General features: G+C 66.2%; 107 protein-coding genes and 1 tRNA gene (2 of these 108 only partly in view). 61 read left to right on the forward strand and 47 right to left on the reverse strand.

Annotation, left to right across the window (positions count from 1 at the left end):
- Positions 1–193, forward strand: partial view of a tRNA 5-hydroxyuridine modification protein YegQ gene (gene yegQ, locus OP498_RS00235; RefSeq protein ID WP_280551594.1) — the final stretch only. 1244 nt of this gene lie to the left of the window's left edge; the window shows 193 of its 1437 coding nt (coding positions 1245–1437); the start codon falls outside the window, past its left edge; the stop codon is at positions 191–193.
- A gap of 89 nt (positions 194–282) precedes the next feature.
- The gene (locus OP498_RS00240) at positions 283–693 is read left to right on the forward strand and encodes an SRPBCC family protein (protein WP_280551597.1); all 411 of its coding nucleotides are present in this window, start codon (positions 283–285) and stop codon (positions 691–693) included.
- 76 nt (positions 694–769) lie between these two features.
- Here the strand turns inward: OP498_RS00240 and OP498_RS00245 are convergent, their stop codons facing one another.
- From OP498_RS00245 to OP498_RS00285, 9 genes are all read right to left on the reverse strand, one after another.
- On the reverse strand, positions 770–1006 hold the full coding sequence (locus OP498_RS00245) for a DUF2789 domain-containing protein (RefSeq protein ID WP_280548264.1): 237 nt from the start codon (positions 1004–1006) through the stop codon (positions 770–772).
- Positions 1007–1187: 181 nt separating this feature from the next.
- A complete protein-coding gene (locus tag OP498_RS00250) occupies positions 1188–2240 on the reverse strand; it encodes an asparaginase (RefSeq protein ID WP_280548262.1) in 1053 nt (350 codons plus the stop codon).
- Between the two features lie 168 nt (positions 2241–2408).
- A complete protein-coding gene (locus OP498_RS00255; protein WP_280551600.1) occupies positions 2409–3632 on the reverse strand; it encodes an MFS transporter in 1224 nt (407 codons plus the stop codon).
- Complete coding sequence (locus OP498_RS00260) at positions 3616–4170, reverse strand: hypothetical protein (protein ID WP_280548259.1); 555 nt, start codon at positions 4168–4170, stop codon at positions 3616–3618. The genes OP498_RS00255 and OP498_RS00260 overlap by 17 nt, the downstream gene beginning before the upstream one ends.
- A gap of 7 nt (positions 4171–4177) precedes the next feature.
- Complete coding sequence (locus tag OP498_RS00265; RefSeq protein WP_280551602.1) at positions 4178–4678, reverse strand: hypothetical protein; 501 nt, start codon at positions 4676–4678, stop codon at positions 4178–4180.
- An 89-nt stretch (positions 4679–4767) separates the two neighbouring features.
- On the reverse strand, positions 4768–6078 hold the full coding sequence (locus OP498_RS00270; protein ID WP_280551604.1) for a DEAD/DEAH box helicase: 1311 nt from the start codon (positions 6076–6078) through the stop codon (positions 4768–4770).
- A 141-nt stretch (positions 6079–6219) separates the two neighbouring features.
- Complete coding sequence (locus OP498_RS00275; RefSeq protein WP_280551606.1) at positions 6220–6813, reverse strand: ABC-type transport auxiliary lipoprotein family protein; 594 nt, start codon at positions 6811–6813, stop codon at positions 6220–6222.
- The gene (pqiB, locus tag OP498_RS00280; RefSeq protein ID WP_280548254.1) at positions 6810–8498 is read right to left on the reverse strand and encodes an intermembrane transport protein PqiB; all 1689 of its coding nucleotides are present in this window, start codon (positions 8496–8498) and stop codon (positions 6810–6812) included. The genes OP498_RS00275 and pqiB overlap by 4 nt, the downstream gene beginning before the upstream one ends.
- Positions 8495–9844, reverse strand: a complete 1350-nt coding sequence (locus OP498_RS00285; RefSeq protein ID WP_280548252.1) for a paraquat-inducible protein A — start codon at positions 9842–9844, stop codon at positions 8495–8497. The genes pqiB and OP498_RS00285 overlap by 4 nt, the downstream gene beginning before the upstream one ends.
- Before the next feature lie 109 nt (positions 9845–9953).
- Here OP498_RS00285 and OP498_RS00290 point away from each other — a divergent pair, with 109 nt between their 5' ends.
- The 7 genes from OP498_RS00290 (at position 9954) to OP498_RS00320 (ending at position 19938) form a co-directional block, all read left to right on the forward strand.
- Positions 9954–10940 (forward strand): calcium/sodium antiporter, encoded by a 987-nt coding sequence (locus OP498_RS00290; RefSeq protein ID WP_280548251.1) that lies wholly within the window; start codon positions 9954–9956, stop codon positions 10938–10940.
- Positions 10941–11223: 283 nt separating this feature from the next.
- Complete coding sequence (locus OP498_RS00295; protein ID WP_280548250.1) at positions 11224–12633, forward strand: cytochrome ubiquinol oxidase subunit I; 1410 nt, start codon at positions 11224–11226, stop codon at positions 12631–12633.
- A gap of 3 nt (positions 12634–12636) precedes the next feature.
- The gene (gene cydB, locus OP498_RS00300) at positions 12637–13638 is read left to right on the forward strand and encodes a cytochrome d ubiquinol oxidase subunit II (protein ID WP_280548249.1); all 1002 of its coding nucleotides are present in this window, start codon (positions 12637–12639) and stop codon (positions 13636–13638) included.
- A 4-nt stretch (positions 13639–13642) separates the two neighbouring features.
- The gene (gene cydD, locus OP498_RS00305; RefSeq protein WP_280551867.1) at positions 13643–15343 is read left to right on the forward strand and encodes a thiol reductant ABC exporter subunit CydD; all 1701 of its coding nucleotides are present in this window, start codon (positions 13643–13645) and stop codon (positions 15341–15343) included.
- A complete protein-coding gene (cydC, locus tag OP498_RS00310; RefSeq protein WP_280551608.1) occupies positions 15330–17063 on the forward strand; it encodes a thiol reductant ABC exporter subunit CydC in 1734 nt (577 codons plus the stop codon). Before cydD ends, cydC begins: the two co-directional genes overlap by 14 nt.
- A 30-nt stretch (positions 17064–17093) precedes the next feature.
- Complete coding sequence (locus tag OP498_RS00315; protein WP_280551610.1) at positions 17094–18089, forward strand: adenosine deaminase; 996 nt, start codon at positions 17094–17096, stop codon at positions 18087–18089.
- A 160-nt stretch (positions 18090–18249) separates the two neighbouring features.
- Entirely contained in the window at positions 18250–19938 is a 1689-nt protein-coding gene (locus OP498_RS00320; protein ID WP_280551611.1) for a diguanylate cyclase, read from the forward strand.
- 4 nt (positions 19939–19942) lie between these two features.
- On the opposite strand, the gene OP498_RS00325 is transcribed toward OP498_RS00320, so the two are convergent.
- Complete coding sequence (locus tag OP498_RS00325) at positions 19943–20098, reverse strand: hypothetical protein (protein WP_280551613.1); 156 nt, start codon at positions 20096–20098, stop codon at positions 19943–19945.
- A 71-nt stretch (positions 20099–20169) separates the two neighbouring features.
- Between OP498_RS00325 and OP498_RS00330 the strand changes: the two genes are divergently transcribed.
- Positions 20170–20379 carry an AbrB/MazE/SpoVT family DNA-binding domain-containing protein gene (locus OP498_RS00330; protein WP_280548245.1) on the forward strand — a complete coding sequence of 70 codons (210 nt, stop codon included), beginning with the start codon at positions 20170–20172 and terminating at the stop codon, positions 20377–20379.
- A complete protein-coding gene (locus OP498_RS00335; RefSeq protein WP_280551619.1) occupies positions 20379–20774 on the forward strand; it encodes a type II toxin-antitoxin system VapC family toxin in 396 nt (131 codons plus the stop codon). Before OP498_RS00330 ends, OP498_RS00335 begins: the two co-directional genes overlap by 1 nt.
- Here OP498_RS00335 and guaD read toward each other — a convergent pair whose 3' ends face one another.
- The 4 genes from guaD to xdhA all read right to left on the reverse strand — a co-directional run bounded on the left by guaD (position 20775) and on the right by xdhA (position 27070).
- Positions 20775–22094 carry a guanine deaminase gene (gene guaD, locus OP498_RS00340; protein WP_280551620.1) on the reverse strand — a complete coding sequence of 440 codons (1320 nt, stop codon included), beginning with the start codon at positions 22092–22094 and terminating at the stop codon, positions 20775–20777.
- 152 nt (positions 22095–22246) lie between these two features.
- Positions 22247–23125 (reverse strand): xanthine dehydrogenase accessory protein XdhC, encoded by an 879-nt coding sequence (gene xdhC, locus OP498_RS00345; RefSeq protein WP_280551621.1) that lies wholly within the window; start codon positions 23123–23125, stop codon positions 22247–22249.
- Positions 23122–25605, reverse strand: a complete 2484-nt coding sequence (gene xdhB, locus OP498_RS00350) for a xanthine dehydrogenase molybdopterin binding subunit (protein ID WP_280551622.1) — start codon at positions 25603–25605, stop codon at positions 23122–23124. The genes xdhC and xdhB overlap by 4 nt, the downstream gene beginning before the upstream one ends.
- Positions 25589–27070 (reverse strand): xanthine dehydrogenase small subunit, encoded by a 1482-nt coding sequence (xdhA, locus tag OP498_RS00355; protein ID WP_280551869.1) that lies wholly within the window; start codon positions 27068–27070, stop codon positions 25589–25591. The genes xdhB and xdhA overlap by 17 nt, the downstream gene beginning before the upstream one ends.
- Before the next feature lie 194 nt (positions 27071–27264).
- Between xdhA and OP498_RS00360 the strand changes: the two genes are divergently transcribed.
- Both OP498_RS00360 and hrpB read left to right on the forward strand, forming a co-directional pair.
- Entirely contained in the window at positions 27265–27948 is a 684-nt protein-coding gene (locus tag OP498_RS00360) for a TetR/AcrR family transcriptional regulator (RefSeq protein WP_280551623.1), read from the forward strand.
- Positions 27949–27955: 7 nt separating this feature from the next.
- Entirely contained in the window at positions 27956–30388 is a 2433-nt protein-coding gene (gene hrpB / locus OP498_RS00365; RefSeq protein ID WP_280551624.1) for an ATP-dependent helicase HrpB, read from the forward strand.
- 18 nt (positions 30389–30406) lie between these two features.
- Here hrpB and OP498_RS00370 read toward each other — a convergent pair whose 3' ends face one another.
- Entirely contained in the window at positions 30407–33178 is a 2772-nt protein-coding gene (locus OP498_RS00370) for an HAD-IC family P-type ATPase (protein ID WP_280551625.1), read from the reverse strand.
- A 225-nt stretch (positions 33179–33403) separates the two neighbouring features.
- Here OP498_RS00370 and rluF point away from each other — a divergent pair, with 225 nt between their 5' ends.
- Positions 33404–34435, forward strand: a complete 1032-nt coding sequence (gene rluF, locus OP498_RS00375; protein WP_280551626.1) for a 23S rRNA pseudouridine(2604) synthase RluF — start codon at positions 33404–33406, stop codon at positions 34433–34435.
- A gap of 23 nt (positions 34436–34458) precedes the next feature.
- The gene (locus OP498_RS00380; RefSeq protein WP_280551627.1) at positions 34459–35058 is read left to right on the forward strand and encodes a DUF938 domain-containing protein; all 600 of its coding nucleotides are present in this window, start codon (positions 34459–34461) and stop codon (positions 35056–35058) included.
- A 21-nt stretch (positions 35059–35079) separates the two neighbouring features.
- Here the strand turns inward: OP498_RS00380 and OP498_RS00385 are convergent, their stop codons facing one another.
- The 6 genes from OP498_RS00385 to OP498_RS00410 form a co-directional block, all read right to left on the reverse strand.
- A complete protein-coding gene (locus tag OP498_RS00385; RefSeq protein ID WP_280546008.1) occupies positions 35080–35271 on the reverse strand; it encodes a hypothetical protein in 192 nt (63 codons plus the stop codon).
- A 58-nt stretch (positions 35272–35329) separates the two neighbouring features.
- Positions 35330–36589, reverse strand: a complete 1260-nt coding sequence (locus OP498_RS00390) for a TRAP transporter large permease (RefSeq protein ID WP_280551628.1) — start codon at positions 36587–36589, stop codon at positions 35330–35332.
- Positions 36586–37122, reverse strand: a complete 537-nt coding sequence (locus tag OP498_RS00395) for a TRAP transporter small permease (protein ID WP_280546006.1) — start codon at positions 37120–37122, stop codon at positions 36586–36588. The genes OP498_RS00390 and OP498_RS00395 overlap by 4 nt, the downstream gene beginning before the upstream one ends.
- The gene (locus OP498_RS00400; protein ID WP_280546005.1) at positions 37123–38118 is read right to left on the reverse strand and encodes a TRAP transporter substrate-binding protein; all 996 of its coding nucleotides are present in this window, start codon (positions 38116–38118) and stop codon (positions 37123–37125) included.
- Between the two features lie 83 nt (positions 38119–38201).
- Positions 38202–38690, reverse strand: a complete 489-nt coding sequence (locus OP498_RS00405) for a GNAT family protein (protein WP_280546004.1) — start codon at positions 38688–38690, stop codon at positions 38202–38204.
- Positions 38691–38725: 35 nt separating this feature from the next.
- Positions 38726–38974, reverse strand: a complete 249-nt coding sequence (locus OP498_RS00410; protein WP_280546003.1) for a hypothetical protein — start codon at positions 38972–38974, stop codon at positions 38726–38728.
- Between the two features lie 75 nt (positions 38975–39049).
- On the opposite strand from OP498_RS00410, the gene OP498_RS00415 reads away from it, so the two are divergent.
- On the forward strand, positions 39050–40012 hold the full coding sequence (locus OP498_RS00415; protein WP_280546002.1) for a GlxA family transcriptional regulator: 963 nt from the start codon (positions 39050–39052) through the stop codon (positions 40010–40012).
- Between the two features lie 9 nt (positions 40013–40021).
- Here the strand turns inward: OP498_RS00415 and OP498_RS00420 are convergent, their stop codons facing one another.
- Both OP498_RS00420 and OP498_RS00425 read right to left on the reverse strand, forming a co-directional pair.
- Positions 40022–40696 carry a Fe2+-dependent dioxygenase gene (locus OP498_RS00420; protein WP_280546001.1) on the reverse strand — a complete coding sequence of 225 codons (675 nt, stop codon included), beginning with the start codon at positions 40694–40696 and terminating at the stop codon, positions 40022–40024.
- Between the two features lie 76 nt (positions 40697–40772).
- Positions 40773–41285, reverse strand: a complete 513-nt coding sequence (locus tag OP498_RS00425) for a hypothetical protein (RefSeq protein ID WP_280551629.1) — start codon at positions 41283–41285, stop codon at positions 40773–40775.
- 45 nt (positions 41286–41330) lie between these two features.
- Here OP498_RS00425 and OP498_RS00430 point away from each other — a divergent pair, with 45 nt between their 5' ends.
- The 11 genes from OP498_RS00430 to OP498_RS00480 all read left to right on the forward strand — a co-directional run bounded on the left by OP498_RS00430 (position 41331) and on the right by OP498_RS00480 (position 58207).
- Entirely contained in the window at positions 41331–41933 is a 603-nt protein-coding gene (locus tag OP498_RS00430; protein ID WP_280551630.1) for a hypothetical protein, read from the forward strand.
- A gap of 143 nt (positions 41934–42076) precedes the next feature.
- Complete coding sequence (locus OP498_RS00435; RefSeq protein ID WP_280545998.1) at positions 42077–42691, forward strand: DUF1819 family protein; 615 nt, start codon at positions 42077–42079, stop codon at positions 42689–42691.
- 120 nt (positions 42692–42811) lie between these two features.
- Positions 42812–43420, forward strand: a complete 609-nt coding sequence (locus tag OP498_RS00440; protein WP_280545997.1) for a DUF1788 domain-containing protein — start codon at positions 42812–42814, stop codon at positions 43418–43420.
- A 97-nt stretch (positions 43421–43517) separates the two neighbouring features.
- Positions 43518–47213, forward strand: a complete 3696-nt coding sequence (gene brxC / locus OP498_RS00445; RefSeq protein WP_280551631.1) for a BREX system P-loop protein BrxC — start codon at positions 43518–43520, stop codon at positions 47211–47213.
- Positions 47214–47240: 27 nt separating this feature from the next.
- A complete protein-coding gene (locus OP498_RS00450; RefSeq protein ID WP_280551632.1) occupies positions 47241–49358 on the forward strand; it encodes a RecQ family ATP-dependent DNA helicase in 2118 nt (705 codons plus the stop codon).
- Positions 49358–50875: a DNA-processing protein DprA gene (locus OP498_RS00455; RefSeq protein WP_280551636.1), complete on the forward strand. Its 1518-nt coding sequence runs from the start codon at positions 49358–49360 to the stop codon at positions 50873–50875. The genes OP498_RS00450 and OP498_RS00455 overlap by 1 nt, the downstream gene beginning before the upstream one ends.
- Before the next feature lie 231 nt (positions 50876–51106).
- Positions 51107–54829: a BREX-1 system adenine-specific DNA-methyltransferase PglX gene (pglX, locus tag OP498_RS00460; protein WP_348533467.1), complete on the forward strand. Its 3723-nt coding sequence runs from the start codon at positions 51107–51109 to the stop codon at positions 54827–54829.
- A gap of 240 nt (positions 54830–55069) precedes the next feature.
- Positions 55070–55480, forward strand: a complete 411-nt coding sequence (locus tag OP498_RS00465; RefSeq protein ID WP_280551638.1) for a TIR domain-containing protein — start codon at positions 55070–55072, stop codon at positions 55478–55480.
- On the forward strand, positions 55477–56358 hold the full coding sequence (locus OP498_RS00470; RefSeq protein ID WP_280551640.1) for a DUF4231 domain-containing protein: 882 nt from the start codon (positions 55477–55479) through the stop codon (positions 56356–56358). Before OP498_RS00465 ends, OP498_RS00470 begins: the two co-directional genes overlap by 4 nt.
- A 97-nt stretch (positions 56359–56455) precedes the next feature.
- Complete coding sequence (locus OP498_RS00475) at positions 56456–57232, forward strand: hypothetical protein (protein WP_280551642.1); 777 nt, start codon at positions 56456–56458, stop codon at positions 57230–57232.
- 651 nt (positions 57233–57883) lie between these two features.
- Positions 57884–58207: a hypothetical protein gene (locus tag OP498_RS00480; RefSeq protein WP_280551645.1), complete on the forward strand. Its 324-nt coding sequence runs from the start codon at positions 57884–57886 to the stop codon at positions 58205–58207.
- A gap of 12 nt (positions 58208–58219) precedes the next feature.
- On the opposite strand, the gene OP498_RS00485 is transcribed toward OP498_RS00480, so the two are convergent.
- Together OP498_RS00485 and OP498_RS00490 are read right to left on the reverse strand one after the other, a co-directional pair.
- A complete protein-coding gene (locus OP498_RS00485; RefSeq protein ID WP_280551647.1) occupies positions 58220–58528 on the reverse strand; it encodes a HigA family addiction module antitoxin in 309 nt (102 codons plus the stop codon).
- Positions 58529–58544: 16 nt separating this feature from the next.
- On the reverse strand, positions 58545–58820 hold the full coding sequence (locus tag OP498_RS00490; RefSeq protein ID WP_280551649.1) for a type II toxin-antitoxin system RelE/ParE family toxin: 276 nt from the start codon (positions 58818–58820) through the stop codon (positions 58545–58547).
- Positions 58821–58945: 125 nt separating this feature from the next.
- Here OP498_RS00490 and pglZ point away from each other — a divergent pair, with 125 nt between their 5' ends.
- Genes pglZ through OP498_RS00515 form a run of 5 tightly spaced genes read left to right on the forward strand, consistent with a single transcriptional unit; the run spans position 58946 to position 64751 of the window.
- Positions 58946–61576: a BREX-1 system phosphatase PglZ type A gene (gene pglZ / locus OP498_RS00495; RefSeq protein ID WP_280551651.1), complete on the forward strand. Its 2631-nt coding sequence runs from the start codon at positions 58946–58948 to the stop codon at positions 61574–61576.
- A 55-nt stretch (positions 61577–61631) separates the two neighbouring features.
- Positions 61632–61868 carry a hypothetical protein gene (locus tag OP498_RS00500; RefSeq protein WP_280551654.1) on the forward strand — a complete coding sequence of 79 codons (237 nt, stop codon included), beginning with the start codon at positions 61632–61634 and terminating at the stop codon, positions 61866–61868.
- Entirely contained in the window at positions 61865–62392 is a 528-nt protein-coding gene (locus OP498_RS00505) for a DNA-binding protein (protein ID WP_280551656.1), read from the forward strand. Before OP498_RS00500 ends, OP498_RS00505 begins: the two co-directional genes overlap by 4 nt.
- Before the next feature lie 27 nt (positions 62393–62419).
- Complete coding sequence (brxL, locus tag OP498_RS00510; RefSeq protein WP_280551658.1) at positions 62420–64477, forward strand: protease Lon-related BREX system protein BrxL; 2058 nt, start codon at positions 62420–62422, stop codon at positions 64475–64477.
- A gap of 37 nt (positions 64478–64514) precedes the next feature.
- A complete protein-coding gene (locus OP498_RS00515) occupies positions 64515–64751 on the forward strand; it encodes a hypothetical protein (protein ID WP_280545981.1) in 237 nt (78 codons plus the stop codon).
- 151 nt (positions 64752–64902) lie between these two features.
- On the opposite strand, the gene OP498_RS00520 is transcribed toward OP498_RS00515, so the two are convergent.
- Positions 64903–64979, reverse strand: a tRNA-Pro gene (locus tag OP498_RS00520).
- Between the two features lie 211 nt (positions 64980–65190).
- On the opposite strand from OP498_RS00520, the gene OP498_RS00525 reads away from it, so the two are divergent.
- Together OP498_RS00525 and OP498_RS00530 are read left to right on the forward strand one after the other, a co-directional pair.
- Complete coding sequence (locus OP498_RS00525; protein ID WP_280545980.1) at positions 65191–65568, forward strand: CidA/LrgA family protein; 378 nt, start codon at positions 65191–65193, stop codon at positions 65566–65568.
- On the forward strand, positions 65565–66296 hold the full coding sequence (locus OP498_RS00530) for an LrgB family protein (protein WP_280545979.1): 732 nt from the start codon (positions 65565–65567) through the stop codon (positions 66294–66296). Before OP498_RS00525 ends, OP498_RS00530 begins: the two co-directional genes overlap by 4 nt.
- A gap of 133 nt (positions 66297–66429) precedes the next feature.
- On the opposite strand, the gene OP498_RS00535 is transcribed toward OP498_RS00530, so the two are convergent.
- Positions 66430–66786: a hypothetical protein gene (locus OP498_RS00535; protein ID WP_280545978.1), complete on the reverse strand. Its 357-nt coding sequence runs from the start codon at positions 66784–66786 to the stop codon at positions 66430–66432.
- Positions 66787–66991: 205 nt separating this feature from the next.
- Between OP498_RS00535 and OP498_RS00540 the strand changes: the two genes are divergently transcribed.
- The 4 genes from OP498_RS00540 to OP498_RS00555 all read left to right on the forward strand — a co-directional run bounded on the left by OP498_RS00540 (position 66992) and on the right by OP498_RS00555 (position 71021).
- Positions 66992–67165, forward strand: a complete 174-nt coding sequence (locus OP498_RS00540; RefSeq protein WP_280545977.1) for a DUF2970 domain-containing protein — start codon at positions 66992–66994, stop codon at positions 67163–67165.
- 120 nt (positions 67166–67285) lie between these two features.
- Positions 67286–68413: a cytochrome c oxidase subunit II gene (gene coxB / locus OP498_RS00545; protein WP_280545976.1), complete on the forward strand. Its 1128-nt coding sequence runs from the start codon at positions 67286–67288 to the stop codon at positions 68411–68413.
- A 47-nt stretch (positions 68414–68460) separates the two neighbouring features.
- Positions 68461–70092, forward strand: a complete 1632-nt coding sequence (gene ctaD / locus OP498_RS00550) for a cytochrome c oxidase subunit I (RefSeq protein ID WP_280545975.1) — start codon at positions 68461–68463, stop codon at positions 70090–70092.
- Between the two features lie 65 nt (positions 70093–70157).
- Positions 70158–71021, forward strand: coding sequence for a cytochrome c oxidase subunit 3 (locus tag OP498_RS00555; RefSeq protein ID WP_280545974.1), 864 nt, complete (start codon positions 70158–70160; stop codon positions 71019–71021).
- A 26-nt stretch (positions 71022–71047) separates the two neighbouring features.
- Here the strand turns inward: OP498_RS00555 and OP498_RS00560 are convergent, their stop codons facing one another.
- A complete protein-coding gene (locus tag OP498_RS00560) occupies positions 71048–71242 on the reverse strand; it encodes a DUF2909 family protein (protein ID WP_280545973.1) in 195 nt (64 codons plus the stop codon).
- A 91-nt stretch (positions 71243–71333) separates the two neighbouring features.
- Between OP498_RS00560 and OP498_RS00565 the strand changes: the two genes are divergently transcribed.
- The 4 genes from OP498_RS00565 to OP498_RS00580 are packed head-to-tail and all read left to right on the forward strand — an operon-like array spanning position 71334 to position 74529.
- Positions 71334–71987, forward strand: coding sequence for an SURF1 family protein (locus tag OP498_RS00565; RefSeq protein WP_348533468.1), 654 nt, complete (start codon positions 71334–71336; stop codon positions 71985–71987).
- The gene (locus tag OP498_RS00570) at positions 71984–72544 is read left to right on the forward strand and encodes a hypothetical protein (RefSeq protein ID WP_280545968.1); all 561 of its coding nucleotides are present in this window, start codon (positions 71984–71986) and stop codon (positions 72542–72544) included. The genes OP498_RS00565 and OP498_RS00570 overlap by 4 nt, the downstream gene beginning before the upstream one ends.
- Complete coding sequence (locus OP498_RS00575) at positions 72534–73616, forward strand: COX15/CtaA family protein (RefSeq protein ID WP_280545967.1); 1083 nt, start codon at positions 72534–72536, stop codon at positions 73614–73616. Before OP498_RS00570 ends, OP498_RS00575 begins: the two co-directional genes overlap by 11 nt.
- Complete coding sequence (locus tag OP498_RS00580; protein WP_280545965.1) at positions 73609–74529, forward strand: heme o synthase; 921 nt, start codon at positions 73609–73611, stop codon at positions 74527–74529. Before OP498_RS00575 ends, OP498_RS00580 begins: the two co-directional genes overlap by 8 nt.
- Before the next feature lie 68 nt (positions 74530–74597).
- Here the strand turns inward: OP498_RS00580 and OP498_RS00585 are convergent, their stop codons facing one another.
- Positions 74598–76055, reverse strand: coding sequence for an SLC13 family permease (locus OP498_RS00585; RefSeq protein WP_280545964.1), 1458 nt, complete (start codon positions 76053–76055; stop codon positions 74598–74600).
- Positions 76056–76208: 153 nt separating this feature from the next.
- On the opposite strand from OP498_RS00585, the gene OP498_RS00590 reads away from it, so the two are divergent.
- The 9 genes from OP498_RS00590 to ihfA all read left to right on the forward strand — a co-directional run bounded on the left by OP498_RS00590 (position 76209) and on the right by ihfA (position 85115).
- Positions 76209–76676: a DUF2489 domain-containing protein gene (locus OP498_RS00590; RefSeq protein WP_280545963.1), complete on the forward strand. Its 468-nt coding sequence runs from the start codon at positions 76209–76211 to the stop codon at positions 76674–76676.
- Positions 76677–76977: 301 nt separating this feature from the next.
- Entirely contained in the window at positions 76978–77793 is an 816-nt protein-coding gene (locus tag OP498_RS00595; protein ID WP_280545962.1) for an OmpA family protein, read from the forward strand.
- A gap of 219 nt (positions 77794–78012) precedes the next feature.
- Positions 78013–79911: a threonine--tRNA ligase gene (gene thrS, locus OP498_RS00600; RefSeq protein WP_280545961.1), complete on the forward strand. Its 1899-nt coding sequence runs from the start codon at positions 78013–78015 to the stop codon at positions 79909–79911.
- A 34-nt stretch (positions 79912–79945) separates the two neighbouring features.
- Complete coding sequence (gene infC / locus OP498_RS00605; protein WP_280546026.1) at positions 79946–80488, forward strand: translation initiation factor IF-3; 543 nt, start codon at positions 79946–79948, stop codon at positions 80486–80488.
- Between the two features lie 99 nt (positions 80489–80587).
- Positions 80588–80782, forward strand: a complete 195-nt coding sequence (gene rpmI, locus OP498_RS00610; protein WP_280545960.1) for a 50S ribosomal protein L35 — start codon at positions 80588–80590, stop codon at positions 80780–80782.
- A gap of 37 nt (positions 80783–80819) precedes the next feature.
- Positions 80820–81173, forward strand: a complete 354-nt coding sequence (gene rplT, locus OP498_RS00615) for a 50S ribosomal protein L20 (protein ID WP_021817421.1) — start codon at positions 80820–80822, stop codon at positions 81171–81173.
- A gap of 128 nt (positions 81174–81301) precedes the next feature.
- Positions 81302–82321, forward strand: a complete 1020-nt coding sequence (pheS, locus tag OP498_RS00620) for a phenylalanine--tRNA ligase subunit alpha (protein WP_280545957.1) — start codon at positions 81302–81304, stop codon at positions 82319–82321.
- Positions 82322–82355: 34 nt separating this feature from the next.
- Positions 82356–84734, forward strand: a complete 2379-nt coding sequence (pheT, locus tag OP498_RS00625) for a phenylalanine--tRNA ligase subunit beta (RefSeq protein ID WP_280551660.1) — start codon at positions 82356–82358, stop codon at positions 84732–84734.
- A 78-nt stretch (positions 84735–84812) separates the two neighbouring features.
- Complete coding sequence (gene ihfA, locus OP498_RS00630) at positions 84813–85115, forward strand: integration host factor subunit alpha (RefSeq protein WP_280545955.1); 303 nt, start codon at positions 84813–84815, stop codon at positions 85113–85115.
- Positions 85116–85186: 71 nt separating this feature from the next.
- Here ihfA and OP498_RS00635 read toward each other — a convergent pair whose 3' ends face one another.
- Complete coding sequence (locus OP498_RS00635) at positions 85187–85396, reverse strand: DUF2788 domain-containing protein (protein ID WP_280545953.1); 210 nt, start codon at positions 85394–85396, stop codon at positions 85187–85189.
- A gap of 136 nt (positions 85397–85532) precedes the next feature.
- Between OP498_RS00635 and OP498_RS00640 the strand changes: the two genes are divergently transcribed.
- Together OP498_RS00640 and OP498_RS00645 are read left to right on the forward strand one after the other, a co-directional pair.
- Positions 85533–85997, forward strand: coding sequence for a flavodoxin (locus OP498_RS00640; protein WP_280545952.1), 465 nt, complete (start codon positions 85533–85535; stop codon positions 85995–85997).
- 1 nt (position 85998) lies between these two features.
- Entirely contained in the window at positions 85999–86364 is a 366-nt protein-coding gene (locus OP498_RS00645; RefSeq protein ID WP_280545950.1) for a hypothetical protein, read from the forward strand.
- 30 nt (positions 86365–86394) lie between these two features.
- On the opposite strand, the gene ppnN is transcribed toward OP498_RS00645, so the two are convergent.
- Positions 86395–87756 (reverse strand): nucleotide 5'-monophosphate nucleosidase PpnN, encoded by a 1362-nt coding sequence (gene ppnN / locus OP498_RS00650; RefSeq protein ID WP_280545949.1) that lies wholly within the window; start codon positions 87754–87756, stop codon positions 86395–86397.
- Positions 87757–87896: 140 nt separating this feature from the next.
- Between ppnN and OP498_RS00655 the strand changes: the two genes are divergently transcribed.
- Positions 87897–88814, forward strand: coding sequence for a LysR family transcriptional regulator (locus OP498_RS00655; protein WP_280545947.1), 918 nt, complete (start codon positions 87897–87899; stop codon positions 88812–88814).
- 26 nt (positions 88815–88840) lie between these two features.
- Here OP498_RS00655 and gcvP read toward each other — a convergent pair whose 3' ends face one another.
- Both gcvP and gcvH read right to left on the reverse strand, forming a co-directional pair.
- A complete protein-coding gene (gcvP, locus tag OP498_RS00660; protein ID WP_280545946.1) occupies positions 88841–91735 on the reverse strand; it encodes an aminomethyl-transferring glycine dehydrogenase in 2895 nt (964 codons plus the stop codon).
- Positions 91736–91882: 147 nt separating this feature from the next.
- Positions 91883–92275 (reverse strand): glycine cleavage system protein GcvH, encoded by a 393-nt coding sequence (gene gcvH, locus OP498_RS00665; protein ID WP_280545944.1) that lies wholly within the window; start codon positions 92273–92275, stop codon positions 91883–91885.
- Between the two features lie 532 nt (positions 92276–92807).
- Between gcvH and OP498_RS00670 the strand changes: the two genes are divergently transcribed.
- Positions 92808–94214 carry a sodium:alanine symporter family protein gene (locus OP498_RS00670; protein ID WP_280545943.1) on the forward strand — a complete coding sequence of 469 codons (1407 nt, stop codon included), beginning with the start codon at positions 92808–92810 and terminating at the stop codon, positions 94212–94214.
- Positions 94215–94289: 75 nt separating this feature from the next.
- Positions 94290–95399 (forward strand): glycine cleavage system aminomethyltransferase GcvT, encoded by a 1110-nt coding sequence (gene gcvT, locus OP498_RS00675; RefSeq protein WP_280545942.1) that lies wholly within the window; start codon positions 94290–94292, stop codon positions 95397–95399.
- A gap of 123 nt (positions 95400–95522) precedes the next feature.
- Here gcvT and OP498_RS00680 read toward each other — a convergent pair whose 3' ends face one another.
- The 6 genes from OP498_RS00680 to OP498_RS00705 form a co-directional block, all read right to left on the reverse strand.
- Positions 95523–96155, reverse strand: coding sequence for an alpha-ketoglutarate-dependent dioxygenase AlkB (locus tag OP498_RS00680; RefSeq protein WP_280545941.1), 633 nt, complete (start codon positions 96153–96155; stop codon positions 95523–95525).
- Between the two features lie 86 nt (positions 96156–96241).
- On the reverse strand, positions 96242–96784 hold the full coding sequence (locus tag OP498_RS00685) for a phosphatase PAP2 family protein (RefSeq protein WP_280545939.1): 543 nt from the start codon (positions 96782–96784) through the stop codon (positions 96242–96244).
- On the reverse strand, positions 96756–97916 hold the full coding sequence (locus tag OP498_RS00690) for a glycosyltransferase family 1 protein (protein ID WP_280545937.1): 1161 nt from the start codon (positions 97914–97916) through the stop codon (positions 96756–96758). The genes OP498_RS00685 and OP498_RS00690 overlap by 29 nt, the downstream gene beginning before the upstream one ends.
- A gap of 139 nt (positions 97917–98055) precedes the next feature.
- The gene (locus tag OP498_RS00695) at positions 98056–99009 is read right to left on the reverse strand and encodes a LysM peptidoglycan-binding domain-containing protein (protein WP_280545936.1); all 954 of its coding nucleotides are present in this window, start codon (positions 99007–99009) and stop codon (positions 98056–98058) included.
- Positions 98955–99827 carry an acyltransferase gene (locus tag OP498_RS00700; protein ID WP_280545935.1) on the reverse strand — a complete coding sequence of 291 codons (873 nt, stop codon included), beginning with the start codon at positions 99825–99827 and terminating at the stop codon, positions 98955–98957. The genes OP498_RS00695 and OP498_RS00700 overlap by 55 nt, the downstream gene beginning before the upstream one ends.
- Before the next feature lie 71 nt (positions 99828–99898).
- On the reverse strand, positions 99899–100804 hold the full coding sequence (locus tag OP498_RS00705) for a LysR family transcriptional regulator (protein WP_280545933.1): 906 nt from the start codon (positions 100802–100804) through the stop codon (positions 99899–99901).
- Between the two features lie 150 nt (positions 100805–100954).
- On the opposite strand from OP498_RS00705, the gene OP498_RS00710 reads away from it, so the two are divergent.
- Positions 100955–101656, forward strand: coding sequence for a CoA transferase subunit A (locus OP498_RS00710; protein WP_280545932.1), 702 nt, complete (start codon positions 100955–100957; stop codon positions 101654–101656).
- Between the two features lie 55 nt (positions 101657–101711).
- Positions 101712–102374 (forward strand): CoA transferase subunit B, encoded by a 663-nt coding sequence (locus OP498_RS00715; protein ID WP_280545931.1) that lies wholly within the window; start codon positions 101712–101714, stop codon positions 102372–102374.
- Between the two features lie 182 nt (positions 102375–102556).
- Here OP498_RS00715 and OP498_RS00720 read toward each other — a convergent pair whose 3' ends face one another.
- The 3 genes from OP498_RS00720 to OP498_RS00730 form a co-directional block, all read right to left on the reverse strand.
- On the reverse strand, positions 102557–103324 hold the full coding sequence (locus tag OP498_RS00720) for a DUF1338 domain-containing protein (RefSeq protein WP_280545930.1): 768 nt from the start codon (positions 103322–103324) through the stop codon (positions 102557–102559).
- Between the two features lie 246 nt (positions 103325–103570).
- Entirely contained in the window at positions 103571–103840 is a 270-nt protein-coding gene (locus OP498_RS00725) for a GrxA family glutaredoxin (protein WP_280545929.1), read from the reverse strand.
- A 163-nt stretch (positions 103841–104003) separates the two neighbouring features.
- The gene (locus OP498_RS00730; RefSeq protein WP_280545927.1) at positions 104004–104822 is read right to left on the reverse strand and encodes an inositol monophosphatase family protein; all 819 of its coding nucleotides are present in this window, start codon (positions 104820–104822) and stop codon (positions 104004–104006) included.
- Positions 104823–104947: 125 nt separating this feature from the next.
- Here OP498_RS00730 and hybE point away from each other — a divergent pair, with 125 nt between their 5' ends.
- Both hybE and OP498_RS00740 read left to right on the forward strand, forming a co-directional pair.
- Positions 104948–105379, forward strand: coding sequence for a [NiFe]-hydrogenase assembly chaperone HybE (gene hybE / locus OP498_RS00735; protein WP_280545926.1), 432 nt, complete (start codon positions 104948–104950; stop codon positions 105377–105379).
- A 119-nt stretch (positions 105380–105498) separates the two neighbouring features.
- A complete protein-coding gene (locus tag OP498_RS00740) occupies positions 105499–106269 on the forward strand; it encodes a 3-hydroxybutyrate dehydrogenase (protein WP_280545925.1) in 771 nt (256 codons plus the stop codon).
- A gap of 155 nt (positions 106270–106424) precedes the next feature.
- On the opposite strand, the gene OP498_RS00745 is transcribed toward OP498_RS00740, so the two are convergent.
- The 5 genes from OP498_RS00745 to ftsH all read right to left on the reverse strand — a co-directional run bounded on the left by OP498_RS00745 (position 106425) and on the right by ftsH (position 112756).
- Positions 106425–106964, reverse strand: coding sequence for a response regulator transcription factor (locus OP498_RS00745; RefSeq protein ID WP_280545924.1), 540 nt, complete (start codon positions 106962–106964; stop codon positions 106425–106427).
- Positions 106965–107007: 43 nt separating this feature from the next.
- Positions 107008–108279 (reverse strand): ATP-binding protein, encoded by a 1272-nt coding sequence (locus OP498_RS00750; protein ID WP_280545923.1) that lies wholly within the window; start codon positions 108277–108279, stop codon positions 107008–107010.
- Between the two features lie 93 nt (positions 108280–108372).
- Complete coding sequence (locus tag OP498_RS00755; protein ID WP_280545922.1) at positions 108373–108972, reverse strand: CBS domain-containing protein; 600 nt, start codon at positions 108970–108972, stop codon at positions 108373–108375.
- Positions 108973–109158: 186 nt separating this feature from the next.
- The gene (gene nhaD, locus OP498_RS00760) at positions 109159–110595 is read right to left on the reverse strand and encodes a sodium:proton antiporter NhaD (RefSeq protein WP_280545921.1); all 1437 of its coding nucleotides are present in this window, start codon (positions 110593–110595) and stop codon (positions 109159–109161) included.
- 322 nt (positions 110596–110917) lie between these two features.
- Positions 110918–112756, reverse strand: coding sequence for an ATP-dependent zinc metalloprotease FtsH (gene ftsH, locus OP498_RS00765; protein WP_280545920.1), 1839 nt, complete (start codon positions 112754–112756; stop codon positions 110918–110920).
- A gap of 179 nt (positions 112757–112935) precedes the next feature.
- On the opposite strand from ftsH, the gene dkgB reads away from it, so the two are divergent.
- Positions 112936–113428, forward strand: the 5' portion of a protein-coding gene (dkgB, locus tag OP498_RS00770; protein WP_280545918.1) for a 2,5-didehydrogluconate reductase DkgB. The gene runs 317 nt beyond the window's last position; the window shows 493 of its 810 coding nt (coding positions 1–493); its start codon is at positions 112936–112938; the stop codon falls past the right edge of the window.

Raw genomic sequence — 113428 nt, forward strand, 5'->3', positions numbered from 1 at the left:
CGAGGTCGGCGACTCCATGGAGCTGATGCTGCCCGGCGGCAACCGTCGCTTCGTGCTCGAGCACATCGAGAACCGGCGCGGTGAATCCGTGGGCGCGGCCCCGGGCTCCGGCCACGTGGTGCGCATCCCGGTGCCGGGCGAGGCCATCTCGCCCGAGCGGATCGAGTTCGCCCTGCTGATGCGCGACCTCTGAGCCGACGCGCGGCTGGACATCATCGGCCGTCGGCGACAAGGTAGGGCACGATTGGCGATCGAGCCGTTGGCAGTCACACAGGGAGCGTCATGGCGACCATCGAACACAGCGCGATTCTCAAGGCACCCCCGGAGCGGGTCTTCGCCCTGCTCGAGCGGGTTGAGGACTTCACTGACTACTCCGACCTGATCCAGGCGATCGAGCCGCTGGGCAAGGATCGCTACCGCTGGCACGTGCACGTGGTGGGGATGGACTGGACCTTCGACGTGGTGATCACCGAGGCGCGGGCGCCGGAGGTGCTGGCCTGGGAGTCGCTGGACGGGGTGCACAACCGGGGCTGCTATCGCCTCACGCCCGTGGCGGGGGGCACCGAGGTGGCCCTGACCCTGACCTACGCCATCCGCAATCGCCTGCTGGAGAAGGCCGTCAACCGGGCGGCCAAGCCTCTGGTCGGCAAGGTCAGCCGGCAGATCCTGGAAAGAGTCGAGGCGCGGCTATGAAGCCGCAGGATCCCCCTTGCTCCGATGCTCCCCCGGGCGGGGCTTCTCCGCCTGCCTGACGACCGCGGCCGCCGACTCAGCCCTTGCGCAGCGAGGTATTGAGGTGGTCGACCACCTCAGCCCAGTCGGCGTCTTCCTCGAGGGCCTCGCGCAGGAACTCCGCCTGTCCCTCGTTCCAGCAGGGCGCATCGGGCAGGGCGATATCCTCGGGAATGGGGGCATGGCGATCGATGAAGCGCTTGATGGCCGCGCGATCCGAGGCGAGGCCGAGCTGCTCGAAGAGTTCGGTGAAGGGGTGGTCGGGGTGTTCCATGGCGTGACTCCTGCTGTCCTGTCGCGGTATTCCTACCTTAGCGACTTCCGGGGTGTCGTGCTTGATGCCCGTCAACGCTGCCATCGACGTCTTCATGGCTATATCTTTAGCAGCCAAGCTCGGAGCTAATCCGGCGCCAGGCCCCGGCGCTCCTCGCCACCTCGATGTTATTGGCGACGCCTCATCGCTCGCCGGCGAGCGGCGTGAGAAAGCGTCGTCGCCGCTCGTTCTCCGGGAGCGGCAGGGCCAGCAGGTGGACCAGCTTGGTGAAGGTGGCCTCCGGGGTCATGTCATCGGCCGAGAGCACCCCCGCCTCGGCCAGCCCCTGTCCCGCGGCGTAGGCGCCGAAGGCCACCGGGCCATGGGGACACTGGCTGAGGGCCACCAGCAGCTTGCCCTCGCCGCTGGCGCGGGTAAGCACCCCGGCCAGCGACGGGTCGTCGGGCAGGTTGCCGCCGCCCCACACCTCCAGCACGGCGCCGTTGACCCGGTCGTCCCGCAACCAGGCCTCCAGTTGCCAGGCCTGGATGCCCGGCCAGAGAGCGAGGCGCACGACACCCCCCGCCGCCAGCGGCGAATAGTCGGCGAGCTCGAAGCGCGGGGCGCCCCGCTGGTGATCCGCCAGGCCGCGCCCCGGGTAGAGCACGACCTCGTCGTCGACGCGCTCGCCGAGCAGCGGCTGGTTGGGGCTGGTGAAGGCGTCGGCCTCCCGGGTCTGCCACTTGCGGGTGCGACAGCCGCGCAGCAGGCGCCCGGCGAAGCAGATCGCCACCTCCTGCAGGCGCGGGATGACCGCGAAGCGCAGGGCGTCCTCGACGTTGGCCGCGGCATCACTGCCCTCGGCCTCCAGAGGACGCATGGCCCCGGTGAGGATCACCGGTCGATCCAGCCCCAGCAGCTGGAAGGCCAGGCTCGAGGCCGTCCAGGCCAGGGTATCGGTGCCGTGGAGGATGACGATACCGGCATGCCGGCGGTAATGCCGCGCCACCAGGGCGGCGAGCCGCTGCCAGTCATCGGGCGTGGCACTGCTGGAGTCGATGGGGCGGTCGGTCTCGAGCACCTCGAAGGCCGGCAGGCTCGCCTGGCGGCCCGGCGGCAGGTCGGCCAGGGCACGCCGCAGGCGATCGGCGATGTGGCGGCCCGGGGCCAGGCCGCGGGCGGTCTCGACCATGCCCAGGGTGCCGCCGGTGTCGATCACCAGCACGGGACGCTCTGCGCAAACCGGGGCGGGCATCTGGGCTCCTGTCGGCGGCGGATGGGAAAAGGGATGGCACCATGATACCGGTCCGCCGCTGGGGGGCAAGGTGGCGGCCTCGACCACCGTCCACCCAGGACGGCGTGCTGCCTGGTCACGGGCCCGAGCGATGGCCAAGCGCTGTTGTTCGCCGCGCTAGAACGCCAGCTAGCGGGTGACCAGCCTCCCCGCGTCGTCGACCTCCAGGCGGCGGTTGCGGCCGGCGAGCAGGGCGAAGCCCATGCTGACGGCGATGATGCCCAGCAGCACCCGGGTCAGGGTCGTCAGGCCGACCTCGAACTGCAGCATCACGCCGATCGCCAGCGGCCCCATGGCGGCCAGGGTGTAGCCGCCCCCCTGGACCAGCCCCGAGAGCTTGCCGGCCAGGCGTGAGCTGGCCGTTCGCAGCACGATCAGGGTGAGGGCGAGGCTGAAGCCGCCGCCCTGGCCGAGCCCCAGCAGCACCACGCCGGGCCAGCGCCAGATCGCCGGCGCCTGGAGCAGCAGCCAGAAGCCGGCGGCGACCATGCCCAGCACGATCAGCAGGGCAGGCCGCTGGTCCTGACCCAGGCGTGCCAGCCAGGGCGCCGAGAGGGCCGAGACCAGCTGCACCATCACCGAGGCACCCATCATCCAGCCGGCCTCGGCCTCGCTGTAGCCGCGGGCCACCAGCAGGGTGGGCAGCCAGCCGAAGACGATGTAGGCCAGCGACGACTGGCTGCCCATGAACAGCATCACCTGCCAGGCCAGCGGCTGGCTGAGCAGCTCCCGGGTGGAGCCGCCACCCCCGGGCAGGGCCGTGGCGGCGTCATGGCGCGGCATCAGCACCTGCCAGGCCACTAGGGCCACCAGCGCCAGCAGGGACCAGCTGGCGAGCCCGGCCGGCCAGCCCCCCAGGGCGTCGGCCAGGGGAATGCTCAGGCCTGCGCCCAGGGCGCCGCCGAGGCAGAGGGCCATGGTGTAGACGCCGGTCATCAGGTCGGCCCCGGCAGGCAGCTCGCGCTTGACCAGGGCCGGCAGCAGGGTGCCGGCCACACCGATGGCGGCGCCGACCATCAGGGTGCCGGCGAACAGCGCGATGACGGCCGGCACGCCACGCAGCAGCAGGCCGCCGGCCAGCAGCAGCAGGGCGGCGGCCAGGGTGTTCTCGGGACCGAAGTGCTTGGAAAGCCAAGGGGCCAGCGGGGCGAAGATCCCCAGGCAGAGCACCGGCAGGGTGGTCAGGGCACCGATGGCCAGCGCCGAGAGCCCGGTATCCTGCTGGATGCGGGTGAGCACCGGGGCCAGGATGGAGAGGGCGGGGCGCAGGTTGAGCCCCACCAGCACCATCAGGCCGATGAAGAGTGCCAGTTGGCGAGAGGCGGGCCGAGCTGCCTCAGTGCCGTTCGTCATCATCACGCCACTCGCGTCGGGTCGCCGGCCGGGCGGGGCGACGCTCGTCCCGGGGCTCGGCGATCAGGGGGTGGTCCTCGAGCTCGTTGACCGCGCGGAAGGTGACCTCGCCGGGCGGCTGCGGAGTGTCGCGGTCGACGCGCCCGCGGATGCCGGAGACATCCTCGGCGCTGACCAGGCCCGACCCGCCGACGTTGACCCCCGGCTGGGCGACCAGCCTGCCCTCGAAGCTCCAGCAGCGCTGGGGCACCTGGGAGAGGCGCCACAGGCGGTCTTGCCAGTGGGCCTGGCCGTCGTCGGTCAGCGTCAGGTCGTCCAGCGGCACCAGGGCGGCGAACAGGCGGGCGTTGAGCACCAGGCCGCCGCCGGCCAGGCGCACGGCGCCGCGGAACTGCCCCTGCGCCAGGGCCGCGAGCACGGCCTTGCGCTTGTCCCGGCTCTGGAGGGTGCCCTGGCCGCACAGGTGCAGCAGGCCATCATCGACCTGCTTGATGACCCAGACCTCCACGGGGGACGCACCGAACAGCCTCTTCAGCATGCCGGGTTCATCGCATGTGGCGGCGCAGGTCGCCTCGCACCGCGTCGAGCAGGGTGATGAAGCGGGTGTCGCGGTCGCCGTCGATGCGATCGACCCGCACCACGCTGCTCATGCCGCGGTCGATGTTCAGCTGGTCGAAGATTTCCAGGGTGACGTTCTCGGCCGGCTGGCTGCCGGGCTCGATGCGGCCTTCCTCGAGGGTGAAGGTGGTCAGCAGGGTGGCGCGCACGCGCGTCGAGCCGCCCTCCGCCAGCACCCGGCGCACGAACAGCCAGCCCTCGCAGGCCAGCGCCGTGTCGCCGTGTTCACGCAGGAAGAGGGTGCGATAGCTGGCGCCTTCACTGGCGGCCTTGGCGGCCATGCTGCGGTAGGCCTCGGTCATGCGTGTCGCCGAGACTTTCGACTCCTCGAGCCGCTGGTGGGCGCCGTGGTGTTCACGGTCCAGCCGGGCCTGCTGCTGGAAGGTCAGCCAGCGCCGGTAACAGGTGACGAGATTCTTTTCATCCATGGAAGCGTCTTGTCTTGGACGGTGGAAGGGACAAGGGGCAACAGCGGGCTACATTCGCACATTCCGATGCAGCCCGCCAGCCACGGGACTCAGGCCTGGCGCGAGCCGGAGCGGCCGCCGCGCCGACGGCGCGGGGCACGGGCCTCGTCGCCACCGCGGCGCTGGCCCGCGGCCTGACCCTGACGCCGCTGGTCCTGGCCGCCGTTGCGGCCGCCGCCGCCTGAGCGCTTGCCGCGGCCGTTCTCGATGGGCTCGGGCTTGGCATTGGGGTCTGGTTCGAAGCCCGGCTCGATGCGCTTCTCCAGGTCGCGCTTGATCAGCCGCTCGATGCCCTTGAGCAGGCCGTGCTCGTCGACGCAGACCAGGGAGACCGCCTTGCCCTCGCTACCGGCCCGGCCGGTACGGCCGATGCGGTGGACATAGTCTTCGGCCACGTTGGGCAGTTCGAAGTTGACCACATGGGGCAGCTCCTCGATGTCCAGGCCGCGGGCCGCGATGTCGGTCGCCACCAGGACCTGCAGGTCACCGGTCTTGAAGGCGGCCAGCGCCTTGGTGCGGGCCGACTGGCTCTTGTTGCCGTGGATCGCCATGGCCGGGATGTCCTGCTTGGACAGCTGTTCGGCCAGGCGGTTGGCGCCGTGCTTGGTGCGGGTGAAGACCAGCACCTGTTGCCAGTCATGCTCGGTGATCAGGTGGGCCAGCAGATCGCGCTTCTTCTCGCGGTCGACCCGGTAGATCGCCTGGTCGACGAGTTCGGCGGTGGTGTTGCGGCGGGCGACCTCGATCATTGCCGGATCGTCGAGCAGCTTGCCGGCCAGCGCCTGGATCTCGTTGGAGAAGGTCGCCGAGAACAGCAGGTTCTGGCGCTTCTCGGGCAGCACGCGCAGGATCTTCTTGATGTCGTGGATGAAGCCCATGTCGAGCATGCGATCGGCTTCGTCGAGCACCAGGATCTCGACCTTCGACAGGTCCACGTGCTTCTGCTGGTGCAGGTCCAGCAGGCGACCGGGGGTGGCGACCAGCACGTCGAGGCCGGCGCGGATGGCGTCCACCTGGGGCTGCTGGCCGACGCCGCCGAAGATCACGTGGCTCTTCAGGGTCAGGTGGCGGCCGTAGTCGGCCACGCTCTCGCCGACCTGGGCGGCGAGCTCGCGGGTCGGGGTCAGCACCAGGGCACGGACCTGGCGCTTGGTCGGGCGCGGGCCGTCGGCCAGGCGCTGCAGCATCGGCAGGGTGAAGCCAGCGGTCTTGCCGGTGCCGGTCTGGGCGCTGGCCAGCAGGTCACCGCCCTCGAGGACGGCGGGAATCGCCTTGAGCTGGATCGGGGTCGGGGTGGTATAGCCCTGTGCCTCGACGGCACGCAGCAGTTCGGCACGCAGGCCGAGGTCGGAAAAGGTCATGCGGTCTCCGCAGAGACGCCTTGGTCGCGCCGCGTCGGGATACGACGTGGTCAGTCCCGGGCCAAGGCGTGTAAAAGGAATCTGGCGCGGCAGGAGGGACCAGCGATCGCCGCGTCCCCATATTATGCCATAGTGCGTGACTCAGCGCAGCCGTTTGATTTCCGCGGCGATCTCGTCGGCCACCCGGTCCCAGCCGCGGCCCAGGGCACGCACCAGGGCGGGGTAGCCGTCCTGGGCCAGCTCGATCTCCACCGCGAAGGGGGCCATCGCCAGCAATTTGCCCGCGCCGTCACGCAGTTGCCACTGGCCCCCGGCCACGGCCCGGCCGTCGAAGCGGCCATGGAAGCGGTCCACCTCCAGGCGCAGGACGGCGGTGGCGTTTCTTCGGCTGTCGGTATCGTCGCGCATGACCTGGGTATCCGGCAGGCGCGCGGCCAGGCGAGCGCGCAGGCCGCGCTCGAGCTGCAGGCCGAGGGGCTCCGCCCACTGGTGGTGATTGGCCTCGTTGAGGGTGATGTCATCGAGCTGCAGCACCAGGCCGTCGACCTCCAGGAAGCGGGCCAGCCGGGGCTGGCCGACGACCAGCCGATGCGTGGCCTCTGCCCCGGCGATGCGTGCCGGGTCACCGCCGGCATTCGCGGGCAGGGTGTACTGGCTCGGCGCCGGCCCGCTGGCGGCGCAGCCGGCCAGCCACAGCGACAGGCCGGCGGCGATCAAGGCCTTGATGGGCGTCATGGAGCGCTTCCTCGGGGTTGGCGTTGCGGTGCCCTGGGCAGCGGGTCTTCGCCATCCAGGCGGTCGAAGAACAGGGCGCTGGGATTGTCGCGCAGCGTTCTCGCCGTGGGCTGCAGGTCGCGCAGCAGTCGCTCGAGCTGCTGCAGCGTCGAGGTGAAATCGCCGTAGGCGGCGGAATCTGGCGAGACCCCCTCGAGGGTGGTGCGTAGCTCCTCCAGGGTGCGGTTGAGGTTGCCGGGGAGCGCCCGGGTACCGGGATCGTCGACCAGGGTGCGCATGCTGGCGGTGAGCTCGCGGACCTCGACGAGCATGGCCTCGGAGGTCGCCAGGTTGCGGTCGAGCCCCTCCAGCAGCGGTTCGAGCTGCAGGCCATTGAGCTTGTCGAGCAGTGCGGTCACCTGTGCCTCGATCTGGGCGAAGCCGCTCGAAGTGGTGGGGAAGACGCTGCGCTCGGCGAAGGTCTCCGCGACGTAATCGTCGGCCTGGTCGCGCTGGAAGTTGAGGTCGACGAACAGCGCGCCGGTGATGAGGCTGCCGCTCTTCAGCGAGGCCTTGAGCCCCAGCCCGAAGAGGCGCTCGAAGCGCGTGCGCCACTCCTCGAGGTCGAGCTCCTGGGAGTCGATGCCCAGGCGCTGGGGCTCGATGCGGATCAGCACCGGGATGGCGAAGTTCGAGCGGGAATCCGGCTGGGGAGCGGTGAAGTTCCAGGGCACCGCCGCCACCGTGCCGATGCGCACGCCGCGGAACTCCACCGGGGCGCCCCGAGACAGGCCGCGCACCGTGTCCTCTACCAGCAGCACATATTCCAGGTAGCGATTGAAGGTCCCCTGACGGGCGCTTTCCTCGTCGGGGTAGAGGCTGAAGGTGGCGTCGGGCTCCACGGCCATGCCGCGGGGCAGGTCCTCCGGCACACCGAAGGTGACGCCGCCGCCGAGCAGGGTCTCCAGGGAATCGATATTGACCCGGAAGCCCTCGGAGTCCAGGCGCAGGTCGAAGCCGCTGGCCGACCAGAAGCGGGTGCTGTCGGAGACCAGGTCGTGGTAGGGGCTCTCGATGAAGATGCGGTGGTGCATGCGCCGGGTCGCGGCATCGAAGCTGGCTTCCTCGACCCGGCCGACGATAAGGCCCTGGTAGGTGACCGGGTCGCCGACGTTCAGCGAGTTGCCCAGCTGGCTGACCAGGTTGATGCGCAGCCCCTCGGCCCCGGCCGGGGAGACCGGCGGCTGGTCGCTGACCTCGAACTCCCGGTTGTCGATCTCGCTCTGGCCCGGTTCGAGCTGGATGTAGGCGCCGGAGAGCACCGTGCCCAGGCCGCTGATGCCCTCGCGGCCGATGCGGGGCTTGACCACCCAGAAGCGGCTGTCCTCGACCAGCATGGCATCGGTGTCGGGGCTCATGCGGGCGGTGATTACCGCCCGGGAGAGGTCATCCGAGAGGTGGACCCGCTCGACCCGTCCAACCTCGACGTTGCGGGTCTTGATCAGGGTGCTGCCCGCCTCGATGCCCTCGGCGCTGTCCATCATCAGGGTGATCTGCGGGCCGCGACTGCGGTAGTTGTCGTAGACCAGCCAGGCGCCGATCAGGATCGCCACGAGGGGCACGATCCAGATCGGCGAGAGCCGGGCCTGGGGCGTGGCATGGGCGCGGTGGCTGTCCCGGTCGGGCGTCTCGGGGGGCTCGGTCATCGCGGGCTTCCTTGTGCGGGGCGGGACTCACGCGGCAGGGACGGGTCCCAGAGCAGTCTCGGGTCGAAGGTCATGGCGGCGAGCATGGTGCTGACCACCACGGCAGCGAAGGCCAGGGCGGCGGGGCCCGGGGTGATCGACATCAGGGCACCGGCGCGGATCAGCGCCACCAGGATCGCCACCACGAAGACATCGACCATCGACCAGCGGCCGATGAACTCGGTGAGGCGGTAGAGGCGGGTGCGGGTCGCGGCGTTGAGCTCATCGCTGCGCTTGACCACCAGACACAGCCAGGCCAGTGCCACCAGCTTGCCTACCGGCACGATCACGCTGGCCACGAAGATCACCACTGCCACCGGCCAGGAGCCCATCTGGATCAGCTCCACGACCCCGCCGATGATGGTGGAGGGGCTGGCATGGCCCAGGCTGGTGGTGGTCATGATCGGGTAGAGGTTGGCCGGCAGGTACATCACCGTGGCGGCGGCCAGCAGCGCCCAGGTGCGCTGCAGGCTGTGGGGCAGGCGCGCGTGCAGGTTCTCGCCACAGCGTCGGCAGCGACCGTGGCCGTGGTCATCCAGCCGGTTGACCAGCCCACAGGTGGCGCAGCCGGCCAGGCCCTGGACGGCGGCGGGCTCGCCGGTCCGGGTGCCCTCCGGGGCGAGGGGTTCGCCGGCCAGCGAGAACCACATCCAGTCGGCGTCCAGCGACTGGGTGGTGGCCAGCAGCAGCAGGGCGAAGACACAGAAGGCCCAGAAGGCGATGCCCAGCTCGATCTCGGCCATGCCGGCGATCTTGATCAGGCTCACCAGGGCGCCGACGATGAAGACGTCGGCCATCATCCAGGGGTGCAGGTGGGAAAGCGAGCGGGCGATGCTGCGGCTGGCCGGCAGCGGTGCCTGGCGCAGCAGGCCGAGCTGCAGCCAGACCACCCCGGCGAGGTAGACGGCGGGCAGCACGGCGATGGTCAGCAGCACCGCGATGGCCACCAGCGGCTGGTCGAGACCGATCAGGGTGGTGGCGGTCTGGGAGAGCTCGATGCGGTTGCCGATGCCGCCGATGCTGAAGCTGACGAAGGGAAAGGAGGCCGCCAGCGCCAGCGCCACCAGGGCGGCCAGCGCCAGCGCCATGCTGCGCTGGGCCGGGCGGTAATGGCGGCTGGCCAGGGTATGGCCGCAGCGCGGGCAGTCGGCCTTCTCGCCGGCGTGCAGTGGCGGCAGCGCCACCAGCCAGTCGCACTCGTGACAGGCCCGCAGCCGTCGCCGTGAGGTGCGCGTCTCCGGTGGCGAGCGATCCACCAGGGGGGCTCCCCGGGGCAGGGTGGGGGTGCGAAAGGCGAGCCTGGGCACCGCGATGGGGTCTCCTCGTGCCGTCAGATGTCGGAAATCCAGTGTGGCACGTTGACGCAAGCGACACCATATACAAACATGCGGGCCTGAATGTTCCCGAGGAGACGACATGTTAGTTCCCGCCGTGGCGGTTTTGGCAGGCCTGGTCCTGCTGGTATGGAGCGCCGAGCGCTTCGTCGATGGGGCGGCGGCGACCTCCGCCCGGCTGGGCCTGTCCCCGCTGCTGATCGGCATGCTGGTGATCGGCTTCGGCACCTCCGCCCCTGAGCTGGTGGTCTCCGCCCTGGCGGCCAGTCAGGGCAACCCCGGCCTGGCGCTGGGCAACGCCTACGGCTCCAACATCGCCAACATGGGCCTGATCCTGGGCCTGGTGGCGCTGATCTCGCCGCTGGCGGTGCACTCCGGGGTGGTGCGTCGCGAACTGCCGGTACTGGGTGGTGTTACGCTGCTTTCCGCCCTGCTGCTGTGGGGCGGGGTGATCGGCCGCCTCGAGGCCATCCTGCTGCTGGGGCTGCTGGCGGCCTTCATCGGTGTCTCCATTTATCTCGGGCTGCGCGACGGCAGCGATGCCCTGTCCAGCGACACCGAGGAGAGCCTGGCGGTGCACCCCATGTCGCTGAAGGCCGGGCTCGTCTGGACGGGCATCGGCCTGGTGCTGCTGGTGGTCAGCTCGCGCATCCTGGTATGGGGCGCGGTGGCCATCGCCCAGGGGTTCGGCGTCAGCGATCTGGTGATCGGCCTGACCGTGGTGGCGGTGGGTACCTCGCTGCCGGAGCTGGCCTCCTCGATCAGTGCCCTGCGCCGCCGCGAGCACGACCTGGTGCTGGGCAACGTGGTGGGCTCCAACCTCTTCAATACCCTGGGCGTGGTGGGCCTGGCCGGGGTGATCGCGCCCATCGAGGCCGGTCGCGAGGTGCTGCTGCGCGACTGGAGCCTGATGATGGCCATGACGGTGATGATGGCGGTCTTCGCCATGGGCTGGCGTGGTCGCCAGGGCCGCATCAACCGGGCTGAGGGCGCCGCCCTGCTGGCGATGTTCCTCGGCTATACCGCCTACATGGTCAGCATGGTCATCCGGGGCGGCGCAGCGGGCTGAGCCCGCTGCGACACTGCGACACGGCACCGCTGGTGGTCAGGTCCGCCCGCCGGGCGCAGGATAGTGGGCTTGCCGAGTGATAAGGTCATGACGTCTGGTGTCATGACACGCCTTGAGGGCGTTGCCATCAGACTGGTCTAGGCTGGGCATGGGTAAGGAGGAATGCGGCAAGGCGCCATGAGCATGGCGGCCTCACGTACAAGGGCACCAACGAGTGCCGTGCGCATCCCTTGATGACTCTGTCTTTGTGGAGCCCCGTCTCCGCCGCAATCAGGAGTGCGTGATGGAACTGGATCCCCTGCTGCTGTCGCGACTGCAATTCGCCTTCGTGGTCGCCTTCCACGCCATCTTCCCGGTGTTCACCATCGGTCTGGCGTCCTATATCGCCCTGCTCAACGGCCTCTTCTTCAAGACCGACAACCCGGCATGGGACCGTCTGGCGCTGTTCTGGACCAAGGTCTTTGCCGTGGTGTTTGGCATGGGGGTGGTGTCGGGCATTGTCATGTCCTTCCAGTTCGGCACCAACTGGAGCAACTTCTCCCTGGCGGCATCCAACTTCCTCGGCCCGGTGCTCAGCTACGAGGTGGTCACGGCCTTCTTCCTCGAGGCCGCCTTCCTCGGGGTGCTGCTCTTCGGGCGAGGCAAGGTGCCCCAGGGCGTGCATCTCTTCGCCGCCATCATGGTCGCCACCGGGACCTTCATTTCCTCGTTCTGGATCCTCTCGGCCAACAGCTGGATGCAGACCCCGGCCGGCATCGAGCTGATCGACGGCCGCTTCCATGTGACCTCCTGGAGCGAGGCGATCTTCAATCCCTCCTTCCCCTATCGCTTCTGGCACATGGTGCTGGCCTCCTTCCTGACTGGCGGCTTCGTGGTGGCCGGGGTCAGCGCCTGGTACCTGCTGATCCGGCGCGACGTGGAGGCCAATCGCAAGGCCCTCTCCATGTGCCTGTGGCTGCTGCTGGTGCTGACGCCGGCCCAGGCGGTGCTGGGCGACTTTCATGGCCTCAACACCCTGGAGCACCAGCCGACCAAGGTCGCCGCCATGGAGGGTAACTGGGAGCGCAGTTCCCATGTGCCGCTGCTGCTCTTCGCCTGGCCCGACCAGGACGCCCAGCAGAACCGCTTCGAGGTCGGCATCCCGAGCCTCGCCAGCCTGATCCTGACCCACCATGCCGACGGCGAGGTGCCCGGGGTCAGCCAGGTGCCGCCCGAGGAGCAGCCGCGGGTATGGCTGGTGTTCTGGTCCTTCCGGGTGATGGTGGGCATTGGCCTGGTCATGATCGCCGTCTCCCTGGCAGGGCTCTGGCTGCGTCGCGGTGGACGGGTCTTCGAGCATCGCGGCTTCCTGCAGCTGCTGCGGGTGATGACGGTGACGCCCTTCATCGCGGTACTCGCGGGCTGGTTCGTCACCGAGACCGGCCGGGCGCCCTGGCTGGTCTACGGCATGATGACCCATGCCGAGGGGCTGACGCCGTCGCTCACCGGCGGCATGGCGCTGTTCACCCTGGTCGGCTATATCGCCGTCTACGCGGTGGTGTTCTGGGCCGGCCTCTACTACCTGACCCGGGTGGTGCGCCAGGGCATGCTGCCCGAAGCGCCTCATGACCATGAGGTGGAACGGCCCAAGCGTCCCCTGTCGGCCGCCCATGCGACCTTCGATGACGCCTCTCGCCAACCGGGAAGGAGCTGAATCATGGAAGCATTCGACCTGACACTGATCTGGGCCCTGATCATCGGTTTCGGGGTGATCATGTACGTGCTGATGGACGGCTTCGACCTGGGCGTGGGGATCCTCTTTCCCTTCGCCCCGGACGAGGCGTCGCGTGACCTGATGATGAACTCGGTGGCGCCGGTCTGGGACGGCAACGAGACCTGGCTGGTGCTCGGCGGGGCCGGTCTGCTGGGGGCCTTCCCGCTGGTCTATTCGGTGTTCCTGCCGGCGCTCTACATCGGGGTCTTCCTGATGCTGGCCGGCCTGATCTTCCGCGGCATCGCCTTCGAGTTCCGCTTCAAGTCGCACCGCAACCGTCACTGGTGGAACCGTGCCTTCTGCTGGGGATCCGCCGTGGCGTCCTTCGCCCAGGGCGTGGTGGTGGGCGCCTATATCCAGGGCTTCGCCGTGGAGGACTTCGTCTATGTGGGGGGGCCACTGGATTGGCTGACGCCCTTCAGCGTGCTCACCGGCCTGGGGCTGATGGCAGGCTATGCCCTGCTCGGCGCCACCTGGCTGATCATGAAGACCGAGGGGGCGGTCCAGGCCTGGGCCTATCGGCTCACGCCGCGCCTGCTGCTGGCGGTGCTGGGGGTGTTCGCGATCATCAGCGTCTGGACCCCGTTCGTCGATGTCGGGGTTCGCGAGCGCTGGTTCGGCCACCTGAATCTGATCTGGGTCTTCCCGGTGCTGGCGCTGGCCTGTGCGGCGCTGCTGTGGCGTGCCATCAGCCAGCGTCGCGAGGGACAGCCCTTCATCGCCACCCTGGGCCTGTTCCTCTTCACCTATCTGGGGCTGGTGATGAGCAAGTGGCCGGTGATCGTGCCGCCCGACTACACGATCTGGGATGCCGCCTCGGATCCGGGCTCGCAGCTCTTCCTGCTGATCGGGGTGCTCTTCGTGATCCCCATCGTGCTGGCCTATACCGCCTGGAGCTACTGGGTGTTCCGCGGCAAGGTGCGACCCGGTGAGGGGTATCACTGAGCCGATGGACGCGCCCGACGCGGCGACAGGCGAGCTGACCGCGCGCCGCTACCTGAGAGACCTGGCCGCCGGCGAACGCCGGCGGCTACGTCTCGCCGTGCTGGCAGGCACCTCGGCCGGCCTTGTGACCATCGCCCAGCTGGTGCTGCTGGCCCGGTTCATCGGTCGCCTGCTCGTCGACGGGGCGTCGCTGGCTGAGCTCGCGCCGCTGCTGGCGGGAATGCTGACCATGCTGGCGCTGCGTGCCCTGGCGCTCTATCTGCAAGAGACGCTGGCGCAAGCGGCGAGCCTGCGGATTCGCCGGCGCGTCCGGCGCACGCTGCTCGATCACCTGGCGCGACTGGGGCCTGTAAAGCTGACGTCGCGGCACAGCGCGTCGCTTGCCAGCCAGCTGGTGGAGCAGGTGGAGGCCCTGGACGGCTACTTCGCCCGGTTCCAGCCGCAGCTGCGCCTGGCGGTGCTGGTGCCGCTGCCGGTCGTGCTGGCGGTGCTGTGGCTGGACTGGTTGGCGGCCATCTTTCTGCTGATCTCGGCGCCGTTGATCCCGCTGTTCATGGCCCTGGTGGGGATGGGAGCACAACGGCTCAACCAGGAGCAGTTCGCCGCCGTGGCGCGACTCTCGGGCCACTTCATCGACCGCGTGCGGGGCATCACCACGCTGCAGCTGTTCGGTCACACGGCCCAGGCCACCCGCGAGGTGCATGCCGCCGCCGATGACTACCGGCAGCGCAGCATGCGCACCCTGCGCCTGGCGTTTCTCTCCTCGGCGGTGCTGGAGTTCTTTGCCTCGGTGGCGATCGCCGTGGTGGCGATCTACGTGGGCTTCGGCCTGCTGGGCTACATCGAATATGGCCCCGCGGACGAGTTGACCCTGTTCAGCGGCCTGCTGGTGCTGCTGCTGGCACCGGAATTCTTCCAGCCGCTGCGCAGCCTCTCCCAGCACTACCATGACCGGGCGGCGGCGCTGGGGGCCGCCGAGGGGCTGGTGGCCCTGCTCAACGAGGCCCCCGATGCCGGGCGCCTGTCGGGCGGGGCCGTCCCGGCGCCCTCGCGGGATGTGCTGGTCGAGCTCGAAGCCGCCAGCGTCGAGCATGTGGGGCGGGGGCGTGTGCTGGGGCCCGTCGACCTGACACTGGCCGCGGGCGACGTGGTGGCCGTTACTGGTCCGTCGGGCGTCGGCAAGTCCACCCTGCTGCAGCTGCTGGCCGGTTTCATCGCGCCCGCCAGCGGCAGCATTCGCGTGGCCGAGGGGCTGAGTCTGGCCTGGATGGACCAGCGCCCGCTGCTGATCCAGGGCAGCCTGGCGGACAACCTGCGGCTGGCGGCGCCCGACACCAACGAGGCCGAGATGTGCCGGGCACTGGCCCGGGCCGGCCTCGGCGAGCTGCTGGCGGCACTGCCCCACGGGCTCGAGACACGCCTCGGTGAGCGCGGGGTCGGCCTCTCCGGGGGTCAGGCACAGCGGCTGGCCCTGGCCAGGGTCTTCCTCTCCCGGGCCCCACTGGTGCTGCTCGACGAGCCCACGGCCAGCCTGGACGCCGAGACAGAAGGCTACCTCATCGAGGCGCTACAGGCGTTGGCCGATGAGGGGCGGGCACTGGTCATCGCGACCCATCATCCCGCCCTGATGGCGCTGGCGAAGCGCCGCCTGTCGCTCGAGGCCCAGGCAACGGTACAGGAGGCGAGCCACGATGCCCTCGCCTGACGCCTCGCTCTGGCGCACCCTGCGCCCCTGGCTTGCCCTGCTCGGACAGCGTCGCGGCCGGCTGTTCCTGGGCGCCCTGCTGATGGCGCTGACCCTGGTCTCGGCCATCGGATTGCTGGCCCTCTCGGGGTGGTTCATCACGGCGACGGCGCTGACCGGCCTGCTGCTGGCGGCGGGCATCGCCGCGACCCTGGAGGTGTATGTCCCCGGGGGCGGGATTCGCTTCTTCGCCGTGACCCGCACGGTGTCGCGCTACGTGGAACGCCTGTACAACCACGATACCGTGCTGCGACTGCTCGCCGACCTGCGCTCACGGCTGTTCGCCGTGCTCTCCGGCCTCGACGCCCACGCCCTGTCGCGTCGACGCGCCAGCGACTGGCTCAACCGCCTGACGGCGGATATCGACACCCTGGACAGCCTCTACCTGCGCCTGTTGGCGCCGGCGCTGGTGGCGCTGCTGGCGATCCTCGGCCTGGCCGCGTTCCTGGCCCTCTGGTCGCCGCGGGTCGGCGTGGCGATTGGCGCGTTGCTGCTGCTGGGCTGGCTTTGGCTGACGGTGGGCCAGGCCCGTCTGGGCATGGCCACCAGCCATCGCCAGGTTGGCGATCTCGAACGGCTCAGGGGACGACTCATCGAGCAGGTCCAGGGCCTGGCGGAGCTGGAGGCGTATGGCAGCCTGGCGGATCACCGCGCTCGGCTGGCCGCCATCGAGACGCGGCTCTACCGGGATCAGCGTCGCCTGGGACGGCGGGTGGCGCTCGGCAATGCACTGGCGTCGCTGATCGTGGGCCTGGCAGGGCTCCTGGCCCTGTGGCTCGCGGCCGAGGCCTGGAGCGCCGGGCTGCTGTCCGGGCCGCTGACCGTGATGATGCCGCTGGCGGTGCTGGCCATCAGCGAAGCGCTGGCCCCGCTGCCGGCCGCCTTCACCTGGCTGGGGGCCACGCGGGGCGCCGCCGAGCGCCTCAATGCGCTGGAAGCGCAGCAGCCGTGCCGGGCCACGGCGGACTCGCCTGCACGGCTGCCGGTGGGGGCCCTGTCGGTGACCCTTACGGATGTCACCTTGACCCATGCGGACGCCCTGGTGCCGGCCCTGGCCGAGGTCGGCCTTGGCCTGACACCCGGCGAGCGGCTGGCCTTGTGCGGGGCATCCGGGGCGGGCAAGTCCAGCGTGGCCGGGCTGCTGACGCGACAGCTCAGGCCCGAAGCGGGCGAGGTGCGGCTGGGTGGCGTGGCGCTTGAGGCCTGGCCCGAATCGGCGTTGACCTCCCGAGTGGCCCTGCTGACCCAGCAGACGGACCTGTTCGACGATACCCTGGCCGCCAACCTGCGCCTGGGCGACCTCGAGGCGGGCGAGTCACGGCTGTGGCAGGTGCTGGCGATGGTGGAACTCGCCGATTGGGCCGGGGCGTTGCCCCGGGGGCTCGATACCCGGGTGGGAGAGGGCGGCCGGCGGCTCTCCGGCGGCCAGGCCCGGCGCCTCGCTCTCGCTCGGCTGCTGCTGCGCGAACCGGACCTGGTGGTGCTGGACGAACCCTTCGCCGGGCTCGATGTCGAGACCGCGGCACGGCTCGCGGCCCGCCTCGATGCGTGGCTGGCGGGGCGCACCGTCATCTATCTGGTGCACCAGCTCGGCGACGCCATCGACCCGCCCGGCATCGACCGCTGCCTGACCCTGCGGGGTGGACGACTTTGCACGCATGGTCAGGATGTTTCAGGATGAGATCGACGACTCTCCTGGACGAGGTGTGCCATGCGTGATTTCCTCAGGCGCCTGCCCAAGGCCGAACTCCATCTGCACATCGAGGGCTCGCTGGAGCCCGAGCTGATGTTTTCCCTGGCCGAGCGCAACGGCGTCAGCCTGCCCTACGCCTGCGTGGAGGAGGTCCGGGCGGCCTATGACTTCTCCGACCTGCAGTCTTTCCTCGACCTCTACTACCAGGGCATGAACGTGCTGCGCACCGCCGAGGACTTCCATGACCTGGCCATGGACTACTTCCGCCGCGCCAGTGCCGAGGGGGTGGTGCACGTCGAGATGCACTTCGATCCCCAGGCCCACCGGGTCCGCGGCGTCGAGCTGCCGGTGGTGATGGAGGGGCTCTCCCAGGCGCGACGCCACGCACAGCGCGAGCTGGGCATGTCCACGGCACTGATCATGGCGTTCCTGCGCGACCGGCCGGCCGAAGAGGCGATGGCGCTGATGGAGAGCGCGGCCCCCTACTGGGAGATGCTCGACGCCGTGGGGCTGGACAGCGCCGAGCGTGGCAACCCCCCGGCCAAGTTCGTCGAGGTGTTCGAGCGGGCACGGCAGCTCGGCATCCCCCGGGTCGCCCACGCCGGTGAGGAGGGGCCGCCCGACTACATCCGCGAGGCCCTGGACCTGCTGGATGTCTGTCGCATCGACCATGGCGTGCGCTGCCTGGAGGACCCGGAACTGGTGGCCCGACTGCGGGACGAGGGCGTGGTGCTCACCGTCTGTCCGCTCTCCAATGTGCGCCTGCGGGTCGTCGAGCGCATGACCGACCATCCCCTGCCGCAGCTGCTCGACGCCGGCCTGCGCCTGACCCTCAATTCCGACGATCCGGCCTATTTCGGCGGCGGCATGCTGGCCAACTTCGAGGCCTGTGCCGAGGCCTTCGGCTGGTCGAAGGAGATCTTCATCCAGCTGGCCGGCACCGCCATCGAAGCCGCCTTCATCGACGAGACGCGCCGCCTCGACCTGCATCGCCAGCTGGCGGCGTGCCTCTAGCGTCCCGCCAGCGAGTGGCCCCGGGCCGGGCCGAGCGGCACGCGATGCCCCATGGGCGCGCGGGCGCCCCAGCGTTGACGGGCTGTCGTGCAACGGCCTGTAATATCGTGTAAAAGGAAGGTTCTCATCCTGCCATCGGGCCGATCGGGGAGAGCCGTTCTTGAGCCTTAAGACCCGTTTCCTGCTGCTGGCCGCCTGCCTCGTGCTCGTGGCATCGGCGGCCGCCTGGACCGTCTTCCAGCGCATCACCGAGGGCATCATCGAGCAGTGGGGCGAGCGCGTCGCGGCCATCCAGGTGCAGTATGACAGCGGTCGCCTGCTGCAGCCCCTGGAGCGGGAGATTGCCCTGGCGCGCCAGATGGCCGACTCCATCGTGCTGCAGCGCTGGGCGCGAGACCCCGACGATCCGGCGCTCGAGGCCCAGGCCTTCGCGGAGATGGAAAGCTTCCGTCGCAACTTCCGCGACAACAGCTATTTCGTCGCGCTGAGAGGCAGCGGCGGCTATTATCACAACAATGCTGCCGGCGATTACACCAGCGAACGCCTACGCTACCGGCTGCGGCAGAGTCGACCGGCAGACGCCTGGTTCTATCGCCTGATCGAGGAGGGGCGGGACTTCCACCTCAACGTCAATCCTGACGTGGAGCTCGGCGTCACCAAGCTGTGGATCGATGTCCTGATGCGGGACGCCGATGGCGAGATCCTGGGGGTAGTGGGCACCGGCATGGAGCTCGAGGGCTTCCTGCAGGAGGTCGTGGATATCCAGCAGCCTGGCATCACCACCCTGTTCGTCGACTACAACGGCGCCATCCAGCTCTACCGCGACCGTCGCCTCATCGACTACGCCAGTTTCGTCAAGCCGGAGGGGCAGAAGCGTACCCTGGACCTGCTGGTGGACCTGCCCCGCGACGCCGAGGCGCTCTCCGGCATGATGCGCGAGCTGCGCGAGGCCCCGGACCAGTCGCCGAACGTGCGCACCGAGTTCGTCACCGTGGAGGGCAAGCGCCACCTGGCCGGCGTGGCCTTCCTCCCGGCCCTCGGCTGGTTCGAGGTGACGTTGCTCGACCTTGGTGCCCTGATGCCGCTGGACGGTTTCACGCCGGTGGCGGTGGTGTTCGTGCTCACCCTGCTGGTCATGCTGCTGGTCTTCCACCTGGCGCTGCGCCGGCAGCTGCTGGTGCCCATCGCGGCCCTGGAAGCCGCCATGCAGCGGGTCAAGGAAGGCGACATGTCGCCCTCCGATCTGCCCCGGGGGCGGGGCGAGATGGGCCGGCTGATGCGCCATTTCCATTCCATGGCCGAGGCCATCCAGCGCCATACCCGGGATCTCGAGGAGCGGGTCCGCGAGCGCACCGAGGAACTCGAGGCGGTGGCCATCCGTGATGTGCTGACGGGCCTCATGAACCGTCGCGGCATGCAGCGGTGGCTGGAGGAGCAGATCCTGCGGGCGTCCCGGGAGGGGAGCCACTTCGGGCTGATCTGGCTGGATCTCGACTGCTTCAAGGAGCTCAACGATGGCCTCGGTCATGCGGCAGGGGATCAGGCCCTGGTCCGCGTCGCCGAGACGCTGCAAGACGGGCTGCGTCCCTACGACCGGGCCTCGCGCTGGGGAGGTGACGAGTTCCTGGTGCTGCTTTCGCCCTGCGACGAGCCGACCCTGACCCGCGTCGCCGAGCGCCTGCGCCAGGCGGTCGCCTCGATCGAGGTGGCCGGGGGAGCCGTCACCATCAGCGTGGGGGCCTGCCTGGCCGTTCCCGGAGAAGACCTCGACAGCCTGTTGAAGCGGGCCGACGAGGCGCTCTATCAGGCCAAGGCCGAGGGGCGCAACCGGGCCCGGGTGGCCGTCTAGGCCCTTAGCGGACGAAAACCAGAGAACCCCGGGATGGCCGGGATTCACGGGTCCAGGCGGTGGTCTCCTCGAAGTCCTGCCCGAGCATCTCCTGGCCCATGATGGCCACGGCTTCCTCCAGGGTATCGGTGGCGCCGCCCGCCATCGCCGCTGAGGGCATCCTGCGACGTTGACTGATGCCATCGGTCGACCCATGATGGTTAAAATTTGATCGATCAGGGAAGCGTAAAAATGGCCACGGCAACTCTCTCCAGCAAGTACCAGCTCGCCATCCCCAAGGAGGTGAGAGAAAAGCTCGGTCTCGGAGCCGGCCAGACCTTCACGGTGTTGGCCAAGGGGCGGGTGATTGAACTGGTGCCGACCCAGAACATCCTGGCGTTGCGTGGCACCATGAAGGAGGCGGATCCTGCCGATTACCGTGATCACTCGGATCGAGTCTGATGACGGCACTTGTCGATACCTGCGGTTGGATAGAGTGGTTGACGGATGGTGAGCTGGCGGATGACTTCTCCCCATGGCTGATCCATCCCGAGGCACTGGTGGTACCAACTGCCGTGCAGTTCGAGCTTTACAAGTGGGTCAAGCGGGAGGTGGGCGAGCCACGGGCACTTGAGGTCATCGCCGCCACGGAGAGTGCCAGGGTAGTAACATTCGATGGCGCCATCGCCCTGCTCGCCGCCGACCTGGCTCTAGAGCATCGACTCTCCTTCGCCGACGCGATTATCTATGCCACGGCGAGTTTTTCCGAATCAGTACTGGTGACGTCGGATGATCACTTCGAAGGGCTCCCGGACGTCATTTTCCTTGATAAGCGCGGCGGCCATGGGGATCGCTGATCAGCGGTCCCGCTGATGTTGGAGGCGCCCGCCGGCCCAGGTCTCGGCCACGCAGCGATCGTCGCCGAGCATCATCAGCGCGAAGAGCGTCTCGGAAAGCGAGCGGCTGCGGGCCGTGCGCCGGGCCAGCAGCGGGGTGGCGGCCGGGTCGAGCACCACGACGTCGGCCTCCATGCCGGGGGCTATCCGGCCGATCTGGCCGTCCAGCGACAGCGCCCGGGCGTTGCCTAGCGTCAGCCCGTAGAAGCCCTGCCAGGCGGTGAGCGGCTGGCCGCGCAGCTGGCCCACCTGGTAGGCGGCCTTCAGCGTGGCCAGGCCGGAGAGGTCGGTGCCGCCGCCCACGTCGCTGGCGTAGGTGATGTTGAGGCCCATCTCGCGGGCCGCCAGGCGGTCGAAGAGGCCGCTGCCGAGGAAGAGGTTGGAGCTCGGGCAGAAGGCGAGGTTCGCCCCTCGGTCGGCGAGCCGACCACGCATCGCCTGGTCCAGATGGATGCCGTGGGCGAAGGTGCTGCGCGGGCCCACCAGGCCCGACTCCTCGTAGACCGACAGGTAGTCGCGGCTGTCGGGGAAGAGCTCGGCGACCCAGTCGAGCTCGCCGGTGTTCTCGGCCAGGTGGGTCTGCAGCCACAGGCTCGGGTCGTTACGCATCAGGCCGCCGGTGGCGTCCAGCTGGGCCCGGCTGGAGGTGGGGGCGAAGCGCGGGGTCAGGCTGTAGCCCAGCCGCCCCTTGCCGTGCCAGTCGCCGATCAACCGCTCGCTGTCGCGGATGCCGCCCAGGGTGTCATCGCAGAGCGCCTCCGGCGCGTGGCGGTCCATCAGCACCTTGCCGGCCAGCATGCGCAGCCCGCGCCGGCGACTGGCCGAGAAGAAGGCATCGACGGAGACCGGGTGGCTCGAGCAGAACACCTGGGCGGTGGTGGTGCCGACCCTCAGCATCTCGTCGAGGAAGGCCTCCGACAGCAGCTCTGCATGCTCCCGCGCCGCGAAGCGACACTCCTCGGGGAAGGTATAGTCACCCAGCCAGTCGAGCAGCTGTCGGCCGTAGGAGGCCATGATCTCCAGCTGCACGTAGTGCACGTGGCTGTCGATAAAGCCGGGCACAATCAGTTTGCCGCGGTGGTCGATCACCTCGATGCCCGCTGGTAGCGACGTCGTCAGGGTAGCGTAGTCCTCCACCGCGCGGATTTGGCCGTCCTCGATCCACAGGGCGCCATCCGGGTGGTGGCGCACGCTGCCCTCGGCGGGGGTATCGGCTTCGCCGGGGTCGGCATCGAAGCTCAGCAGTTCGGCGCGCAGCACGCGCGAATCGTTATGGGTCATCTCGTCAGGGCTCATCGTTATTCGTCACACCGGGGCTGACACGGGGGCAGGCCTGCGAGGAAGCGCTGTGAATACCTCCCTGTACGCTACCGACGCCATCCATGGCGTAGGACCTCCTCTTCGGCCTCCCCCCGGCGCCCCTGGTTCCTTCCCTATTTGTGGGGCTCATCGGTGAGCATGCTGCGCAACTCGGCCGGGTCTAGGCCGCGCTGATCGCCTCGCTCGGGCGACTCGATCAGCGGCAGTAGCTCGGCGATGGCGGCGATGGCGATGGCGTAGGGCGTCTTGTCGCCGCCCCGCTTTTCACCCTGATTCGGGCCCGCCGCGATGCCGATGGGGCAGCGCACACCGGCGAGCGCCTCCTCGCCATGTCCGGCCTCGCGCAACCGGGCGCGGAAGCTGGCCCACTTGCTCTTCGAGCCGATCAGGCCCAGCGAGGCCGTGTCGCCGCGGGCGAGCAGGGCATCCACCAGGGCGCGGTCCTCGGCGTGGTCGTGGGTCAGCACCAGGGCGTGGACGCCAGGCGGCAGGGCGGCCACGGCCTCGGCCGGGTCGGGGGTATGGCGACAGGCCAGGCGTGGCTGGTCGGCCGACCACTCGGGGAAGGTGTCTGTTCGGCTGTCGTGCCACAGTACATGCCAGGGCAGCGGGGCGGCCAGGCGCACCAGTTCGCGGCCCACATGACCGGCACCGAAGATCGCCAGGGTAGCGGGGCTGCCGGGAAAGACCTCGAGCAGCACGTTGACGAAGCCGCCGCAGCACTGGCCGCTGCGCCCGCCCAGGCTGAAGGCCTCCAGGCTCATGCCGGTCTTCCCGGCACTCAGACGTTCGCGGGCGGCCTCGATGGTCTGCCACTCGAAGGTGCCGCCGCCCAGGGTGTCGAAGACCGCATCGGCGGTGATCACCATGCGCGCCCCGGGCTCCCGGGGCGTGGAACCGGCGCTGGTCACCTGGGTGGCCAGGACATGGGGCAGGCCTTCGCGCTGCAGCCGGTGCAGCGCGGCATGCCAGCTCTCCGCCTGCATGCTCATGGCGTCGACTCCCCGCGGTGGCGCAGCGCTTCGGTGGCCAGCAGTACCCGCTCCGGCGTGGCCGGGGTGTCGAGCCGCGGCGCCTCGCGGTAGTCGGCCAGGCTCGCGAGGGCATCGCGCAGTGCCGCCCACACCGAGATGCCGAGCATGAAGGGCGGCTCGCCCACCGCCTTGGAGCGATAGATGCTGGCCATGGAGTTGGGGTGCCCCTCGAGCAGCTCGACGTTAAAGATCTCTGGCAGGTCGCCGAAGGTGGGAATCTTGTAGGTTGCCGGCCCGTCGGAGATCAGTTGGCCGGCGTCGTTCCACCTGAGCTCCTCGCTGGTCAGCCAGCCCATGCCCTGGATGAAGCCACCCTCCACCTGGCCGATGTCGATGGCCGGATTCAGGGAGTCGCCCACGTCATGCAGGATGTCGACTCGGTTCACCTGATACTCGCCGGTCAGGGTGTCGACGCTGACCTCGCTGACCGCCGCACCATAAGCGAAGTAGTAGAAGGGGCGCCCCTGGCCGGTGGTGCGGTCGTAGTGGATCAGCGGCGTGGCGTAGAAACCCTTCTCGGAGAGCGACACCCGCCCGAGATAGGCGGCCTGTACCAGCTCGCCCCAGGGGATGCGCCGCTCGCTCTCGCCGGTGCCGGCCACCAGATGACCGGCCTCCAGGCGCATGCCCTCGCGTTCCAGGCCCTGATCTGGATAAAGGTGCTCGCTGGCGAAGTCGAACAGCCGCGCCTTGAGGTTCAGGCAGGCGTCGCGGGCGGCCATGCCGTTGAGGTCGGCGCCGCTGGAAGCGGCGGTGGGCGAGGTGTTGGGCACCTTGTCGGTGCGGGTGGCGGTGATGCGTACCGTGTCGAGGTCCAGCGCCAGTTCGCGGGCCACCACCTGGCAGATCTTGGTGTGCAGGCCCTGGCCCATCTCGGTGCCGCCGTGATTGATCATCACGCTGCCGTCGGTATAGACGTGCAGCAGGGCACCGGCCTGGTTGAGGTGCTTGGCGGTGAAGGAGATGCCGAACTTCACCGGGGTCAGGGCCAGGCCACGGCGAATGACCGGGCTTGTGGCGTTGAAGTCGTCGATGTCCCGGCGGCGGGCCCAGTAGTCGCTGCTCGCCTCGAGCCGTTCGACGACATGGTGCAGCAGGGCGATCTGCTCCACGGTCTGGCCGTAGTGGGTGGTCTCGCGTCCGGGGCGATAGAGGTTGCGCTTGCGGATCGTCAGCGGGTCCTCGCCGAGGCGTCTGGCGATGTCATCCATCGCCGCTTCGATCACCATCATGCCCTGGGGGCCGCCGAAGCCGCGGAAGGCGGTGTTGGAGGCGGTATGGGTGCGCGCCCGGTGGCCGGCGACCCGCGCCTCGCCCAGGGAGTAGGCGTTATCGGCGTGGAACATCGCCCGGTCGACGATGGCGTCGGAGAGATCCGGGGAGTAGCCGCAGTCGCCGATGAGGGTGAGTTCGCTGCCCTGGATCACGCCCGCCGCGTCCACGCCCAGCCGGTAGCGGTTGTGAAAGGGATGGCGCTTGCCGGTGACGCGCATGTCCTCGGCGCGGGGCAGGCGCAGGCGAGTGGTGCGCCCGGTGCGCCGGGCCACCAGCGCGGCGATGCAGGCCCAGGGCGAGGCCTGGGTCTCCTTGCCGCCGAAGCCGCCGCCCATCCGACGTACCTCCACGGTCACCGCGTGGAAGGGGATGCCCAGCACCTCGGCGACCAGCTTCTGGGTCTCGCTGGGGTGCTGGTTGGAGGTATGGACGATCACCCCCTCGTCCTCGGTGGGCTGGACCAGGCAGGCCTGGCCCTCCAGGTAGAAGTGCTCCTGGCCGCCGACGAACTGCTCGCCCTCGATGACATGGGCCGCGTCCGCCAGCGTGCGCTGCCAGTCGCCGCTCTGCTGGACATGGGTGGGGCGCACGGTCTCGCCGCGCTCGGCGGCGGCCACCGGGTCGAGGCTCGCCGGTTGCTCGTCGATCTCCACGAGCGCCGCCTTGCCCGCTTCCCGGGCGGTGCGATGGGTCTCGGCCGCCACCGCGAAGAGCACCTGGCCGGCGTAGCTGATCTCGTACTCGACGAAGATCGGGTCGCCGGGGAAGACCGGGCCGATATCGGTGTGCCCCGGCACATCGGCAAAGGCGACCACGTCCACCACGCCGGGCATCGCACGCACCGCCGCCAGGTCAAGGCGAGTCAGGCGACCATGGGCCACCGGCGAGAGCCCCAGGGCCAGGTGGAGGGCATCGGCGGGGGCGGCGATATCGTCGATATAGGCGGCGCGACCGGTGACGTGCTTGACCGCGCTCTCGTGGGCGCGGGCGCTGCCGGCAACGCCGCTGGCCGCGGGGGCCTGGGTCTTGAGGGGTTCCGTGTCCCGTGCCATGGGTCCGTCGCCCTTGATGCGACCCTGCTGCTCCTCGCGCACTCGTGTCGTGGCGTCATCGAGGTCGTTCGTCGCCCTGGACGGAGCATCCAGCTTAGTGAGCGTACGCATGGAGCATCACCTCCCGGGGAGCGTCGGTCGACTCCTGTGCCATGACCAGGCGCAGGCGTTCGAGTAGATTGGCGGCACAGAGCCGGCGATAGTGGGCGCTGCCGCGCACGTCGCTCATCGGCTGGAAGTCCTCCGCGAGAGCGAGCCTGGCGGCCTGGAAGGCGGCGGGGGACGGCGGCTGGCCCTCGAGGGCGGCCTCGGCCGCGGCGGCCCGTTTCGGCGTCGCCGCCATGCCCCCGAACGCCAGGCGGACGTCGCACAGCAGGCCATCCTCCAGGCGCCAGCCGAAGGCGCCGAGTACCGCCGAAATGTCATCCTCACGACGCTTGGACAGCTTCCAGACCCTGAGGTGTCGGCTCGGCTCGGGACGGGGCAGGAAGATCGCCCGGATCACCTCGCCCTCGCGCAGCTCGGTTTTCTTGTAGCCGAGGAAGACGTTGTCGAGCGGCAGCTCACGCTCGGCCATTCCCGCACCTTCACCGGGGCCCGCCAGCCACAGCCGGGCGCCCAGGGCAAGCAGCACCGGCGGGGTGTCGCCGATCGGCGAGGCGTTGGCGATGTTGCCGCCCAGGGTGCCGCGGTTACGCACCTGGGCGGAGCCCAGGCGATGCAGCAGATGGGCAAAGGCCGGGTAGTGGTCGGCCAGCAGCGGTTCCAGGCGCGAGTAGGTCACGGCACCGCCGATCCACCACCCCTCGCGGCCATCCGCCAGGGTCGTCTCCTCGATGGCCTTGAGCTCGGCGACCCGGGTGACGTCCACCACCCGCACGAAGCGCGCAAGGCGCTGGGTCACCTCGAGCCAGAGGTCGGTACCGCCGGCGACGATGGGCGCCTCGGGGTGTGCCCCGCGTTCGGCGATCAGTTCGACCAGGGTGGCGGGCTGGACGAAAGCAACGTCGCGGTCGCCGGCCGCCTCGGGGACGGCGTCGACCGCCAGATCCAGCCATTCGGGTCGCTGATGGGGGTAGTCCTCCATGGCCAGCGCCGCGTCGCGGATTGGCCGGTAGCCGGTGCAGCGGCAGAGGTTGCCGCCCAGCGCGGCCTCCAGGCGCTGCGGGGTCAGCGGTGCCGGGGGCGTTGCAGCGTCCGCGTGCTGGTCTTCATAGAGTGTGAACAGTGACATCACGATGCCCGGGGTGCAGAAGCCGCACTGGCTGCCGTGGCACTCGACCATGGCCGCCTGGGCGGGGTGGAGGGTGTTACCCCGGGCCAGGCCCTCCACCGTGACCAGCACGCGTCCCTGGAGCTGATGGGCCGGAGTGATGCAGGCATTGGCGCTGTGGTAGTGAATGCGGCCGTCGGGGCCGGCCTCGCCGATGGCCACCGTGCAGGCGCCGCAGTCGCCGGAGGCGCAGCCCTCCTTGGTGCCGGTCTGGCCGAGCGAGTCGCGCAGCAGCTCGAGCACGCTGGTATCGGGCGAGGCCATGCAGTGGCGGGGCTGCCCATTGAGCAGGAAGTCGATCATCGCCTTGTCTCTATTGTTGGCGTGGATGCGTAGACGCGTGAGCGCCTTGGGCCGGGAGACTTGGTTTCTGACCATTCGGTCAGAATGTGTCCAGCTTGGTCCAGGTTCTTGTGCTTTTCAAGCCCGTTTGCACCTCGCACGGGGGTGGGGCACTATCCTTGGCTTTGATCCGCCATGGGGCAGTGAGGTGGCCGATGACAGAGGGGAGCGCGCCCGCCGAGCGGGGGGCGAGAGAGCAGGGCGAGGCCAACGGGGTGACCCGCCAGCGCAACGAGCGCGAGATCCTGGCCGCGGCCGAGCGGGTCTTCGCCCGTCACGGCTACCGGGGGGCGAGCCTCCAGGCCATTGCCGAGCAGGCCGGCCTGCCCAAGTCCAACGTGCTCTACTACATGGGCAGCAAGCGCGGCCTCTACGTGCGGCTGCTGGAGCGGATGATGGAGCGCTGGAATGCCCTGCTCGACGACATCTCGGTGGAGGATGACCCCGCCGAGGTGCTGGAGGCCTTCATCCGCAGCAAGATGCAGCTGTCACGGCGTCATCCGGAGGGCTCGCGCCTGTTCGCCGCCGAGATCCTCGGCGGTGCGCCCTTTCTCCAGGAGTACCTGCGCGGCGAGCTGCGCGACTGGGTCCAGGCCCGGGCGCGGATATTCGAGCAGTGGGCCGAGCGCGGTCTGATGGATCCCGTCGACCCGGTGTGGCTGATCTTCCTGATCTGGTCGGCCACCCAGCACTACGCCGACTTCGAGGCCCAGGTGCTGGGCATCACGGGCCGTGATGCCCTCAGCGATGCCGACGTCGAGGAGATCACCACCTTCCTCACCCGGGTGATCCTCAAGGGATGTGGCATACGCTCCCGGGATGCCGAGCCTGCCGCCTGAGCCCGCCATGACGCTGCCCATCGATTCCCGCCTCGACGCCATCCACGATGCCCTCGAGCGGCACCCGCGCGCCCTGCTGGTGGCAGAACCCGGGGCGGGCAAGACCACCCGGGTGCCGCTGGCGCTGCTCGAGGCCTCCTGGTGCCAGGGCGGCAGGCTGCTGCTGCTGGAGCCACGGCGGGTCGCGGCACGGCTGGCGGCCGGCTTCATGGCCGAACAGCTCGGCGAGCGGGTGGGAGAGACCGTCGGCTACCGGATGCGCGGCGAGAGCTGGGTGGGCCCCTCGACCCGCCTGGAGGTGGTCACTCAGGGGGTGCTGACCCGCATGCTCCAGGACGACCCGATGCTCGAGGGCGTGGCCGGGGTGATCTTCGACGAGTTCCACGAGCGCAGCCTGGAGGCGGACCTGGGCCTGGCACTGACCCTCGATGCCCAGCAGGGGCTGCGCGAGGAGCTGCGCCTGCTGGTGATGTCGGCGACCCTCGACGTCGAGGCCCTGCTGGGCGTGCTGGGCGAGGCCACGCCGCTGGTCGACTGCCCGGGGCGGAGTTTTCCCGTCGAGACCCGCTACCGGTCGCTGAGCGGTCGCGAAGACGCGGCGGCCCAGCAGGCCCGGGCGCTGCTCGAGGCCCTTGAACAGCAGGCCGGCGATGCCCTGGTGATCCTGCCCGGGGTGGCGGAGATCCGTCGGCTGGCGCGGGCGCTTGGCGACCGCGCGCCACAGCTTGCCGTCATGGAACTGCACGGCCGCCTGCCCCTCGAGGCCCAGCGGCGCGCCCTGCGTCCCGATCCCGAGGGGCGACGGCGGGTGGTGCTGGCCACGGCGATCGCCGAGTCGAGCGTCACGGTGGACGGCGTACGCCTGGTGGTGGATCCCGGCCAGGAGCGGGTGCCGGTCTTCCAGCCGCGCAGCGGACTCACCCGGCTGGAGACGCGCCGGGTCAACCGGGCCAGCGCCGACCAGCGTCGCGGCCGTGCCGGTCGCCAGGGGCCTGGCCTCTGTGTGCGGTTATGGGCCGAGGAGCAGCCGCTCATTCCCCACGGCGAGCCCGAGATTCGTCAGGCGGACCTGGCGCCGCTGGCCTTCGAGCTGGCGCGCTGGGGCCTCAGTGATCCGAATCGACTGGCCTGGGTGACGCCACCGCCTGCCGCGGCGCTGGCCGCCGGTCGTGACCTGCTGTGTCGGCTGGGCGTGCTGGACGAGACGTTCCTCCTCACCGCGTTGGGGCGTGCCTGCGTGCGCTGGCCGACCCACCCGCGCCTGGCGGTGATGCTGGAGCGCTCCGTCGCGCTGGCGGCCCGTCCCCTGGCCTGTGCCCTGGTGGCACTGCTCGAGGGACGCGGCCTGGACGGGGAGCGCGACCTCGAGGAGGCCCTTCAGGCGCGGCTCAAAGCCCCCCGGGAGCATCGCCAGTGGCTGCGCGACGCCGAGCGCCTGGCACGCATCGCCGGCGTGGCACTCAAGGTGACGAGTCTGGCGCCGCTGGGCGAGCTGCTGGCGCTGGCCTATCCGGAACGGGTGGCGCAACGGCTCGAACCGGGGCGCTTTCGTCTGGCCGGCGGAGGGCTGGCGACCCTTCCCGAGCGCCACCCCCTGGCCCATGCCGAGCTGCTGGTGGCCGCCGAGCTCGACGGCCAGGCCAGCGGGGCACGCATCTTCCGCGCCGTGGCGCTTTCTCGAGCGCGGCTCGAAGCGCTCTATCCACAGACCCGGGAGTGGCGGGCACGCCTCGAGTGGTCCGACGATCAGGGGCGCCTGGTGGGCGAGCAGGTGCGTGGCCTGGGGGCGGTGGTGCTGGAGAGGAAGCCGCTGGCCAGGCTGCCGCCGGAGGCGGTGCGCCGCGCGCTGCTCGAGGCACTGCGTCGCCGAGGGCTGCCGCAGGACGACGAACTGAGTCAGCTGCAGGGCAGGGTGGCGCTGCTGCGCCGCGTCCTGGGCGAGGCGTGGCCCGACTGGTCGGAAGCGGCCCTGCTGGAAACGCTCGAGGCGTGGCTGGGCCCGCATCTCGACGGTATCACCCGTCTGGAGGCTGTCGAGCGCCTGCCGCTGGCGCGCCTCCTGCTCGACGGCCTCGACTGGACGCTGCGCTCGCGGCTCGATGCGCTGGCACCGCTGCACCTGGCGGTGCCCAGTGGCGCCAGCCATCGGGTCGACTACACGCCGTGCCTGACGGACAAGCCGCCGGTGCTGGCGGTGAAGCTTCAGGAGTGCTTCGGCTGGCAGGCCTCTCCGCGGGTGGCCGACGGCCGCGAGGCGGTGCTACTGCACCTGCTCTCGCCGGCGCGTCGCCCGCTGCAGGTCACCGCCGACCTGGCCAGCTTCTGGGCCAATGGCTATGCGGACGTGCGTCGCGAGATGCGCGGTCGCTATCCGAAACATCCCTGGCCCGAAGACCCCACGACCGCCGAGGCCACCGCGCGGACCAAGCGACGCAGGTGAGCCCGGCCGCGCCACCGCTCAGCGCACCTCGGCGTGCTCTTGACGCGCTTCGCTGGCGCCTTCGCTCCCGCCATGCCCGCCATGGAGACGGCGCAGCACCCACTTCTCCAGCTCCACCACCAGGAAGATCGCCACGCTGACGGCCAGGATCGCCAGCCAGTGGCCGAGCCCCAGGGCGGCGCTGCCGAACACCAGCTGCATGAAGGGCAGGTAGGTCCAGGCGAACTGCAGCGCCATCGCCAAGGCGATGGCGATCCACACCGGCCGGCTGCCGAACAGCCCCTCGAAGGAGAGCGAGTGGCGGGTCAGGTAGCGGCTGTTGATCAGGTAGGCCGCGCAGCCGGTGACCAGCATGTTGACGGCACCGGAGCGGGCCAGCTCGATACTGGCGTTCTGACCATTGAAGATCCACGAGAAGACCCCGAACACCCCGAGCAGCAGCAGCACCGAGACGAACACCACCCGCCACAGCAGGAAGAGGTCGAGTAGCGGGGCGGCGGGGTCCCGGGGGGCGCGGTGCATCAGGTCCCGCTCGCCGGCCTCGAACGCCAGCGCCAGGCCCAGGGTCACCGCCACCACCATATTGACCCACAGCGCCTGCAGCGGGGTGACCGGCAGCAGGCTGCCGGCCAGCACGGCGAGCATGATGGCCAGCCCCTGGGCGCCATTGGTGGGCAACAGGAAGGTGATGGTCTTGCGGATGTTGTCATAGACCTTGCGCCCCTCGCGGATGGCACGAACGATGGTGGCGAAGTTGTCGTCGGCGAGCACCATCTCGGCGGCCTCCTTGGCGGCCTCGGTGCCCTGGATGCCCATGGCCACGCCGACGTCGGCGCGCTTCAGCGCCGGGCCGTCGTTGACCCCGTCACCGGTCATGGCACAGACGCCGCCCTTCGCCTGCATGGCGGTGACCAGGCGCAGCTTGTGCTCCGGTGAGGCGCGGGCATAGACGTCCACGTCGAGGATGATGTCCTCGAGCTCGGCGTCGGACATGGCCTCGATCTCGTGCCCGCTCAGGGCGCGCTCGGTATGGGCGAAGCCCAGCTGCTCGGCGATGGCACGGGCGGTGACGGCATGGTCGCCGGTGACCATGACCGGACGGATGCCCGCCGCGAGGCAGTCCTTCACCGCTTCGATGGCCTCGTCCCGGGGCGGGTCTTGCAGGCCCACCAGGCCCAGCAGCACCAGGCCATCCTCGGCATGGGCGTCGGTCAGGTCGGTGATGCCGTCGGCGCGCTTCTCGGCCAGGGCGAGCACCCGCAGGCCGCGTTCGGAAAGGGCCTGGATACGCGCCTCCCAGTCGCCACGATCGAGGTCGGCCTCGCCCGACTCGGTGCGTACCCGGTGGCACATCTGCAGCAGCCGGTCCGGTGCGCCCTTGACCAGCAGGTAGGGCTCGCCGTCCATCCTATGGAGGGTGGCCATGTACTTGCGTTCGGACTCGAAGGGAATGGCATCATGGCGGTCGTGGTCACCGCGCAGCTCGCCCGCCTTCAGGCCGGCCTTGGCGGCCGCCACCACCAGGGCGCCCTCGGTGGGATCGCCGTGGATCCGCCAGCGTCCCTCGTCCCGGGCGAGCTCGGCGTTGTTGCACAGCACGCCGACCTTCAGGAAGTGGCGAAGGGCATGATGGTCGTCGAGGTCCAGGGGCGCATCGAGCGGCTCACCATCGCGAACCCGGTGGAAGGCGCCTTCGGGCTCGAAGCCCGTGCCATCGATACGCACTTCGCCCTCGGGCAGGCAGATCGCACGGGCGGTCATCTCGTTACGCGTCAGGGTGCCGGTCTTGTCGGAGAAGATGGTGGAGATCGAGCCCAGGGTTTCCACCGCGGGCAGCCGGCGGATGATGGCGTGCTGGCGGGCCATGGCCTGCACCCCCAGGGCGAGGCCGATGGTGACGATGGCCGGCATGCCCTCGGGGATGGCGGCCACCGCCAGGCCCACGGCGGCCATGAACATGTCGCTGGCGGACTCGCCATGGACCAGCACGCCGAAGGCCGCGGTGAGCACTGCCGCCCCCATGATGAACAGCGCCAGCACCCGCCCGGCCCGGTCGAGCTGCTGGAGCAGGGGCGTCCTGAGCTTCTCGACACCGCGCAACATCTCGGAGATGCGGCCGATCTCGGTGTGATCGCCGGTCTCGACCACCAGTCCCCGGGCATTGCCCTGGACCACGAGGGTGCCGGCATAGGCCATGCAGGCCCGCTCGGCCAGGTCGGTTGTCTCGTCCACGGCGGCGACCGCCTTGTCCACCGGGGTGGACTCCCCGGTCAGCGCCGCCTCCTCGTCGCGCAGCCGCCGCGCCTCCAGCAGGCGCAGGTCGGCGGGCACCCGGTCGCCGCTCTCCATCAGCACGATATCGCCCGGCACCAGCTCCTCGGCCGGGATCTCCCGTCGCTTGCCGCCGCGCACCACCTGGGCCCGCGGGGAAAGCATGTCGCGGATGCTGTCCAGGGCCTGCTCGGCCTTGCCCTCCTGGATGAAGCCGATCAGCGCGATGATCAGTACCACGCCGAGGATGGCGATGGCATCCAGCGTATGGCCGAGACCGAGGCTCGCTACGGCCGCGACCAGCAGGATCACCATCAGGATGTTGTTGAACTGATCGAGCAGGCGCCTCCAGGCTGGCCGGCCCTTGGCCTGCTGCAGCCGGTTCGGTCCGTGACGGTCCAGGCGGGCCCTGGCCTGGTCCTCGCCGAGGCCCTCGCGGGTCGTGTCGAGTTGCCCGAGGGCCTCCTCGGGGGTCATGGCATGCCAGTGACGGCGAGCCTCGGGGGCATGCTTGGGCATCTCTTACCTCCGTGCCGGGAGAGTAGACCCGTACAGATGTAGCACACTGCATGCTGCAGTGCAGTGATCCCGGGCAAGATCCTCCCGACACGTCCCTGTCGCCCGGGACAAGAAGGCCGGGGGAGCGGGGGCCGGCTCACTGGTCGTGAGGCGGTACACCCCTTACACTGCCCGGCTACGTGCCGTGCCACCTCGGCCCCTTCCTCCCCGTCCCGGACGCGTCCCATGGCCCAGACCCTCTCGAAACGGATCAACAAGTACATCAGCGAGAGCGGGCTGTGCTCGAGGCGAGAAGCCGACCGCTACATCGAGCAGGGCAACGTGCGGATCGACGGCCGGCGCGCCACCCCCGGTGACCAGGTGTTCCCGAGCAGCGTGGTCAAGGTCAACGGCCGGGTCGTCGAGCCCCTGGCGCTTGAGGAAGAGGATCTGGTGTTCATCGCCCTCAACAAGCCGGTGGGCATCGTCAGCACCACGGATCCCGTCGAGAAGGCCAATATCGTCGACTTCGTCAAGCACGGCGCGCGGATCTTTCCCATCGGCCGGCTGGACAAGGATTCCCAGGGGCTGATCTTCCTGACCAACAACGGTGACCTGGTCAACCGCATCCTGAGGGCGAGCAACCAGCACGAGAAGGAGTACCGGGTCACCGTCAACAAGCCGATCACCGATGACTTCATTGTCGGCATGGGCGCGGGCGTACCGATCCTCGGCGAGGTCACCAAAAAGTGCCGGGTGGTCAAGGAGTCCCGCTTCGTCTTCAATATTACCCTGGTACAGGGGCTCAACCGCCAGATCCGCCGCATGTGCGAGGTGTTCGGCTACGAGGTCGTGAAGCTCGAGCGGATCCGCATCATGAACGTGTCCCTCGACGGGCTGGCGACGGGGGACTGGCGGGACCTGACGGCAAAAGAGGTGGCGACGATCCTCGCCATGACCGAACACTCCTCCTCGGAAGCCCAGGCGCCCGGCCGCCGGTCGGCCCGACGCCAGGCGGGCAAGGGCGCCAGGGCCGGCGCCGGCAAGTCGGGTGCCGGAAAGCCTGGCAGGAGCCGTCGCGGCGAGGGCGGGAAGGCCACAGCGGGCAAGGTCGCCAAGCGCAAGGCAGGCGGCAAGGAGGCACATGGCAAGTCCCACGGTGCCCAGCCGGCGTCGGCCGGCAAGACGCCCAGGTATCAGAAACCGGGGGCCAAGCCGTCGAAGGGGGGCCGCCCGAAGGCCGCCGGCCCCTCCCGCAAGCCCCGGGGCAGGAAGTAGCCGCGGCCGCCATGAGGAGAGCCATGAACGACCCACGCCTGCAGAGCCCCGCCGCGGCTCGCAATCGACAGCCGATCCTCGAGGTCCTCCGGCAGGTACTGCCCGAACGTGCCCGGGTGCTGGAACTGGCCAGCGGCAGTGGCGAGCACGCCATGCACCTTGCCGGCGCCGTCCCCGGCTGGACCTGGCAGCCCAGCGACCCCAATCCTCGCGCACTGGCCTCCATCGCCGCCTGGCGGGAGGCCGCGGGGCTGGCGAACCTGCGTGAGCCCCGGCAGTTGGACGTGACCGACGACTGGCCGGCGGAGCGCTTCGAGGCCGTGGTGGCCATCAACCTGCTGCATATCTCGCCCTGGGCGGTCACCGAGGCGCTGATGGCAGGGGCCGGTGGCTCTCTGGTGCCCAGCGGCGTGCTCTACCTCTACGGCCCGTTCAGGCGAGAGGGGTGCCCTACGGCGCCCAGCAATGCGGCCTTCGATGCAGACCTCCGGGCCCGCGACCCGCGCTGGGGCATCCGTGACCTTGACGACGTCACGGTCGAAGCCGAGCGCCATGGACTGATGCTCGACAAGGTGGTGGAGATGCCGGCCAACAATCTCAGCCTGGTATTTCGCCGCTCATAGCACCGGCACCTGGCAGAGGCGTCATTCGAGAATCTCGCCGGGCTCGCGGTACTCAACGCCCTCGGCCTGGCGCTCCTCGCGGGTCTTGGTCTCGTCCTCGGCGGGTACGCCCCACACGGTTTCCCGGCGGCCGTCTTCCCAGGTGTAGGTGGTGCAGCCGGCCAGCAGGGCCATGGCGAGCAGGCCGGCGACAGGCGCTATCCATCGATGCATCGGGAACTCCCTGTAGTGGGTGATCAAGCGGTTGGGTGATATCGCTGCCTGGGTGACCCTAGCCGGAGAGGCCCAGCAGGATCGGCACATAGACCACCAGCAGCAGTACGGCGACCAGTCCCAGCAGGTAGGGAATGATGGCGTGGGTGATGCGCTCCAGTGGCAGTCGGGTGACCGAGGAGGCCACATAGAGGTTGATCGCCACCGGTGGGGTGATCATGCCGATGGCCAGCCCCACCACGATGATCAGGCCGAAGTGGATGGGATCGATGCCCAGCCGGGTGACCAGCGGCAGCAACACCGGGGTGAGGATGATCAGCGCACTGGCCGTCTCGATGAACACCCCGGTGAGCAGGATCACCGCCACCACCAGCAGCATGATCACATAGGGGTCGGTGGACAGCGACAGCACCGCCTGGGCGATGGCGCCGGGGACCTGCCAGCTGGAGAGCGTCCAGCTGAGTACTGCCGAGGTGGCGATCACCAGCATGATCACCGAGGTGGTGATCGCCGAGCGGATCAGGATGCGGTAGATCTCGGCGAGGCTCAGGTCGCGGTAGACGAAAAGCGACACCAGCAGGGCGTAGTTGACCGCCACCACGGCCGCCTCGCTGGGAGTGAACACGCCGGAAAAGATGCCGCCGAGGATGATCACCGGGGTCGCGAGGCCCCAGCTCGCGCTCCTGAAGGTGCGCCAGATGGTGGCCGGCGAGAAGGCCGTGCCGCGCGGGTAGTTGCGCCGGTAGGCCTGGACGATGGCGATGGTGGCAAGCCCCAGGCCCATGGCGATACCCGGCAGGATGCCGCTGAGGAACAGCTTGGACACCGACTGCTGGGCGATCACCGCATAGATGATCATCGGCACCGAGGGCGGAATCACCACCCCGATGGTGCCGCTGGCGGCGATCAGGCTGGCCGCCGAGGCGGGCTCGTAGCCCTTCTTGCGCAGTTCGGGCACCAGGCTCGCGCCCACCGCGGCGGTGGTGGCGGCTCCGGAGCCGGAGATGGCGGCGAAGAACATGCCGGCGCCCACCGAGACGATGGAGAGGCCGCCCTTGAGGAAGCCGAACAGCGAATCGGCGAAGGCCACCAGTTTCTCGCTCACCTTGCCCTGGGCCATCAGGTCGCCGGCGAGGATGAACATCGGCACCGCCACCAGGGCGAAGGAGTTGATGCCCTGGAACATCTGCTGGGGCACCACCATCAGTGGTACGTCCTGGGCATGGAGCGCCACCAGGGCGCTGGCGCCGATGGCCAGGGCGATGGGCACGCCGAGCAGCATGAAGACCAGGAACAGCACGAAGAGCAGGGCGGTCATGCGGCGGGTTCCTCGGCGTCCGGTGGGGTGTCAGGAGATGACTCGCCCAGCGCCAGGGCGACGATATCCACCAGCGCAAACCAGGCCATGATCGCCGATGCCAGCGGCATGACCGCATAGACCCAGGTCATGGAGAGGCGCAGCGAGGCGGACTTCTGGAAGCTCTGCACCTGCATGTACTCAACCCCGATGATCACCAGCGCCGCCAGGAAGCCCAGCGCCACCAGCAGGGCGGCGATGCGCGCGAGGCGCCGGGGGAGGCCGGGGAGCGCGTCCACCACGAAGGTCACGGCGATATGCCGGCCGCGCCGAAAGGCCAGGGTGGCGGCGAGGAAGGTGATCCACACCAGCAGGAAGCGGGCCACTTCCTCGGTCCAGCCCACCGCGGTGAAGAAGACCCGCGAGACGATCTGCAGGGTGATCACACCGATCAACGCCGCCATCGCCGTGAAGACCACGGGAGCGATGACGGCGTCGAGGGCGCGCTCACTCCACCGCAGCGGTCGCAGCAGGGAATGGGCGAGGGGAGGCACTTACTTCAGCGCCTCCTGGATGCGCGGCAGGGTATCGCCGAACTGCTCGCCGTACTTCTCGTAGACGGGGGCCACGGCCTCCTGGAAGGCGGCGATATCGGGCTCCTCGACGATCTGCATGCCCGCCTCGCGCAGCTCGGCCAGCTGTTCGGACTGCATCTCGGCGTTCATCCGGCGCTCGTGCTCGGCGGCTTCCTGGGCGGCCTGCTTCAGCACCGTCTGCGCGGCCTCCGGCAGCGTGTTCCAGGCGGGCATGCCCATCACGAAGATCGCCGGAGCATAGGTATGGCGCGACAGCGTCATGTGGTCCTGGGTCTCGTAGAGCTTGAAGGAGTGGATGACGTTGACCGGGTTCTCCTGGCCATCGATGGTGCCCTGCTGCATGGCGGTCAGCGCTTCGGTCCAGGCCATCGGCACCGCGTTGGCGCCCAGCTCGCGGAAGGTGTCCACGTAGACCGGGTTCTCCATCACGCGGATGCGCAGGCCGTCGATGTCCTCGGGCGAGGTCACGGCACGCTCGCTGTTGGTCAGGTTGCGGAAACCGCGTTCGGCGTAGGCCAGGCCCTTGAGGTTGACCTCCGCCAGCCTGTCGAGCAGCTCCTGGCCGATCGGGCCATCGAGCACCGCGTAGGCGGCCTCCGGGGAGGGGAAGAGGAAAGGCAGCTCGAAAACCGCCATCTCCTCGACGAAGTTGGCCACCGGCCCGTTGGTGATCACGCCCATGTCGACGGTGCCGATCTGCATGCCCTCGAGCAGGGTGCGCTCGTCACCGAGGCTGGCGTTGGGGTAGAGCTCGATGTCCACCTTGCCCTCGGTGCGCTCTTCCACCAGTTCCTCGAACTTCATGGCGGCGATATGGAAACCGTCCTGCTCGTTGACCACGTGGGCCAGGCGCAGGGTGACAGGATCCATGTCGGCGAACTCGGAGGCGTTGGCGCCGGCGGTCATGGCCAGCGAGACGGCGAGTGCCAGCGTGTGGCGTGCGAAACCTTTCATTGTCATTTTTCCTTCGGTGAGTCAGTCACTTGGTGAGCATGCCCGAGGCTAGTGCCGGCGGTCAAACGGGGCGCCGGCGCGCCTCACAGCAGACGGTACATCACATGGGCGTCCGTCAGGCCCCGCGCGGGGTGACGGAAGGCCCGGGGGAGGGTGCCGATGATCGTGAAGCCATGCTTCTGCCATAGCCGGATGGCCACCGCGTTGCTGGCGACCACCAGGTTGTACTGCATGGCGAGAAAGCCCATTTCCCGTGCCAGGGCCAGGGAGTGCGTGCACATCTCGCCGGCGATACCCTGGCCGCGGGCGTGGTCGGCGACCAGGTAGCCGCAGTTGCAGACATGGTCCCCGGGCCCGGGCTGGTTGGCCTTGAGGGTGTAGGTGCCGGTGATCCGTCCCGCGTCATCGACGGCCACGCGCACGGCCCGGGGCAGTTCGATCCAGGTGCGATGGGCATCCTGCTCGCTGATGTCGCGGGGCACCGCATAGGTCTCACCGGCCCGGAAGACCGGTTCGAGAATGGCCCACAGGGCCGGCCAGTCCTCGGGCTGGTAGGGTCGGAGGCGGATCATTCGGTGGCTCCTTGCGCCGATCTCCACGGGCGTCCTTATACGAACTCGGGATCCTGCGTCCTGACGGTGATCGCTTCTTCCTCGCCGGGCACCATCACGGCGAACTCGCCCCCGCCGAGGTGAGTGACCGAGTGGCCCTCGCGGGTTCGGAAGGCGGGGAGGCCGCTGCGGGTCGCCCCGGCGTGCTGCAGGTCAGTGAGATCCCGGACGCTGACAAATATGTCGATGAAATACTCGTTGCCGGCCTGGTCGAAGGCCAGGATGGTTCTCTCGTTGCGGGACACGGGGGATACCTCGTGTGGGGAAGCCTGAGGATCATTCTAGCCTGTCTGACTTGACGCTGAAGGAGGAGACACACCTTGCGCCTGGACTATCAGGGGCTGTTGCCCGAAGCCATAGGATTTTTGCTGCTGCCGCGCTTCTCGATGATGGCGTTTTTCTCGGCGGTGGAGCCGCTGAGGATCGCCAACCGGATCACCGGGCGCCCACTATTCGACTGGACGCTGATCAGTGAGGACGGCGAGCCGGTCACGGCCTCCAACGGCATGACGCTGTTGGTCGACCGCGCCATCGGTGAGGTGCATCAGCTGCCCTCCCTGGCGGTATGCAGCGGTTTCGGTCCCGAGGACAGCCTGAGCCGGCCCCTGATGGCCTGGTTGCATCGCCTGGATCAGGCTGGCTGCGTGCTGGGTGGCCTCGATACCGGCGGTTTCCTGTTGGCGGAGGCGGGCCTGCTGGAGGGCGAGCGCGTCACCCTGCATTGGGAAAGTCTGCCGGCCTTCCAGGAGCGCTTCCCGGGCATCGAGACTTCCGACGAGCTTTACGAGCTGGGGCGGCGGCGCTTCTCCTGTGCCGGCGGCACGGCGGCCATGGACATGGCTCTGGAGGTGATCGCCCGTCGCCACGGCTCGCGACTGGCGGTCGATGTCTCGGAGCAGCTGATCCACGAGCGGATCCGCACCCGCAGCGACCAGCAGCGCATGTCGCTGGCCAGGCGCCTGGGGATCCATCACCGCCGCCTGGTGGAGGCGGTTTCCCTGATGGAGCGGCATCAGCAGCTGCCACTGTCGCTGGCCGAGGTGGCCAGCCGCAGCGGTGTCTCCCTGCGCCAGCTACAGCGCCTCTTCGAGCAGCATCTCGGCACTTCCCCCCGTGCGTGGTACCTGAAGCTGCGGCTGGAGCGCGCCCGGCACCTGCTCGCCGAGACGGACAGGGATGTCCTCGCGGTGGGGCTGGCCTGCGGCTTCAGCTCCGGCTCCACCTTCTCCCGGGCCTTCAAGGCCCGCTATGGCCTGTCGCCGCGGGAAGCGCGGCGGAATTGAGCACGCCTGTCAGACCTCCGCCCACATGCGCAGCAGGTTAGCCAGGCTCTTCGACAGCATGTCAAAGGTGCGGGTCTTGCCGTTGGCCTCGAATTCCTGGCGGCGAGTGGTATCCAGGTCGAAGAGGATCTCCCGCTGCTGTGGTTCGCGCACCTGGCTCTGGGCCCAGCCCACCGCGGCCAGCCGTTCGCCTTGGGTGACGGGCTCGACTCGGTGCAGGGTCGAGGAGGGGTAGAGGATCAAGGCACCGGCGGGCAGCTTGTAGGTCTGCTCCCCGGCGGTCGAGTCGATCAGCAGCTCACCGCCCTCGTAGCTGTCCGGGTCGTTGAGGAAGAGGGTGAAGGACAGGTCGGTGCGCATCGCCCCCTCGGGGGTGGCCATGACCGCATCATCAACATGGTTACCGTAGCTCATGCCCTCCTGGTAGCGGCTGAACATCAGCGGTTTCATGCGTCGGGGGCGAGCGGCCATCTGGAACAGCGGGTGGCGCTGCAGCGCCGATGTCAGCTCCTCACGCAGGGCGATCACCTCGGGTTGGCGGCCATCGGCCTGCTCGTTCTGCTTGACGGTGCGGGCATGCCAGCCGGCGGTTTCCCGCCCATCCCGGTAGGCGGTGTCGGCCAGGGTGGCCTGAACTCGCGACAGCAGCTCCGTGGGGATGACCTGATCGATGCAAAGAATCACAGTGGGCGCTCCAGTTGGGAAGGAGATTGCCAATTATAAACATTTGCGAACTATTTGCATTAGTCTCGTGCGCCCGTCAATAATAGGGCGTGACCCTCCGGCCTGCACGGTCGAGAGTTCTCGCAATCCCTATATTAAGGAAGTCTGCATGTCTAACAGCACTCGCACCAAGCTTTGGGTTGGCGTCGGCGCCTCCGTTCTGCTGGGCTCCGGCGCGGCCAGCTGGGCCGATACCCAGGTTCCGGACGACTCCACCCAGGAGCCTGACAGCCTGATACTCGCCCACGCCGACCATTCCGAAAGCGGTGATGGTGGTGAAGGTGGCGAGGGCGGCGAAGCCGGCCATCATTCCGAAGGCGGCGAAGGCGGCCATCATTCCGAAGGCGGCGAAGGCGGCCATCATTCCGAAGGCGGCGAAGGCGGCCATCATTCCGAAGGCGGCGAAGGCGGTGAAGGCGGTGAAGGCGGTGAAGGCAGCACCGCGGCGGATCCCTTCGCGTTGTTTGCCTACCTGAATGCTTCCGCTGGCGGTGAAGGTGGCGAAGGTGGCGAAGGAGGTGAAGGTGGCGAAGGAGGTGAAGCGGGCCATGGCATCGACGCCAGCAACCCCGGTGTCTACTACACCAACCTGGCCATGATGAAGGGCCATCTGGCCGTCGCTCGCGAGCTCTACCAGGAAGGTGCACAGACCGCCTCCCAGCCGCACTTCGGCCATCCCCTCCAGGAGCACTACGAGCCCCTGGAGCCGGCCTTCGAGACCCGTGGCGTTGCGTCGTTCGAGGATACGCTTCAGGCCCTGGTCGACCAGGCCCGCGAGGGCGGCGAATGGGGGGCGCAAGCCGATGCCTTCATGGCCGCCATCGAGGCTATCGATGCCGCCATGCAGGATGTCGATGGTGAACTGCGTGAAGATGTGGCCTTCCAGAGCCGTGTCCAGCTGACCCTGTTGCGCCAGGCCATGCACGAATACGAGGAAGCCGTGGACGAAGGCCAGTTCGTCAATGTGCTGGAGTATCAGGACGGGCGTGGCTTCATGCTGACCGCCAAGGCGCTGCTCGAACAACAGGCTGAACTCTTCAAGGCCAGCGACGAAGCGACCTACGAGGAGCTGATGGCGGCCTATGACGAGGCGATGCAGGCCTGGCCGTCCGCCTTGGCACCGGAGACACCGGTGATGAGCTTCGGCGAGCTCTCCTCCAGCACCTTCAAGCTGGAATCGCTGCTCGGCCGCTACTGAGCTCTCCACGCAGGCCGGCCCGTCCATCCACTGGTCGCGCCGGCCTGGAGTCCCGTGTATACCAACGGCAAAGTCGTTGCGCTTGTGCAGGCATGCCGCCACCATGTGGCTCCGCCTCCAGCTGCTGCAAGTGTCTTGGCCCAATGCCATATTCCACGACCTTCCACTACGACTCAGACCTCATCGGCGGCTCGTTGATGGTTCGCGAAAGCCGCATAGTGGCGGAGCTGCTGCTGGCCGGCGCCGATAACGCTACCTGGCAGGTGGCTATCTACGACGAGAACCGCCTACAGAAGGCGCGGCCCGCATCGGCCAAGCGTATGGCCCAAGCGATCCGCAAGCGCCTTGAGAAGCTCCCGCTTCCGTTCTGGCAGACGCTGCATGACGGCGACGACCAACTGGCCACCCAGGTGGCGTTCTGTGCGGCCCTGGCGCGCAACCTGCTGCTGGTGGAGTTCCTGGAGACGGTGGTGGCCGATGCCTTCGTGACGCAGGCCGAGCGGCTTGAGCTCTACCAGTGGGATGACTTCCTCGCCGACCGTGCCTTCCGCGATCCGGCCATCATCGGCTGGACCGCTTCCTCTAGACGAAAGATGGGCCAGGTGGCCTTTCGCATGCTATGCGAAGTAGGCTTAATGACTGACAGTCGTAACCGAACGTTACGGCCGCTTATGCTTCGGCCGGAGGTGGATGATCTGCTGGAACGCCACCACCTGATCCGGCTGCTGGACTGCCTGAGTGCCCTGGGGCCGCGTTGAACGCCATGGACCCGGGTTGGGCGGTAGCGTGCCTGAACGCTCGACGACGCACCCACAGGCCGCGGCACGTAGTATGGTCATAACGAGAAGAACGACACCGGACGCAAGGATGAGAGCCGTATGTCACCGCTCACGCAGGGGCCGTCCCACCACGAAGATCCTCACCTGAAGGATCGCCTCAACCAGGTCGCCGAGAAGATCACCAGCCCGGCCTTTCTCTCCGGCCAGGGCCTGGGCAACGAGATCGGTTTCTGGGTTTTCGACTATCCCCCCGAGCACGAACTACAGGTTCGCGAGTACCTCACCTTCCTGGAGGGGGTGCTGTCGCGTCAGCACAGCGAGCTGACGGTCGACCACGTCAACCTGTTGCGCGTGATGCGCGACTATCTCCAGGCGCGTGGCTTTCTCGACAAGGCCATCGCCATGCAGCAGACCAAGGGCGATGCGGCGCTGCTCAAGGCGCTGCGTGGCCCGCTGCACATGGACAAGTTCGCTCCTTTCCTGATCCGACACGCCCTGTCGGAAGACCCCGATATCATTCTGCTGTCAGGCGTGGGTAGCGTCTGGCCGGTGATGCGTGCCCACAGTTTGCTCAATGCGCTGCACGGTCGCCTCGGCCACAAGCCCTTGGTGCTCTTCTATCCCGGCAGCTACGACGGCCAGAGCCTGACCCTGTTCAACCAGATCGCCAGCAATCACTACTACCGCGCCTTTTCGCTGGTGCCCTGATGGCCAGCCGGCAGCCTTGCTGCCCTGGCAGCCGCTTTGTTGATCGCCTTGCCCCGCCACGGGAGCGAGGCGTTGCCCGTTAAGGAATCGATCGGACATGCGTATCCAGGACCTCTTCCAGAAACCGCTGCACCGCCCCATCAACGGGGTGGTGAAGGCCGACCAGAAGGACCGTGAAACGGTCTACCAGGAGCTCGACGAGTACGTGGTGACCAACGAGCTGGAGAAGCACTTCCGCGCTTTCTTTGAGTCCTACGCCACGCCGCTCAGTGATCCCTCCATCGCCAACCGGGTCGGTGTGTGGATCTCGGGGTTCTTCGGCTCGGGTAAGTCGCATTTCCTCAAGGCGCTGTCGTACCTGCTGGCCAACATCGAGGCCGAGGACGAGGTCGGGAACCACCGCCGCGCCGCCGAGTTCTTCGACGAGCACAAGCTCCACGACCCGATGATCCGCGCCGACGTCACCAAGGCGGTGCAGCAGCCGGCCGACGTCATCCTGTTCAATATCGACAGCAAGGCGAGCTCCAACGACGGCGGCAACCCGATCCTCAATGTCTTCCTGCGGGTGTTCAACGAGTACCAGGGCTTCAGCGGCGACCACCCGCATATTGCCCACATGGAGCGCCACCTGGCCCAGCGCGGTGTGCTGGAGCGCTTCAAGACGGCCTTCCAGGAGGCCAGCGGCATGGTCTGGGAGGAGGAGCGCGACGGCTTCCAGTTCTACCAGGACGACATCGAGCAGGCGATCAGCCAGGCGCTGGATCTCTCGCCGGAGGCCGCCCACAAGTGGTTCGAGGATTCCGAGGAGACCTTCAGCGTCTCGGTAGAGAACTTCTGCCGTTGGGTGAAAGAGTACCTGGACGCCAAGTCCCCGACTCAGCGTATCGTCTTCATGGTCGACGAGGTGGGCCAGTTCATCGGCAGCAACACCCGGCTGATGCTGACCCTGCAGACGCTGACCGAGAACCTCGGCACCATCTGCGGCGGTCGCGCCTGGATCGTGGTCACCTCCCAGGCCGACATGGACGCCGTGCTCGGTGAGATGACCGCCGCCAAGGCCAATGACTTCTCCAAGATCGCCGGGCGCTTCAAGACCCGTCTCTCGCTCTCCAGCTCCAACTCCGACGAGGTGATCCGCAAGCGCCTGCTGGCCAAGACTCCGGAGGCCAGTGGGGAACTGGCCCAGGTATTCGAGGCCAAGGGCTCGATCCTGCGCAATCAGCTCACCTTCGACCGCTCCGGCCCCACGCTCAGGAACGTCGACGGCGTGGAGAGCTTCGTCGCCAACTACCCCTTCGTGCCGTACCACTTCCAGCTGGTTCAGAAGGTCTTCGAGGAGATCCGCAAGGTCGGCGCCACCGGGGCGCACCTGGCCTACGGCGAGCGCTCCATGCTCGACGCCTTCCAGATGGCCGCCAAGGCGGTAAGCGATCAGGAGGTCGGCGCCCTGGTACCGATGCACAGCTTCTACCGCGCCGTGGAGGGCTTCCTCGATACCGCGGTGAAGCGCACCATCGATCAGGCCAGCGAGAACGTCGCGCTGGATGACTTCGACGTGGAGATCCTGCGTACCCTGTTCATGATCCGCTACGTGGATCTGGTCAAGGGCACCCTCGACAACCTGGTCACGCTCTCCATCACTCGCATCGATGACGACCGCCTGGCGATCCGCGAGCGCCTGGAGGGCACCCTGGCCCGTCTGGAAAAGGAGAGCCTGGTCACCCGCAACGGCGAGGAGTACCTGTTCCTCACCAACGAGGAGCGCGACATCACGCGCAAGATCAAGGCCACCGAGATCACCAGCAGCGACGAGAACAAGCTGCTGGCCGAGATGATCTACAAGGACCGCCTGCGCGACCGCAACAAGTACCGCTACCCCCTCAACAAGACCGATTACACCATCGGCCGCTACCTGGATGGCCACACCATCGACGGCCGCTTCCAGAGCCAGCTACGCGTCGAGGTGGTCTCGCCGCTGGATATCGATTACGTCCAGAGCTACTCGGTCCAGAACGGTGAGGCAGGCTGCATCCACCGCAGCAACGAGAACCAGGGTCAGGTGCTGATTCGTCTCGGTGACAACAAGCCCTTCTTCGACGACCTGCGCACCTGCTTAAAGACCGAGAAGTACATCCGCTTGAATGCCGCCTCCGGCGACAGCAGCGTGGAGCGCATCCTTGCCGACCGCGGCCGCGAGAACCAGGAGCGTCGCAAGCACCTGCTGGTACGCCTGGAGGACATGCTGCTGGATGCCGATGTCTACGCCCTGGGTCAGAAGCTCGACATCAACCGCAGCAATCTGAGCACCCGCCTCGACGACGCCTGCCAGTACCTGCTGGAAAACACCTACAGCAAGCTCGGCTACCTGCAGGTGCTCACCCCCGACCCCATGCGCGAGCTTGTCGCCGTGATGACCGCCGACGATATAGGTCAGCAGGCCATTGAACTCGACGGCGAAGAAGGCAACCCCCAGGCGGTGCGCGAGGTGGAGCAGTACATCGGCCTGCACGGCGGCGAGCCGGTGCCGCTCAACCCGCTCCTGGAGCGCTTCAACAACCGCCCCTTCGGCTGGCCGGTGGAGGAGACCCTGCTGATCCTCGGCCGGCTCTATGCCGCAGGAAGGCTCACCTTCCACACCGCCGGCCCGGCGCTGCCCGGCAAGGAGGCCTTCGAGCTGCTCAACAACAGCCGGCGGCGCAGCGAGGTACGGCTTCAGAAGAAGCGCCAGACCGATGACGCCGTGCTGCGTCAGGTGCGCAACCTTACCAAGGACCTCTTCACCAAGCTCGGGCCCTCCAGCGAGACCGAGCTCTATGCCTTCTACGTCGAGCAGTTCAGCACCTGGAAGAAGGACCTGGAGGCCTACCGCAGCAAGACCGAGGTGGGCCGCTTCCCAGGGCGTGCCGCCATCGACAGCACCCTCAAGGAGGTCGAACGCCTGTTGCGCATCGACGACAGCTTCGATTTCTTCAAGGCGGTGGCCGAGCAGCAGGAGGCCCTGCTCGATCTCGAAGAGGAGTACCGCGACCTTCACGAGTTCTTCACCAAGCAGCTCACCACCTGGAAACAGCTGGACCAGGCGCTGACCCGCTTCCAGCCCAACCGCCCGGCGCTGGAGAAGGAACCCGAAGCGAGGGCAGCCCTGACCGAGCTGGACCGCATCTACGCCTCCGAGGCGCCCTACGGCATGCTGCAGAAGGTCGCCGGGCTGATTCACACCGTCGACGAGACCAACACCAAGCTGTTGGAACAGAAGCGTGAGCACGCCATCGGTCTGATCGATAAGCGCATCGCCCGGGTCAGCGCCGAGATCGTCAAGAGCGGCATTGGCACGGCGGAGCTCAGCAACCGCTTGCTTCGCCCGCTGCAGCTGCTCAAACAGGAGATAGAAGCGGCCACCGGCATCGCCCAGATCTACCTGCTGCAGGGCGATACCGCCAACGACCGCGAGCAGGATAGCCTCGACCAGCTCCACCGCGAACAGCTAGCTGAGGCCGAACGCCAGCGCGCCGCACGCAAGGGGGTGGAATATGCCGGCACCCGCGATGACGACGCCAAGCCAACAGGCGGTGCTCCCGCATCTGAACCCCAAACGCCCGCCGGCGACGTGCGCGAAGGCGCCCCGGTAGCCGCCCCCAAGCCCGTCGCCGAGGTCAGCGTCAGCCAGGTGCTCAGCCGCACCCATGAAGGGGTCTACCTGGAGAGCCAGCAGGAGGTCGACGCCTTCCTCGACGCCCTCAAGCGCGAACTGGAAGGGGCGATCAAGGCGAACAAGCGGATTCGTCTGCGATGAGACATATGATCTCTAGGAGCAAATGTTATGGATAGGCAACACGCCGAACAGCTTCTCAAGACCGCGCTGGACGATAATTCCGCCTCTTTTCGCCCGGGGCAGTGGGAAGCGATTGATGCACTGGTGAATCAAGGGCGAAAGCTGCTGGTGGTTCAGCGCACCGGCTGGGGCAAGAGCTCGGTCTATTTCATCAGCACACGGATCCTGCGTGACCGCGGCTTTGGCGTCACCATCATCATCTCGCCGCTGCTGGCCCTGATGCGCAACCAGATCGAGTCGGCTAAACGCTTGGGCATACGGGCAGAGACGATGAACTCTACCAATAGCCGTGAAGAAGTTGAGGTCGTCAAGAAGGCTTTGATTTCCGGCCAGGTTGACTGCCTGCTGATATCTCCTGAGCGGTTGGCCAACGATGAATTCGTGCGAACCGTGCTGATGCCAATCGCCGATCATATCGGGCTGCTAGTGGTCGATGAGGCGCACTGCATCTCCGACTGGGGCCATGACTTCCGTCCCGACTATCGGCGTATCGTCGGCATCCTACGGCAGCTCCCACCTGGGGTGCCGGTGCTGGGCACCACAGCGACCGCCAACGACAGGGTCATCGACGACATTCGCACCCAGATGGGAGATATTCTGATCCAGCGTGGCCCGCTGGGGCGTGAGAGCCTGGCACTGCAGGCGATGATATTACCGGATCAGGCCTCTCGCCTCGCCTGGCTGGCTCAGGTGGTCCCGACGCTCCCGGGCACCGGCATCATCTATACCCTCACCACCCGAGACGCCGAGCAGGTAGCCGACTGGCTTCAGCGTGGTGGCATCGAGGCTAGCGCCTACTACGGCGATGTCAGCCCGCCCGAATGGCTGCGGGCGCAAGGGTTGACCGACAACAACCGCTATCGCGAGTACCTGGAAGATCGACTGCTCCGCAATGAGCTCAAGGTGCTGGTGGCCACCGGAGCACTGGGCATGGGCTACGACAAGCCGGATCTCGGTTTTGTTATCCACTACCAGGCACCTGGCTCCATCGTTGCCTACTACCAGCAGGTAGGGCGCGCCGGGCGGGCCATCGACTCTGCACTTGGCGTGCTGATTGCCGGTCACGAAGACGACGATATTCATGAGTATTTTCGGCGCTCGGCGTTTCCGTCGGATCATGAGATCAATACGGTTCTCGACACCCTGGCGCGTTTTGATGGATTGCCGGTTACTCGGATTGAACAGCATGCCAACCTGCGACGCAGCCAGATCGACAAGACCTTGAAAATCCTCAGTGTGGAGTCGCCCGCTCCGGTGGTGAAAGATGGCAGTATGTGGCGACGGACGCCGGTAGCTTATCAGCCAGACTATCAACGTATTCAGCATCTAACTGAAATCCGGCAGCGGGAGTGGCAGCAGGTCAACGACTACATCAACACCACGGGCTGCCTGATGAACTTTCTGCGCCTAGCCCTGGACGATCCGCAGAGCGCGCCCTGTGGCCGATGTACCAATTGTCTGGGCCAGTCGCTGGTGCCAACTCAGGTCGATCCGCAGCTGATTCATCAGGCAGCGACCTACCAACGCCATGCCGAGATGGCCATCAAGCCACGAAAGCAGGTTGCCGCCAATGCCTTCCAGCAGTATGGCTTTCGAGGCAACCTTCCCTCTGGCCTGCAGGCACAAGAAGGTCGCGTTCTGTCCCGATGGAATGACGGCGGCTGGGGGCGGCTGGTCAAACAGGGTAAACATCAGGGCCGGTTCGGCGACGACTTGGTCGAAGCCATGGCCGAGATGATCGAACAGCGCTGGCAGCCGCAATCCCGCCCCGGCTGGGTATGTGCCGTGCCATCTCTCAATCATCCGCACCTGGTGCCGGATTTCGCCCAGCGGCTGGCCAACCGGCTGGGGCTGCCTTACGTCGATGCTGTACGCAAGATCAGGCACAATGAGCCCCAGAAAGGCCAGCAGAACCGCTTCCACCAGTGCCGTAACCTTGACGGTGTCTTCGAAGTCGCCAACGGGTTACCGCGAGAACCCGTGCTGCTGGTCGATGATATCGTCGACTCAGGCTGGACATTGACCGTGATCGCCGCTCTGCTGCAACGTGCTGGCACGGGGCCTGTCTACCCTACAGCCCTGGCATCCAGTTCGGTGAATGATTGATGACCCTATCGACAGCCGCACAGGCAACTCTCCTGCTTACCAGCTACTTCAGCAAGCCTGCCAAGGGGGCGGCCAAACCATTGACGCCCACCGAGTGGGGACGCTTTGCCCAATGGCTGCATGAAACAAATCACACACCAGGGGACTTGCTGAGCCATGCCGCGCCTTGGGTGCTGGGCAAGTGGAGTGATGAGAAGATTCCTCGTGACCGGCTTGAGGCCCTGCTGCAGCGTGGTAGCAGCATGGCGCTGGCCATGGAGAAGTGGCAGCGCTCGGGCCTGTGGGTCATCACTCGATCCGATCCGGAATACCCAAGGCGACTAAAAAAACGACTGAAGCATGCTGCTCCCCCCGTACTCTACGGCTGTGGCGATGCTGAGCTTCTCAACGCCGGTGGTCTTGCCGTAGTGGGTTCGCGCAAGGCAGGTAATGATGACCTGACCTATGCGCGCAAGCTGGGAGCGAAAGCCGCTCAAGCCGCTACAGGGATCGTATCCGGTGGGGCGCGCGGAATAGACGAAGCCGCCATGCAAGGGGCGGTTCAGGAGGGCGGCCCCGTCATTGGAATCCTCAGTGAAGGCCTCCTCAAGGCGGCGACCTCCAGCCAGTGGCGCCAAGGGCTGATGAATGGCGGCCTTGTGCTGGTCTCGCCCTACTATCCGGAAGCCGGGTTCAATGCCGGCAACGCCATGGGTCGCAACAAGTATATCTACTGCCTTGCAGATGCCGCCGTCGTGGTGCACTCCGGCAGTAGTGGCGGCACCAAGGCAGGCGCGGAAGAGAACCTCAAGAAGGGCTGGGTGACGCTCTGGGTGAAGCCCTCACAGGACCCGGAAGCCGGCAACCAGCAGCTTGTCAGTGCTGGTGGCGATTGGTGCGCGCAGGAGGTAGACCAGTTAGAGATACAAGCACTGTTCACTCTGCCTCAACCATCGTCGGTGACAGAATCGTCTGCCGATGACCAAACGATCAGCGCTGCAGAATCTCCCGCTGATAATGGCGATTCCGAAAGCACCGCGGAGCTACCCCAGGCTGACCTTTTTGGTGCCGTGAACGCACCCTTGGAAAACCTGCAGCAGCCCAAACCGGAATCCGCCTTCGAGCCGACCCCGGAGGGACAGACAGAAGAGGAGGCGGGGCAGACTGCGGCCCCCGAAGCAACGGCGACCGGCAGCATGGATGCAGCCGCGGATCCTGCCGAGCAAGAACCCGATGCACGCTCAAGTCAGGCACCCTGGCAAGTAGGCGGCATCGATTTTTATCAGCTGTTCCTGCGCGAGCTGCAACGGTTTGCCCAGTCCCCAAGAACGGTAGATGAGATCGTTGCCGATACGGGACTGCAGAAATCTCAGGTGAATACCTGGCTCAAGCAGGCCGTGGAAGAGCAGAGAGCGGAAAAGCTCACCCGGCCTGTCCGGTACCTAGCAATTCCAGAGACAGCCGATCCCACCAAGAACGATGTGGAGGGCCATGTGCGCCGCTTACGCGCACCGCGTACCTTCGAGACATCATCGTAAATGCCGCACAGCGAAAGGCCTCGATGATCTCACCGAGGCCCTGACGCCGACCGGGCACTCCCAGTCCATACGCGAAGAGCATAGCTGCCGTGGGCTTTGCCAAACAAGCGCGGATGTGGCGGCGCCCGTTGCTGTACATGGCACCGTCAGCGACCGAAAGCTCTTGACGCGCCTGCCCATGCATCAAGTGGCCTGTCCCGTGTCCTGGGACACGGGACAGGCGAGAACACCTTGCCCGCCAAGGGCAACCCGCAAGATCAGGAATCCAGCATGAACACAGGGAACATCAAGAAGTACGCCCCCAAGGCGCGTACCCGCTTCATCGAGACCATGACCCGCCAGGCCGCCCGCTACGGCATCAGCTCTGGTCACAAGGGCGAGGGCCACGTAGCGCCCGCCGAGGTGCGTGGCGACGTGATGCTGATCAGCGCCCTGGATGGCCAGACCCACAGTTTTCCCAAGAGCCTGCGTGGCCCCCGTGAGGCGCTGGCCAAGTGGGTGACCCAGCTGGGTTTCGAGCAGGCCATGGAGCAGGCGGCCTACAGCTGGTTCAACCGCCTGTGTGCGATCCGCTTCATGGAGATCAAGGGCTACCTGGATCATGGCCGGCGGGTGCTCTCCCACCCGGACCACGATGGCGGTTTCCAGCTCCTCGATGACTGCCTGGAGATCGACCTGCCTGCCCTTGACAAGAGCCTGGATACTGCCCGAGTGCGCGAGCTCAAGCTCGACGGCACCCAGGACGAGGCGCTCTACCGCGAGCTGCTGCTGGCCCAGTGCCACGCCCTGCACGAGGCCATGCCGTTCCTGTTCGAGCCGCTGGACGACGCCAGCGAGCTGCTGCTACCGGACAACCTGACCAAGACCGACTCGCTTATCCGCGAGCTGGTCGAGGCGATTCCCGAGGAAGACTGGCGGGACGTCGAGGTGATCGGCTGGCTCTACCAGTTCTACATCGCCGAGAAGAAGGACCAGGTGATCGGCAAGGTGGTGAAGAGCGAGGACATTCCCGCCGCCACCCAGCTGTTCACCCCCAACTGGATCGTCCAGTACCTTGTCCAGAACTCCGTCGGCCGTCAGTGGCTGCAGACCTACCCGGATTCCCCCCTCAAGGGCCAGATGCCGTACTACATCGAGCCCGCCGAGCAGGAGCCCGAGGTGCAGGCCCAGCTGGACGCCATCACCCCGGCCAGCATCGACCCAGAAACCATCAAGGTGCTCGACCCCGCCTGTGGCTCCGGGCATATCCTGGTCGAGGCCTACAACGTGCTGAAAGCCATCTACGAGGAACGCGGCTACCGCTCCCGGGACATCCCCAAGCTGATCCTGGAGAACAACCTGTTCGGCCTGGATATCGACGACCGTGCCGCCCAGCTCGCCGGCTTCGCGCTGCTGATGAAGGCCCGGGAAGACGACCGCCGGATCTTCACAAGAGGCATCCGCCTCAACGTGATGGCCCTGCAGAGCACCCAGCACCTGGATGCCAGCACCCTGTGGCGCGACCTCAACCTCACCGGCGACTGGCACCAGGGCCAGTCGCAGAGCCTGTTCGAGAGTGAGCAGAAACACCTTTCAAGCAACGACAACACCTACAAGGCCATCGTAGACCTGATCGAGCGCTTCCAGGACGCCAAGACCTTCGGCTCGCTGATTGAAGTACCCAACAGCTTTGAACCCCCACTCAAGACTCTGCTGGAGGTGCTCACCGAGCTCGCTGAGAGTGGTGACACCATGCAGAAGACGGCTGCCAAGCAGTTGGTGCCGATTGTGCAACAGGCGTGGGTGTTAGCGCAGCGCTATGATACGGTAATTGCTAATCCGCCCTATATGGGCAGTAAGGGGATGAATAAGGCGCTTAAGGATTTCGCCAAAAACACATACCCCAATAGCAAATCAGACCTTTTTGCTATCTTTATGGAGCACGCCTTTAGCCTGTTGGCTCCACTTGGCTACAACGCCCAGGTCAATATGCAGTCGTGGATGTTCCTCTCCAGCTACGAAAAGCTTCGCGAATGGTTGTTGGAAAAAACTACTATCATCACAATGGCCCACTTAGGCGGCAGGGCGTTCGACAGCATTAGCGGCGAAGTGGTGTCCGCAACAGCCTTTGTGATGGAGAAAATCGCCAACCCGGATTATCTGGGCGCGTATTTACGGCTGGTGGAGGGTAAATCCGAGGAAGAGAAGAAGGGAGCACTGCTTGAAGCCACTCAGAACCGAGATTGCGGTTGGTTCTATGAAGGCAGGCCGTATGATTTCATGAAGATTCCGGGTAGGCCTATTTCCTATTGGGTTAGCACCACACTTGTAGATTCATTTTCTAACTCAGTATTAATGGAGGATTATACGCCGCCTAAAAAAGGCCTTGATACGGGTAATAATGATCAATTCTTGAGATATTGGTTCGAGCCAAGTCAAACAAAAGTTGATCTTCCTTATTTTTTAGAACATATAAATCCAAATAAAAGATGGAGAAGGTATAACAAAGGCGGTGCGTTTAGAAAGTGGTATGGCAACAACGATTACTTGATTGACTGGAATGATAATGGGTCAGCGGTTAGAGCTTATTCGAGAAGCACCATTCGCAACGAAAAATACTTTGGTAAATACTCGTTGTGTTGGTCAGATGTAACTTCATCTCGCTTCAGCGCCCGCTTGTCAGGTGAGGGAGCATTGCACGATAATGCTGGGCCAAGTGCTTTTGGCGAAAAAAGCAAGGTCAAATCAAGTTTGGCTTTATTGTGTTCTAAACTATCTAATTATTATTTGCCCGTATTGAATCCAACACTGCACTACCAAATAGGAAACATAGCATCGCTGCCAATAGCAAGGAATCTTCCACATAATATTGTATCAATCACTGACCAAGCTGTAAGTTTTACGAAGAATGATTGGGATACTTTTGAAACCTCTTGGGACTTCACTGCTTTTCCGCTGCTGAAACTTGACTACCGGCAGCCGATTCTTAAGGCGGCCTATCGGCAACTATCGGCTCACTGGCGCGATACAACCTTGGAGATGCAACGGCTAGAAGAAGAAAACAACTTCCTGTTCATCAATGCCTACGGTCTGCAAAATGAACTAACACCTGAAGTGCCGATAGAAGAAATTACCCTTACCTGCAACCCCGACTATCGCTATAGTGGCAAACGCTCCAAAGAAGAGTTGGAATCCCTACTCCAGTGCGACACCCTCAAGGAGCTGGTTTCTTATTCCATCGGCTGCATGATGGGCCGCTATTCGCTGGAAAAGCCAGGCTTGATCCTTGCCAGCCAGGGCGAAACCATCCGTGATTACCTCGCCCAGATCCCTGACCCCAGCTTCGCACCCGATGAAAACGCAATCATCCCGCTGACCGATCAGGAGTGGTACCCCGACGACGCCACCAACCGCTTCCGTGATTTCGTTCGCACCGTCTGGGGCGAAGAACACCTGCAGGAAAACCTCGACTTCGTCGCCGAAAGCCTCTGCCTGCACGCCATCAACCCCAAGAAGGGCGAGGTGGCGCTGGACACCATCCGCCGCTACCTGAGCACGCAGTTCTACAAGGATCACCTGCGCACCTACAAGAAACGCCCCATCTACTGGCTGTTTTCGTCAGGCAAGCAGAAAGCCTTCGAGTGCCTGGTCTACCTGCACCGCTACAACGAAAGCACTTTGGCCGAGATGCGTACTGACTACGTAATCCCGCTCACCGAGAAGCTCGCCAGCTACGTCGAAAAACTAGAACAGGACAAGGAGTCCAGCGCCTCCGCCGCCGAAGCCAAGAGCATCGAGAAGCAACTGAGCAATCTCTACAAGCAGCAAGCCGAGCTCAACACCTTCGATGAGAAGCTGCGCCACTACGCCGACCAGCGGATCTCACTGGACCTGGATGATGGGGTTAAGGTGAACTATGGGAAGTTTGGGGGTTTATTGGCGGAGGTGAAGGCGGTAACGGGGGAGAAGGCGTAATGAAAACCACAATGCCAGTCCACAATGGCTGGAAGGAAAATTTCTTGCCACGCGAATTCTGCATAAATAGCCCAACAAAAATTAATAATATATCGGAATCTAGTTGCGCTATAAAAAGCAGACTGCATTGTCCGAATGGACTTGCCGCCACGTTCATCCAATCATAGAATCGGCAGTCTAGTACCTGTTACACTCATCAGAACACAGACTGCGCTACATAATAGGATAAGGAGATAATTCGTGCCCTACTTACATAACTACAGACTATTTATTAGCCATGCGTGGAGTTATAGCGAAAAATACCAGCGCGCTATCAAATTTATTAACGCTGCTCCCAATTTTATTTGGACAAATTTCTCGGTGCCGGTCGACAAGAAGTTCGAGAATATGTCTCGACGAGCTTTAGAAGAAGAGCTCTGTCAGCAGATTCGTCCCATACAGTGTGTGGTTGTGCTGGCGGGAATGTATGTAGCGCATAGCGGTTGGATTCAATTTGAAATCGATTACGCTAAATCTCTCAATAAACCTATTCTTGGTATTATCCCTTGGGGTGCTGAGCGAACGCCTGCTAGCGTAAAATTAGCGGCGAATAAGATGGTTGGCTGGAACGCTGCATCTATTGTTTCTGGGATTAGGGAAATAACCCCTTGAAGACCCTGTCTCTCATATACCCAGCACTTTATAAAGCTTCGAGCGACATGTCAGCAACATATCAGAACTGGTACCATCGTCTGTTGATGTCTGAATATTTTCTTCTGGTTCTGGCTGCAATTCTTTCAATGATTGCTAGCCCTGGCAGGTTGGTACAATCAATACACGCGCTCGTTTTTATTGCGCTTGTCGTACTGTTACTTTATCGATCGAAGACAAAGCCAGAACAAGATTGGTATAAAGGACGAGCTCTTGCAGAATCGATAAAAACATCGACTTGGCGATACTGTTTGAGAGCGGCACCGTTCGAAGATGTAACAGATGTTCGAGTGAGACGTTCTGAGTTTAGAAATCATCTACGTGAAATTCTTCGTGCAAATCGCTTTATAGGTGATCGGATCCCCCCCGATTCGGCTGCGGATGACCAAATCACAGATTCTATGGATGATATCCGAGCTTTATCGCTCGAAGAGCGGAAACATTATTACATGGAAAACCGTATACGAGAGCAACGGACTTGGTACATGAACAAAGCGGGATACAACAGAACAGCAGCTAGCCGATGGGTTGTTGCGTGCACAGCAATTTATGCAGTTGCAATTATTCTGCTGGTTGTGCGCCCATCGATTCCAGAATGGAATTTCTGGCCCTTTGAACCTTTGATAGTGTTAGCGTCCTCAATTATCGGCTGGATGCAAATAAAAAAATTCAATGAATTGACTTCTGCTTATACATTAACGGCACATGAAATAGGCATCATACAAGGGCGCTTAGAAGAAGTGGATTCAGAAGAAGATTTATCGGAATTTGTCAATGAGGCGGAACTAGCTTTTTCCCGCGAGCATACACAGTGGGTCGCTCGGCAAAATGCTCTCTAACTATCGTAGTCACGGCAGACGGCTTTTCGCTGCGGCTTCGCTTTTGCTACAAAGACGCACGTGCTGCGGACGTTAAACAATAATAGGAGAATCACATTTGATTGATGAAAGTAATCCCGCTGGAAGATTGCACAAAATCTTGTCACATGCGAAAAATCAAAAGGACCAAGATAAAGTCAGAGCGGTTTGGGCAACCGTTCTCGATATTGAGCAAGATGAAGTGACAGTCACTAAAGCGGTGGTGGAGTTGTATTCGCTTTCAAATGAGATTCAATCTTTAATAAAGATGAATAATCAGTTGAATCATGAATTGTATTTGAAATCATTTAATCAAATCAACCGGGCGTTTTTTCCGCTTAATTTGGGGGCTAGTTGGAATTCCGTCAAAACACATCTAACTGATGAGGCTCTTACAAGGTTACAGTTTTGTGCCGAACAGCTGTCTACCTTTTACACGGAAGATACGTTATCGGAAGAGGACTTGGCGGAAATAGTTAAAAAAACTGAAGCATTGTTCGAAGCGGTTTTTAACTCTTCCTTGCCGGATGTATTACGACTATCACTGCTTGAAGAAGTGGAGCGCTTAAGAAACTCAATAAGCATGTACAGAATCAAAGGTGCAAAAGGGCTTAAGGAGGCGCTTCAAGGGACTGTTGGGGCTGTATTGGCCAACCAAGACGAACTGAAAGATGCGGCAGCCCAAAATCCTGAAGTCCTGCGCCGGTTGGGTGAACTTATTGATAAATTGGATTCATTTACTGCTAGAGCTCTCAAACTGAAAAGGATGGTTACTAAACCCATTCGATACGTGCTAGAGAAAGTGACAGATGCAGACCTATCGGATGGCGATTATGAACAGGAAGCGGATGCTTAACAAAGAATTTCACCGAACAAGTCGCTACATGCGGCGTTAGTCTTCTTACGGGCACCTCTCTAATATATTAGTAATGATTTTTTTATGGCCGCCGCAGCGTAAATTGCCAAAAAACCTTTCGAGGATCACGGTGTTGGCACGCCGAGTATTGGCTTGAGGGGATGAAGTGAACTTCAATAATTTGTGGTGAAAATCTTTACCTGATTACTCATGATGCTCAGCTACGCTACGGAAGCCCACGAGAAACCCCTTGATTTTCAAAATGATATGCGCGTCACTATATTCAGGACGCCAACCGGAGTCAAAATTCACGATGTGGAGATTTCTCCGCAAGAGATTGAATCGTAGGTACTTAACGGCAGATCCTTCACTGCGGCTGAGTCTAGTGCGTAATCAGGAATCTTTATGAATCTAAAAAATATTGAAGAACTTGTTGATAATTATGGCGAAATAACCATCGGAAGAGTGAGTCCCGTTCACTGTGGTGCCACTGCATGTGAGAAGCCGAATGCCTTGCCATGTTAGTCAGGCGGCCTAACGAGTCCTTCGAGGATTTGCTGGTTCGGCTGGATTCCGCTATCGAGGATGCCATCGAGCACGATATATTCTTGGATGAAATCAATCAATAACCGTCAACGTCAAGGAGCTGCTATGATCAATCCCGTCGGCCGTTGGCGTATCACCTGGATGGAAATGTGGGATCAGGACTTCGTTGACTTGATCGAGCCTGGCCACTTCCGTTTTGATGAGAATGGCCTTGGCTATTTTATCTTCGGGGCTGTAGAAGGCCAGATTGACTATCGTCTTTCGGATGATGGGCTGCGCATCGAGTGTTCCTGGTCGGGCAATGATGACGGCCGCGTGAAATCAGGCCGTGGCTGGTTTGAGATTATATCTTCTGATACCGCCAAAGGACGCATTTTCATCCATTGTGGAGATGAATCGGCGGTGGAAATCAGTCAACATTCAGCTTGAAACCCCCGGGATTCATCCCGCAATTTTCAGCGAGGGAATCGCGCTGACGTCGACTTCTCGCTCGGCGTGCCAGGCGTCGTGGGCGGCCTGGAGACGCAGCCACAGCCCAGGGCCGTTACCGAACAGCTTGCCGAGGCGTGCCGCCATTTCAGGTGATACCGGCTTGCGCGCGGCCAGGATGGCGTGCAGCTGCTGACGTGAGATGCCCAACATTTTCGCGATGGCGCTCTTGCTGTAGTCCAGATCCTGCAGCATGTCATCGATCACCTCGCCGGGGTGCGGCGGGCAGTGGTTGGGGTTTTGCTTTGCGGTAATCGCCATAGTGATTCCATCTCTCTCAGTGATATTGCTCGAAATCGACTTGGTAGGCGTTGCCGCCCTCGAATGCAAAGGTGAGGCACCAAGGGCCGTTCACATGTACGGTGTAGCGCTTGGGGTTGAAGCCCTGCAAGCCATGGAAGTTATAGCTTGGCAAGTTGATGTCTTCGACGCTGGTGGCTTCGTTGATCACGGCCAGGCGGATCAAGAGACGCCTGTGCATGCGCTTGTCGATCCTGGATTTGCCGCTTTCCCAGAGCGTCGCCAGGCCCTTGTTCTTGAAGGTCTTGATCATGGGAGCAGTGTAGCCTGATGGATTACTTATGTAAACAGAAAGATTACACTGGTGCCGTGTCTTGTCCTGTTTCGCGATACTGCGGTCGATATCCGCTCACGGTGTTCAATCTGCAAGGAGGCTAGATGCAGCTCGACAAACTCCAGCAAGGGCTCCAACGCGCGTTCGTCACTGACGAACACCGCCTGGTTTTCTGGTACGACGCCCCCGGCCACTTTGCCGAAGCGCTGGATGAGTTGGCCCTGGATGGCGTGCAGTTCCTTAACATGGCCGGGCAGTCCACCTTCGGTGTGAAGCTGCGCCTTGAGCTGGACGAACAGGAAACGCCCACGCTGCTTTACTTCCCCTACGCCGAGCCGGCGCCGGAGGATGACTGGCTGCTGGACATCAAGCTCTACTCCGGCCGCTTCTACGCCGATCAGCTGTCGATGACCTTCAATGAGTTGGGCCTCACGCGGCATGCGATGCGTGAGCATCTGGCACAGCGCCAGGCGTTCCTGGGCAACCGCAAGCGCATCGAGGCGCTCAAACGCCTGGTCACGCCGGAGATGGACGAGGATGGCCTGGACCTGGCCATGTGCGCTGCCGTGGTGGGTGCGCCCGCCGGCGATATTGCTACGCTGTTGTTCCATCTGGCCGATCAGGCAGTGGCCGAGGAGACGGGGCTGGAAGGCAATCCCTCGTCGCTTGAGGAGATGGCCAAGTACGCCCTGGTGCCGAGCCTGGTGAGAGCGCTGCAGCTGGAGGTAGGGTATCCCGCCAGCCAGGCGGAGCTCAGTGGCGAGGCACCGCTGCCGCTCGGCCAGCTGATGCTGCGGCTGCTGACCACCGGCTACTGCGAGAGCATCTCCGAGATCCCCGACTGGGCGCAGAGCCATGCCATCGCCTCGGTGAATGCCCGGGCCACCTCTCGGGCGCTGCTCTCCCGCTGGCGGGACAGCTCGCGCTTCTACCCGGCCTTCGATGTGATCTCCGGCTGGGTCGCCGAGGCGCTGCGCATCGAGGACAAGATCCGCGACGTGCCGCTGGAGCGGCTGGCCAAGGTGGCGACCTTCGAGGTGGTCGAGAAGCAGATCATCGTCGACCTGTGTCTGGCCATCCCCCAGGCCGACGTGCGTGACCTGGAGATGTTCCGCGGCATCATCGCCGAGCGCCTGGACGGCTACTGGGCCTCGCGGCACAAGAACGACGAGCGCCGGGCGCGCTATCGCCAGCTCTACGCCGCCCTTAGCGCCGCCATCGACCTGTTTGCTCTGCGACAGCAGCACCTCAACGGCTTCCACTACGAGAGCGTCGAGGCGCTCTACCACGCCTACAGCAGCGAGCTCTACCGCTTCGATACCGCCTACCGCCACTACGCGGTGGCCTCCGACAGCACCGGCGTGGAGCTGCTCAAGAAGCTCGATGAGGCGGTGGAGCGCTGCTACGAAGAGTGGTTCTTGGGCCAGCTCACCCGCAACTGGAGCGAGCGCATCGACGCCGAGGGGCGCCTGCACGAATGGAAGCTGCCGCGCCTCCCCAACCAGCAGCACTTCTTCCGCGACGTGGTGCGCCCGCACCTGGACGCCCACCGCAACAAGCGCCTGGTGGTGATCATCAGCGACGCCTTCCGCTATGAGGCGGCCGAGGAACTGCGAGGGCGCATCAACGCCAAGCGCTATAGCGAGGCCACCCTGGGCAGCCAGCTCGGCGTGGTGCCGAGCTACACCACCCTGGGCATGGCCTCACTGCTGCCTCACCGGGAACTGAGCTACCAGCCCGGCAGCGACAGCGTGCTAGTGGATGGCAAGTCCAGCCAGGGCACCGAGAACCGCAGCCAGCGCCTGAGCGCCGCCGTGAGTGACCAGGCCATGGCCGTGACCGCCGAGGAGGTCAAGGGCTGGTCCCGTGAGCAGGGCCGCGAGGCAATCAAGGGCATGCAGCTGGTCTACGTCTACCACAACGTGGTGGATGCCCGGGGCGATGCCGCCAGCACCGAGAGCGAGACCTTCGCCGCGGTGGAGGATGCCATCGAGGAGCTCGATACGCTCACCCGCAAGATCCTCATGCACCTCAACACCAGCACCGTGCTGGTCACGGCTGACCACGGCTTCCTGTTCCAGCGTAGCAAGCTGGATGCCACCGACCGCACCAGCCTGACCGATAAGCCGGCCGGCGCCTTCAAGAGCAAGAAGCGCTACGTGCTCGGGACGAGCCTGCCCGACAATCCTAGCGTATGGCACGGGCATACCCGCGAGACCGCCGGCACCACCTGCGAGACCGAATTCTGGATTCCCAAGGGCGCCCATCGCTTCCACTTCGTCGGCGGGGCCCGCTTCGTGCATGGCGGCATCATGCCCCAGGAGATCGTCGTGCCGGTGCTCACCGTCAAGCAGCTGCGCGGCGAGAAGGTCGAGAAGCGCACCCGCCGCAAGGTGGACGTGATCTCGCCCAAGGCCTCGCTGAAGATGGTCAACAACATCCAGCGCTTCGAGCTGCTGCAGACCGAGGCGGTCAGCGAGCAGCTCAAGCCCATCACCCTGGCCCTGGCCATCTTCGAAGGTACCGAGGCCGTCTCCAGCGAGGAGACGGTGACCTTCGACAGCACCCGCGACAACATGAACGAACGCATGAAGTCGGTGCGCCTCTCGCTCTCCGGCACCGACTTCGACCGCAAGCGTGACTACTTCCTGGTGCTGCGCGACAAGGACTTGGGCACCGAGCTTGAGCGCTACCGGGTGGTCATTGACCTGGCGTTTACCGATGATTTCTTTTGAGGTTGTCAATTGACAACCTTGGCGGCGAATGCCTAAGCTACTGGCAGGAGACACGATGACCCGCCCACGACACAGCAAGAAGGACATCGAGGCGGCGCTGGTCCATGCCGAGGCGCAGGGCTGGCGGATTGAGCCCGCTTCGGGGCATGCCTGGGGCCGGCTGTACTGCCCACACAACGACAGCGAGTGCCGCTGTGGCGAGTTCTGCATCGTCAGTGTGTGGAGCAGGCAACTGCGCCGCGTGGTCGACAACTGCACGGGTGGCACATCCTCCGAGGAGGACGAGACATGACGACCTACGACTTTACCCTCAAGTTTGCGGTGCCCGGTGACCTCGGCATGGAGGCGCTGGAATCCCGCCTGTTCGAGGCGGGCTGTGACGATGCCTTGATCGGCGTTGGGCTGAAGGGGCGCTTGGCCCTGGAGTTTTCCCGCGAGGCGGGGTCGGCTCAGCAGGCGATTACCAGCGCCATGGCGGATGTGAAGCGCGCCATCCCTGAGGCCCGACTGATCGAGGTGGGGCCTGACCTGGTCGGCGTCACGGATATCGCCGAGCTACTGGATTTCACCCGCCAGAACATGCGCAAGTTGCTGCAAAAGCACCTGGCCACCTTTCCACTGCCGCTGCATGAAGGTCGTGCTTCCTTGTGGCACCTGACCGAAGTGCTGGACTGGTTCCAGACGCATCAGCGCAGGACCATCGACGAGGCGTTACGCGAGGTGGCACAGGCCGGCATGCAGGCCAATGTGGCCCGCGAGAGCCGCCGGGTGTCGCCGGAGCACATCCGCCACTTCGATGATGCCCTGGTGTCATAAATGACCAATCCGATGGAACCCGCTCGAATGGAAGCGCTCCCCAACGTCAGCACAGACGAGTCTGCCGACCTCGACACCCTGCTCAACACCCACTTTGCCGGCCGGGTGGTGCGCAAGGACCTGACCCAGCGGGTCAAGGAAGGCGCCAACGTGCCGGTGTACGTGCTGGAGTATCTGCTTGGCATGTACTGCGCCACCGACGATCCGGAGGTGATCGATGAGGGCCTGAAGAACGTCAAGACGATCCTCACCGACAACTACGTGCGCCCCGACGAGGCCGAGAAGGTCAAGTCGCTGGTCCGCGAGCGAGGCAGCTTCAAGGTGATCGACCGGGTGATGGTGCGCCTCAACGAGAAGCAGGACTGTTACGAGGCGGCGTTCAGCAACCTGGGCATCAAGGATGCCGAGATCTCGGCGGGCATCGTCAAGGAGCACGAGAAGCTGTTGGTGGGCGGGATCTGGGTGATCGCCACCCTGAGCTACTACCACGAGGAGGGTCAGCGCGGCTCGCCGTTCGGGGTCAGCCAGCTCAAGCCGATCCAGATGCCCCACATGAACATGGAGGAGCTGTTCGAGGGGCGGCGCGGTTTCACCACCGACCAGTGGCGCGAGGTCCTGGTGCGCTCCATCGGCATGGAGCCCGCCGAGCTCGACGCCGAGGTGCAGTGGCACCTGCTGGCCCGAATGATTCCCTTCGTCGAGAACAACTACAACGTCTGCGAGCTGGGCCCCCGCGGCACGGGCAAGAGCCATATCTACAAGGAGTGCTCACCCAACAGCATCCTGGTCTCGGGCGGCCAGACCACCGTGGCCAATCTGTTCTACAACATGAGCTCGCGGCGCATCGGCCTGGTGGGCATGTGGGACCTGGTGGCCTTCGACGAGGTGGCCGGCATCTCGTTCAAGGACAAGGACGGCGTGCAGATCATGAAGGACTACATGGCCTCCGGCTCCTTCGCTCGCGGGCGCGAGCAGATGGAGGCCTCTGCCTCCATGGTGTTCATCGGCAACATCAACCAGAGCGTCGAGTCGCTGGTGAAGACCAGCCACCTGCTGACCCCATTCCCCGACGCCATGATCGATGCCGCCTTCTTCGACCGCTTCCACGCCTATATCCCGGGCTGGGAGATCCCCAAGATGCGGCCATCGTTCTTCACCCAGCGCTACGGCTTCATTGTCGACTACCTGGCCGAGTTCTTCTGCGAGATGCGCAAGCGCAGCTTCGCCGATGCCATCGACCAGCACTTCCGCCTGGGCGACAACCTCAACCAGCGTGACGTCATCGCCGTGCGCAAGACCGTCTCCGGCCTGCTTAAGCTTTTGCACCCCCATGGCAAGTACCAGAAAGACGACGTCCGCCAGTGCCTGGCGTACGCCCTGCAGGTGCGCCGCCGGGTGAAGGAGCAGCTGAAGAAGATCGGCGGCATGGAGTTTTACGACGTCCACTTCAGCTACATCGACAAGGAGACGCTTGAGGAGCACTTCGTCTCGGTGAAGGAGCAGGGCGGCGGCGGGCTGATTCCCGAGGGCCTCGGCAAGCCAGGCGTGGTGCACACCATCGGACTCAGCGACAAGGGCATGCCGGGGGTCTACCGCATCGAGCTGCAGGTCACCGCCGGCAGCGGCAAGTTGGCGATGTCGGGGCTGTGGAACTCCACCGCCGCCAAGGAGCAGGTCAAGATGGCCTTCGACTACTTCAAGGCCAATGCCAGCCGCGTCAGCGGCTCCAGCAAGGTGCTGGAGCACGACTTCCACCTGCACGTGGTCGACCTGCAGAATACCGGCGTACTGCGCGACCTCGCCCTGGCCAGCCTGGTGGCCTTCGCATCAGGGTTGCTGGGCAGGCCCACCCAGGGCCAGATGGTGGTGCTGGGCGACATGAGCCTGGGCGGGAGCCTGAAGCCCGTGGAGAGCCTGGCCGAGTGCCTGCAGGTGTCCTTCGACGCCGGCGGCAAGCGCGTCACCCTGCCCATGGCCAGTGCCGCGGATATCGCCACCATTCCCGCCGAGCTGTTCACCAAGTTCCAGACCAGCTTCTATGCCGAGCCGGTGGATGCCGTGGTGAAGGCGCTGGGGGTGGAGTAATCCCCCTTACCCCGACAACGATTCTGGAGAGAATCTAGTGAGCACCGAACCCGAACTTATTCAGAGCCCACTCAGCCAGTCCATCACCCGCGATGGCCACACCCTGCAAGTCGATATCTACCGCCTGGAGGAGGAGGTCGACTGGCTGCTGGAGGTCGTTAACGCGGACGGCACCTCCCACGTCTGGGACGACCGCTTCACCACCGACCAGGCTGCCTTGGGTGCGCTGCATGCAGCCATCGATGAGGAGGGCATCGGTGTCTTTCTGGACTGACGCCTTGGCATAGAGGAAGCAATAGGAGGGTAGGGCGCGGGACGTCGCTGGTTGTTGCTCTCGCATGGAACCCATATGGAATCCACGGGAGCGACAACGAAAAACGGCCACTTGCTGCAAAGAGCTAAGTGGCCGTTTTTTCTGATATTTCTGGTCGGAGCGACAGGATTCGAACCTGCGACCTTTGCAACCCCATTGCAACGCGCTACCAAGCTGCGCCACGCTCCGATGCGGTTTTCGGGCTACCTGGCCTGTGGATCCTGGCCCCCGAGAACGAGGCGTATACTAGCGCGTCGCGGGGCAAATGAAAAGTCCCTTTTGCGCTTCCGTTTCAATTGCTTGGCGGGTCGTTTCGGCGAGGCCCCGGATCCCGGTGCTTCTGTCACACTGTCTGCAATGAGAACCTGCTCCGCGGGGAGCTGCCGAGAGGAGGGCGGATATGCCGTTGATCATGGGGATGAGCATGCTGCTGGCCTGCCAGTTTGCCGGCGAGCTGGTGGCGAGGGGACTCACGCTGTCGATACCGGGGCCGGTGATCGGCATGGTGATCCTGCTGGTGGCCTTGATGATCCGCGGCAAGGTGCCGTCGAGCCTGCGCCTGACGGGGGAGGGGCTGCTGCGCTACCTGACGCTGCTGTTCGTGCCCGCCGGGGTGGGGTTGATGGTGCACTTCGAGTTGATCGGGGCCGACCTCTGGCCGATCGTGGTGACCCTGGTGGTATCCACGGCGGTGACCCTGGGCGTGACGGCCTGGGTGCTGGAACGCCTGCAACATGGCCATTCCCGGCGCAACGGCGGGCCGGGAGGCAAGGCATGAATGTCGCCATCCTCGACCAGCTGTGGGTCTATCTCTCGGGCAATCCGCTGCTCTCGCTGCTGACGACCCTGCTGGTCTTTGTCCTGGCGGTGCGAATCAACCGCGCCGTGGGCGGTACCCCGCTGCTGCACCCGGTTACGCTCGCCATCGCCATGCTGATCGCCCTGCTGCTGCTGGTGGACATGGATTACCGTACCTACTTCGAGGGGGCCCAGTTCATCCACTTCCTGCTGGGGCCGGCCACGGTGGCCCTGGCGATTCCCTTGTATGACCATCGCGAGCGGGTGCGTCGCCTGCTGTGGCCGCTGTTGCTGGCCTGCGGGGCGGGGATCGTCACGGCGGTGGCGTCCACCCTGGGGTTGGCCATGCTGCTCGGCGCGCGCACCGAGACGCTGCTGTCGTTGGCGCCGCGCTCGGTTACCTCGCCGATCGCCATGGGCATCGCCGAGCAGATCGGCGGGATTCCCTCGCTGGCCGCCGGCCTGGTGTTGTTGACCGGTTCGATCGGCTGCGCCCTGGGGCCCTGGATCTTCCGCCTGCTGCGGATCAAGGATCCGGTGGTGCAGGGCTTCACGCTGGGGCTGGCGGCGCATGGCTTCGGCACCGCCCACGCCTTCGCCCGCCTGGGGGCCGTGGCCGGTGCCTTTTCCGGCCTGGCAATGGGGCTGACGGGCCTGCTGACCGCCTTCCTGTTGCCCCTGATCATCCGGCTGTTCGGCTTCGGCTGAGCTCACGTTCACGGGGGCGGGTACAACGCGACAGGATCACCTCGGTCCGGCACGGCAGGGGGTCCCTGCCTTGCCGTTCGCATCCTTCCCTGTGTGCCGCGCGCGCATCGCCCCCGGTATGTTCGAGGAGCGCTCAGATCTCTTCCCAGAGACGCTTGCGGAAGTCATGGGAGAGCTCTGCGGCCTTCTGCATCCGCTCCATCTGGGCGTCGGTCACCTCCTTGATGAGCTGCTGATAGCGCTCCTGCATCTCGGCCGGGGTCTGAGGGGTCTCCCCCTCGAAGGATTGGGCGATCTTCTGGCCGCTCTCGGCGAGTGCCTGGAGGAACTGCGACTCGAACTGCATGGCGTCGGCCATGCTCTCCATCCAGGCCAGCTGCATGCGAGCCATGGGCGTGGCCCCCTGCGTGAACTGTTTTTGCCACCACTCCATCATCGGCTCTGTCGCGGCCAGGGCAGGGTTGGCCGTGGTGTCTTTGTGCTTGGTCATGGTCGGTCTCCTTGGGGATCCCTGGCGGGATGAGGTATCACGTTCGGCTCTCCTCTGCAGTGTAGAAGATGAATGCGGTTTTGTGCGTTGCAGCGAAAGGGGCGTCGCCTGCGGCGCTTGGCGTGGAAGGCGTCCACGGGTCGGTCCTGGCGGCATGGTCTAGGGTGGTTGGGAGTCCGTCGGCGGTAGATTGAGGAGAAACGGGATGTGGCAAGCGATCAAATCGGTACTGGCGGCCTTCCTGGGGGTGCAGAAGGATGAGCGGCGGCGTGAGGACTTCGCGTCTAACCGTCCCGGCACCTTCATCGCGGCGGGGCTGCTCTTGGGGTTGGTGTTCGTGGTGCTGGTGGCGCTCGTGGCCATGCTGGCAGCGCGCTGAACGGCCCAGCGTTGACGATGCCGTTTACCTGCCTCGTGGCGACAGGGGTGACGAACTGTCGCACTCTTCTATACTGCCTCAAGCGCTCGCTAATACAACAATGACCCTGAGGAGGCGCCGATGCGCACGTTGCTCGTGTGGATGGCGGGGGGGCTGGCCTCCGCAGCCCTGACCCCGATTGCGCTGGCCAATGGCTGGAACATGCCGGTCGGTGTCACGGCGCTCAGCCGTGACATCTATTCCCTGCACATGATCATCTTCTGGATCTGCGTGATCATCGGGGTCATCGTCTTCGGGGCGATGTTCTACTCGCTGTTTCGCTATCGCCATTCGCGTGGCGCCAAGGCGGCCACCTTCCACGAGCACACCAGCGTGGAGGTGATCTGGACGGCGATCCCGCTGCTGATTCTGGTGGCCATGGCAGTGCCCGCCACCGCCACCCTCAAGAACATGTATGACACCTCCGAGGCCGACCTCGACATCATGGTCACCGGCCAGCAGTGGCGCTGGCGCTACGAGTATCTGGGAGAAGAGGTCGCCTTCACCTCCAATCTGAGCACCCCCCGCGAGCAGATCAGCGGCGCCGACGAGAAGGGCGAGAACTACCTGCTCGAGGTAGACGAGCCGCTGGTGCTGCCGGTGGGACAGAAGGTGCGCCTGCTGCTGACGTCGGACGACGTCATCCACTCCTGGTGGGTGCCGGATCTCGCGGTCAAGCAGGACGCCATCCCCGGATTCGTCAACGAGAACTGGGTGCGCATCGAAGAGCCCGGCATCTATCGCGGCCAGTGCACCGAACTGTGCGGCAAGGACCATGCCTTCATGCCGGTGGTGGTCGAGGCCGTCGAGCAGGAGCGCTTCGACGAGTGGCTGGCCGAGCGCAAGGTGGCCGCCGCGCAGGAGGCCGCTGGCGTCGATCGCGAGTGGGGCATGGATGAGCTGATGGCGCGTGGCGAGCAGGTCTACGGCTCGGTGTGTGCCACCTGCCACCAGCCCGACGGCAGCGGCAATCCGCCTGCCTTCCCCGCGCTGGCCGGCAACCAGGCATTGATGAATGAACGCGATCGTCATATCAACACGGTGATCAATGGCGTCTCGGGGGCCGCGATGCCGGCGTTCCGCAATACGCTCAATGCGGTGGAAATTGCCGCGGTGATCACCTACGAACGCAATGCCTGGGGCAACGAGACTGGCGACAGCGTGCAACCGTCGGAAATCGCCGAACGTATCGCCGACCAGGGCGAGTGACCGGCCTTTCCGTTTCTCTTTCGTGATTGCCAACAGGGAGATTTCCGATGGCGTCCCACCTGCCTCCCAAGCCCACCCCGCAGCACAGCACGGCCACTGCCGGTGGCATGGCCGAGACCGGTCATGCCCGGCCCCGTGGGCTGCTGCGCTGGCTACTGACCACCAACCACAAGGAGATCGGTACTCTCTACCTGCTCTTCTCGCTGACCATGTTCTTCATCGGGGGGATCTTCGCCTTGGTGGTGCGTGCCGAGCTGTTCCAGCCCGGCCTGCAGTTGGTGCTGCCCGAGTTCTTCAACCAGATGACCACCATGCACGGCTTGATCATGGTGTTCGGGGCGATCATGCCCGCCTTTGTGGGACTGGCGAACTGGATGGTGCCACTGCAGATCGGCGCCCCGGACATGGCCCTGCCGCGCTTGAACAACCTCAGCTTCTGGCTGCTGCCGGTGGCCTTCACGCTGCTGCTCAGCACCCTGCTGATGCCGGGCGGCGGGCCCAATTTCGGCTGGACCTTCTACGCGCCGCTTTCCACCACCTACGCGCCGCCTTCCACCACCTTCTTCATCCTCTCGCTGCATATTGCCGGCATCAGCTCGATCCTCGGTGCCATCAATATCATCGCCACCATCCTCAACCTGCGCGCCCCGGGGATGCGAATGATGGACATGCCGCTGTTCGTCTGGACCTGGCTGATCACCGCCTTCCTGCTGATCGCGGTGATGCCGGTGCTGGCCGGGGTGGTCACCATGATGCTGATGGACATCAACTTCGGCACCAGCTTCTTCAACGCCGCCGGCGGCGGTGACCCGGTGCTATTCCAGCACCTGTTCTGGTTCTTCGGGCATCCCGAGGTCTACATCATGATCCTGCCGGCCTTCGGCATCGTTTCGGCGATCATCCCGACCTTCTCCCGCAAGCGGCTGTTCGGTTACGCCTCCATGGTTTACGCCACTTCGGCGATTGCCATCCTCTCCTTCCTGGTCTGGGCTCATCACATGTTCGTGGTGGGGCTGCCGCTGGTGGCGGAGCTGTTCTTCATGTACACCACCATGCTGATCGCGGTGCCCACCGGGGTGAAGGTCTTCAACTGGGTGGCGACGATGTTCCGCGGCTCGATCAGCTTCGAGCCGCCGATGCTGTTCGCGCTGGCCTTCGTGGTGCAGTTCACGGTCGGTGGCTTCTCGGGACTGATGCTGGCCATCTCGCCGGCCGACTTCCAATATCACGACACCTACTTCGTGGTGGCCCACTTCCATTATGTGCTGGTGCCCGGCGCGCTCTTCGCGATCCTGGCCGGCGCCTACTACTGGCTGCCCAAGTGGACCGGCCACTACCCGCACCTGCGGCTGTCCCAGTGGCACTTCTGGTTGTCGGTGATCGGCGTCAACCTGACCTTCTTCCCGATGCACTTCTCGGGGCTCGCCGGCATGCCGCGTCGTATTCCCGACTACGCGCTGCAGTTCGCCGATTTCAACCTGGCCTCGAGCCTGGGGGCCTTCCTCTTCGGTACCTCTCAGTTGCTCTTCGTGCTGGTGATCATCAAGTGCGTGCGTGGTGGCGAGAAGGCCCCGGCCAAGGCCTGGGAGGGCGCCGAGGACTTGGAGTGGAGCGTACCCAGTCCGGCCCCGTTGCACACCTTCGAGACGCCCCCGGACTTTCATCCCCATCGGCACTGAGTGGCGTCGGCAGCGATGCAGGCAGCGGTGTCGCACCGCGGGCCGATCAAAGAAGGAGACAGCGCATGAGTGGTGGCAGCTACTATGTTCCGGAGTCCAGCAAGTGGCCCATCCTGGCGTCGCTGGCGCTGGGGGCGATGATGATCGGCATCGGCACGCTGCTGGTGCATGGCATGGCCGGCATGCCGGTCATGGCGCTCGGCCTGGTCGGCGTGCTGGCGGTGATGGCGTTGTGGTTCCGCGATGTCATCCTCGAATCGCGGGGCGGGCTCTACGATCACCAGATGGATCGCTCCTTCCGCTGGGGGATGGGCTGGTTCATCTTCTCGGAGGTGATGTTCTTCGCCGCCTTCTTCGGCGCGCTCTTCTACGTGCGGACCTTTGCGCTGCCCTGGCTCGATGGCGAGGGCGCCAAGGGGGTGGCGGCCTTGCTGTGGCCGGACTTCACCGCCAGCTGGCCTCTGCTCAACCCGCCTGACGTCTCCATCGAGGGGCCGCAGGAGACCTTCAGCCCCTGGCACCTGCCGCTGGTCAATACCCTGATCCTGGTCTCCTCCAGCATCACCCTGACCATCGCCCACGAGGGCCTCAAGGAAGGCCTCCGTGACAGTGCCCGCTTCTGGCTCACGGTGACCGTGCTGCTGGGGCTCTGCTTCATCTCCATCCAGGGAGTCGAGTACTACGAGGCCTATGCCCATTACGGCATCACCCTGCAGGCGGGCATCTATGGCGCCACCTTCTTCCTGCTCACCGGCTTCCACGGGCTTCATGTGATCATCGGTACCATCATCCTGTCGGTGATGCTGATACGGGTGTTCCGCGGGCACTTCACAACTGACGATCACTTCGGCTTCGAGGCGGCGGCCTGGTACTGGCACTTCGTCGACGTGGTATGGATCGGTCTGTTCATCTTCGTCTATGTGTTCTGATCCCGGGAGCAGAGCTACCCTCCTGGTCAGCCGCCGAGGCTGCCCTGGGTGAAGCCGTAGCCAAGCAGGACGAGCAGCAGGACGGCCAGGGCCACACGGATCTTGAGGGAGATCAGCACGCGCCGTGAGCGGCTGCCGTCGCGGACCAGGAAACCGGCACCCACGGCCAGGCTCATGACCATCGCCAGAAAGACAAGGGCTATCAATATCTTGAGAAACATTCACGGCTCCAAGAAAGGGTCGGTATCCGGCGCGCATCGCGGCCCTTCAGCGGCCCGTCGGATGGGCTGGTGGGGGTTCTGGACCTGCCTGGTGGTGCTGGGCCTCGCACTCGGACTATGGCAGTGGGAGCGTGCCGCCGACAAGCGCGACTATCTGGCTCGCCTGGCGGCCGCACCGCGGATCGAGGCCCCGTCGGCGGCTCCGCCAACCGGTGCGCAGCTGGTCCTGCAGGGCGAATACCTTGCCGAGCAGACCCTGTTCCTCGACAACCGCATCCATGGGGGGCGCCTCGGGGTGGCGCCCCTGACGCCGTTTCGCGACGTCAATGGGCGCATCTGGCTGGTCCAGCGGGGTTTCCTGGCGACCGGCCCGACCCGAAACGACCCGAGGGTCGAGACGCCCGGTGGCGTGGTCACCCTGGAGGGCCGTTGGCAGACGGCCGGCGAGGCGGCACCACTGTTCGGCCCCAATCGGGAGGGCAGCCGCCTGCAACGCATCGACCTCGCGGCCTGGGAGCTGGAGTCGGCCTTCGCGCATCCAGGCTGGCTGCACCTCGAGCAGGGGCCGGGCCATCTCGAGTCCTGGTGGCAGCCAAGCGTAGTGCCGCCGGAGCGCCACCTGGGCTATGCCTTTCAATGGTGGGGGCTGGCCCTGGCCGCCCTGGTGATCATGCTGGTGGGGGCGAGGCGCCAGGCACGCCGCCCCGACACGGTGTCCATCCCGCGCAAGGAGATTCCCCGATGACTCATGCCGGACGTCAGCGCCTCAAGCTGTTGGCTTTCTTCGCAATCTTCGCCCTGCCGGTGGCCGTCGCCTGGGGCATGGTGGAGTGGCGCATCGGGATTCCCGAAGGACGCACCGCCCATGGCGAGTTGCAACCCTCGCTGCCCCTCCTGTCGCAGTGGCCGCTGACGCCCGTGGAGAAGCAAGGAGAGAGCGACTGGTGGCTGGTCTTCGACTGCCCCCAGGCGTGTGACGCCAATGCCGATCGCTGGTGGCGCCTGCATCGCGCCCTGGGTCGCGAGGCCGACCGGGTCAGCCGCCTGCGCATCGGCGGAGGCGGCGAGCCGCTTCCCGGCGCGGCCCTGGCGCAGTGGACGGGCGAGACCGACTGGCGCTCCCCCCATCGCCTCTGGATCCTCGACCCCGAGGGTCGACCCGTGCTCGGTTATGCCCCGGAGGTCGCGACCGCTGACGTGCTCGATGACCTGCGACGCCTGCTGCGCATGAACCCCGAGCCCCCCATGGCGCGGTTCGACCACGCCTCGAGCGTGGTGGGGGGCGGCGCCGATGGCGAGTAGCGCGTGGGCAGCAGGCGATGACAGCCGCCGTCGATGGCTGGTGGGGCTGAGCCTGGCAGGCGGGGTCTTCACCGCCGTGGTGGTACTGGTGGGGGCCTGGACGCGGCTGGTGGATGCCGGCCTCGGGTGTCCCGACTGGCCGGGGTGCTACGGGGCCCTGGTGGTACCGGATGCCGAACGCGCCCTGGCGCATTCCCCCGAGGTGCCGCTGGAGTCCGCCAAGGCCTGGGTGGAGATGGTGCACCGCTATCTGGCCTCGACCCTGGGGCTGCTGGTCATCGCCCTGGTGGTGCTGGGCGCGCGGTGGCGCCGGGAAGCGGGCTATCCCTGGTCCATCAGCCTGGCGCTGCTGGCGGTGATCCTGCTGCAGGGCGCGTTCGGGGCCTTCACGGTGACCCTCAAGCTATGGCCGCAGGTGGTGACCCTGCACCTGCTGGGGGGCCTGACGGTGATGCTGCTGTTCCTGTGGCTGCATCTGCGGCTGCGCCGGTTCTCGTCCGGCGTGGGCAGGGGGGCACCACGCCGGCGCCTGACGCCGCTGTGGGGGCTGGCCGTGCTATTGCTGGTGGGGCAGCTGGCGCTGGGCGGCTGGACCTCGAGCAACTATGCCGGGATCGCCTGCCAGGGCTTTCCCACCTGCAACGGCCAGTGGTGGCCGGCGATGGACTGGAGCGAGGGCTTCCACCTGACCCAGACGGTGGGCCCCAACTACCTGCATGGCCAGTTGCATGCCGAGGCGCGCAGTGCCATCCAGGTCGGGCACCGGCTTGGCGCGCTGGCCCTCGGCCTGAGCCTGCTGCTGCTCGCCTGGCGCCATCGGCGAGCGGCGGAGATGCGTCCCTGGCTGGCATTGCTGGGCGGGGCCTATGGCATTCAGGTGGCGATCGGCATCGCCAACGTGCTGGCCTGGCTGCCCTTGTGGCTGGCCCTGCTGCACACCGCCGGTGCAGTGCTGCTGGTGGTGGCCATGGCCCTGGCCCTGTGGCACTGGCGTTGGTCGACGGTCCCGACGGCGGTCGAGCCGGCGGGCGCCCGGAAAACTGCAACGAAAGAGGAGTTGGCTCATGTCTGACGTCATGATGGAGCGTGCGCCGGTCGGCCATCTCGCCGGCTGGGGTTGGCGAGACCTCTATACGCTGTGCAAGCCCCGGGTGGTGGCGGTGATGCTGGTCTGTACCCTGGTCGGCATGCTACTGGCCGCACCGCTGCCAGATCCCGGGGCCGTGGTCTTTGGCCTGATCGGTATCGGGCTGGCCGCCGGTGGGGCCGCGGCCTTCAACCATGTGGTCGACCGCCGCCTGGATGCGCTGATGCTGCGCACCGCCCGACGACCGCTGGCGACCCAGCGCATGCCCACGTCGCTGGCCCTGGTCTGGGCGACGCTGCTCTCGGCCTGCGGCATCGGGTTGCTGGCCTGGCAGGTCAACCTGTTGACGGCCTGGCTGACCCTGGGCTCGCTGATCGGCTATGCGCTCATCTATACCGCCTTCCTCAAGCATGCCACGCCGCAGAATATCGTCATCGGCGGGGTGGCCGGGGCCGCGCCGCCGCTGCTGGGTTGGACGGCGGTCACCGGCCAGCTGGGCCCCGAGCCGCTGCTGCTGATGTTGATCATCTTCGCCTGGACGCCGCCGCACTTCTGGGCGCTGGCCATCCACAAGCGCGACGAGTATGCCCGAGCCGGGGTGCCAATGCTGCCGGTCACCCATGGCGAGGCCTTCACGCGATTGCAGGTGTGGCTATATGGCTGGCTGACCGTGGCGGTGACCCTGCTGCCCTTCACCATCGACATGAGCGGGACGCTCTACCTGGTGGGGGTGATGGCGCTCAACCTGCGCTTCATGGTGTGGAACTGGCGGGTCTGGCGCGGCCATGATCCGCAGGCCCCGCTGGCGGCCTTCTGGTTTTCCATCCGCTACATCCTGGGCGTCTTTGGCGTGCTGCTGCTGGATCACTATGGCGCCGCCTGGATGCTGGCTGCCTGAGGTCTCGTCTCCCGACGCAACGAGCCCGGCCATTTGGCCGGGCTCGTTGCGTCATGGTCGTCGTCAGATCACCAGAGCGTGATGATCAGGAAGTAGGCCATCAGGGTCACCAGTACCGTGCTGATCAGGTTGAGCATGAAGCCGGCACGGATCATCGACTGGATCTTCATGTGGCCGGTGGCGAAGACGATCGCGTTGGGGGGCGTGGCCACTGGCATCATGAAGGCGCAGCTGGCGGCGATGGCGGCCGGCACCGTGATCAGCAGCGGCGAGATGTCCAGCGACAGGGCCAGCGCCCCGAGCAGCGGCAGGAAGGCGGCGGCGGTGGCGGTATTGGAGGTCAGCTCGGTGAGGAAGATGATCACCAGCACCACCACGCCGACCATCGCCAGCAGCGGGAAGGTGCCGAACACGCCGAGCTGCCCGGCGATCCACTCCGCCAGGCCCGAGCGACTGATCGAGCCGGCCAGGGCCAGGCCACCACCGAACAGCAGCAGGATGCCCCAGGGCAGCTCGCGCGCCGCGTCCCAGTCCATCAGCCGCACGCCGGGCTCGCGGCCGGATGGCACCAGGAAGAGCGAAATGCCGGCGATGATGGCGATGCCCGTGTCGGAGAGCCAGTCGAGTCCCGCGTCATTGAGCAGAGGGCGCAGCATCCAGGTCACCGCGGCTAACAGGAAGACGATGCCCACGCGGCGCTCGGCGGGGCTGGTCCGGCCGAGCTTGGCCAGCTCGTCGCGGACCATGCCGGCACTGTCCTCACCGGCGTCCAGGGCGAAGCCGCGACGGGTCAGCCACCACCAGGCGCAGGCCATCATGGCGGCACTGATCGGCAGGCCGATCATCATCCACTGGGCAAAGCCGATATCGATGCCGCGGTCCTCGGCCAGGTAGCCGGCCAGCAGGGCATTGGGCGGCGTGCCGATCAGGGTGGCCACGCCGCCGATGCTGGCGGAGTAGGCGATGGCCAGCAGCAGGGCCGTGGCGTAGCGGAGCAGTTCTTCGGGGTCGCTGTCGTTCAGCAGGCTGACCACCGACATGCCGATCGGCAGCATCATGATGGCAGTGGCCGTGTTGGACACCCACATGCTGAGAAAGCCCGTGGCCAGCATGAAGCCGCCGATCTGCTGGCGAGGCTGGTGGCCGACCACTCGCAGCACGTGCAGGGCGATGCGTCGATGCAGGTTCCAGCGCTGCATGGCGATGCCGAGCAGGAAGCCGCCGAGGAACAGATAGATGATCGGGTTGGCATAGCTCGCGGCCGTCTCGCTGATGCCGCCGATCCCCAGCGCCGGCACCAGTGCCAACGGCAGCAGCGAGGTGGCGGGAATCGGGATCGCTTCGGTGGACCACCAGGTGGCCATCAGCAGAGCGAGGCCCACGCAGGCCCAGGCCGGTTCGGCCATACCGGCCGGGGCGGGCAGTAACAGGGTCATCAGCACCCAGAGGGGGCCTAGCCACAGGCCGATGCGCACGGAGAGGGGAGGCGTCGAGGGCTTGCCGTTAGAGTCATCGGTGGTGGACATCATCGCTCCTTGCCGAGATGAGAGGGGACGAGAAACTACGTAAGCTGCACGCATCGTACAAGGGCAACGGTGTCCGGCATGGCCACCGTTTCGAGAGGCAGGCGCCGACGTGTAGAATGCTGCTACCTGCCACGAAAATACCGGGACATGCCCATGACCAATACCCTGGCACTGATACTTCTCGGCCTGGCCCTGGCCATCATCGCCGGCCTCGGGGCTTACGCCTACACCCTCTGGAAGGAGGTGCAGCGACGCAAGGACTTCCGAGAGGAGGAACTGCAGCGCGCCCATCGGAATTGCCTGGAGAATCTCGAGATGGTCGCCGCGGCGCTGGTACAGGAGCAGGTCGATATCACCGAGGGTAGTTGGCGCTGCAAGGTGCTGCTGGAGATCCTCGACCAGAAGCTGACCGAGCGCCCCGATTTCCGGGCCTTCGACGAGGTGCATCGCCGCACCCGCCACCTGCATACCCATTCCGCGCGCCAGGCGCTCAATTCCCGCGATCGCTTCCAAGAGGATCGCGAGCGCCTGGCCGTGGAGGAGGAGTTCCGCGAGCCGGTGCTCAAGGCGGCGGCAGCGGTGATGGAGTTTCGCCGCGGCTGGCCGGGCAGCCTGCACTGAGTGATGCTCGCCAACCGCCCGCGTTTGTGACGGGCCGAGGTTTCGTGCGGTCGTGCACCATCCTTAGATTGCAACCTCCCGGTCTCTGCTGCATGCTTGTCGTATCTCGTAGATGGTTGATATATGGCTGTTGGCCACGGCCATCGGAGGACCGGACTGGCCGAGAAGGCACTTCCGTGCTTTCTTGGTAAGTGCAGGAAGCGGGTCGGGGGCCGCTTCCTTCGGGTCATTCCTCGGAACCCCGGGTAATGAAGGCATTTGCCTGTCACGCCGGGATGACGTCAAGAAGAAGGAGTCTTACATGAAAAAATCTACGACTGGCTTGTTGCTCGGTTCCGCGCTGGTGGTCGGCCTGTCCGGCTGTGCCAGCTCTGCTTCCCAATCCAGTGACGCTGCCGGCGTATCGTCCGATCGGGCCTGGTACCAGCACCCGGCCGTCTGTGGCCTGGCCGGCGGCCTGATCGGCGGTGGCATTGGCTACGCGTCAAGCGGCGATTCCGATGAGGACACTGGTGCTGCCATCGGTACCACCGCCGGTGCCACTATCGGTGCCATGCTGTGTGCCGACACCTCGCCGGCACCGGTCGCGCCGGCGCCGCGCGATACCGACGGCGACGGCGTCATCGATGCCGATGACCAGTGTCCTGGAACCCCGGCCGGCGTAGCCGTGGATGCCGTGGGCTGCCCGCTGGATTCCGACAGCGACGGCGTGCCGGACTATCAGGATCAGTGCCCGGGTACCCCGGCCGGTGCCGAGGTCAACGCCCTGGGCTGCGAAGAGGACCTGGTCCTGCGTGACGTCAACTTCGAGTTCGATTCCGCGATCCTGACCATGGGCGCCGAGCAGATTCTCGAAGACGTGGCCGGGAAGCTGCGTGCTAACCAGAACGTCCGCGTGCGCATCGAGGGTCATACCGACTCCATGGGCAGCGAGGCCTACAACCAGCAGCTGTCCCAGCGTCGTGCCGACTCCGTGGCCGACTATCTGGCCAGCCAGGGTGTCCGGCCGAACCGCATGCAGACGACCGGCTACGGTGAATCCCAGCCGGTGGCCAGCAACGATACCGATGCGGGTCGTGCCGAGAACCGTCGCGTGGAACTGGGCGAGTGGGAGTGATCCTGCCCTGACCCGACCCATGGCCCCGGGCGTGTCCTGAGGCCGACGGTAGATCGAGAGAAGGCGCCTCCGGGCGCCTTCTCCCGTGTCGGGCGCCGTGTTCCGCCATGGCGCCTCAGGGTGTGCGTCTGCTAGGCTAGGCGTCGCTTTTTCCACGACCATTCTTCTGGCGACACGTGATCCCTGGTATGGATCACCACTGCGCACAAGGAACCCTTCATGCCCATCGTGACCCTGCCCGACGGCAGTCAGAGATCCTTCGACGCCCCCCTCACCGTGATGCAGCTGGCCGAGAGCATCGGCCCCGGCCTCGCCAAGGCCTGCGTGGCCGGCAAGATCGATGGTGTGGCGGTAGACGCCGCCGATGTCATCGACCGCGACGCCGAGGTGGCGATCCTCACCGGCCGCGATCCTGACGGCCTGGAGGTCATCCGCCACTCCTGTGCCCACCTGATCGGCCATGCCGTCAAGCAGCTCTATCCCGGTGCCAGGATGGCCATCGGCCCGGTGATCGAGGATGGCTTCTACTACGACGTCGACTTCGGGCGTTCGGTGACCCCGGAGGATCTCGAGGCGATCGAGGTCCGCATGAAGGCGCTGATCGATCACGAGTATGACGTGGTGCGCGAGTACGTCGACCGCGACCAGGCGATGCTGACCTTCCTGCATCGTGAGGAGCCCTACAAGCAGGAGATCGTCCGCGAGATTCCCGAAGGGCAGACCATCCGTCTCTACCATCACGAGGAATATGTGGACATGTGCCGGGGGCCTCACGTGCCCAACACCCGGCACCTGAAGGCGTTCAAGCTGACCAAGCTGGCCGGTGCCTACTGGCGCGGCAACGCCGAGAACCCGATGCTGACGCGCATCTACGGTACGGCCTGGCCCGACAAGAAGCAGCTCAAGGCCTATCTCAAGCGGCTCGAGGAGGCCGAGAAGCGCGACCATCGCAAGCTGGCGAAGAAGATGGATCTGTTCCACCTCCAGGAAGAGGCGCCGGGCATGGTCTTCTGGCACCCTAACGGCTGGACCATCTACCAGGCCCTGGAACAGTACATGCGCCGGGTGCAGAACGATAACGGCTACCAGGAGATCAAGACGCCGCAGATCGTCGATCTTTCGCTGTGGAAGGCCTCCGGTCACTGGGGCCACTACAGCGACATGATGTTCACCACCGAGTCGGAGAAGCGCGACTACGCCGTCAAGCCGATGAACTGTCCCTGCCACGTGCAGGTGTTCAACCAGGGCCTGAAGAGTTACCGTGACTTGCCGCTGCGCCTGGCCGAGTTCGGCAGCTGTCACCGCAACGAGCCCTCCGGTGCCCTGCACGGCCTGATGCGGGTGCGCGGCTTCACCCAGGACGATGCGCATATCTTCTGCACCGAGGGGCAGATCCAGTCCGAGGCCGAGGCCTTCATCGCCCTGACCATGAAGGTCTACCGGGAGCTCGGCTTCGATGACGTGGAGCTCAAGCTCTCCACCCGCCCCGAGGGATTCATGGGCGAGCCGGCGCTCTGGGACCGTGCCGAAGCCGGGCTCGAGGCCGCGCTCGACGCCACCGGCCTCGAGTGGGAGCTGCAGCCGGGCGAGGGCGCCTTCTACGGACCCAAGATCGAGTTCTCGCTGCGTGACTGCCTCAACCGGGTCTGGCAGTGCGGGACCCTGCAGCTGGACTTCAACCTGCCGGGGCGGCTAGGGGCCCAGTTCGTCGACGAGGACGGTGTCCGCAAGACGCCGGTGATGCTGCATCGGGCAATCCTCGGCTCCTTCGAGCGCTTCCTCGGCATCCTCATCGAGCACTATGCCGGCGCCATGCCGCTGTGGCTGGCCCCCCAGCAGGTGGTGGTCATGACCATCACCGACGCGCAGCGCGACTATGCCGTATCGCTGGTGGAGCGTTTGCAGAAAGTCGGTCTGCGCGTCAAGTCGGACTTGAGGAATGAGAAGATCGGCTTTAAAATCCGCGAGCATACGTTGCAGAAGGTCCCCTATCTCCTGGTGGTGGGAGATAAGGAAGTCGAGTCCGACTTGGTGGCCGTGCGTACGCGCAGCGGCGAGAATCTTGGTACGATGGGGGTGGATGCCTTCATCGACCGTGTTCGGGCCGAGCGGCAATAGCGACATCTTCCCAAGCTGAAGTGGAGACGGAACCATCAAGCGAAGCAACCCCAGAGGGCGCGCCCAAGACAAGCGCCCCCCCATGAATGAGCGGATTACCGAGGATCAGGTTCGCCTGATCGACAGCGACGGCGAGCAGATGGGCGTTGTGCCCACCAGCGATGCGCTGGAGCGCGCCGAAGCGGCCGGTATGGACCTCGTGCAGATTTCCAACGCCGATCCGATCGTCTGCAAGATCATGGATTACGGCAAGTTCGTCTTCGAGCAGAAGAAGCAGAAGTCTGCTCAGAAGAAGAAGACGAAGCAGATCCAGGTCAAGGAAGTGAAATTCCGGCCTGGCACCGACGAGGGCGACTATCAGGTCAAGATGAAGAACCTGATCCGCTTCCTCGAAGGTGGCGACAAGGGCAAGGTCACGCTGCGCTTCCGCGGTCGCGAGATGGCGCACCAGGACATCGGTCGCAAGCTGATGGAGCGGATCGCCGCCGATCTCGAGGAGATCGGGAGCGTGGAGTCCTTCCCCAAGATGGAAGGGCGCCAGATGATCATGATCATTGCCCCCAAGAAGAAGCAGTAAGAGAAGAAGTGATCCGACGGCCAGTTCAACGGGCGGAAGGCGACTAGGCCTTCCGTTGGCCACGGATTTTCTGAAGAAACCTCGAGCGGAGTTAACCTCATGCCGAAGATCAAGAGCAACAGCGGCGCTGCCAAGCGCTTCAAGAAGACGGCCAACGGCTTCAAGCACAAGCAGTCGTTCCGCAGCCACATCCTGACCAAGAAGTCCACCAAGCGGAAGCGTCATCTGCGTGGGATGAAGCAGATCCACGACGCCGACAAGCAGCTCGTGCAGCGCATGCTGCCGAACCTGTAACACCCCGGGTGAACCCCTCTAACGTCAGGAGAAAGCCATGACTCGTGTCAAGCGTGGTGTCGTCGCACGTCGTCGTCACAAGAAGATTCTCAAGCAGGCCAAGGGCTACTACGGTGCCCGTTCACGCGTCTTTCGCGTCGCCAAGCAGGCCGTCATCAAGGCCGGTCAGTACGCGTACCGTGACCGCCGCCAGCGCAAGCGCCAGTTCCGCGCCCTGTGGATCCAGCGCATCAATGCCGGTGCCCGTCAGCACGGCCTGTCCTACAGTCGCTTCGTCGGTGGCCTGAAGAAGGCCGGTATCGAGATCGACCGCAAGGTGCTGGCCGATCTGGCCGTTCACGAGAAGGCTGCCTTTGCCGCCATCGTCGAGAAGGCCAAGGCTGCCCAGTAAGGGACGTCGACCCTTGGCTGGCCGCGGTTCTCGCCGTGACGCCGGACCATGATCGTCGCAGGGGAAGAGCAGCCGCTCTTCCCCTGTTTTTTTGAAAGACTTCTTGGAAAGACTTCGGAGCTCAACGGATGGATCACCTTCCCACTCTGGTTGCCGAGGCCCGCGACGCCATTCACGCCGCCGACAGCCTGGCCGCGCTGGACGAACTGCGCGTCCGCTATCTCGGCAAGAAGGGCGAGATCACCGCGCTGCTCAAGGGGCTCGGCAAGCTGGCTGCCGAGGAGCGCCCGGCCGCAGGCGAGCGCATCAACCAGGCCAAGCAGGCCTTGGGCAAGGAACTGGACGAGCGGCGTCAGGCGCTGGAGAAGGCGGCCCTCGAGGCGCGCCTGGCCGCCGAACGCCTCGACGTGACCCTGCCGGGACGCGGCCAGCCCAGCGGCGGCCTGCACCCGGTGACCCTGACGCTGGAGCGCATCGAGGGGCTCTTCACCCGCATCGGCTATGACGTGGCGGTCGGTCCCGAGATCGAGGACGACTACCACAACTTCGAGGCCCTCAATATCCCCGCGCACCACCCGGCGCGGGGCATGGCCGATACCTTCTACTTCGATGCCACCCGGCTGCTGAGGACCCATACCTCGCCGGTACAGGTGCGGACCATGAAGGAGGCCGAGCCGCCGATCCGTATCGTCTGTCCCGGGCGCGTCTACCGTAGCGATTCCGACCTGACCCATACCCCCATGTTCCATCAGGTCGAGGGGTTGCTGGTCGATGAAGACGTCAGCTTCGCCGACCTCAAGGGCACCATCCAGGACTTCCTGCACGCCTTCTTCGAGCGTGATGACCTCTCGGTGCGCTTCCGGCCCTCCTACTTCCCCTTCACCGAGCCCTCGGCGGAAGTCGACATCCAGTGCGTGATGTGTGGTGGCGATGGCTGCCGGGTCTGCTCCCATAGCGGCTGGCTGGAAGTGATGGGCTGCGGGATGGTGCATCCCGAGGTGTTCCGCCACTCAGGCATCGACGCCGAGCGCTATACGGGCTTTGCCTTCGGCATGGGCGCCGAGCGCCTGGCCATGCTGCGCTACGGCGTCAACGACCTGCGGCTGTTCTTCGACAACGATCTGCGCTTCCTGCGCCAGTTCGCCTGATCGACCACCGGATAAGCAGAACACAGGATACGTCATGAAATTTTCCGAACAGTGGCTGCGTGACTGGGTCTCGCCGGCGCTCTCCACCCAGGCGCTGGCCGACCAGATCACCATGGCCGGCCTGGAAGTCGATGCCGTGGAACCGGTGGCCGCGGCCTTCAGCGAGGTCGTGGTGGCGGAAGTGATCGGCAAGGCGCCGCATCCCGATGCCGACAAACTCAATGTCTGTCGGGTCGATGACGGCAGCGGCGAGCCCGTCCAGGTGGTCTGCGGGGCGCCCAATGTGGCCGTGGGGCAGAAGGTCCCCTTCGCCCGGGTCGGTGCGGTGCTGCCCGGCGACTTCACGATCAGGAAGGCCAAGCTGCGCGGCGTCGAGTCCCGCGGCATGATCTGCTCGGCCTCCGAGCTGGGCCTCGAGGAGACGACCTCCGCGGGTATCCTCGTGTTGCCGGCCAGCGCGCCGATCGGCGAGGGCTTGCGTGACTTCATGGGCCTCGACGATCACACCATCGAGGTGGACCTGACGCCGAACCGCGGGGACTGCCTGAGCCTCAAGGGGCTGGCCCGCGAGGTCGGGGTGCTCAACCGGCTGGCCGTCAAGGGGCCCGACCTTACCCCGGTGGCCGCCACCTTTGATGAGACCTTCCCGGTGCGTGTCGAGGACGGTGAGCGCTGTCCGCGCTACATCGGCCGCCTGATCAAGGGCGTCGACGTCACCGCCGAGACCCCGCTGTGGATGGTCGAGCGGCTGCGTCGCAGCGGCATTCGCGCCATCGACCCGGTGGTGGATGTCACCAACTACGTGATGCTCGAGCTTGGCCAGCCCCTGCATGCCTTCGATCGCGCCAACCTGCACGGCAGCGTGGTCGTGCGGCTGGCACGCGAAGGCGAGCAGCTGGTGCTGCTCGACGGCCAGGCGATCACCCTGGATGGCGCCACGCTGGTCATCGCCGACGAACGTGGCCCGCTGGCCATCGCCGGCATCATGGGCGGCGAGCACTCCGGCGTGAGCCCCGAGACCCGCGACATCTTCCTCGAGGCGGCCTTCTTCTCGCCGCTGGCGGTCGCCGGTCAGGCGCGTTCCTATGGTCTGCATACCGACGCCTCGCACCGCTTCGAGCGCGGTGTCGACCCGGCGCTCGCCCGTGAGGCCGCCGAGCGGGCCACCGTCCTGCTGCTGGCGATCACCGGTGGCGAGCCGGGGCCGCTGGTCGAGGTGGCAAGCGAGCCGCACCTGCCGGACGGCCGCGAGGCGACGCTGCGGGCGGCGCGACTGGAGCAGGCACTGGGCAAGTCGCTGCCCCGTGACGAGGTCACCGAGATCCTCGAGCGCCTCGGCCTGGTGGCCGAGGTCTCCGACCAGGGCTGGAGCGTGCAGGTCCCGAGCTGGCGCTTCGACATCGCCATCGAGGAAGACCTGATCGAGGAGGTGGCGCGCATCCACGGTTACAATCGCCTGCCGGTGCGGCGTCCCCAGGTCCGCCTGGCCCTGCGTCCGGCCCACGAGGCGCACACGCCGCTGGCGCGGCTGCGTCGCCAGATGGTCGCGCGTGGCTACCAGGAGGCCGTGACCTACAGCTTCGTCGCCCCCGAGCTGCAGCAGGTGCTGCATCCCGAGGCGGTATCGCCGACGCTGGCCAACCCCATCTCCAGCGACCTCTCGGTGATGCGCGCGAGCCTCTTTCCCGGCCTGGTGCGGGCCCTGCAGCATAACCTCAATCGCCAGCAGGACCGGGTACGACTGTTCGAGACCGGCCTCACCTTCCGTGGCGAGCTCGACCACCTGCACCAGACCCCGATGCTCGGGGCGCTGGTCTGCGGGCCTCGCGAGCCGGAGGGCTGGACCGGGGGCAGGGAGCCGGTTGACTTCTTCGACCTCAAGGGCGACCTGGAGAGCCTGCTGGCCCTGGGCGAGCCCGAGGCCTGGCGCTTCGAGCCGGGCGAGCATCCGGCCCTGCACCCGGGTCAGTGCGCGCGCATCCTGCACCGCGGCGAGGAGGCCGGCTGGATCGGCACCCTGCACCCGGCGGTACGTGCCAAGCTGGGCCTCAAGGTCGATGCGTTGCTCTTCGAGGTGCGCCTCGATGCGCTGACCCAGGGCCGGGTGCCGGCCTTTACGCCGCTGTCGCGCCATCCCGAGGTGCGCCGCGACCTGGCCTTCCTGGTCGACGAGGGGCTGCCGGTGCAGTCGCTGCTCGACACCATCCGCGCCCAGGCCGGCGAGTGGCTGGTGGAGTCACACCTGTTCGATGTCTACCAGGGCAAGGGGGTGCCCGAGGGTCTCAAGAGCGTAGCCCTGGGCTTGACCTGGCAGCATCCATCACGCACGCTTAATGACGAGGAAATCAATCAGTTGGTTGATGCCATCGTCGCGGAGTCGCGTCAGCATCTGGGGGCGGAATTGCGCGCATGAGGCCCGAGTGTCTCGTCGATCGGCAGGACCAGCGCCATGAGGACGACAACATGGGGGTGACAAGATGGGTGTGACAAGATGGGTGCGCTGACCAAGGCGGAACTGGCCGAACATCTGCACGCCGAGCTTGGCCTCTCCAAGCGCGAGGCCAAGTTTATGGTGGAGGCCTTCTTCGAGGAGATACGCGGCTGCCTGCGCGAGAACGAGCAGGTCAAGCTCTCGGGCTTCGGCAACTTCGACCTGCGTGACAAGCGTGAACGACCCGGCCGCAACCCCAAGACCGGCGAGGAGATCCCGATCTCCGCGCGGCGGGTGGTCACTTTCCGGCCCGGCCAGAAGCTCAAGAGCCAGGTCGAGGGGTACCGTGGCGAGGCCCACTGATACTCATGCCAAGCATGAAAAACGCCACTCCTTGGAGTGGCGTTTTTCATGGCCAGGGGCTCGGCGTGTCGTCACACGCCGCCGCCGTTCTCCAGCATCCAGGTGATCACCACCTTCAGGACATAGCCCAGCATCCCGGCGCCCAGCACCACGAACAGCATGATGGTGCCGAAGCGGCCGGCCTGGGACTTCTTCGCCAGGTCCCAGATGATGAAACACATGAAGAGGATCAGGCCGCCGATCATGATCGGGGTGATCCAGGTCTCGAAGGTCTGCTGCATGTTGTCTCCGTGCACGCCGCGGGGGAAAGCCGACCAGTATACTCGGGCATTGGCGTCGCCTGCAGGTGCCAGGGCGTGGCCCCATGCCGCAGCCTCGTGTTAATATCCGAGCGAAATTCTCAGGTAAATCCATGACATGCCCATGCTCAAGATCTTCGTAGGAACCATGTATGGCGGTGCCCTGGACGTCGCCGAGCAGGTCAAGCCGCTGTTCGAGGAGGCCGGCTACGAGGTGGCCATCTTCGACCAGCCGACCCTCGACGACCTCATCGGCTCGCCCACCGACCTGGCGCTGTTCTGCGTCTCGACCACCGGCAGCGGCGACCTGCCCGGCAACATCGTGCCCTTCGCCCGCGACCTCGAGGAACGCAGTCCCGGTCTCGAGGGACTTCGCTATGGCCTCATCGCCCTGGGCGACAGCTCCTACGGCGAGACCTTCTGTGGCGCCGGGCGCCACCTTGACGCGCTGCTCGAGGGGCAGGGGGCGCAGCGCCTCGGTGAGCGTCTCGAGGTAGATGCCATGGAGACCTTCATGGCGGACGACGAGGCCCTGCCCTGGGTCGAGCAGTGGATCGATGCCCAGCAGCTGAAGGTGGCTTGACGTGGGCGCGACGCCGACAGCGGAGCGCCTCAGCCTGCTGCTGGGACTCGGGATACTGATGCTGGCGACCCTGCCACGCTACCTGGTCGCAGGGCACGACACACGCCTGTCGTTGATGCTGATGGCGCTGGCGGTGGTGGCCGTGGTGAGCGTACTGCAGTGGCGGCTGCTCTCCGGGGAGGCGCGCTCGCGCCTCCCCGCGCTGCTGCGTCGGCTGGGGCTCTGCCTGGGCGCGGGCCTGGTGGTGATGGCGGCCTGGCTCGCCCTGACCAGCGACTTCTTCGGCTGGGAGCTGTTGGTCTCCCACGGCGCCACATTGGGGCTGCTGCTGCATGCCCTGTGGCTGTGGGTCAGGGTGCCTCGCTGAACTCGGCCCCAGCTACCTTGCCCCTTGCGCTCAGCCGAGCGTATAGCAGGGCACATAGTCCCCGGTGAGCTTCATGCGACCCTGGTCGACGAAGGAGGCCAGCAGCTCGTCGAGGCGCGCCATCAGCGCCAGTTCGGCGTGCAGGCGGAAGGGGCCATGGGCCTCTATTGCGAGGATGCCCTTTTCCTTGACGTTGCCGGCGACAATGCCCGAGAAGGCGCGGCGTAGATTGGCGGCCAGCTCATGCACCGGCTGCTCCCGGTGGAGCGCCAGGCCGGCCATGGCCTCGTGGGTGGGCTCGAAGGGCTCCTGGAAGTCCCGGGCCACGGTGAGTCGCCAATTGTAGTAGAAGGCGTCCTGGCGGCTGCGGCGATACTCGGTCACCGCATCGATGTTCTTGCGCATGGTACGGGCGACCTCGACGGCGTCGTCGACGACGATGCGGTAGAGCTGGCGCACCTCCTCGCCCAGGGTGTAGACCAGAAACTCGTCGATGCGCTTGAAGTAGTCAGCAGAGTTGGCGGGCCCGGTGAGGATCACCGGCAGCTCCATGTCGGCATTGTCCGGGTGCAGCAAGATCCCCAGCAGGTAGAGGATCTCCTCGGCAGTGCCCACGCCCCCCGGGAAGACGATGATGCCGTGCCCTAGCCGCACGAACGCCTCGAGGCGCTTCTCGATGTCGGGCATCACCACCAGCTCGTTGACGATGGGGTTGGGCGCTTCGGCGGCGATGATGCCGGGTTCCGAGACCCCCAGGTAGCGCCCCTGGGTGCGACGCTGCTTGGCATGAGCCACGTTGGCACCCTTCATGGGCCCCTTCATGGCGCCGGGACCGCAACCAGTGCAGATGTCCAGCTCGCGTAGTCCCAGGTGGTAGCCGACGGACTTGGTGTAGTCGTACTCCTCGCGGGAGATCGAGTGGCCGCCCCAGCAGACGACCAGGCTGGGGTCGCGTCCGGGCTTGAGGGTCCCGGCCTTGCGCAGGATATGGAAGACGGCGTTGGTGGTGCCCACGGCGGTCTGCAGGTCGAAGCGATGGCGGGTCTGGATCTCGTTGTAGACGTAGACGATGTCGCGCAGCACCGCGGAGAGGTGCTCACGGATGCCGCGAATCATCTTGCCGTCGACGAAGGCCTCGGCGGGGGCGTTGGTGATCTTGAGGCGCACCCCGCGGTCCTGCTGCAGCACCTCGATGTCGAAGTCGCGGTAGGTCTCGAGCAGGGCCAGGCCATCATCGGTCAAGTTGCCGCAATTGAGTACCGCCAGCGAGCAGTTGCGCAGCAGGTCGTGAAGGCCGCTCTTGGAGGTGTCGTGGAGGCGCTCGACTTCCTGCTGGGAGAGGATCTCGAGGCTGCCTTCCGGCGAGATGGTGGTGGAAATGGTGTCGGGCATCCTTGGCGTTTCCTGTCGTCATGGCGCATTGCTCGTCCTGGGATGCTACCACGCCGCGCCATGGGCGGGCATCGCTGCGGGCCTGACGGCGAACTGGTAGAATCCGGGCTGCCCGGCCATTGCCCGCGACGTGACGCCCCATGTTCAACGCCCGATACTTCCGTACCTTCATCACCCTGGTCGAGACCGGCAGCTTCACGCGCACCGCCCGCCGCCTGGAGATGACCCAGCCCGGGGTCAGCCAGCACGTGCGCAAGCTCGAGGAGTACCTCGGCAAGCCACTGCTGGATCGCCAGGGGCGGCGTTTCGTCCTCACCGAGAGCGGGCGACGCGCCTACGATTACGCGCTCAAGCTGTTCGCCGAACACGAACAGTTCCGACACTCCCTGGACAACGACAGCCTGGACAGCGGCGAGTGCCGCCTCGCCTCGCCGGGCAGTGTCGGCCTGATGCTCTATCCCTTCATTCTTGGCCAGCAGCAGATGCAGCCCGGTCTCACGGTGAGCTACAGCTTCGCCTTCAACAGCGAGATCGTCGCCGACGTGCTGGGTGGTCGTCATGACCTGGGGATCATCACCGAGGCCGTGCGTCATCCCGACCTCGACTGCGAGGCCTGGCACCAGGAGCCGCTCTGCCTGGTGGTGCCGGCGGACTTCGCCGGCAATGGCCTGGTCGACCTGATGGGGATCGGCTTCATCAGCTACTCGGGCGGGGAGGATCATGCCGGTGCTTTGCTGCGGGCCAACTTTCCCGACTTCCGCTCCATGAGCCACTTCCCGCGCCAGGGCTTCACCAACGAGGTGAGCATGGTGCTGGATGCCGTGGCGCGCAGGCTGGGTTTCACCGTGGTCTCACGGGTGGTACTGGAGACCTCGCCCTGGCAGCGCCAGGTCAAGGAGCTCTCCCTGCCCCAGCCGGTCCACGAGTCCCTGCATCTGGTCATGCGCACCGGCGAGCAGATGCCACGGCGCTACGTGCGGCTGCTCGAGGGTTATCGCGAGCAGCGCCATCACGAACGCTTCGGCTTCGGTGAGGGGCCGCAACGCCACGAGGCCTGATGCAGCAGGCCCATCAGTCACGTCTTTCAATCACGATACTCGTCGATGCTCGGGCAGGAGCAGATCAGCTGCCGGTCGCCGAAGACGTTGTCGACCCGGTTGACCGCCGGCCAGTATTTGGCGGCCTTGACCGCCTCGCAGGGGAAGGCACCGAGTTCGCGGGAGTAGGGGCGTTCCCAGGCGTCGTCCCTCAGGTCGGCCATGGTGTGCGGGGCATTGACCAGGGGGTTGTCGTCCGCCGGCCAGTCGCCGCGCTGCACGCAGGCAATCTCCTCGCGGATACGGATCATGGCGTCGCAGAAGCGATCGATCTCGTAACGCGACTCCGATTCGGTGGGCTCGATCATCAGCGTGCCGGGCACCGGGAAGGACATGGTCGGGGCGTGGAAGCCGTAGTCCATCAGGCGCTTGGCGATGTCCTCCTCGCTGATGCCGGACGCGGCCTTGAGCGGGCGGATGTCGATGATGCACTCGTGGGCCACGGTGCCGTTGCGGCCCTTGTAGAGCACCGGGTAGTGGCTCTCGAGCCGCCGGGCGATGTAGTTGGCGTTGAGGATGGCCAGTTCGGTGGCTTCGCGCAGGCCGCGGGCGCCCATCATCTTGATGTAGGCCCAGGAGATCGGCAGGATCGACGCCGAGCCGTAGGGCGCGGCCGAGACCGCACCACAACTCGCCTCGACACCCTCCAGTGGCGTGACCACGTGGTTGGCGACGAAGGGCGCCAGGTGGGCCTTGACCCCGATCGGCCCCATGCCCGGGCCGCCGCCGCCGTGGGGAATGCAGAAGGTCTTGTGCAGGTTGAGGTGGCTGACATCGCCGCCGAAGTCGCCGGGACGCGAGAGGCCCACTTGGGCGTTCATGTTGGCGCCATCCACGTAGACCTGGCCGCCGTGGTCGTGGACGAGCTTGCACACCTCGCGCACACCGGCCTCGAAGACGCCGTGGGTGGAGGGGTAGGTGATCATGATCGCCGAGAGGACATCGGCGTGCTGCTCGGCCTTGGCGCGCAGGTCCTCGAGGTCGATATTGCCGTCGCTGTCGCACTCCACCACCACGACCTTCATCCGCGCCATGGCGGCAGAAGCCGGGTTGGTGCCATGGGCCGAGCTCGGGATCAGGCAGACGTCGCGGTGCCCCTCGCCCTCGGCGGCCTGATAGCGGCGGATCGCCACCAGGCCGGCGTACTCGCCCTGGGCGCCGGAGTTGGGCTGCATGGAGATGTGGTCGTAGCCGGTGATTTCCACCAGGAAGGCGGCCAGCTCGTCGATCATCTGCCGGTAGCCGGCCACCTGGTCGCGGGGCGCGAAGGGATGGATGCGCGCGAATTCCGGCCAGGTGATCGGCATCATCTCGCTGGTGGCGTTGAGCTTCATGGTGCACGAACCCAGCGGGATCATGGCGTGGGCCAGCGACAGATCCTTGTTCTCCAGGCGCTTGAGGTAGCGCAGCATCTCCGTCTCGCTGTGGTAGCGGCGGAAGGTCGGGTGGGTCAGGAAGTCTGACTCGCGCCGGCACGCCGCCGGGATGCCGCTGGTGCCGGCCTCGACCACGCGGTCGTCGAGCTCGCGCACCGAGAGGCCGTGCTCCTCGCCGAGCAGCACGTCGAACAGCACATCCACATCATGGGCAGTGGTGGTCTCGTCGAGGCTCACCCCCACGTTGCCATTGGCGAAGTAGCGCAAGTTGAGGTCGTGGGTCATGGCCCGGCCGTGGAGCTTGCCGGCATCCACGCCGCTCAGGCGCAGGGTGTCGAACCAGCTGTCGTGGGCCAGGGTGACCCCCTTGGCCTTGAGCCCCGCGGCGAGGATCGTGGTCAGGCGGTGAATGCGCCCGGCAATGGTGCGCAGGCCCTCGGCGCCGTGATAGACGGCGTAGAAGCCGGCGATGTTGGCCAGCAGCGCCTGGGCGGTGCAGATGTTGGAGGTCGCCTTCTCGCGGCGGATGTGCTGCTCGCGGGTCTGCATCGCCATGCGCAGCGCGGTGGCGCCGCGGCTGTCCTTGGACACGCCGATGATGCGGCCGGGGATCGAGCGCTTGAGCTTGTCGGTAGTGGCGAAGAAGGCGGCATGCGGGCCGCCATAGCCCATGGGCACGCCGAAGCGCTGCGAGGAGCCCACCACCATGTCGGCGCCGACGGCCCCCGGCTCCTTGAGCAGCACCAGGCCCATGATATCGGCGACCACGCAGGTCATCACGCCGCGCTCGCGGGCGGTCTCGATCAGCGGCGCCAGGTCGCGGACCTGCCCGCTGTCGCCCGGGTACTGCAGCAGGGCACCGAAGACCTCATGCTCGGCGAGTTCCTCGGCCGGGGCCACCACCAGCTCGAAGCCGAACCAGGCGGCGCGGGTGCGCACCACGTCCAGGGTCTGGGGGAAGACGTCCTCGGCGACGAAGAAGGTGTCGCTCTTGGCCTTCTTGTTGGCGCGTTTGCACAGCGCCATGGCCTCGGCGGCGGCGGTGGCCTCGTCGAGCAGCGAGGCGTTGGCCAGCTCCATGCCGGTGAGGTCCATGACCATCTGCTGGAAGTTGAGCAGCCCCTCCAGACGACCCTGGGAGATCTCCGGCTGGTAGGGCGTATAGGCGGTGTACCAGCCGGGGTTCTCCAGCACGTTGCGCTGGATCACCGTCGGCAGGTGGGTGTCGTAGTAGCCCTGGCCGATGTAGCTCTTGACGACCCGGTTCTGGCGGGCCAGGCGCTGCAGGTAGTCCAGGGCCTCGGCCTCGCTCTGCGGCGGATCCAGGTCCAGCTCACGCCCCAGCCGGATGCCGGCGGGCACGGTGGCCTCGATCAGCGTGGGCAGGCTCTCCATGCCGAGGGTGGTGAGCATGCCGTCCACGTCGGCGCCGGCCGGGCCGTTGTGGCGCTGGAGGAAGGCATCGTGAGCGGCCAGATCGGCCAGGCGGCGGTTGTCGAAAGCCATGGAACACCCTGTGTGCGTGACGGGGCCTCGCCCCGGGGATCGTCGAAAGGGGCCGGCCCCGTCAGGGACGAGGCCGGGAGTGGCGCCTCGTTGCGTCAGCAGCCGGCACGATCTGGCCGGTCCCGACGGGGGCGCCAGGGGTGAGGATCACTCCTCGTCGGCGGCGACGGCCTGGTAGGCGTCGGCATCGAGCAGGTCGTCGAGGACGCTGGCGTCCTCGAGGCGCACCTTCATGATCCAGCCATCCTCATAGGGCGACTCGTTGACGGTCTCGGGCGCGTCCTCGAGGGCCTCGTTGACCGCGAGGATCTCGCCGGCCACCGGCGCGTAGAGGTCGGAGGCGGCCTTGACCGACTCGATGACGCCGAACTCGTCGCCCACGGCCAGGGTGCGGCCCACCTCGGGAAGCTCGACGAAGACCACGTCGCCCAGCGCCTCCTGGGCATGGTCGGTGATGCCGATGGTCACGGTGCCGTCGCCATTATCGAGGACCCATTCATGGCTTTTGGCATAGCGCAGGTTGGCGGGGATAGAGCTCATCGTGATTTCCTATACGAAAAAGGTTTTCGGATCCGCGAATGCTAACGCCATTGTCGGCATTTGGCGAGTCCTCCCGGTGGGTCGGTTCGATGCCTTGCGCTCCTCGACCCGTTTACAGGGTGGTCCGCCGGAGCCGGTTCGTCCAGTGCCGGGCCCGGCGTGAGGCCTGCTGCCGGGGTGGGCACTGGGATGCCGCCGGGCCGCACGGCGCATGGCGGGCGGGATCCGGGCCGCGCCCGGGCGTCCGGTGGCGCTAACTGCCATCCCCTTGCTCCCCGGCGCCACCGACAGTAGGCTTGCCGCGTTTCCGATCGGAAACAGGCGGCGTCATGGTGAGCGGTGCCGCCGAGGTGTCTCCCCCCGGTTCATCGGGCTGGTGCATCAGTGGCAGGATCCGCTATCGTGAAGGCGTTCGTCCTGTCGATCTTTCGTCGAAGCCTGGTCCGCCCATGCCATTTCGTCTTTTCCCTAAGAGGAAAGCTTCGTAGTGGATGGCGGGTCACAACAACAAGCGTGAATAAGGGAGACTCTCGTGGAAACTTTGAACAGTATCTTCGGTGCCATCAATGGCGTGGTATGGGGGCCATTGATGCTCATCCTGCTGCTGGGGGTGGGCCTCTACCTGCAGCTCGGCCTGAAGCTGATGCCGATCCGCAAGCTCGGTACCGGCTTCAAGCTGATGTGGCAGGGGCGTGACAAGAAACCCGCGCCGGGCAAGAAGCCCGAGAAGCATGAGGACGGCGAGATCTCGCCCTTCAATGCCCTGATGACGGCGTTGTCCGCCACCATCGGCACCGGCAACATCGCCGGCGTGGCCACCGCCATCGCCCTGGGTGGCCCGGGGGCGGTGTTCTGGATGTGGATCACGGCCCTGGTGGGCATGGCCACGAAGTTCGCCGAGGCGGTGCTGGCGGTGCGCTACCGCGAAACCGACAGCACCGGTTACCATGTCGGCGGCCCGATGTTCTACATCAAGAACGGCCTGGGCAAGAAGTGGTTGTGGCTGGGCGGCGCCTTCGCCTTCTTCGGCGCCGTGGCGGCCTTCGGCATCGGCAACACCGTGCAGTCGAACTCCGTGGCGGACGCCCTGGATAGCACCTTCGGCCTGCCGCACTGGATCACCGGGGTGGTGATCATGGTGTTCGCCGGCATGGTGATCCTCGGCGGCATCAAGCGTATCGCCAAGGTGGCGGGCAAGCTGGTGCCGGTCATGGGGATCCTCTACGTGCTGGCCGGCCTGGTCGTGCTGATCATCAACGCCGACCAGATCGGCGGGGCCTTCGGCATGATCTTCACCTATGCCTTCAACCCCCATGCGGCCGTGGGCGGCTTCGCCGGCGCGGCGGTGATGGCGGCGATCCGCTTCGGTGTGGCGCGCGGCATCTTCTCTAACGAGGCGGGCCTGGGTAGTGCGCCCATCGCCCACGCCGCGGCCCAGACCAAGAACCCGGTCCGCCAGGGCCTGATCGCCATGCTGGGCACCTTCATCGACACCATCATCGTCTGCTCCATCACCGCGCTGGTCATCCTGACCGCGGGGGTCTGGGAGACGGGGGAGGCCGGGGCGTCGCTGACCGCGCTCTCCTTCGATGCTGCCCTGCCGGGCATGGGCAACCAGATCGTGTCGCTGGCGCTGGCGGTATTCGCCTTCACCACCATCCTGGGCTGGTCCTTCTACGGCGAGAAGTGCTTCCAGTTCCTGTTCGGCACCCGCTCGATCATGCTCTACCGGGTGCTGTTCGTGCTGGCGATCCCGCTGGGTGCCATGGCCCAGCTGGGCTTCATCTGGCTGATGGCCGACACCTTCAACGCCATGATGGCCATCCCCAACCTGATCGCCCTGGCGCTGCTGTCGCCGGTGGTCTTCAAGCTGGCCCGTGACTACTTCGACGGCAAGGAGATCCTGCCGGGCGAAGAGCTGGACCACGACAAATCCTGAGGGTGCGTCACGCGGGAGAGGTGCCCAGAGGGGCACCTCTCTTGCGTTGGCCCCCAAGCCATGAGTGATGATGACATGAGTGAACTCAAGCACACCCCCCTGCACGCCCTGCACGTCGAGCTGGGGGGCAAGATGGTGCCCTTCGCCGGCTACGACATGCCGGTGCAGTACCCGCTGGGGGTCAAGCGCGAGCACGAGCATACCCGCCGTGCCTGCGGGCTCTTCGATGTCTCCCACATGGGGCAGATCCTGCTGCGCGGCCCACGGCCCGCCGAGGCGCTGGAGAGCCTGGTGCCGGCGGACATCGTCGGGCTGGCCGAGGGCATGCAGCGCTATGCACTGTTCACCGCCGAGGAGGGTGGCATCCTGGACGACCTGATGGTGGTCAATGCCGGCGACCACCTCTACCTGGTGGTCAACGCCGCCTGTCGGGAACAGGATATCGCCCACCTGCGCCGCGGCCTGCCCGACCACGAGGTGGAGGTGGTCGACCGGGGCCTGCTGGCGCTGCAGGGGCCGGCAGTGGCCTCAGTGATGCAGCGCCTGTGCCCCGAGGCCTGCGAGATGGTCTTCATGCAGCATGGTTACTTCACCATCGGCGGCATCGAGGTCTGGGCCAGCCGCAGCGGTTACACTGGCGAGGACGGTTTCGAGATCTCGGTGGCCGCCGAGGAGACCGAGGCCCTGGCGCGTCTGCTGCTGGCGGAAGAGGAGGTCGAGGCGATCGGGCTGGGGGCCCGTGACTCGCTGCGCCTCGAGGCGGGCCTGTGCCTCTATGGCCACGATATCGATACCGGAACGACGCCGGTGGAAGCGGGGCTGATCTGGGCCATCGGCAAGCCGCGCCGTCGTGGCGGCGAGCGTGCCGGCGGCTTCCCCGGGGCCGACCTGATCCTGCACCAGGTGGCGGAGAAGGACCATCGCCGCAAGCGGGTGGGCCTGCTCGGCGAGGGCCGCGCCCCGGTGCGCGAGGGGGCCGAGCTCTACGATGCCGAGGACACCCGGCTGGGCCACGTGACCTCCGGCGGCTTCGGTCCCAGCGTCGGCCAGCCGGTGGCGATGGGCTACGTGGCCATCGAAGCCAGCGAGGTCGGCACCACGGTGTATGCCGAGGTGCGCGGCAAGCGCCTGCCGATGACGGTGACCAGGATGCCCTTCGTCACTCCCGGCTACCATCGGGGGTGATGCGTAATCGCCAATTTATACCGTTATCTTACCGAGTGTGCATCAGCGTCCGTCCCGATCCGGGGTGGCCGTTTCGGCATATAAGGCAAGAAGGGCAAGAAGGGCAAGAAGGGCAGCAGCGTGTCAGGCAGGAGGCGACGCCGTCGGGTTCACCAGGCGGAAGGTCAGGCTGATGCGCAGCCCGGGCAGCCGGCGTGGCAGCAGGGCATGCTGCAGCCTATCCTGCACGCCGACTCCCATCAGCAGCAGGCTGTCATGGGGCAGCCAGACATTGAAGGCCTGATGGGAACGGTCCTTCCAGCGGAAGCGCAGCGGCCGCTCGGCTCCCAGGCTCACCGCGGCGATCAACGGCGCCGGGCCAAGCTCGGGCTCGTCGTCGCTATGCCAGCCCATGCGCTCCTCGCCGCCGGCATAGCGATTGAGCAGCACGCTGTTGAAGCGTGCCGAGAAGCCGGCACCGGCCAGGCGACGGATCACGGCCGCATGGAGGGTCGAGACCGCGGGATGCCAGGGCTCGGGCAGGAAGTCCCGGCCCGAGTAGCGATAGCGGGCGTCGGGGTTGCCCATCCACAGCTGACGGCGCGGGATCGGGTGCTCACGCCCGTAGAGGCGCAGGGTCGGTCGCTGCCACGCCAGCGCCTGGTCGAGCTGCGTCAGCAGCCGGGTCGCGGCGGACTCGCCGAGCAGGCCGGGGAACAGGGTCAGGGCAGGCGAGTCGAGCAGGCGCTCGCCCGGCAGGGCGGGTGTCGGGAGCATGGCGTCAGGATGCCATCCCGACCAGGTGGCGGCCAGTGACACCCTGTCAGCCGGCCAGATGCAGGGTCAGCCGGCCAGATGCAGGGTCAGCCGGCCAGATAGAGGCTGGCCAGGGCAAAGCCCAGCCCGAGCAGGGCGCCGGCCGCCACATCGCTGATGTAGTGCAGTCCCAGGCCCACCCGCGACACGCCGATCAGCAGCGCGATCGGGACCAGCCCGGGCAGCAGCCAGGGGGCATGGGCGGCGGTCAGGGTGCAGAACAGCACCGCATGCATGGTATGGCCGCTGGGAAAGCTGTAGCGGTCCCGGGCGGGCTCGTTGCAGCGGATGATGCCGCGGAAGGTGATGAAGGGGCGCTCGCGACACAGGCGGGTCTTGAGGAGCCGATAGAGGCCGATGGCCACCAGGGCCGTGACGGTGTACTGGGCCACCCGCTGGCCGCTGCCGGCGGGATGGAGCAGCGGCTGGGCGAGGATCAGCGCGACCCACAGCGGCCAGTCTCCCAGCTTGCTGGCCAGCCGCAGCAGGGCCAGCCAGGGCGGGTGGACGCTGAAGCCGGCCAGGCGCCGGCAGAGCTGCCACTCGATGAGGTCGAGACGTTCAAACACGGCAGGGCGCTGCGGCTTCATCATCGATCTCCATCGGCTGGGTGAGGGTGGAGAGGAAGGTGTCGGCAATCGCCGGCCAGCGGTACGCCAGGGCGCGCTTCCTGGCCGCCCGCCCCAGGCGGGCATAGCGGGCCGGCTGCTGACAGAGGGTGGCGGCGGCCTCCCGGAAGCCGGCCTCGTCGCCCACCGGCAGGCTGATGCCATTGACGTCGTCCTCGATCAGCTCGGCGCCCGCGGCATGGCGAAAGGCCACCACCGCCAGGCCGCTGGCCATGGCCTCGAGGACCACGTTGCCCCAGGTCTCGGAGATCGAGGGGAAGACGAAGAGGTCGGCACTGGCGAAGTGGCGCTGAAGGCTATCGCGGTCGATGAAGCCGGTGAAGTGGGCCTGGGGGAGGGCACGTTCCAGCCCGGCGCGCCCCGGCCCATCGCCGACGACCACCAGGCTGATCTCCGGGCGGGCGGCGAGCATCGCCGTGAAGGTGTCACGCAGCAGGTCGAGGTTCTTCTCCGCGGCCAGGCGCCCCACGTGCAGCGCCACTGGTCGATGGGCGTCGCTGCCCCAGGCTTCGCGCAGGGCCGGGTCACGATGGGTCGGCGAGAAACGCTCGCCGTCGATGCCGCGCGCCATGACCCGCACGTTGACGAGGCCGCGGCCGGAAAGCCCCTCGGCCTGGGCACGGGTCGGCACCAGCGTGGCCGCCGTGCGGTTGTGGAAGCGGCGCAGACGACGCAGCACCAGCGGCGCCAGCCAGGGCAGCCCGTAGTCGCGGCAGTAGTGGTCGAAGTTGGTATGCCAGCCGCTGACCACCGGAATACCCAGCCGCTCGGCGGCGCGTAGCGCCGACCAGCCCAGCGGTCCCTGGGTGGCCAGGTAGACGGCCGTCGGGCGCTGTTGTCGCCACAGGCGCTGGATGGCCGCCGTGGCCGGCAGGCCGATGCGCACCTGGCGATAGCCGGGCAGGCCCAGCCCGCGCACCCGGAGCTCGGCCTCCATCCCCTCGGCCCGCGGCGCGGACCCGTTTGCCGGCCGGGGCCGGACCAGCTGAAGGGCCACGCCACGCCGGCGCAGTTCCATGCTGAGTTGGCCCAGGGTATGGGCGACGCCGTTGATGTCGGGGGACCAGGTTTCACTGACCAGGCAGATGCGCATGGGGCTCCTCGTGCGGTGGCAGGCCCGGAGGGGGCTGACACCGTATAGGATGCCGGCTGGCCATGACAGCCGCGCGTCACGGCGATGAAGAAGGCATGACGGCAGACCGGCCGTCCGGTGCCGGGCAGCGTCGCCTCCGTCAGCGCAGCACCCGGGCCGGGTCGATGGGCTTGCCACCATGGCGCATGTCGAAGAGCAGCCGCGGGCTGCCATCCTGCTGGCCGACCTCGCACACCGGGGTCCCGCGGGTGACCGCGTCGCCACTGGCCACCAGTGGCCGCTCGCAGAGGGCATAAACGCTCTGCAGGTTGTCGGCATGGTGAACGATCACCACCTGGCCGAGCTGTCGCATGCTGTCGGCGAAGCGCACCTCGCCGTCGGCCACGGCATGGGCCCGGCTTCCACGGCGAGTGGCCAGCAGCATGGGCTGCAGGGTGCCGCGCTTGTCGGTGCCGAAGGCACGCTCGATCTGGTACTCCTCCAGCGGCCAGGGCCAGCGACGCGCGGCGGCGGGCAGGTCCCCCGGGTCCGGCAGGCGCTTGCTCGCCGGTCGAGCGGCCTGGCGCTTGCCGGACGCCTTGCTGCCGGTGCTGCCGGTGCTGCCTGCGGTCGTGCCCGCGGATGCCGCCTGCCGACCTCCCAATGGCACCTGGATCAGCTGCCCGACCCTCAGGCTGGTGGGCGCAATGTCAGGGTTCGCCGCCTGGATACGGTCGGCGCGGCCGCCGAAGCGCCGGGCGATGGCGCTGTAGGTGTCCCCTGGGCGCACCCGGTAGCGGTAGGGGCCACCGGAGGGGGCCCGCTCATCGCGACCGGGGACCAGCAGGCGCTGGCCCACGGCCAGGCGCCGGGCATCGACGCCGGGGTTGAAGCGCTCCAGGCGTACCAGGGGCACCTCGGCGCGGCGGGCGATCTCGCCCAGGGTGTCGCCGCGCTGGATGGTGATCCACTCGCCGGCGATCTCCTCGCCCGGGCGGCCTTCGCCCCCGCGCCCGGCGCAGCCGACCAGCAACAGCACCAGGCAAACCAGCAGCAGGGTCAGCGCGGTGAGTCGAGACGGCGATCCTTGTCCTGCCACAGGGCGTTGAGCCATGACTGGAAGCGTTCCTTGTAGTCTGTGTCGTCGTAATAGCCACCTTCGAGCATCCAGGCCGGGACTTCCAGGCACCGGGCCTCCAGCCGCACCCGTCCCTCGCGGCCGCAGAGGAAGCCCCAGAAGCTGGGATCGGGATTCTCGTAGTGCAGGGTGACATCCAGGATGCCGCCGAGGCGCTCGCCGAGCAGGCTCACCACCTGGGCGATGCCGCCGGCGCGCGGCCTCAGCAGATGGCGGTAGGGGGCGTCCTGGGCGGCCTGCTTGGCGGGGGTGAAACGGGTGCCCTCGACGAAGTTGTAGATGGCGATGGGGCGCTCCCGGGCGTGGCGGCACATGCGTTCGGTGGCCTCGCGGTCGCGGCGCGCCAGTTGCGGGTTGCGCTCGCGCTGCTCGCGGGTCAGGCGGCGCAGCATGGGGAACTCCATGGCCCAGAAGGCCAGGCCGACGATGGGGATCCAGATCAGCTGGCGCTTGACGAAGAAGTGGGGCATGGGAATGCGCCGGTGCAGGGCGAAGAACAGCAGGAAGATGTCGGTCCAGCTGCGATGGTTCGAGAGCACCAGCCACCACTGGTCGCGGGAGAGCCCGTCGGGCAGGCGGAGCTCCAGCGGCGGGCGCAGCCAGCGGCGCATCCACCAGAGGTTGCTGCCCACCCAGTTCAGCGCCACGGCGTTGAGGGCCATCAGGACGCGCCGGCGCAGCCGCCGCCCCGGGGTTACCAGCTTGACCAGGGTGAGCAGGATCAGCGGGACCCCCCAGGCGAGGGTGGTGAGAGTCAGCAGCAGGATGCTGACGAGCCCCCTGAGGGTCGGCATGCCTGTCTCCTCGGCCGGATTCATGAGTTGACCATGCTAATGGATCGGCTGCGGGCTGCCCAGCTGTTGGGTCAATGTCCTGCTGCGAGATAAGGCGTGCGAATGGTCTCGGCCAGCACCTGCTGCAGCGCCAGGGCGGCCACCGAGAGCTCGTGGCTGTTCCAGGTCAGCACCCCGACGTCGCGCTCGATGACCGGATCCTCCAGCGGCAGGCACACCGCCCCGAGCTCCTGCATCTGGTCGATGCACAGCGAGGGCACGGCGCTGACGCCCAGGCCACTGGCGACCATGCGCCCCACGGTGGCCAGCTGGTGGCACTCGAAGGCGGCGGGCAGGGTGAGGCCGCGGCTCTCCAGCTGCTGTTCCAGCAGCCGGCGCACCATCGAGGGGCGCTGCAGGGCGATGAAGTCGCGGGTCATCAGCGTCGGCCAGCCGAGGCGCGGACGCTCGGCCAGGCGCGATTCGCCCGGCACCACGGCAACGAAGCGGTCGCGGAACAGGGGCGTGAAGGTGAGGCTTCCGGTGGCCTCCGGCTCGAACACCAGCCCCAGCTCCACCTGGCGAGCGCGCACCATCTCGATCACCTGCTCGTTGATCACATCATGGACCGTGACGTTGACCCGCGGATGGCGCTGGCGGAAGACGCGCAGGGCCGGGGGCAGCAGGTTGCTGGCAAACGACGGCATGGTGGCCACCGCCAGACGGCCGAGCTGCAGGGTGAAGCGCTGGCGCAGCAGCTCCTCGGTGTTGTCCCATTCGGCGATCAGGCGCTTGGCCAGGGGCACCAGCGACTCGCCCTCCGGGGTCAGCCGGACGCTGCGGGTACTGCGAATCAGCAGGCGGCCGCCCAGGCTCTCCTCGAGCCCCTTGATCGCCAGGCTCAGGGCCGGTTGGGAGAGGTGCAGGTGTTCGCAGGCCTGGGTGAAGCTCAGGGTCCGGGCCACGGCGAGGAAGGCGCGCAGTTGCTTGACGGTCATGGCATGCTACCAAGGTCAAATTTATCAGCAAAACAAATCAATCAATAAATAAAACAAACTTAACAAATATATTGGCAGGGACAACACTAGGCTGACATTCTGCCCATTCACCCTTGGACTTTTCATTCCACAACAACGCGAGGCGCCACTATGGCCGGATTCGACAAGCGTGTGTACTCCTACGAAGAGGCAATGGACGGCATCGAGAGCGGCATGACCGTGATCGCCGGCGGTTTCGGTCTCTGCGGCATTCCCGAGAACCTGATCGCCGAGATCAAGCGTCGCGGCGTCAAGGGCCTGACGGTATGGTCCAACAACTGCGGGGTCGACGGCTTCGGCCTGGGCGTGCTGCTGGAGGACAAGCAGATCAGCCGCATCCATGCCTCCTACGTCGGCGAGAATGCGCTCTTCGAGAAGCAGATGCTCAACGACGAGATCGAGGTGGTGCTCACGCCCCAGGGCACCCTGGCGGAGAAGATGCGCGCTGGCGGCGCTGGTATCCCGGCCTTCTATACTGCCACCGGCTACGGCACGCCGATCGGCGAGGGCAAGGAGGTACGCGAGTTCAACGGCCGCCACTATATCCTCGAGGAGTCGGTGGTGGGTGACTTCGCCATCGTCAAGGGCTGGAAGGCCGACCGCTACGGCAACGTCGTCTATCGCGACACCGCCCAGAACTTCAACCCCATGGCGGCCACCGCGGGCAAGATCACCGTGGTCGAGGTCGAGGAGATCGTCGAGCCCGGCGAGCTCAAGCCCGACCAGATCCACACCCCGGGCATCTATGTCGACCGCATCATCCAGGGCTCCTTCGAGAAGCGCATCGAGAAGCGCACCGTGCGCGAGGGCTGACCCCCTCCGACGCTTCCCCACGACCGCTTCTCCACCGAACACATGAGGCAACAAGATGGCACTGACTCGCGAACAGATGGCAATGCGCGTGGCGCGCGAACTCGAGGACGGCTTCTACGTCAACCTGGGTATCGGCATCCCGACGCTGGTGGCCAACTATATCCCCGACGGCATTGACGTGATGCTGCAGTCCGAGAACGGCCTGCTGGGCATGGGGCGCTTCCCCACCGAGGAGGAGATCGACCCGGACATGATCAACGCCGGCAAGCAGACCGTCACGGCGCGCCCGGGGGCGGCGATCTTCTCGTCGGCCGAATCCTTCGCGATGATCCGCGGCGGCCACGTGGACCTGACCGTGCTGGGCGCCTTCGAGGTCGACCAGAACGGCAACATCGCCTCCTGGATGATCCCCGGCAAGCTGATCAAGGGCATGGGCGGCGCCATGGACCTGGTGGCCGGTGCCGAGAACATCATCTGCACCATGACCCATGCCTCCAAGCATGGCGAGTCCAAGCTGCTCGAGTCCTGCAACCTGCCGCTGACCGGCGCCGGCTGCATCAACCGGGTGCTCACCGACCTGGCCTACCTGGAGATCAAGGACGGCGCCTTCCACCTCAAGGAGCGCGCCCCGGGCGTCTCCGTGGAGGAGATCGAGTCGCTGACCGCCGGCAAGCTGGTGGTGCCCGACCACGTCCCGGAGATGACCTTCGAGGCCTGATCTCCCCGGTGATGGCAAGGCCTGCGGCCCGGACCCTGGTCCGGGCCGCGCTCGTTCGGGGGATCCGCGAAGGGCTGTCGAAAAACTGACCATTCCGCGCCAGGCCCCCAGGCATCCCGCCCGGGAGCACTTCCACGGGGATGATGCACAGCGTTATCCACAGATTCTGTGGATGACCGGGATCAGGAGAGCTCGCAGCGGGTGTGGTGGGGCAGCAGCAGCTCGGCGGCACGCTCCTGGTTGGCGCTGACCTGCTTCTGGACGAGGGCGAGCCCGCCGAGGCCGACGCGATGCTCGTCGCCCTCGGCGAAGGCCAGGCGCCGCGAGCTGGTGGCATAGAAGCGGTAGTCGAGCAGTGGCGAAATGGGGAAGAGGCCGTGGTGGCGGTCACTGCTGCCGGTGAGGCCGGCCTGGCGCAGTTGGCCGTCGAGCTCGACGATGTCGTGACCCAGGCGCTGGCAGTCGAAGCCGGCGTGATGCAGCCGTGGCCCCATCACCGAGAGCCAGCCGGCCAGCGGATGGGCCAGGTGCAGGGCCTGGTAGGTGCCCCAGTCGGGCATCGGCCAGGGGCGGCCATGGCAGAGCAGCGCCTGGCCGCGGGCCTCGCGGGGATCGGCGTTGCCGACCAGCTGCTGGAGACGTTCGCGGGGCTGGCGCGACAGGGTGCCGAGCTGGAGCTCGGCGAGCAGTACCCAGGCGCCGTCGTCCGGTGCGGTGAACAGGGTGGCAAGCAGGCCGCGATCGGCCATGGCGTAGCGCTGATGCGGACGATAGCCGTAGCGCACCAGGGTCGGCAGGAGGGCCTCCATGGCCCAGGGCCCATGGTTCAGCGTCAGGATCGCCAGGTATTCCGCCGGCGCCTCCATGGGCCAGAGCCGCAGTCCGCCCACGTCCGGATGCTGGTGGATATAGTCCAGCCACAACTGCTGGACGAACTCTTCCCGTTGCATCGTGCCTTGTCCCTTTGTCGTGATGCCCTGTACGCGCCTGCACGCCGCCAGTATAGGCAGCGGGTCCCGAGCGGCATTCAACGCGGGAAAGACGTTCGTCATGGCAGGATCAACGTGGGTCGAGGCTGGCGAGGGTGCCCTCGCTCTGACGGCGCACCAGCAACTGGGCCTGGCCGGCCACAGGGGAGTCGAGCCCCTTCCGGCGGGCAGCGCTCAAGGAGATGGCATTGTCGATGGCCTGGCGGCTCAGCCGGAGACGCTCAGCAGAGCCTGGTCACGCACGTAGCGATCGAACTCGGTGAAGCCGCCGACATGGCTCTGGTCGACGAAGATCTGCGGCACGGTATGCACCGGCTTGCCGATGGTCTTCTCCAAGTCGGCCTTGGTGATGCCTTCGGCATGCATATCGACATAGCGGTGACCCGCGATGGCGCCGGCACTCTCGAGCCGGGCGGCGAGGGCCTTGGCATGGTCGCAGAAGGGACAGGCGGGGCGACCGAAGATGACGACGAACATGCAGCGACTCCTTGCACGGCAGGGTGCGTGAAGAGGGATCCGGGGAAGAACGGCCCGAAGTGTGACGGAATAGGCGACGATTCGCCAATAGTCGCTCCCTTGTGCGCCGATGGCGCCCCTCTATCGCACGCCCCCCTATCACACGCCCCCTATCGCACGCCCTTCAGAGGTCGACCTCCCCGGCGTCGGCCTGGCGCAGCAGGTCGCCGAGTGCGGCATGGAGGCCGGGACTGGTCACCAGCAGGTTCTCGCTGTAGAGGTCCTCGGGGATTCCCGCCGGCCCGGGATAGAGGTGGCCGGTGCGGGCACCCGCCTCCCGGGCGATCAGCCAGCCGGCGGCGCAATCCCAGGGGGAGACGCTCTCGTAGTAGGCATCCAGTCGGCCGCAGGCCACGTCGCACAGGTCCAGGGCCGCCGAGCCGTTGCGACGCACGTCCTGGCAGTGGGCCAGCACGGCGGTGAGGCGACGCATCAGCGGCGGCCGGCTGTCGCGGCGGTAGGGGAAGCCGGTGCCCACCAGGGCGTGGGCCAGATCAGTGGTGCGGCTGGCATGGATCGCCTGGCCGTTGCACCAGGCCCCCTGACCGTCAAGCGCGGTGAAGGTCTCGCCCAGGAAGGGGGCATGTACCACGCCCAGGCGGGTGCGGCCCTCGCTGGCCCAGGCGATGGACACCGCCACATGGCGCAGACCATGGGCGAAGTTGACCGTGCCGTCGATGGGATCCACCACCCATAGCGCCCGGGGGCTGGCCAGTACCTCGCGATCCGGGGCCAGTTCCTCGCTGAGGCGCGCCTCCTCGGCGAAGTGCTGCTCGAGACGCTCGCCGATACGCGTGTCCACCTCGACGTCGGTATCGGTGACCAGCTCGTGGCCATGCTTGTAGCGATGGCCGAAGACCTGGCGCTCACGGGCCTCGACGATCATCCGGCCGGCCTCGTGGGCGATGTCGACGGCGATCTCGAGTCGCTGGGCGGGGCTCATGGCGGCTCCTCGGCAGGTAAAGTCGGCCCCCCATGCTAGCAGCTTGCCATTGCCCTGCCGAATGCCGGGTGGGAGGACAATAGTGCGGTGGCTATACTGGCGCCCCCGCCGCCCTGGAGGACACCATGCAGGCACTGACTGCCGACCAGTATGCCCGGCTGCGCCAGCTGGCCGAGGCCTGGAACCGCTGCCACCTGAAGGCCGCCAAGCACGAGCCCCGCTTCAACCCGCGGCTGGGCGTGGATGCCCTGTGCTTCCAGCCCCATTCGCTCGAGGATGGTCGCCGCGGCCTGCTCGGGGCCCTGGTCACGCCCGTTTCGCTTTCGCTGGCCCTGGTCCTCGACGAACCAGCCGCTCCGCCGGTGACGGGGCACCTGGAACTGGTCCTGCCCTACGGGTGCTACCCCTTCGTGCTCGAATCCCTGGGCGAGGCGGACCGGTGGTGGCGCTGCGAGCTGCTCGACGACCTTTCCGACCTCGGCTCCCTGCAGGAGGGCAGCCGTCTCGCCCAGCAGTTGATGGAGCGGGTCATGACCCCGCCCGCGCCGAACTCCTGAGCGGATGACGCGCTGCGTCATCCGCCTTATGCTGGTGGCGGAGATCGACAATGCCACACCGGGCCCGAGAGGGGCCTGCCCGGCGCCCCGGCCCGGTTCACAGGACAGAGGAGTCATGCATGACCGCCAACGCTTCCATTCCCCGCATCGCCCTGGTCACCGGTACCAGCAGCGGCATCGGCGAGGCCGTGGTTCGCCATTTCTGCGAGCAGGGCCACCAGGTGCTGGCCGTGGATTTCAACCCGGCAGGCAAGGAGGTCGCCGAGCAGGCGGGTGCCACCTTCTTCCAGGCCGACCTCACCGACGGCGAGGCCTGCAAGGCGGCGGTGGCCGAGGCGGTCAAGCGCTTCGGACGTGTCGACATCCTGGTCAACAACGCTGGCATTCAACATGTCTCGCCCATCGAGGAGTTCCCGGAGGACAAGTGGCGCCAGATCATCGACCTGATGCTCACCGCTCCTTTCCTGCTCACCCAGGCCGCCTGGCCCTCCATGCGCGAGAACGGCTGGGGGCGCATCGTCAATATCGCCTCGGTCCATGCCCAGGTGGCCTCGCCGGGCAAGTCGGCCTACATCAGCGCCAAGCACGGCATGATTGGCCTGACCAAGACCGCGGCGCTGGAGGGCGGCAGCCAGGGCATCACCGCCAATGCCATCTGTCCCGCCTACGTCAAGACCCCGCTGGTCGACAACCAGATCGCCGACCAGGCGAGGATGCACGGCATGGAGGAGCAGGAGGTGATCGAGCAGATCATGCTCAAGAATGCGGCCATCAAGCGCCTCATCGAGCCCGCCGAGGTGGCCGAGCTGGTCGGCTACCTGACCTCCGACCTCGCCGGTGCCGTCACCGGCGCCAGCTGGAACATCGACCTGGGTTGGACGGCGCAATGACCCGGCTTCGCCGGGAGCGTTAAGCTGGAAGAGCGCCGCTTCGCGGCTGGAAGCTTGAAGAAAAAAGCGTGACCAGGATGCTGGAAGCGACATGCTGATATCCAGCTTCCAGCTTCCAGCTTCCAGCTTCCAGCTTCCAGCTTCCAGCTTCCAGCTTATCGTCTCACCGGCCGCTTCTGAAGCTTGCGCTGCAGGGTGCGTCGGTGCATCCCCAGGGCGCGTGCGGTGGCGGAGATGTTGCCGTCGTGCTCCTGCAGCACCTTCTGGATGTGCTCCCAGGTGATGCGGTTGACCGACGGCGGATTGTCGGCCACCTCGGTTTCCGGGTCGCCCGCCGCCCGCGACAGGGCCGCCAGCACCTCGTCGGCATCCGCCGGCTTGCAGAGGTAGTTCACCGCGCCCAGCTTGATCGCCTCCACCGCGGTGGCGATGCTCGAGTAGCCGGTCAGCACCACCGCCCGGCACTCGGGCACGATCTCCAGCAGTTCCGGCAGCAGCTTCAGCCCCGACTCGTGTTCCAGCTTGAGGTCCAGGGTGGCCAGCTGGGGCTGGTGGCGGCGTGCCAGGGAGAGGGCCTGGGCTGCGTCATGGGCCACCAGCACCTCGAAGCCGCGGCGGCTCAGGGCGCGGTCGAGCACGTGGCAGAACATCTCGTCGTCATCGATGATCAGCAGGCGTTCGGCGGTCTCTTGCATGTTGTCCTCGCAGGGGGGCACGGCATCCCGCAGCCGTCGGGTGTCAGGGTTCGGGTTGGCTGCGCGGCAGGGTCACCTCGGTCAGGGTGCCGCCCTCGGGATGATTGTACAGGCTCACGCCGCCCCCGAAGCGGTTGATGGTGGCGTGGGTCAGGAAGAGGCCGATGCCCAGTCCCTTGCTCTTGGTGGAGACGAAGGTCTCGCCCAGCTGGTCGGCGATCGACATCGCCACGCCCGGGCCGTGGTCGCGGATGTCGATGATCATCTCGTCGCTGTTCCAGTCGAGCCGGATGGTGATGTCGTCCGGGTTGGCATCGGCGGCGTTGTTAAGCAGGTTGGTCAGTGCCTGGTCGAGAGTGGTATCCACCGCCAGCCAGGGATGGCCGCGCCGCTCGGCGACCTCCAGGTGGTGGCTGACATCGGGACGCAGCACCAGCCAGCGCTGTACTACGCCGGCCAGCCAGACTTGGGCGTCGTGGACCTCGGGTTCGGCCATGCGTCGGCGGTCGGCGCTCTCCACCAGGTGGCGCAGCCGCGACTTGCAGGTACCGACCTGCTGGCGCAGCAGCTCGATGTCCCGGAGCAAGGCCGGCTGGTCCCGGGCGTCCTCGCACATCTCGCTGAGCAGCACCGCCATGGTGGAGAGCGGCGTGCCCAGCTCGTGGGCGGTCCCCGCCGCCTGGGTGGCCACGGCCAGCACCTGCTCGTTGCGCAGGGCGGCCTCGCGGGTGCGCGAGAGCGCCTGGTCGCGACTGCGCAGGGCGCGGGCCATCTTGTAGATGAAGAAGCTGACCAGTCCTGCCGAGAGTCCGAAGTTGAGCCACATGCCCAGCACGTGAAGGCTAAGGGTCGCCCCGCCGTGGACCTGGGCGAATTGCGGTACCGGCTGATAGGCCACCATCAGGAAGCTGTAGGCCGCCATGGAGGCGGCGGCGATCACCCAGGCGTGCCGCCAGGGGAGGGTCGCCGCGGCGATGGTGACCGGCACCAGGTAGTAGTTGATGAAGGGGTTGTGGGAGCCGCCGGTGAAGTAGAACAGCAGCGTCAGGCCCGTCACGTCGGTCAGCAGGTGGACCAGGTACTCGCCGTGGGTCACCGCCCGCGGGCGGCCCAACCGCCACCAGGTGGCGATGTTGATCGCCCCCATGGCGATGATCACCGCGATCACCGCGGGCACCTGCAGGGAGAAGCCCAGCAGCTCGATACCGATGATGATCGCGGCCAGGAAGCCGGTCCAGGTGATGCCACGCACGATGGTCAGCCGCACCAGGTTGCGGTTGGGCGTGGAAAGCGGCAGGGGCAGGGCGGCTGGCATGGTGGCTCCGTGGGATGCGTCGACCCGATGATACCCGATCCGGGGGACGCTATGCCCGAGCGTGCCGCTTCGAGGTCTGAGACGCGTTAGGCGTCACAACTCCTGGCCGAGCACCACCTTGCAGATGTCGGCGAAGCTTCTCGCCTCGGGCATCCCGCCCGGGCCATAACCGAGGACACGGCCGATGTCCGCCGCCGAGATCACCCCGCGGATGCGGACTCCCTGACTGGAGGTCGGCTCGGTCACCAGCAGGTGCTGCTCACCGAAACTCTTCAGCGACTGCACCAGGTCACCGAGGGTCATCGAAGCCAGCGTTTCCAGGGTCAGGGTCGGGGTCTTGTCCAGCGGCGTCTGGATCATGCCGGCGGTGACGTCGGCCCGGACCACGCCGTGTTGCTGCATGGCCAGCGTGATTCGGCGTCCACCGATCACCTCGCGGGCGGGAAGCACGCCACTGCAGCGTCCCTGGTCGTCCACCACCAGCAGCAGGCGGACACCGCCACTGACCATCTTCTGGTGGGCCTCGTCGACGGGCCGGGCAGCGCTGACGGACTGGGGGGAGGTGCGAGCGAAGTCGGTGAGCACCGTCAGGGCCGGGCTTGTCTCGCTCAGGATCAGTGTCTCGGGCGTGGCGATGGTCGGACGTGAATGCAGCGCGACAGGCTGGACCGGCGCGGGGGAAAGGGTCGTCATGGGGAATGCCTCCTGGTGGTTTCAAGGTGGCCGCCTCTGGCGGCCTCGCTGCCTCCTACCCTTCTCGGTATTTCTTACCGGAAGCTTAAGGCGCCCGCGCGAACCGGGGTGGCCTTCCCACCGACAGTGGCAGAGAACACCCCAGCGAAGGCCCGGCAGTGCTCCCGGCGCTGCCGGGCCAGGGGCTCAGCCCGCGGCAGTGAAACTCCCGGCATTCAGCCACAGGTGGACGGCGATGCTGGCCGCATACCCCAGGGCGATCACCGGCGCCCAGCGCAGGTGGGCGGCAAAGGTGTAGATGCCTCGCGCCTGGCCCATCAGCGCCACCCCGGCGGCGGAGCCGACCGAGAGCAGGCTGCCGCCGACGCCTGCGGTCAGGGTGATCAGCAGCCAGTTGCCGATCGACATGTCCGGTTCCATCGAGAGCACGGCGAACATCACGGGGATGTTGTCGACCACCGCCGAGATCACTCCCAGCACGATGTTGGCCCAGGCCGGGTCCCAGCCACTGTAGAGCGTCTGGGACAGCAGGCTGAGGTAGCCCATGAAGCCCAGCCCACCGACACACATCACCACCCCGTAGAAGAACAGCAGGGTGTCCCATTCGGAGCGGGCGATGCGGGTGAAGACGTCGAAGGGCACCACGCTGCCGAGCTGTTCGAGTTTCTTCCAGTCGCCACGACGGGCATAGCGGGTGCGCTTGCGCTCCAGTGACATCGGCAGGCTGCGGCGCAGGTAGTAGCCGAAGAACTGCAGCAGGCCGAGGCCGGTCATCATGCCCAGTACCGGTGGCAGCTGCAGCAGGGCGTGACAGGCCACGGCGCTGGCCACGGTGAACAGGAACAGCGCGATGATCCGCCGGGCGCCGCGCTTGAGCCAGACATCTTCCTCCAGCGAGCTGGGCTGCCGGTTCTTGATGAAGGCGCTCATGATCAGCGCCGGCAGCAGGTAGTTGACCAGCGCGGGGACCAGCAGAGCGAAGAACTCGTCGAACCCCACCCTGCCGGCTTGCCAGACCATCAGGGTGGTGATGTCGCCAAAGGGGCTGAAGGTGCCGCCGGCATTGGCGGCGATGACGATGTTGATGCAGCACAGGCCGATGAAGCGCTTGTCGCCCTCGGCGACCTTGAGCACCACGGCGCACATCAGCATCGCCGTGGTCAGGTTATTGGCGACGGCCGAGATGCAGAACGCCAGGCCGCCGGTGAGCCAGAACAGCTGGCGGTAGCTGAAGCCCTTGCGCACCATCCAGGCTCGCAGGGCGTCAAACACTCGCCGTTCTTCCATGGCGTTGATGTAGGTCATCGCCACCAGCAGGAAAAGCAGCAGTTCGCTGTATTCCAGCAGGGTCTCCCGGAAGGCCGCCTCGGCCTCGTTGGGCAGCCCTGCCTGTACGTAGACCCAGCCGATCAGTGTCCAGATGAGGCCCGCGGCGATCAGTACCGGCTTGGACTTGCGCATATGCAGCTGCTCCTCGGCCATCACCAGGGCATAGGCGAGGAGGAACAGGGCCACGGCACTGAATCCGTAGAGGGACCCGGTGAGGGAAAGTGGCCCGGAGGTGGCCTGGGCCAGAGGGCTGGCCAACAGGGTCAGCAGGGCAAGCACGAACAGCCCAGGCATCCGGATGCAGCGTCCGGGCCTGTGGTGTGGGCGATATAGCGTCGTCATGTGAGCGGAGGTTCCCGGGGAGCAGGATGAGCAGGAGCGAGAATGATAGGGGGCTAACTGTTGCTTCGCAACAGGCGGCAGGCCGTCGCCGCCCCTGTCGGCGTCATGCGGTGCAGGGACAGGGTGGCGTCGTGACGCCGGCCGCATGGCGAGAGGCCTTCACGGCCGGCGGGAAAGTATCCTGGCGTTTTCTTAAGGCAGTCTTAAGCGTGCCGGAAGGGGCATCGAGCGCCGGCAGCAGTGGCCGGTGACAGGTGGGGGTGACTCGACGGCGTCACGAGGCGAAATGGGCGGGCTGTTGTGCCGGGGCCGCCGGCTGCATGGGCGGGTACTCCTCGGCGGTGAGCGTCTCGCGCTCGAGCAGCAGGGCGGCGCCGTTCTCGAGGTCCTGCCGACGGGCGGCGAGGGTCTCGCGGGCCAGGGCATCGGCCTCGTCGACCAGCTGGCGGACCGACAGGTCGATCTCGCGAGCGGTGGCCTCGGAGTAGTCATGTCGCTGACTGGTGCCGTAGACGTCGCCCAGGAAGGCCTGGCGGTCCTTCTCGTAGACCACTTGGCCGGCCTCATCCGCCATGCCGAAGCGGGTCGCCATGTCACGGGCGATCTCGGTGACCTTGGCCAGGTCGTCGGCGGCCCCGGTGGAGATCTCGTCGAAGATCAGCCGTTCGGCGGCGCGGCCGCCCATCAGCACGGCCATGCGGTACTTGAGGTCGCTGACCGTCTGCAGGAAGCGATCCTCGGTGGGCCGCTGGATGGTGTAGCCCAGCGCGCCGACGCCGCGGGGGATGATCGAGACCTTGTGCACCGGGTCCATGCCCGGCAGGGAGGCGGCCACCAGGGCGTGGCCCATCTCGTGGTGGGCCACCACGGCGCGCTCGTGGTCGTTGAGCAAGCGGCTCTTCTTCTCCAGGCCGGCGACGATGCGCTCGATGGCGTTGGTGAAGTCCTCCATGGCCACCTCCTCGCTGTCCCGGCGGGTGGCCAGCAGGGCCGCCTCGTTGACCAGGTTGGCGAGGTCGGCCCCGGTGAAGCCGGGGGTCAGCGAGGCGATATGGTCCAGGTCCACGTCGGTGGCCAGCGAGTGAATCTTGCCGATATGCACCTCGAGGATCTGCCGCCGTCCCTTGCGCTCGGGGCGGTCGACCAGCACCTGGCGGTCGAAGCGGCCGGCACGCAGCAGGGCGGGGTCGAGGATCTCCGGCCGGTTGGTGGCGGCCAGCAGCACGATGCCCGTGGATGGGTCGAAACCGTCGAGCTCGGACAGCAACTGGTTGAGGGTCTGCTCCTTCTCGTCCTGGCCGCCCATGATTCCCGGGCCCCTGGCACGGCCCAGGGCATCCAGTTCGTCGATGAAGATGATGCAGGGCTTGGCCTTGCCGGCCTGCGCGAAGAGGTCACGGACCCGGGCGGCGCCGACCCCGACGAACATCTCGACGAACTCCGCGCCGGAGATGGAGAAGAAGGGGACCCCGGCTTCCCCCGCGACGGCCCGGGCCAGCAGTGTCTTGCCGGTGCCCGGCGGGCCGACCAGCAGGATGCCCTTGGGAATATGGGCGCCGAGCCGGCCGTAGCGCTCAGGGTCGCGCAGGAAGGCCACCACCTCCTGGAGCTCGTTCTTGGCCTCGTCGACCCCGGCGACATCCTCGAAGGTCACCTTGGTGGAGGTTTCCACGTAGACCTTGGCCTTGGACTTGCCGATGGACATCATGCCGCCGATCCCGCCGCCACTGGTCATCCGGCGGATCAGCAGGGACCAGATCGCGAACAGCAGCACCAGCGGCAGGAACCACGACAGCAGGACGGTCAGGAAGGGGCTCTTCGGGCTGCCGTTGAAGGTGACGTCGTGGCGTGCCAGCTGGTCTGCCAGGTCGGGCGCGACGCGATTGGTGGTGAAGGCGGTGCGGCCGTCGGGTTGGGGCGCGGTGAAGGTGCCGGTGAGGCGGTCGTCACCGACCTGCACTTCGGCGATCCGCCCTTCCTCCAGCAGCCGGGTGAATTCCGAGTAGGGAATGGGTTCGGTGGTCTGCCAGTTGTGATAGACGTTCTGGAACGTCAGGAAGAGCATCACGGCGATGATCACGTAGATCATGTTGAAGCGGTGATTGGGTTCCATGCCGGTTCCTCGTCCCGTGGCCGTGCCGGAGGGCATCGCTATGCCCCGATGATGGCCTTCAGTGTAGGTCACGCCCGGCAGGCGGGATGGCCCCGGGTATGCGGGCCCTTGAAGTCGGGCATCGAGCGCCGCACCTAGGAGGGAGACGCACCGACACCATGGAACGAGAAGGAGAGCCCATGAACACCCCGACATTGCCCAATCCCGGCCTCGGTACCTTCCGCCTCAAGGGCGAGACCCTGAAGCGGGTGATCCACGATGCCCTGGCGCTAGGATTCCGCCACATCGACACCGCCCAGATGTACGACAACGAGCAGGACGTGGGGGCCGCCATCGCCGATAGCGAGGTGTCGCGCGAGGCGCTCTTCGTCACCACCAAGGTGTGGCACGACCGCCTCGAGCCCGCATCTCTCAAGGCCAGCGTCCAGGAGAGCCTGGAAAAGCTCGGCACCGATTACGTCGACCTGCTGTTGATCCACTGGCCCTCGCCGGACGACGCGGTGCCCATGGCCGACTACTTGACGGCCCTGCGCGAGGTGCAGCAGGCCGGCCAGGCGCGCCACATCGGGATCTCCAACTTCACCATCGCCCAGGTCGACCAGGCCCTCGAGATCCTCGGCCCGCAGGCCCTGCTCACCAACCAGGTCGAGGTGCACCCCTTCCTGCAGAACC

It is taken from the genome of Halomonas sp. 25-S5 (assembly GCF_029889845.1).
Taxonomy (GTDB): domain Bacteria; phylum Pseudomonadota; class Gammaproteobacteria; order Pseudomonadales; family Halomonadaceae; genus Halomonas.

Bases quoted from the DNA above. Each gene is read 5' to 3' on its own strand.
- OP498_RS00240 (WP_280551597.1), top strand. From the start codon at position 283: ATGGCGACCATCGAACACAGCGCGATTCTCAAGGCACCCCCGGAGCGG.
- OP498_RS00245 (WP_280548264.1), bottom strand. From the start codon at position 1,006: ATGGAACACCCCGACCACCCCTTCACCGAACTCTTCGAGCAGCTCGGC.
- OP498_RS00250 (WP_280548262.1), bottom strand. From the start codon at position 2,240: ATGCCCGCCCCGGTTTGCGCAGAGCGTCCCGTGCTGGTGATCGACACC.
- OP498_RS00255 (WP_280551600.1), bottom strand. From the start codon at position 3,632: ATGACGAACGGCACTGAGGCAGCTCGGCCCGCCTCTCGCCAACTGGCA.
- OP498_RS00260 (WP_280548259.1), bottom strand. From the start codon at position 4,170: ATGCTGAAGAGGCTGTTCGGTGCGTCCCCCGTGGAGGTCTGGGTCATC.
- OP498_RS00265 (WP_280551602.1), bottom strand. From the start codon at position 4,678: ATGGATGAAAAGAATCTCGTCACCTGTTACCGGCGCTGGCTGACCTTC.
- OP498_RS00270 (WP_280551604.1), bottom strand. From the start codon at position 6,078: ATGACCTTTTCCGACCTCGGCCTGCGTGCCGAACTGCTGCGTGCCGTC.
- OP498_RS00275 (WP_280551606.1), bottom strand. From the start codon at position 6,813: ATGACGCCCATCAAGGCCTTGATCGCCGCCGGCCTGTCGCTGTGGCTG.
- pqiB (WP_280548254.1), bottom strand. From the start codon at position 8,498: ATGACCGAGCCCCCCGAGACGCCCGACCGGGACAGCCACCGCGCCCAT.
- OP498_RS00290 (WP_280548251.1), top strand. From the start codon at position 9,954: ATGTTAGTTCCCGCCGTGGCGGTTTTGGCAGGCCTGGTCCTGCTGGTA.
- OP498_RS00295 (WP_280548250.1), top strand. From the start codon at position 11,224: ATGGAACTGGATCCCCTGCTGCTGTCGCGACTGCAATTCGCCTTCGTG.
- cydB (WP_280548249.1), top strand. From the start codon at position 12,637: ATGGAAGCATTCGACCTGACACTGATCTGGGCCCTGATCATCGGTTTC.
- cydD (WP_280551867.1), top strand. From the start codon at position 13,643: ATGGACGCGCCCGACGCGGCGACAGGCGAGCTGACCGCGCGCCGCTAC.
- cydC (WP_280551608.1), top strand. From the start codon at position 15,330: ATGCCCTCGCCTGACGCCTCGCTCTGGCGCACCCTGCGCCCCTGGCTT.
- OP498_RS00315 (WP_280551610.1), top strand. From the start codon at position 17,094: ATGCGTGATTTCCTCAGGCGCCTGCCCAAGGCCGAACTCCATCTGCAC.
- OP498_RS00325 (WP_280551613.1), bottom strand. From the start codon at position 20,098: ATGCCCTCAGCGGCGATGGCGGGCGGCGCCACCGATACCCTGGAGGAA.
- OP498_RS00330 (WP_280548245.1), top strand. From the start codon at position 20,170: ATGGCCACGGCAACTCTCTCCAGCAAGTACCAGCTCGCCATCCCCAAG.
- OP498_RS00335 (WP_280551619.1), top strand. From the start codon at position 20,379: ATGACGGCACTTGTCGATACCTGCGGTTGGATAGAGTGGTTGACGGAT.
- guaD (WP_280551620.1), bottom strand. From the start codon at position 22,094: ATGACCCATAACGATTCGCGCGTGCTGCGCGCCGAACTGCTGAGCTTC.
- xdhC (WP_280551621.1), bottom strand. From the start codon at position 23,125: ATGAGCATGCAGGCGGAGAGCTGGCATGCCGCGCTGCACCGGCTGCAG.
- xdhB (WP_280551622.1), bottom strand. From the start codon at position 25,605: ATGCGTACGCTCACTAAGCTGGATGCTCCGTCCAGGGCGACGAACGAC.
- xdhA (WP_280551869.1), bottom strand. From the start codon at position 27,070: ATGATCGACTTCCTGCTCAATGGGCAGCCCCGCCACTGCATGGCCTCG.
- OP498_RS00360 (WP_280551623.1), top strand. From the start codon at position 27,265: ATGACAGAGGGGAGCGCGCCCGCCGAGCGGGGGGCGAGAGAGCAGGGC.
- hrpB (WP_280551624.1), top strand. From the start codon at position 27,956: ATGACGCTGCCCATCGATTCCCGCCTCGACGCCATCCACGATGCCCTC.
- OP498_RS00370 (WP_280551625.1), bottom strand. From the start codon at position 33,178: ATGCCCAAGCATGCCCCCGAGGCTCGCCGTCACTGGCATGCCATGACC.
- rluF (WP_280551626.1), top strand. From the start codon at position 33,404: ATGGCCCAGACCCTCTCGAAACGGATCAACAAGTACATCAGCGAGAGC.
- OP498_RS00380 (WP_280551627.1), top strand. From the start codon at position 34,459: ATGAACGACCCACGCCTGCAGAGCCCCGCCGCGGCTCGCAATCGACAG.
- OP498_RS00385 (WP_280546008.1), bottom strand. From the start codon at position 35,271: ATGCATCGATGGATAGCGCCTGTCGCCGGCCTGCTCGCCATGGCCCTG.
- OP498_RS00390 (WP_280551628.1), bottom strand. From the start codon at position 36,589: ATGACCGCCCTGCTCTTCGTGCTGTTCCTGGTCTTCATGCTGCTCGGC.
- OP498_RS00400 (WP_280546005.1), bottom strand. From the start codon at position 38,118: ATGAAAGGTTTCGCACGCCACACGCTGGCACTCGCCGTCTCGCTGGCC.
- OP498_RS00405 (WP_280546004.1), bottom strand. From the start codon at position 38,690: ATGATCCGCCTCCGACCCTACCAGCCCGAGGACTGGCCGGCCCTGTGG.
- OP498_RS00425 (WP_280551629.1), bottom strand. From the start codon at position 41,285: ATGGCCCGCTTCACCTCCTTCGCCACCTTCACCTCCTTCGCCACCTTC.
- OP498_RS00430 (WP_280551630.1), top strand. From the start codon at position 41,331: ATGATGAAGGGCCATCTGGCCGTCGCTCGCGAGCTCTACCAGGAAGGT.
- OP498_RS00435 (WP_280545998.1), top strand. From the start codon at position 42,077: ATGCCATATTCCACGACCTTCCACTACGACTCAGACCTCATCGGCGGC.
- OP498_RS00440 (WP_280545997.1), top strand. From the start codon at position 42,812: ATGTCACCGCTCACGCAGGGGCCGTCCCACCACGAAGATCCTCACCTG.
- brxC (WP_280551631.1), top strand. From the start codon at position 43,518: ATGCGTATCCAGGACCTCTTCCAGAAACCGCTGCACCGCCCCATCAAC.
- OP498_RS00450 (WP_280551632.1), top strand. From the start codon at position 47,241: ATGGATAGGCAACACGCCGAACAGCTTCTCAAGACCGCGCTGGACGAT.
- OP498_RS00455 (WP_280551636.1), top strand. From the start codon at position 49,358: ATGACCCTATCGACAGCCGCACAGGCAACTCTCCTGCTTACCAGCTAC.
- OP498_RS00480 (WP_280551645.1), top strand. From the start codon at position 57,884: ATGATCAATCCCGTCGGCCGTTGGCGTATCACCTGGATGGAAATGTGG.
- OP498_RS00485 (WP_280551647.1), bottom strand. From the start codon at position 58,528: ATGGCGATTACCGCAAAGCAAAACCCCAACCACTGCCCGCCGCACCCC.
- OP498_RS00490 (WP_280551649.1), bottom strand. From the start codon at position 58,820: ATGATCAAGACCTTCAAGAACAAGGGCCTGGCGACGCTCTGGGAAAGC.
- pglZ (WP_280551651.1), top strand. From the start codon at position 58,946: ATGCAGCTCGACAAACTCCAGCAAGGGCTCCAACGCGCGTTCGTCACT.
- OP498_RS00500 (WP_280551654.1), top strand. From the start codon at position 61,632: ATGACCCGCCCACGACACAGCAAGAAGGACATCGAGGCGGCGCTGGTC.
- OP498_RS00505 (WP_280551656.1), top strand. From the start codon at position 61,865: ATGACGACCTACGACTTTACCCTCAAGTTTGCGGTGCCCGGTGACCTC.
- brxL (WP_280551658.1), top strand. From the start codon at position 62,420: ATGGAAGCGCTCCCCAACGTCAGCACAGACGAGTCTGCCGACCTCGAC.
- OP498_RS00525 (WP_280545980.1), top strand. From the start codon at position 65,191: ATGCCGTTGATCATGGGGATGAGCATGCTGCTGGCCTGCCAGTTTGCC.
- OP498_RS00530 (WP_280545979.1), top strand. From the start codon at position 65,565: ATGAATGTCGCCATCCTCGACCAGCTGTGGGTCTATCTCTCGGGCAAT.
- OP498_RS00535 (WP_280545978.1), bottom strand. From the start codon at position 66,786: ATGACCAAGCACAAAGACACCACGGCCAACCCTGCCCTGGCCGCGACA.
- OP498_RS00540 (WP_280545977.1), top strand. From the start codon at position 66,992: ATGTGGCAAGCGATCAAATCGGTACTGGCGGCCTTCCTGGGGGTGCAG.
- coxB (WP_280545976.1), top strand. From the start codon at position 67,286: ATGCGCACGTTGCTCGTGTGGATGGCGGGGGGGCTGGCCTCCGCAGCC.
- ctaD (WP_280545975.1), top strand. From the start codon at position 68,461: ATGGCGTCCCACCTGCCTCCCAAGCCCACCCCGCAGCACAGCACGGCC.
- OP498_RS00555 (WP_280545974.1), top strand. From the start codon at position 70,158: ATGAGTGGTGGCAGCTACTATGTTCCGGAGTCCAGCAAGTGGCCCATC.
- OP498_RS00560 (WP_280545973.1), bottom strand. From the start codon at position 71,242: ATGTTTCTCAAGATATTGATAGCCCTTGTCTTTCTGGCGATGGTCATG.
- OP498_RS00570 (WP_280545968.1), top strand. From the start codon at position 71,984: ATGACTCATGCCGGACGTCAGCGCCTCAAGCTGTTGGCTTTCTTCGCA.
- OP498_RS00575 (WP_280545967.1), top strand. From the start codon at position 72,534: ATGGCGAGTAGCGCGTGGGCAGCAGGCGATGACAGCCGCCGTCGATGG.
- OP498_RS00580 (WP_280545965.1), top strand. From the start codon at position 73,609: ATGTCTGACGTCATGATGGAGCGTGCGCCGGTCGGCCATCTCGCCGGC.
- OP498_RS00585 (WP_280545964.1), bottom strand. From the start codon at position 76,055: ATGTCCACCACCGATGACTCTAACGGCAAGCCCTCGACGCCTCCCCTC.
- OP498_RS00590 (WP_280545963.1), top strand. From the start codon at position 76,209: ATGACCAATACCCTGGCACTGATACTTCTCGGCCTGGCCCTGGCCATC.
- OP498_RS00595 (WP_280545962.1), top strand. From the start codon at position 76,978: ATGAAAAAATCTACGACTGGCTTGTTGCTCGGTTCCGCGCTGGTGGTC.
- thrS (WP_280545961.1), top strand. From the start codon at position 78,013: ATGCCCATCGTGACCCTGCCCGACGGCAGTCAGAGATCCTTCGACGCC.
- rpmI (WP_280545960.1), top strand. From the start codon at position 80,588: ATGCCGAAGATCAAGAGCAACAGCGGCGCTGCCAAGCGCTTCAAGAAG.
- rplT (WP_021817421.1), top strand. From the start codon at position 80,820: ATGACTCGTGTCAAGCGTGGTGTCGTCGCACGTCGTCGTCACAAGAAG.
- pheS (WP_280545957.1), top strand. From the start codon at position 81,302: ATGGATCACCTTCCCACTCTGGTTGCCGAGGCCCGCGACGCCATTCAC.
- pheT (WP_280551660.1), top strand. From the start codon at position 82,356: ATGAAATTTTCCGAACAGTGGCTGCGTGACTGGGTCTCGCCGGCGCTC.
- ihfA (WP_280545955.1), top strand. From the start codon at position 84,813: ATGGGTGCGCTGACCAAGGCGGAACTGGCCGAACATCTGCACGCCGAG.
- OP498_RS00635 (WP_280545953.1), bottom strand. From the start codon at position 85,396: ATGCAGCAGACCTTCGAGACCTGGATCACCCCGATCATGATCGGCGGC.
- OP498_RS00640 (WP_280545952.1), top strand. From the start codon at position 85,533: ATGCCCATGCTCAAGATCTTCGTAGGAACCATGTATGGCGGTGCCCTG.
- ppnN (WP_280545949.1), bottom strand. From the start codon at position 87,756: ATGCCCGACACCATTTCCACCACCATCTCGCCGGAAGGCAGCCTCGAG.
- OP498_RS00655 (WP_280545947.1), top strand. From the start codon at position 87,897: ATGTTCAACGCCCGATACTTCCGTACCTTCATCACCCTGGTCGAGACC.
- gcvP (WP_280545946.1), bottom strand. From the start codon at position 91,735: ATGGCTTTCGACAACCGCCGCCTGGCCGATCTGGCCGCTCACGATGCC.
- gcvH (WP_280545944.1), bottom strand. From the start codon at position 92,275: ATGAGCTCTATCCCCGCCAACCTGCGCTATGCCAAAAGCCATGAATGG.
- gcvT (WP_280545942.1), top strand. From the start codon at position 94,290: ATGAGTGAACTCAAGCACACCCCCCTGCACGCCCTGCACGTCGAGCTG.
- OP498_RS00680 (WP_280545941.1), bottom strand. From the start codon at position 96,155: ATGCTCCCGACACCCGCCCTGCCGGGCGAGCGCCTGCTCGACTCGCCT.
- OP498_RS00685 (WP_280545939.1), bottom strand. From the start codon at position 96,784: ATGAAGCCGCAGCGCCCTGCCGTGTTTGAACGTCTCGACCTCATCGAG.
- OP498_RS00690 (WP_280545937.1), bottom strand. From the start codon at position 97,916: ATGCGCATCTGCCTGGTCAGTGAAACCTGGTCCCCCGACATCAACGGC.
- OP498_RS00695 (WP_280545936.1), bottom strand. From the start codon at position 99,009: ATGGCTCAACGCCCTGTGGCAGGACAAGGATCGCCGTCTCGACTCACC.
- OP498_RS00700 (WP_280545935.1), bottom strand. From the start codon at position 99,827: ATGCCGACCCTCAGGGGGCTCGTCAGCATCCTGCTGCTGACTCTCACC.
- OP498_RS00705 (WP_280545933.1), bottom strand. From the start codon at position 100,804: ATGACCGTCAAGCAACTGCGCGCCTTCCTCGCCGTGGCCCGGACCCTG.
- OP498_RS00710 (WP_280545932.1), top strand. From the start codon at position 100,955: ATGGCCGGATTCGACAAGCGTGTGTACTCCTACGAAGAGGCAATGGAC.
- OP498_RS00715 (WP_280545931.1), top strand. From the start codon at position 101,712: ATGGCACTGACTCGCGAACAGATGGCAATGCGCGTGGCGCGCGAACTC.
- OP498_RS00720 (WP_280545930.1), bottom strand. From the start codon at position 103,324: ATGCAACGGGAAGAGTTCGTCCAGCAGTTGTGGCTGGACTATATCCAC.
- OP498_RS00725 (WP_280545929.1), bottom strand. From the start codon at position 103,840: ATGTTCGTCGTCATCTTCGGTCGCCCCGCCTGTCCCTTCTGCGACCAT.
- OP498_RS00730 (WP_280545927.1), bottom strand. From the start codon at position 104,822: ATGAGCCCCGCCCAGCGACTCGAGATCGCCGTCGACATCGCCCACGAG.
- hybE (WP_280545926.1), top strand. From the start codon at position 104,948: ATGCAGGCACTGACTGCCGACCAGTATGCCCGGCTGCGCCAGCTGGCC.
- OP498_RS00740 (WP_280545925.1), top strand. From the start codon at position 105,499: ATGACCGCCAACGCTTCCATTCCCCGCATCGCCCTGGTCACCGGTACC.
- OP498_RS00745 (WP_280545924.1), bottom strand. From the start codon at position 106,964: ATGCAAGAGACCGCCGAACGCCTGCTGATCATCGATGACGACGAGATG.
- OP498_RS00750 (WP_280545923.1), bottom strand. From the start codon at position 108,279: ATGCCAGCCGCCCTGCCCCTGCCGCTTTCCACGCCCAACCGCAACCTG.
- OP498_RS00755 (WP_280545922.1), bottom strand. From the start codon at position 108,972: ATGACGACCCTTTCCCCCGCGCCGGTCCAGCCTGTCGCGCTGCATTCA.
- nhaD (WP_280545921.1), bottom strand. From the start codon at position 110,595: ATGCCTGGGCTGTTCGTGCTTGCCCTGCTGACCCTGTTGGCCAGCCCT.
- ftsH (WP_280545920.1), bottom strand. From the start codon at position 112,756: ATGGAACCCAATCACCGCTTCAACATGATCTACGTGATCATCGCCGTG.